General features: G+C 75.1%; 85 protein-coding genes, 2 tRNA genes, 4 pseudogenes and 1 riboswitch (1 of these 92 running past the window's edge). Of the genes and pseudogenes, 58 read left to right on the top strand and 33 right to left on the bottom strand.

Annotated elements, in window-relative coordinates; genetic code table 11:
- Window positions 1-464 precede the first annotated feature (464 nt).
- Together NPS70_RS22235 and NPS70_RS22230 are read left to right on the top strand one after the other, a co-directional pair.
- A complete protein-coding gene (locus tag NPS70_RS22235) occupies window positions 465-1,352 on the top strand; it encodes an ion transporter (protein ID WP_256526127.1) in 888 nt (295 codons plus the stop codon).
- A gap of 104 nt (window positions 1,353-1,456) precedes the next feature.
- Window positions 1,457-2,365 carry an oxygenase MpaB family protein gene (locus NPS70_RS22230; protein ID WP_256526126.1) on the top strand — a complete coding sequence of 303 codons (909 nt, stop codon included), beginning with the start codon at window positions 1,457-1,459 and terminating at the stop codon, window positions 2,363-2,365.
- Between the two features lie 320 nt (window positions 2,366-2,685).
- Here NPS70_RS22230 and NPS70_RS22225 read toward each other — a convergent pair whose 3' ends face one another.
- From NPS70_RS22225 to NPS70_RS22210, 4 genes are all read right to left on the bottom strand, one after another.
- Window positions 2,686-4,086: a GH1 family beta-glucosidase gene (locus NPS70_RS22225; protein ID WP_256526125.1), complete on the bottom strand. Its 1,401-nt coding sequence runs from the start codon at window positions 4,084-4,086 to the stop codon at window positions 2,686-2,688.
- A gap of 58 nt (window positions 4,087-4,144) precedes the next feature.
- Complete coding sequence (locus tag NPS70_RS22220) at window positions 4,145-5,050, bottom strand: carbohydrate ABC transporter permease (RefSeq protein ID WP_256526124.1); 906 nt, start codon at window positions 5,048-5,050, stop codon at window positions 4,145-4,147.
- The gene (locus NPS70_RS22215) at window positions 5,047-6,009 is read right to left on the bottom strand and encodes a carbohydrate ABC transporter permease (protein ID WP_256526123.1); all 963 of its coding nucleotides are present in this window, start codon (window positions 6,007-6,009) and stop codon (window positions 5,047-5,049) included. Before NPS70_RS22215 ends, NPS70_RS22220 begins: the two co-directional genes overlap by 4 nt.
- A 112-nt stretch (window positions 6,010-6,121) precedes the next feature.
- Complete coding sequence (locus NPS70_RS22210; RefSeq protein ID WP_256526122.1) at window positions 6,122-7,423, bottom strand: ABC transporter substrate-binding protein; 1,302 nt, start codon at window positions 7,421-7,423, stop codon at window positions 6,122-6,124.
- 384 nt (window positions 7,424-7,807) lie between these two features.
- Between NPS70_RS22210 and NPS70_RS22205 the strand changes: the two genes are divergently transcribed.
- Complete coding sequence (locus NPS70_RS22205; protein WP_256526121.1) at window positions 7,808-10,579, top strand: glycosyl hydrolase; 2,772 nt, start codon at window positions 7,808-7,810, stop codon at window positions 10,577-10,579.
- A 72-nt stretch (window positions 10,580-10,651) separates the two neighbouring features.
- Here NPS70_RS22205 and NPS70_RS22200 read toward each other — a convergent pair whose 3' ends face one another.
- Both NPS70_RS22200 and NPS70_RS22195 read right to left on the bottom strand, forming a co-directional pair.
- Window positions 10,652-11,677 carry a LacI family DNA-binding transcriptional regulator gene (locus tag NPS70_RS22200; RefSeq protein ID WP_256526120.1) on the bottom strand — a complete coding sequence of 342 codons (1,026 nt, stop codon included), beginning with the start codon at window positions 11,675-11,677 and terminating at the stop codon, window positions 10,652-10,654.
- A gap of 185 nt (window positions 11,678-11,862) precedes the next feature.
- Window positions 11,863-13,401: a M1 family metallopeptidase gene (locus NPS70_RS22195; protein ID WP_256526119.1), complete on the bottom strand. Its 1,539-nt coding sequence runs from the start codon at window positions 13,399-13,401 to the stop codon at window positions 11,863-11,865.
- 188 nt (window positions 13,402-13,589) lie between these two features.
- Here NPS70_RS22195 and NPS70_RS22190 point away from each other — a divergent pair, with 188 nt between their 5' ends.
- Window positions 13,590-14,888, top strand: a complete 1,299-nt coding sequence (locus NPS70_RS22190; protein WP_256526118.1) for a M14 family zinc carboxypeptidase — start codon at window positions 13,590-13,592, stop codon at window positions 14,886-14,888.
- An 82-nt stretch (window positions 14,889-14,970) separates the two neighbouring features.
- Window positions 14,971-16,719 carry a BCCT family transporter gene (locus tag NPS70_RS22185; RefSeq protein ID WP_256526117.1) on the top strand — a complete coding sequence of 583 codons (1,749 nt, stop codon included), beginning with the start codon at window positions 14,971-14,973 and terminating at the stop codon, window positions 16,717-16,719.
- Between the two features lie 82 nt (window positions 16,720-16,801).
- Here NPS70_RS22185 and NPS70_RS22180 read toward each other — a convergent pair whose 3' ends face one another.
- Entirely contained in the window at window positions 16,802-17,785 is a 984-nt protein-coding gene (locus NPS70_RS22180; RefSeq protein ID WP_256526116.1) for an FAD-binding oxidoreductase, read from the bottom strand.
- 165 nt (window positions 17,786-17,950) lie between these two features.
- Here NPS70_RS22180 and NPS70_RS22175 point away from each other — a divergent pair, with 165 nt between their 5' ends.
- Window positions 17,951-19,588, top strand: a complete 1,638-nt coding sequence (locus NPS70_RS22175; protein WP_256526115.1) for an ABC-F family ATP-binding cassette domain-containing protein — start codon at window positions 17,951-17,953, stop codon at window positions 19,586-19,588.
- 9 nt (window positions 19,589-19,597) lie between these two features.
- Here the strand turns inward: NPS70_RS22175 and NPS70_RS22170 are convergent.
- Window positions 19,598-19,969 (bottom strand): annotated as a pseudogene (locus NPS70_RS22170) (transposase); the annotation flags it as partial.
- Between the two features lie 370 nt (window positions 19,970-20,339).
- On the opposite strand from NPS70_RS22170, the gene NPS70_RS22165 reads away from it, so the two are divergent.
- On the top strand, window positions 20,340-20,804 hold the full coding sequence (locus NPS70_RS22165) for a DUF3592 domain-containing protein (protein WP_256526114.1): 465 nt from the start codon (window positions 20,340-20,342) through the stop codon (window positions 20,802-20,804).
- A 207-nt stretch (window positions 20,805-21,011) separates the two neighbouring features.
- Here NPS70_RS22165 and NPS70_RS22160 read toward each other — a convergent pair whose 3' ends face one another.
- From NPS70_RS22160 to NPS70_RS22150, 3 genes are all read right to left on the bottom strand, one after another.
- Window positions 21,012-23,393, bottom strand: coding sequence for a Tex family protein (locus NPS70_RS22160; RefSeq protein WP_256526113.1), 2,382 nt, complete (start codon window positions 23,391-23,393; stop codon window positions 21,012-21,014).
- A gap of 188 nt (window positions 23,394-23,581) precedes the next feature.
- Window positions 23,582-24,445 (bottom strand): hypothetical protein, encoded by an 864-nt coding sequence (locus NPS70_RS22155; protein WP_256526112.1) that lies wholly within the window; start codon window positions 24,443-24,445, stop codon window positions 23,582-23,584.
- Window positions 24,446-24,539: 94 nt separating this feature from the next.
- Window positions 24,540-25,316 carry an enoyl-CoA hydratase/isomerase family protein gene (locus tag NPS70_RS22150; RefSeq protein WP_256526111.1) on the bottom strand — a complete coding sequence of 259 codons (777 nt, stop codon included), beginning with the start codon at window positions 25,314-25,316 and terminating at the stop codon, window positions 24,540-24,542.
- Between the two features lie 697 nt (window positions 25,317-26,013).
- On the opposite strand from NPS70_RS22150, the gene NPS70_RS22145 reads away from it, so the two are divergent.
- Complete coding sequence (locus tag NPS70_RS22145) at window positions 26,014-26,490, top strand: ATP-binding protein (RefSeq protein ID WP_256526110.1); 477 nt, start codon at window positions 26,014-26,016, stop codon at window positions 26,488-26,490.
- A gap of 94 nt (window positions 26,491-26,584) precedes the next feature.
- Here the strand turns inward: NPS70_RS22145 and idi are convergent, their stop codons facing one another.
- The 3 genes and pseudogenes from idi to NPS70_RS22130 form a co-directional block, all read right to left on the bottom strand.
- Window positions 26,585-27,178 carry an isopentenyl-diphosphate Delta-isomerase gene (gene idi, locus NPS70_RS22140; protein WP_256526109.1) on the bottom strand — a complete coding sequence of 198 codons (594 nt, stop codon included), beginning with the start codon at window positions 27,176-27,178 and terminating at the stop codon, window positions 26,585-26,587.
- Between the two features lie 143 nt (window positions 27,179-27,321).
- Window positions 27,322-27,837 (bottom strand): annotated as a pseudogene (locus NPS70_RS22135) (GNAT family N-acetyltransferase); the annotation flags it as partial.
- 245 nt (window positions 27,838-28,082) lie between these two features.
- On the bottom strand, window positions 28,083-29,021 hold the full coding sequence (locus tag NPS70_RS22130) for a cation diffusion facilitator family transporter (protein WP_256526108.1): 939 nt from the start codon (window positions 29,019-29,021) through the stop codon (window positions 28,083-28,085).
- Between the two features lie 465 nt (window positions 29,022-29,486).
- On the opposite strand from NPS70_RS22130, the gene NPS70_RS22125 reads away from it, so the two are divergent.
- The 18 genes from NPS70_RS22125 (at window position 29,487) to NPS70_RS22040 (ending at window position 48,679) form a co-directional block, all read left to right on the top strand.
- Window positions 29,487-31,286 carry a DUF5941 domain-containing protein gene (locus NPS70_RS22125; RefSeq protein WP_256526142.1) on the top strand — a complete coding sequence of 600 codons (1,800 nt, stop codon included), beginning with the start codon at window positions 29,487-29,489 and terminating at the stop codon, window positions 31,284-31,286.
- Window positions 31,283-32,032, top strand: a complete 750-nt coding sequence (locus NPS70_RS22120; RefSeq protein WP_256526107.1) for a sugar phosphate nucleotidyltransferase — start codon at window positions 31,283-31,285, stop codon at window positions 32,030-32,032. Before NPS70_RS22125 ends, NPS70_RS22120 begins: the two co-directional genes overlap by 4 nt.
- Window positions 32,020-33,081, top strand: coding sequence for an iron-containing alcohol dehydrogenase family protein (locus tag NPS70_RS22115; RefSeq protein ID WP_256526106.1), 1,062 nt, complete (start codon window positions 32,020-32,022; stop codon window positions 33,079-33,081). The genes NPS70_RS22120 and NPS70_RS22115 overlap by 13 nt, the downstream gene beginning before the upstream one ends.
- Window positions 33,059-33,838: a CDP-alcohol phosphatidyltransferase family protein gene (locus NPS70_RS22110; protein ID WP_256526105.1), complete on the top strand. Its 780-nt coding sequence runs from the start codon at window positions 33,059-33,061 to the stop codon at window positions 33,836-33,838. Before NPS70_RS22115 ends, NPS70_RS22110 begins: the two co-directional genes overlap by 23 nt.
- A 35-nt stretch (window positions 33,839-33,873) precedes the next feature.
- On the top strand, window positions 33,874-34,719 hold the full coding sequence (locus NPS70_RS22105; protein WP_256526141.1) for a glycosyltransferase family 2 protein: 846 nt from the start codon (window positions 33,874-33,876) through the stop codon (window positions 34,717-34,719).
- A gap of 92 nt (window positions 34,720-34,811) precedes the next feature.
- On the top strand, window positions 34,812-35,741 hold the full coding sequence (locus NPS70_RS22100; RefSeq protein ID WP_256526104.1) for an ABC transporter permease: 930 nt from the start codon (window positions 34,812-34,814) through the stop codon (window positions 35,739-35,741).
- A 4-nt stretch (window positions 35,742-35,745) separates the two neighbouring features.
- Entirely contained in the window at window positions 35,746-36,531 is a 786-nt protein-coding gene (locus tag NPS70_RS22095) for an ABC transporter ATP-binding protein (RefSeq protein ID WP_256526140.1), read from the top strand.
- A 365-nt stretch (window positions 36,532-36,896) separates the two neighbouring features.
- Window positions 36,897-37,802 carry a squalene synthase HpnC gene (gene hpnC / locus NPS70_RS22090; RefSeq protein WP_256526103.1) on the top strand — a complete coding sequence of 302 codons (906 nt, stop codon included), beginning with the start codon at window positions 36,897-36,899 and terminating at the stop codon, window positions 37,800-37,802.
- Complete coding sequence (gene hpnD, locus NPS70_RS22085; RefSeq protein WP_256526102.1) at window positions 37,799-38,737, top strand: presqualene diphosphate synthase HpnD; 939 nt, start codon at window positions 37,799-37,801, stop codon at window positions 38,735-38,737. The genes hpnC and hpnD overlap by 4 nt, the downstream gene beginning before the upstream one ends.
- The gene (hpnE, locus tag NPS70_RS22080; RefSeq protein ID WP_256526101.1) at window positions 38,734-40,116 is read left to right on the top strand and encodes a hydroxysqualene dehydroxylase HpnE; all 1,383 of its coding nucleotides are present in this window, start codon (window positions 38,734-38,736) and stop codon (window positions 40,114-40,116) included. Before hpnD ends, hpnE begins: the two co-directional genes overlap by 4 nt.
- Before the next feature lie 38 nt (window positions 40,117-40,154).
- Window positions 40,155-41,240, top strand: coding sequence for a polyprenyl synthetase family protein (locus NPS70_RS22075; protein ID WP_256526139.1), 1,086 nt, complete (start codon window positions 40,155-40,157; stop codon window positions 41,238-41,240).
- Window positions 41,241-41,386: 146 nt separating this feature from the next.
- Complete coding sequence (shc, locus tag NPS70_RS22070; RefSeq protein ID WP_256526100.1) at window positions 41,387-43,435, top strand: squalene--hopene cyclase; 2,049 nt, start codon at window positions 41,387-41,389, stop codon at window positions 43,433-43,435.
- Window positions 43,435-44,082, top strand: coding sequence for a 1-hydroxy-2-methyl-2-butenyl 4-diphosphate reductase (locus NPS70_RS22065; RefSeq protein WP_256526099.1), 648 nt, complete (start codon window positions 43,435-43,437; stop codon window positions 44,080-44,082). The genes shc and NPS70_RS22065 overlap by 1 nt, the downstream gene beginning before the upstream one ends.
- A gap of 5 nt (window positions 44,083-44,087) precedes the next feature.
- Window positions 44,088-45,107, top strand: a complete 1,020-nt coding sequence (gene hpnH, locus NPS70_RS22060) for an adenosyl-hopene transferase HpnH (protein WP_256526098.1) — start codon at window positions 44,088-44,090, stop codon at window positions 45,105-45,107.
- Window positions 45,108-45,183: 76 nt separating this feature from the next.
- Window positions 45,184-46,578 carry an aspartate aminotransferase family protein gene (locus NPS70_RS22055; RefSeq protein ID WP_256526097.1) on the top strand — a complete coding sequence of 465 codons (1,395 nt, stop codon included), beginning with the start codon at window positions 45,184-45,186 and terminating at the stop codon, window positions 46,576-46,578.
- Between the two features lie 235 nt (window positions 46,579-46,813).
- Window positions 46,814-47,476 carry a class I SAM-dependent methyltransferase gene (locus NPS70_RS22050; RefSeq protein WP_256526096.1) on the top strand — a complete coding sequence of 221 codons (663 nt, stop codon included), beginning with the start codon at window positions 46,814-46,816 and terminating at the stop codon, window positions 47,474-47,476.
- A gap of 417 nt (window positions 47,477-47,893) precedes the next feature.
- Window positions 47,894-48,493 (top strand): helix-turn-helix domain-containing protein, encoded by a 600-nt coding sequence (locus NPS70_RS22045; protein WP_256526095.1) that lies wholly within the window; start codon window positions 47,894-47,896, stop codon window positions 48,491-48,493.
- 21 nt (window positions 48,494-48,514) lie between these two features.
- Complete coding sequence (locus NPS70_RS22040) at window positions 48,515-48,679, top strand: DUF6126 family protein (protein ID WP_256526094.1); 165 nt, start codon at window positions 48,515-48,517, stop codon at window positions 48,677-48,679.
- Between the two features lie 67 nt (window positions 48,680-48,746).
- Here the strand turns inward: NPS70_RS22040 and NPS70_RS22035 are convergent, their stop codons facing one another.
- Complete coding sequence (locus NPS70_RS22035; protein WP_256526093.1) at window positions 48,747-49,559, bottom strand: tyrosine-protein phosphatase; 813 nt, start codon at window positions 49,557-49,559, stop codon at window positions 48,747-48,749.
- 577 nt (window positions 49,560-50,136) lie between these two features.
- A riboswitch (cyclic di-AMP (ydaO/yuaA leader) is annotated at window positions 50,137-50,294 on the top strand.
- A 4-nt stretch (window positions 50,295-50,298) separates the two neighbouring features.
- Here NPS70_RS22035 and NPS70_RS22030 point away from each other — a divergent pair.
- Window positions 50,299-51,252, top strand: coding sequence for a M23 family metallopeptidase (locus NPS70_RS22030; protein WP_256526092.1), 954 nt, complete (start codon window positions 50,299-50,301; stop codon window positions 51,250-51,252).
- A 204-nt stretch (window positions 51,253-51,456) separates the two neighbouring features.
- Window positions 51,457-52,248 carry an SGNH/GDSL hydrolase family protein gene (locus tag NPS70_RS22025; RefSeq protein WP_256526091.1) on the top strand — a complete coding sequence of 264 codons (792 nt, stop codon included), beginning with the start codon at window positions 51,457-51,459 and terminating at the stop codon, window positions 52,246-52,248.
- Window positions 52,249-52,343: 95 nt separating this feature from the next.
- Here the strand turns inward: NPS70_RS22025 and NPS70_RS22020 are convergent, their stop codons facing one another.
- Window positions 52,344-52,964, bottom strand: a complete 621-nt coding sequence (locus NPS70_RS22020; RefSeq protein ID WP_256526090.1) for a TetR/AcrR family transcriptional regulator — start codon at window positions 52,962-52,964, stop codon at window positions 52,344-52,346.
- A gap of 526 nt (window positions 52,965-53,490) precedes the next feature.
- Here NPS70_RS22020 and NPS70_RS22015 point away from each other — a divergent pair.
- Window positions 53,491-54,684 carry an MBL fold metallo-hydrolase gene (locus tag NPS70_RS22015; RefSeq protein ID WP_256526089.1) on the top strand — a complete coding sequence of 398 codons (1,194 nt, stop codon included), beginning with the start codon at window positions 53,491-53,493 and terminating at the stop codon, window positions 54,682-54,684.
- Window positions 54,685-54,762: 78 nt separating this feature from the next.
- Here NPS70_RS22015 and NPS70_RS22010 read toward each other — a convergent pair whose 3' ends face one another.
- Entirely contained in the window at window positions 54,763-55,344 is a 582-nt protein-coding gene (locus NPS70_RS22010) for a 3'-5' exonuclease (protein ID WP_256526088.1), read from the bottom strand.
- 392 nt (window positions 55,345-55,736) lie between these two features.
- On the opposite strand from NPS70_RS22010, the gene NPS70_RS22005 reads away from it, so the two are divergent.
- The 10 genes from NPS70_RS22005 (at window position 55,737) to NPS70_RS21960 (ending at window position 73,349) form a co-directional block, all read left to right on the top strand.
- Window positions 55,737-56,603 carry a DUF4132 domain-containing protein gene (locus NPS70_RS22005; protein WP_256526087.1) on the top strand — a complete coding sequence of 289 codons (867 nt, stop codon included), beginning with the start codon at window positions 55,737-55,739 and terminating at the stop codon, window positions 56,601-56,603.
- Complete coding sequence (locus NPS70_RS22000; protein WP_256526086.1) at window positions 56,600-61,579, top strand: DNA-binding protein; 4,980 nt, start codon at window positions 56,600-56,602, stop codon at window positions 61,577-61,579. The genes NPS70_RS22005 and NPS70_RS22000 overlap by 4 nt, the downstream gene beginning before the upstream one ends.
- Before the next feature lie 476 nt (window positions 61,580-62,055).
- Window positions 62,056-63,240, top strand: a complete 1,185-nt coding sequence (locus NPS70_RS21995) for an AAA family ATPase (protein ID WP_256526085.1) — start codon at window positions 62,056-62,058, stop codon at window positions 63,238-63,240.
- Between the two features lie 134 nt (window positions 63,241-63,374).
- Window positions 63,375-67,049: a DUF5682 family protein gene (locus tag NPS70_RS21990; RefSeq protein ID WP_256526138.1), complete on the top strand. Its 3,675-nt coding sequence runs from the start codon at window positions 63,375-63,377 to the stop codon at window positions 67,047-67,049.
- Window positions 67,046-69,037, top strand: a complete 1,992-nt coding sequence (locus tag NPS70_RS21985) for an SWIM zinc finger family protein (protein ID WP_256526084.1) — start codon at window positions 67,046-67,048, stop codon at window positions 69,035-69,037. Before NPS70_RS21990 ends, NPS70_RS21985 begins: the two co-directional genes overlap by 4 nt.
- A 446-nt stretch (window positions 69,038-69,483) precedes the next feature.
- On the top strand, window positions 69,484-71,358 hold the full coding sequence (locus NPS70_RS21980; RefSeq protein WP_256526083.1) for a sensor histidine kinase KdpD: 1,875 nt from the start codon (window positions 69,484-69,486) through the stop codon (window positions 71,356-71,358).
- Window positions 71,359-71,365: 7 nt separating this feature from the next.
- Window positions 71,366-71,800, top strand: coding sequence for a roadblock/LC7 domain-containing protein (locus tag NPS70_RS21975; RefSeq protein WP_256526082.1), 435 nt, complete (start codon window positions 71,366-71,368; stop codon window positions 71,798-71,800).
- Between the two features lies 1 nt (window position 71,801).
- Window positions 71,802-72,173, top strand: coding sequence for a DUF742 domain-containing protein (locus NPS70_RS21970; RefSeq protein ID WP_256526081.1), 372 nt, complete (start codon window positions 71,802-71,804; stop codon window positions 72,171-72,173).
- Window positions 72,151-72,783, top strand: coding sequence for an ATP/GTP-binding protein (locus NPS70_RS21965; RefSeq protein ID WP_256526080.1), 633 nt, complete (start codon window positions 72,151-72,153; stop codon window positions 72,781-72,783). Before NPS70_RS21970 ends, NPS70_RS21965 begins: the two co-directional genes overlap by 23 nt.
- Window positions 72,780-73,349, top strand: coding sequence for a GAF domain-containing protein (locus NPS70_RS21960; protein WP_256526079.1), 570 nt, complete (start codon window positions 72,780-72,782; stop codon window positions 73,347-73,349). The genes NPS70_RS21965 and NPS70_RS21960 overlap by 4 nt, the downstream gene beginning before the upstream one ends.
- Before the next feature lie 86 nt (window positions 73,350-73,435).
- Here the strand turns inward: NPS70_RS21960 and NPS70_RS21955 are convergent, their stop codons facing one another.
- Window positions 73,436-74,632, bottom strand: a complete 1,197-nt coding sequence (locus NPS70_RS21955; RefSeq protein ID WP_256526137.1) for an acyl-CoA dehydrogenase family protein — start codon at window positions 74,630-74,632, stop codon at window positions 73,436-73,438.
- 705 nt (window positions 74,633-75,337) lie between these two features.
- Here NPS70_RS21955 and NPS70_RS21950 point away from each other — a divergent pair.
- Entirely contained in the window at window positions 75,338-75,706 is a 369-nt protein-coding gene (locus NPS70_RS21950) for an MmcQ/YjbR family DNA-binding protein (protein ID WP_256526078.1), read from the top strand.
- A 130-nt stretch (window positions 75,707-75,836) separates the two neighbouring features.
- Here NPS70_RS21950 and NPS70_RS21945 read toward each other — a convergent pair whose 3' ends face one another.
- Together NPS70_RS21945 and NPS70_RS21940 are read right to left on the bottom strand one after the other, a co-directional pair.
- Window positions 75,837-76,733 (bottom strand): transketolase family protein, encoded by an 897-nt coding sequence (locus tag NPS70_RS21945; RefSeq protein ID WP_256526077.1) that lies wholly within the window; start codon window positions 76,731-76,733, stop codon window positions 75,837-75,839.
- Between the two features lie 33 nt (window positions 76,734-76,766).
- Window positions 76,767-77,471: a transketolase gene (locus tag NPS70_RS21940; RefSeq protein WP_256526076.1), complete on the bottom strand. Its 705-nt coding sequence runs from the start codon at window positions 77,469-77,471 to the stop codon at window positions 76,767-76,769.
- 139 nt (window positions 77,472-77,610) lie between these two features.
- Between NPS70_RS21940 and NPS70_RS21935 the strand changes: the two genes are divergently transcribed.
- The 5 genes and pseudogenes from NPS70_RS21935 (at window position 77,611) to NPS70_RS21915 (ending at window position 81,668) form a co-directional block, all read left to right on the top strand.
- Window positions 77,611-77,684: transfer RNA gene (locus tag NPS70_RS21935), tRNA-Pro, on the top strand.
- A 183-nt stretch (window positions 77,685-77,867) separates the two neighbouring features.
- Window positions 77,868-78,023 (top strand): annotated as a pseudogene (locus tag NPS70_RS21930) (DnaB-like helicase N-terminal domain-containing protein); the annotation flags it as partial.
- A gap of 213 nt (window positions 78,024-78,236) precedes the next feature.
- Window positions 78,237-79,409, top strand: coding sequence for a ThiF family adenylyltransferase (locus NPS70_RS21925; RefSeq protein WP_256526075.1), 1,173 nt, complete (start codon window positions 78,237-78,239; stop codon window positions 79,407-79,409).
- The gene (locus tag NPS70_RS21920) at window positions 79,406-79,999 is read left to right on the top strand and encodes a GNAT family N-acetyltransferase (RefSeq protein WP_256526074.1); all 594 of its coding nucleotides are present in this window, start codon (window positions 79,406-79,408) and stop codon (window positions 79,997-79,999) included. The genes NPS70_RS21925 and NPS70_RS21920 overlap by 4 nt, the downstream gene beginning before the upstream one ends.
- A gap of 325 nt (window positions 80,000-80,324) precedes the next feature.
- The gene (locus NPS70_RS21915) at window positions 80,325-81,668 is read left to right on the top strand and encodes a membrane-associated oxidoreductase (protein ID WP_256526073.1); all 1,344 of its coding nucleotides are present in this window, start codon (window positions 80,325-80,327) and stop codon (window positions 81,666-81,668) included.
- A 133-nt stretch (window positions 81,669-81,801) separates the two neighbouring features.
- On the opposite strand, the gene NPS70_RS21910 is transcribed toward NPS70_RS21915, so the two are convergent.
- Window positions 81,802-83,379: an aldehyde dehydrogenase (NADP(+)) gene (locus NPS70_RS21910; RefSeq protein WP_256526072.1), complete on the bottom strand. Its 1,578-nt coding sequence runs from the start codon at window positions 83,377-83,379 to the stop codon at window positions 81,802-81,804.
- Window positions 83,380-83,525: 146 nt separating this feature from the next.
- On the opposite strand from NPS70_RS21910, the gene NPS70_RS21905 reads away from it, so the two are divergent.
- Genes NPS70_RS21905 through NPS70_RS21885 form a run of 5 tightly spaced genes read left to right on the top strand, consistent with a single transcriptional unit; the run spans window position 83,526 to window position 88,278 of the window.
- Entirely contained in the window at window positions 83,526-84,686 is a 1,161-nt protein-coding gene (locus NPS70_RS21905; RefSeq protein WP_256526136.1) for an FAD-binding oxidoreductase, read from the top strand.
- Window positions 84,683-84,940: a (2Fe-2S)-binding protein gene (locus tag NPS70_RS21900; protein ID WP_256526071.1), complete on the top strand. Its 258-nt coding sequence runs from the start codon at window positions 84,683-84,685 to the stop codon at window positions 84,938-84,940. The genes NPS70_RS21905 and NPS70_RS21900 overlap by 4 nt, the downstream gene beginning before the upstream one ends.
- The gene (locus NPS70_RS21895) at window positions 84,933-86,369 is read left to right on the top strand and encodes an NAD(P)/FAD-dependent oxidoreductase (protein WP_256526070.1); all 1,437 of its coding nucleotides are present in this window, start codon (window positions 84,933-84,935) and stop codon (window positions 86,367-86,369) included. Before NPS70_RS21900 ends, NPS70_RS21895 begins: the two co-directional genes overlap by 8 nt.
- 9 nt (window positions 86,370-86,378) lie before the next feature.
- Complete coding sequence (locus tag NPS70_RS21890) at window positions 86,379-87,275, top strand: dihydrodipicolinate synthase family protein (RefSeq protein WP_256526069.1); 897 nt, start codon at window positions 86,379-86,381, stop codon at window positions 87,273-87,275.
- A gap of 1 nt (window position 87,276) precedes the next feature.
- On the top strand, window positions 87,277-88,278 hold the full coding sequence (locus NPS70_RS21885; protein WP_256526068.1) for a proline racemase family protein: 1,002 nt from the start codon (window positions 87,277-87,279) through the stop codon (window positions 88,276-88,278).
- Between the two features lie 30 nt (window positions 88,279-88,308).
- On the opposite strand, the gene NPS70_RS21880 is transcribed toward NPS70_RS21885, so the two are convergent.
- Window positions 88,309-89,019, bottom strand: a complete 711-nt coding sequence (locus NPS70_RS21880; RefSeq protein WP_256526067.1) for a GntR family transcriptional regulator — start codon at window positions 89,017-89,019, stop codon at window positions 88,309-88,311.
- 408 nt (window positions 89,020-89,427) lie between these two features.
- Here NPS70_RS21880 and NPS70_RS21875 point away from each other — a divergent pair, with 408 nt between their 5' ends.
- The 3 genes from NPS70_RS21875 (at window position 89,428) to NPS70_RS21865 (ending at window position 93,393) form a co-directional block, all read left to right on the top strand.
- Window positions 89,428-91,725: a M9 family metallopeptidase gene (locus NPS70_RS21875; RefSeq protein ID WP_256526135.1), complete on the top strand. Its 2,298-nt coding sequence runs from the start codon at window positions 89,428-89,430 to the stop codon at window positions 91,723-91,725.
- Between the two features lie 286 nt (window positions 91,726-92,011).
- Complete coding sequence (locus NPS70_RS21870) at window positions 92,012-92,188, top strand: hypothetical protein (protein WP_256526066.1); 177 nt, start codon at window positions 92,012-92,014, stop codon at window positions 92,186-92,188.
- Between the two features lie 314 nt (window positions 92,189-92,502).
- On the top strand, window positions 92,503-93,393 hold the full coding sequence (locus tag NPS70_RS21865; protein ID WP_305886181.1) for a lytic polysaccharide monooxygenase: 891 nt from the start codon (window positions 92,503-92,505) through the stop codon (window positions 93,391-93,393).
- 137 nt (window positions 93,394-93,530) lie between these two features.
- Here NPS70_RS21865 and NPS70_RS21860 read toward each other — a convergent pair whose 3' ends face one another.
- Entirely contained in the window at window positions 93,531-94,385 is an 855-nt protein-coding gene (locus tag NPS70_RS21860) for a class II fructose-bisphosphate aldolase (protein WP_256526065.1), read from the bottom strand.
- A 36-nt stretch (window positions 94,386-94,421) separates the two neighbouring features.
- Window positions 94,422-95,498, bottom strand: a complete 1,077-nt coding sequence (locus NPS70_RS21855) for an SIS domain-containing protein (protein WP_256526064.1) — start codon at window positions 95,496-95,498, stop codon at window positions 94,422-94,424.
- A 239-nt stretch (window positions 95,499-95,737) separates the two neighbouring features.
- Here NPS70_RS21855 and NPS70_RS21850 point away from each other — a divergent pair, with 239 nt between their 5' ends.
- The gene (locus NPS70_RS21850; protein ID WP_256526063.1) at window positions 95,738-96,535 is read left to right on the top strand and encodes a DeoR/GlpR family DNA-binding transcription regulator; all 798 of its coding nucleotides are present in this window, start codon (window positions 95,738-95,740) and stop codon (window positions 96,533-96,535) included.
- 56 nt (window positions 96,536-96,591) lie between these two features.
- Here NPS70_RS21850 and NPS70_RS21845 read toward each other — a convergent pair whose 3' ends face one another.
- Window positions 96,592-97,512 (bottom strand): DMT family transporter, encoded by a 921-nt coding sequence (locus NPS70_RS21845; RefSeq protein ID WP_256526062.1) that lies wholly within the window; start codon window positions 97,510-97,512, stop codon window positions 96,592-96,594.
- A complete protein-coding gene (locus NPS70_RS21840; RefSeq protein WP_374212039.1) occupies window positions 97,509-98,219 on the bottom strand; it encodes a phosphatase PAP2 family protein in 711 nt (236 codons plus the stop codon). Before NPS70_RS21840 ends, NPS70_RS21845 begins: the two co-directional genes overlap by 4 nt.
- A 327-nt stretch (window positions 98,220-98,546) precedes the next feature.
- On the opposite strand from NPS70_RS21840, the gene NPS70_RS21835 reads away from it, so the two are divergent.
- The gene (locus NPS70_RS21835) at window positions 98,547-99,176 is read left to right on the top strand and encodes a TetR/AcrR family transcriptional regulator (RefSeq protein WP_256526061.1); all 630 of its coding nucleotides are present in this window, start codon (window positions 98,547-98,549) and stop codon (window positions 99,174-99,176) included.
- Window positions 99,177-99,186: 10 nt separating this feature from the next.
- On the top strand, window positions 99,187-99,573 hold the full coding sequence (locus NPS70_RS21830; protein WP_256526060.1) for a DUF488 domain-containing protein: 387 nt from the start codon (window positions 99,187-99,189) through the stop codon (window positions 99,571-99,573).
- Between the two features lie 116 nt (window positions 99,574-99,689).
- Here NPS70_RS21830 and NPS70_RS21825 read toward each other — a convergent pair whose 3' ends face one another.
- A complete protein-coding gene (locus NPS70_RS21825; RefSeq protein ID WP_256526059.1) occupies window positions 99,690-100,184 on the bottom strand; it encodes a DUF309 domain-containing protein in 495 nt (164 codons plus the stop codon).
- Between the two features lie 132 nt (window positions 100,185-100,316).
- Between NPS70_RS21825 and NPS70_RS21820 the strand changes: the two genes are divergently transcribed.
- A tRNA-Pro gene (locus NPS70_RS21820) sits at window positions 100,317-100,390 on the top strand.
- Between the two features lie 59 nt (window positions 100,391-100,449).
- Here the strand turns inward: NPS70_RS21820 and NPS70_RS21815 are convergent.
- Together NPS70_RS21815 and NPS70_RS21810 are read right to left on the bottom strand one after the other, a co-directional pair.
- Window positions 100,450-100,680, bottom strand: a complete 231-nt coding sequence (locus NPS70_RS21815; protein ID WP_256526058.1) for a winged helix-turn-helix domain-containing protein — start codon at window positions 100,678-100,680, stop codon at window positions 100,450-100,452.
- Between the two features lie 104 nt (window positions 100,681-100,784).
- Window positions 100,785-101,593 (bottom strand): IS5 family transposase gene (locus tag NPS70_RS21810; protein ID WP_256526057.1). Its coding sequence is split into 2 segments (ribosomal slippage): window positions 100,785-101,273 and window positions 101,276-101,593, totalling 807 coding nucleotides; the frame shifts between segments, so codons are not numbered across the junction.
- A gap of 222 nt (window positions 101,594-101,815) precedes the next feature.
- On the opposite strand from NPS70_RS21810, the gene NPS70_RS28945 reads away from it, so the two are divergent.
- A complete protein-coding gene (locus tag NPS70_RS28945) occupies window positions 101,816-102,070 on the top strand; it encodes an SMI1/KNR4 family protein (protein WP_374212038.1) in 255 nt (84 codons plus the stop codon).
- 401 nt (window positions 102,071-102,471) lie between these two features.
- On the opposite strand, the gene NPS70_RS21805 is transcribed toward NPS70_RS28945, so the two are convergent.
- From NPS70_RS21805 to NPS70_RS21790, 4 genes and pseudogenes are all read right to left on the bottom strand, one after another.
- A protein-coding gene (locus NPS70_RS21805) for an IS5 family transposase (RefSeq protein ID WP_256526057.1) occupies window positions 102,472-103,280 on the bottom strand; the annotation gives its coding sequence in 2 pieces (ribosomal slippage) (window positions 102,472-102,960 and window positions 102,963-103,280; 807 coding nt in all).
- A gap of 362 nt (window positions 103,281-103,642) precedes the next feature.
- Window positions 103,643-104,062: pseudogene (locus NPS70_RS21800) on the bottom strand (transposase); the annotation flags it as partial.
- A gap of 162 nt (window positions 104,063-104,224) precedes the next feature.
- Window positions 104,225-106,243 (bottom strand): hypothetical protein, encoded by a 2,019-nt coding sequence (locus NPS70_RS21795; protein WP_256526056.1) that lies wholly within the window; start codon window positions 106,241-106,243, stop codon window positions 104,225-104,227.
- A 469-nt stretch (window positions 106,244-106,712) separates the two neighbouring features.
- Window positions 106,713-108,322: the 3' portion of a LuxR family transcriptional regulator gene (locus NPS70_RS21790; RefSeq protein WP_256526055.1), read on the bottom strand. 1,201 nt of this gene lie beyond the right edge of the window; only the last 1,610 of its 2,811 coding nucleotides appear in the window; the start codon falls outside the window, past its right edge; it ends in the stop codon at window positions 106,713-106,715.

Genomic DNA, 108,322 nt, shown 5'->3' with positions numbered 1-108,322 from the left:
GGGGGGGGGGGGGGGGGGGGGGGGGGGGGGGGGGGGGGGGGGGGGGGGGGGGGGGGGGGGGGGCGGGGGGGGGGGGGGGGGGGGGGGGGGGGGGGGGGGGGGGGGGGGGGGGGGGGGGGGGGGGGGGGGGGGGGGGGGGGGGGTGGGGGGGGGGGGGGGGGGGGGGGGGGGGGTGGGGGGGGGGGGGGGGGGGGGCGGCCGGACGACGTCCGGCGACGCACATCAAACCAGCCAAAGTTACTTTCAGGTAATAGGTAGGTGCCGGATTTCTTGACGGGGTCGCAACGCTCGCCGCGCCCTCCCGTTGATCGATCAGAAGTGCGTGCTGTCACCCACCCGGTTGGCATGTCGCCGCGCGTGGTGTGCGGCCCCCGTTCGGCGCACACGCGTGCGCGAAGCTGATCACGAACGGAGAGCGCGGGCGGGTCCGCGCACCCACGCACACGCACGACACGGGAAGCACCATGAGCATCGACAGCCCCACCGCGGCACCCCTCAGGGAGGTGATCGCGGCACACGCCCGGCGGGTCACGGACGCAGGCTGGTTCTCGGCCACCGCCGTCGCCGCCATCCTGCTCAACGCCGCCCTGCTCGGCGCGGAGACCTATGCGGGCTTCGCCCGGGACTGGTCCGTCCCGCTGGGCCGGGCGGAGGAACTGCTGCTCGGGCTGTTCACGGCGGAACTCGCCCTGCGGGCGGTCGCGCACGCCGACCGCCCCTCCGCCTTCTTCCGCAACCCCTGGAACCTCTTCGACGCCGCCGTCGTCCTGTGCGCCCTCCTGCCGTTCGCGGGCGACAACACCACCGTGCTGCGTCTGCTGCGCCTCGCCCGGGTGATCCGCACGGCCCGCTTCCTGCCCCAGCTGAGGATCATCGTCACGGCACTCGGCAAGTCCATCCCGGGCGCGGTCAGCTTCCTCATGGTCGGCACGCTCCTGCTGTACCTGTACGCCATGCTCGGGTGGGCCGCCTTCGCCGACGCCGACCCCGAGCACTACGGCTCCCTCGGGCGCGCCGCGCTCACCCTCTTCGTGCTGATGACCCTCGACGGACTCGGCGACGCCCTCTACGGCGGCCTGCTGATCTCCCCCTGGGCGGCCGTCTACTACGCCTCGTACGTGCTGCTCAGCGCCTTCCTGATGGTCAACCTGCTCATCGGGGTGGTGATCGACTCGCTCGCCCGGGCCCGCGAGGCCGAGGAGGCGCGGCGCTCGCCCGCCGCGGTCGCGGCCCGCGGCGAGGAACTGCGCGAGGCGCTCGCGGCCGTCCGGGCCGGGCTGGAGGACATGGAGCGCCTGCTGCCCCAGGTGCCCGCCCAACCCGACAGGACCCGGCTGCCGCAGGGCCCCTGAGCCCGCCCCCGCCCGGCCGCCGGGCCCCGGCACCGTGGGCGGGATACTGGTGGCGAGCGCCCGGCACCGGAGCCCGGCGCACGGACCCGCCCCAGGAGCCCCGGATGCCCCGCCCCGCAGCCCCCGTCGCACCGCCCCCGCCCGGCGGGGTGCTGTGGAACCTCGCCGGGGACGTGCGCGCCCTGCTGATGCTGCCCGCCGCGCTCACCCTCCAGGTCGCCCACCCCGCCGTCGGCGCCGGGGTCGACGAGCACTCCGTCTTCCGCACCGACCCCTGGGGGCGCGGTGAGCGCTCGCTGCGCTCCCTCCAGCTGTGGATCTACGGCGGGGAGCGGGCGGCCGAGGAGGGCCGAAGGCTCCGCGAGCTGCACCGCACCATCGGCGGTACCGACACCCGGGGCCGCCGCTACCACGCCCTCGCCCCGGCCACCTACGCCTGGGTGCACGCCACCGGGTTCCCCGTCTACCGCCACGCCTGCCGGTATCTGGTGCGCGAGCTGACGCCGGCGCAGGAGCGCCGGCTGTACGCCGAGTGGCTCCAGGTCGGACGCGTCCTCGGGATCCGCGACCGCGACATGCCGGCCACCGTCGAGGCGTTCTGGCCCTACTGGCGGCGGATGCTCGCCGACGAGGTGGAGGCCACCGCGGTGGTCCGCGAACTGGTGGACGCGGACGCCGCCGTGCCTCCGCCGGACCGGGGACCGCGCCCCCTGCGCGCGGTGCTGGCCGTGCTCTGGCCCGTCCTGCTCCCGCCGCTCGCCCGGTTCCGGCGCTTCATGACGGTCGGGCTGATGCCGCCCGACGCCCGCGCCGCCCTGGGGCTTCCCTGGACGCCGGTGCAGGAGCGGCGCCTGCGGCGCTTCGGCCGGGTGCTGCGCCTGCTGGTGCCGCTGCTCCCGGAGCGGCTGCGCTACCTGCCCCTGGCCCGCGAGGCCCGGCGGGCGCACCGTGCGGGCACCGCGGCACGGAGGGCACCGGTGCGGGACCTGTCCGGGCGATCACCGGCAGCGTAGGACGCGGGTGCGCACACCGCCGCGCCGGAGCGGGCGCCCGGGCGCGGGGCCGGGCGCCACGGGTACACCGGCCACCTGTGCGCTACCGGGTCGCCGTCCGCACGACGCCGGGCCGGGACCGGGGGCGGGAGCAGGACGCGGACGGCGGGCCGTGCCACCCCCACCGGATCGCGCGGGAGGACCCGGGAGTTCCCCCCGCCGGGCGATCGGCCGGACACCCCCCGGGCGGCGCCCCGCCGCCTCGCGCGAGGCGCCGGGCGCGGCCGGGCGCACGGGCAGGGGTCCTGCGGACCGAGGCCCGCAGGACCCCCGCGCGCGGGTCAGCCGCCGAGCCCGCCCCGGGCGATCACGTCCGCGTACCAGCGCGCGCTGTCCTTGAACGTCCGCCGCTGCGAGGCGAAGTCGACGTGCACGATGCCGAAGCGCTTGCTGTAGCCGTAGGCCCACTCGAAGTTGTCCAGCAGGGACCACAGGAAGTACCCGCGCACGTCCGCACCGTCCTCCAGGGCGCGGTGCACCGCCGCCAGGTGGGCGTGCAGGTAGGCCACCCGCTCGGGGTCCTTCACCTCGCCCGAGGGGTCCGCGTAGTCGTCGTAGGCCGCGCCGTTCTCGGTGATCACCAGCGGCGTCCCCGGCAGCTCGTCCCGCAGCCGCACCAGCAGCTCGTGCAGCCCGTCCGCGTCCACCGGCCAGTCCATCGCCGTGCGCGGGCCCGCCGCGGGCAGGAAGCGGACGTGCCGCTCCGCCCCCGCCCACGGCGAGGGGGCGTCGCTCGTCCCCGCCGCCACCACCGTGGGGGAGTAGTAGTTGATGCCCAGGCAGTCCAGGGGCGCCGCGGCCGCGGCCAGGTCGCCGTCCTCGACGAAGGACCAGTCGGTCACCCGGGCCGTGTCGCGGACCAGGTCCTCGGGGAGCCGGCCGCGGAAGACCGGGTCGAGGAAGATCCGGTTGCCCACGGCGTCGATCCGGCGGGCCGCGTCCTGGTCCTCGGGTGCCTCGGTGTGGGCCCGCACCGCATGGAGGTTGAGCGTGAGCGACACCTCCGAGGCCGGGGGCAGCACGCTCCGCAGGGCGCGCGCGGCCAGCCCGTGCGCCAGGTTCAGGTGGTGCGCGGCGCGCAGCGAGGAGAGCGCGCTGGTGCGGCCCGGGGCGTGCACACCGCTGCCGTAGCCGAGGAAGGCCGCGCACCAGGGCTCGTTGAGCGTGGTCCAGGTGGCGACCCGGTCGCCCAGGGCCTCACCCGCCAGCCGCGCGTACTCCGCGAAGCGCTGGGCCGTCCCCCGCTGCGGCCAGCCGCCGGCGTCCTCCAGCTCCTGCGGCAGGTCCCAGTGGTAGAGCGTGGCGACCGGCCGGATCCCGGCCTCCCTCAGCTCGTCGGCGAGCCGCCGGTAGAAGTCCAGCCCCTTGCGCACCACCGGTCCCCGGCCCGTGGGCTGCACCCGGGGCCAGGAGATCGAGAAGCGGTAGTCGGTCACCCCCAGGCGCCGCATCAGCGCGATGTCCTCGCTCATCCGGTGGTAGTGGTCGGCGGCGATGTCCCCGGTGTCGCCGTTGCGCACCTTGCCGGGCGTGCGGCTGAAGGTGTCCCAGATCGACGGGGTGCGCCCGTCCTCGGAGGCGGCGCCCTCGATCTGGTACGCCGCCGTGGCGGTGCCCCAGCGGAAGTGCTCGGGGAACCGGTGCGTCGTCATGGCGTCGGGCCGTGTGTCGATCGCGGTCATGAAGGGGGAACTCCCGGAGGTGAGACGTGGGTGCGGACGGGGGCGACGGTTCACCGGTTCAGCCCTTGACGGCGCCCTGCATGATGCCGCCGACGATCTGGCGGCCCAGCAGGCCGAAGACCAGCAGCACCGGCAGCGTGCCGAGCAGCGTGCCCGCCATGATCACGGACTGGTCGTGGACGTATCCGCCGCCGAGCTGCCGCAGGGCGACCTGCACGGTCGGTTCGGACGAGGTGAGCGCGACGATGGGCCAGAAGAAGTCGTTCCAGGCCGCCATGAAGGTGAGCAGGCCGAGCACGGCCATCCCCGGGCGGGCGATGGGCACCACGATCGACCAGAAGATCCGCGCGGTGGAGGCGCCGTCCACCCGGGCCGCCTCGATCAGCTCGTCCGGCAGCGACTGCACCAGGTACTGGCGCATGAAGAACACGCCGAACGCGGAGACGAGGCCGGGCAGGATGACCGCCTGGAGCTGGTTGACCCACTGGAGTTCGGCGATGAGCATGAACAGCGGGATCACCCCCAGCTGCGGCGGGATCATCATGGTGCCGACGGTGACGGCGAGCAGCGCTCCGCGCCCGCGGAAGCGCAGCTTGGCGAAGGCGAAGCCCGCGAGGGTGCAGCACAGCACCGTGCCCAGCGTGATCGACCCCGAGACGATGACCGAGTTGACCAGCGCCTTGCCGATGTCCGCCTCCTCCGTCACCGCCTCGAAGTTGCGCATCAGGTTCGGGCCCGGCAGGAGGGCCGGCGGCACCTGGGCCAGGTCGGCGTTGGAGCGGCTGGCGGCGACGATCGTCCAGTAGAACGGGAAGGCGGAGACGAGCACGGCCAGGACCAGGAGCGTGTAGGCGACGGGCCCGCCGTGCAGGGTGCGGCCCGCCCGTGAGCGGCGCCCGCGCCGCGGCCGGGGGGCCGCACCCGCGGCGGGGGGTGCGGCCGGCGGGTCGGCGAGCCGGGTCATGGGCGGGCCTCCTTGCGGGTGCGCCGGTGCGCGAGGGCGGCGTTGGTGCCGACGAGCACCACGATCAGCAGGAACATCACCCAGGCGATCGCCGCCGCGCGCCCCAGGTGGAAGAAACCCCATCCCTGCTCGTACAGGTAGAGGCCGAGCGTCTGGTACTGGTGCGAGATGCCCCCCGAGACCGAGCCCTCGAACAGCAGCGGTTCGCCGAACAGCTGGGTGGCGCCGATGGTGGAGACGACCACGGTGAAGACGATCGTCGGGCGCAGCCCGGGCAGCGTGACGTGGAGGAACTGCCGCCAGCGCGAGGCCCCGTCCATCTCGGCCGCCTCGTAGAGCTCGCGCGGGATGGACTGCATGCCGGCGAGGTAGATCAGCGCGTTGTAGCCCGTCCAGCGCCACACGACGATCGTGGAGACGGCGACCTGGGAGGCGACGGTGCCCGTCTGCCAGTCGACGGGATCGATCCCGACGAGTCCGAGCACGTAGTTGACCAGGCCGAAGTCGCGGCCGAAGAGCTGGGCGAAGACCAGGGTGGCGGCGGCCACGGACGTGGCGTAGGGCAGCAGCATCGCCGTGCGCAGGAAGGTCCGCCCGCGCAGGCGGTAGTTGAGCAGATGGGCGAGGCCGAGGGCCATCACCAGCTGGGGGACGGTGGAGAGCACCCCGATGGTGAAGGTGTTGCGCAGCGAGGTCCAGAAGAACGCGTCGCCGAACAGCGCGGTGTAGTTGCCCAGGCCCCGCCACTCCATCTCGCCGGGGGTCTGGAGTTCGACCCGGTACAGCGACACGAAGGCCGTGTACAGGAGCGGGAAGAGCCCGAAGGCGGCGAACAGGGTGAAGAACGGGGCGATGTAGGCGTACGGCGAGACGGTCTGCCAGGCACGCCGGGCGGTGCGCCGCCGCTGCGGCGGCGCGTCGCCCCGGGGTGCGGGCCGCGCGGGCGCGGTGAGGGTCACGGGGAGCCCTTCGGGGAGGAGGTCGGGCGGTGCGGCGGGAGCCGCGGGGCGCTCGGGGGCCGCCGGCCCCCGCCGCCGCAGGGTGCACGGCGGCGGGGGCGGAGGCGGGGCCTCAGCCGAGGGTGTTGGCCACGCCCTTCTCGGCGTTGGCCCACGCCTTGGCGGGGTCGGTGCCCTTGCGCTCCACCTCGCCGAGCGCGTTGGTGATCTGCTGGGCGACGTTCTGGTCGTGGACGCCGAGCACCTGGACGGGTGCGGCCTTCGCGGCCTCGCCGAAGATCCTGCCGATCGGCGCGTTCGAGAAGTAGGGGTCCTTCGCGTCGGCGACCTGGTCGATCGCACCGGTGGCGGAGGGGAAGTTGCCCTGGGTGCGGAAGAGCTTGGCCTGCTGCTCGGGGGCGGTGAGCCAGGCGATCAGCTCGTACGCCTCCTCCTTGTGCTCGGCGGCCTTGGGGACGGCGAGGTAGGAGCCTCCCCAGTTGCCCGCGCCGCCGGGCAGCGCGGCGATGTCCCACTTGCCCTCGCCCGCGTCCCCGGCCTGCCCCTTGATGTAGCCGAGCATCCACGCGGGGCAGGGGATGGTGGCGAAGGACCCGGCGGCGAAGGCCTGGTTCCACTGCGGCGACCACTGGTCCAGCTTGGCGCTGAGACCGCTCTGCGCGGCCTCCACGGCGGTGTCCCAGGCGGTGCGCAGGGCGGGGTTGGTGTCCCAGATCAGCGTGCCGGAGGCGTCGTAGTACCGCTCCTCCTCCTGGCCGATCATGATCGAGTAGAGGCTGCCGACGCTGTCGATCCACGCGCTTCCGGCGGGGGCCTTCTCCTTGTACCGCTTGCCGAGTTCCAGGTAGCCGTCCCAGGTCGACCACGTGCGGGCGAGTTCCTCGCGGTCCGTCGGGAGCCCGGCCCGGGCGAGCAGGTCGGTGCGGTAGCACAGCGCCTCGGGGCCGACGTCGGTGCCGAGGCCGAGCACCTCGCCGCCCTTCGCGGTGGCCGCGGCCCACTTCGCCTCGGCGAACTCCCCCTTGAGCTTCTCGGCGCCGTAGGCGCGCAGGTCCTGGAACCGGTCGGCCTGCTGCTGGGTCACCGAGGCGATCCGTCCCACCTCGATGCCCTGGACGTCCGCGAGGCCGCCGCCGCCCGCGAGCCGGGTCTGGAGCGACTTCCAGTAGTCGGCCTCGTCCTCGGTGTCGGTCTGCTTGATGGTGACGTCCGGGTGCAGCTTCTCGTACTCGGCGTAGAGCCCGGCCTCCTGGTAGCCGAAGGAGCCGAACAGGTCGACGGTGAGCGTGACCTTCCCTCCGGCGGCGTCCGAGGCTCCGTCCGACGCGCCGCCGCAGGCGGCGAGGAGCGCCCCGGTGAGCGCGACCGCGCCCAGGCGGACGGCGGCCCTTGTGGCGGCTCGGGCAATGGGCATGGGAAGCCTCCCTTGGCTCCGGGGTCGAACGAGAGCGAGTCGGTTGAGAGCGCTCTCAGTGCTGCGAGGGGAGCGTGCCCGCAGGTCGAGCGCCCCGTCAAGAGTCGAAGGCATAACGGGTTGGAATCGGCGCCGGGGGCGGGCGCTGCTCCATGTCTTGACACCCGTGTTACCGGGGTCCTACGTTCACCGGCATCTGAGAGCGCTCTCGAAAGGGCCGCGGACACGCTCCCCCGTCCTCCCGGCCCGCACCCACCGCCCCGCCGCTCCACCGTCCTGCTCATCGGCCGTATACCGCGGCGCGCACCGGCGTGCGCGCGCCGCGGGGCACGGGCGACCGCCCCGCGGACCGCCCGTCCACCGTGATGACATGAGGTGCCCTCCATGCCAGCCCCCCGCACCCGACCGGCCGCAGCGCTGGTCCTCGCCGCTGCGCTCGCCGCCGCCGGACTGGGCCCGGCCGCGTCCCCCGCGGCCGCCGCCACCGTCCCCGTCGGCGCCGGAAGCCACTCCGACACCCGGCCCCCCGGGGCCTCGGGCCCCACCACCGCCACCGGGACGCCCGTCACCCCCAAGGTCACGCCCGCCGCCCGCGACAAGCCGGTGCCGACCAACGACTGGTGGTCCTCCCTGGCCTTCCAGCGCTACGGCGACAACCCCTGGTCCACCCCGATGTACGGCCACCCGCTGACCTACCAGGCCGTCTCCGGCGGCCTGGAGATCGGCTACCCCACCACCCCGGCGATCGTCGGCGACGGCCGGCAGTACGAGTACCCCCACCGTCGCGACCTCACCCTCGGCCTCACCGGCCTGAACTCGCCCGACACCAAGGCCGACTCCTGGTCGGACTGGACCGTCACCCCCTACTGGTCCGACGGCTCCCGCACCCTGCGGACGACCATCGGCCACGGCCTGCCCTTCGTCTACGCCCAGGGCACCGGTGGCAGCGCACGGATCACCACCGCCACCGCCCCGGCCGTCTTCGCCGACCAGGGCAACGTCCTCGGCATCACCGTCGCCGGGCACCACTACGCCCTGTTCGCCCCCACCGGCAGCGACTGGGACGTCTCCGGCTCCACCCTCACCGCCGACCTCGGCGGCAAGGACTACTTCTCCCTCGCCGTCCTCCCCGACACCGGCGCGCTCGCCGCCTTCCGCCCCTACGCCTACAGCTTCGTCACCGGCTCGGCGGTGGAGTGGGACTACACCGGGGGCACCGTACGGGCCACCTACCGGCTCACCACCGAGGCCAGGGAGGGCACCGAGCGCGGCACCCTCCAGGCCCTCTACCGCCACCAGTGGCTCCACGCGCAGGACCCGCTCACCGGCTACACCTACGTCTCCCCCCGGGGCACCATGAAGGTCCGCCGGGGCACCTCCTTCACCACCGTCCAGAAGGCCGCCCCGGTGCTTCCGGGCCTGCCGCCCACCGGCGCCGTGGACTCGGCCCGGCTGCGCGGGTACCTCAGCGAGGTCGCGGACTCCGCCGACCCCTTCTCCGGCGCCGTCGACACCTACTGGACGGGCAAGGCGCTCGGGAAGCTGGCGCAACTCGTGCCGCTCGCCGACCAGATCGGCGAGGACGCGCTCCGCGAGAAGCTCCTCGGCCTCATCAAGGGCCGTCTCCAGGAGTGGTTCACCGCGGGCGGGCCCTCCGAGTTCTCCTACGACCGGACCTGGAGGACGCTCACCGGCTACCCGGCCTCCTACGGCAGCGACACCGAGCTGAACGACCACCACTTCCACTACGGCTACTACGTCTACGCCGCCGCCGTCGTCGCCCAGTACGACGCCGCCTGGGCGGCCGAGTCCGCCTGGGGCGGCATGGTCGGGACCCTCGTGCGCGACACCGCCAACCCCAGCCGCACCGACGCCGCCTACCCGTTCCTGCGGGGCTTCGACGTCTACGCCGGCCACAGCTGGGCCTCCGGCCACCAGGGCTTCGCCGCGGGCAACAACCAGGAGTCCTCCTCCGAGTCCACCAACCTCAGCGCCGCGCTGGTGCTGTGGGGGTCCGCCACGGGCGACACCGCCCTGCGCGACCTCGGCACCTATCTGCTCACCACCGAGGGGGAGGCCATAGCCCAGTACTGGTTCGACGCCGACCAGCAGGTCTTCCCCGCCTCCTTCGGCCACGACACCGCGGGCATGGTCTGGGGCAGCGGCGCCGCCTACGCCACCTGGTGGACCGCCAACCCGGAGGAGATCCACGGCATCAACGTCCTCCCGGTGACCGGCGGTTCGCTCCACCTGGGCGGGCGGAAGGAGGCGATCCGCCGCAACCTCGCCGAGATGGAGCGCGAGAACGGCGGACCCGCCGTCGAGTGGCGGGACCTCCTCTGGGAGTTCCGGTCCCTCGCCGACCCGTCCGCCGCGAAGTCCCGCTGGGACGCCGGCCACTCCGGCTACACCCCGGAGGCGGGCGAGTCACGCGCCCACACGTACCACTGGATCACCACCCTCGACGCCCTGGGCGCGCCCGACCCCTCGGTCACCGGCTCCGTCCCGACGTCCGCCGTCTTCGCCAAGGGCGGCACCCGCACCTACGCGGCCCACAACCACGGACCCACCGCCCGCACCGTGACCTTCTCCGACGGCCGCACGCTCACCGTGCCCGCGCGGTCCACCGCCACCGCCACCGGGCCGGGCGGCCCCGGCCCGGACCCCGAGCCCCCGACGGGCGGCACCCTCCACCCGCGCACCGGCGGCGCCCTGGCCGCGACCGCGGGCGGCACACCCGGCAGCGACACCGTCCCCTCGGCGGGCGGCGCCAACCACGACGGCACGCCCCACCGTCCGCTGGTCTACGAGATCAGGGGCGTCGACGGCACCTACCGCCCCGGCGGATCCACCGCCTTCCGCCTGCCGGTGGACGCCGGCACGGCCGTGGCCCTCGGCCAGCAGGCGCGGATCAGCTACGACCTGACCGGGGACGGCACCTTCGACCGGGTCGAGACCTACCACTACTTCGCCACCGACCCGGTCGCGGGCTGGGAGGAGTACCACCAGGGCCGCGGCCTGAAGAGTGCCACCGGCACCTGGGGCGACCTGCGCGGCGGCACCGTCCGCCTGGAGGTGTGGAGCGCGATCGGCAACGCCGACGCGCGGCTGCGCACCGGTGCGGAGGACTCGGCCGTGGTCATCCCCTTCGGCTGAGGAGCCGCCGCACCGGGCCCGCCCGCACCGGGCCCGCCCTCCCCGGGACCTCCCGGGGAGGGCGGACCCGCCTCAGGCGGAGGCCCGCCGGACCAGCGTCACCGGCGTGACGACGGACGCCGGCGGCTCGCCGCCGGTCCCGTCCAGCAGGCGCATCAGCAGCCTGACCATCAGCCGCCCCATGCCCTCGATGTCCTGCCGCACCGTGGTCAGGGCCGGGTCGGTGCGGGGTGCCACCGAGGCCATGTCGTCGAAGCCGACCACGGCGACGTCCCCGGGCACCGCGACCCCCCGCTCGCGCAGGGTGCGCAGGGCCCCCGAGGCCATGACGTCGTTGGCCACGAACACGCCGTCCACGTCCGGCCGCCGCTCCAGCAGCTCGGCCATCGCCCGGGCACCGCTCTCCTCGGTGAAGTCCCCCTGGCACAGCAGCGCCGGGTCGGCGCCGGCCAGGACGTCGCGGTAGCCGTGCAGGCGGTCCAGGGCGGAGGTCTGGTCGCGCGGACCGGCGATGTGCGCGATCGTGCCGCACCCGAGGGAGACCAGGTGCCGCACCGCCTCCCGCGCCCCGCCCCGGTTGTCGGCGTCCACGAACGGGACGCCCTGGCCCGAGCCGGCCGCGGGGCGCCCGCCGAAGACGGCCGGCACCCGGGTGCGGCCGATGAGCGCGGGCAGCCGGTCATCGTCGTGCAGGGAGAAGGCCAGCGCGCCGTCCACGTGCCCGCCGCCCAGGTAGCGGGCGATCCGGTCGTGGTCGCCGGGGCCCTCCACCCACAGCAGCACCAACTGGGCGTCGTGCGCGGTCAGCTCCCGGCTGATCCCGCGCACCTGCTGTTCGAAGAAGGGGTCGGAGAAGACCCGGAACTCCGGCTCCGCGATGATCACGGCCACCGCGCCGTTGCGCCGGGTCACCAGGGAGCGCGCCGCGTGGTTGGGGACGTATCCGAGCTCCTCGACGGCCCGGCGCACCTTGTCCACCAGCGGGGCGCGCACCCCCGCTCCGCCGTTGACGACCCGCGAGGCCGTGGCCCGGGACACGCCGGCGCGCGCGGCGACGGCTTCCAGCGTGGGGCGGGGCCCCGTGATCTGCTCGGGCAAGGCGGGCGCTCCTCGGCTCTCGGGCGCGTACGGCGGCTCTCCCCGGCGGCCGCGCCGCCGGGTGACACGCCCAGGATATCGGCAGGCCGCAGCTGCCTGAGAGCGCTCCCACCCGGGGTGGCGCCCCGGGTGCCGCGGGCCGCCGCGCCCGCCCCCGCGGGAGCGGAGGCGGCGGCCCGGTCCCGTCAGCGGTCGTGCCCCGCGCCGGCGGCCGCGCCCGGCCGGCCGTGGTCGTGCACCGAGTTCGTCGCCGCGATCCCCTCCCAGGACGCCGGCCGGACCGGAGCGGCCTGCCCGGTGCGCGAGGAGGCGATCCCCGCCCCGGCCGCCGCCGGGGCGGCGGGCCTGCGCGGTTCGTACAGCCAGGTGTGGAAGAGCCCGGACAGCGGGCGGCCCGACACCCGCTCCGCGTAGCGGACGAAGTCGCCCACGTCCGCGTTCCCGTAGGCGTACGCCGCGGGCCAGCCCTTCAGCACCGCGAAGAAGTCCTCGTCGCCGATCTCGTTGCGCAGCGCCTGGAGCGCCAGGGCGCCCCGGTCGTAGACGGCGAGGTGGAACTGCCGCTCGGGTCCCGGGTCACCGGGCAGCACCGTCCAGAACGGGTCCTCCTCGGGGTGCTGCGCGTACACCCAGTCCGCCAGCTCCTGCGCCGTCCCCTCGCCCTCCCGCTCGGACCACAGCCACTGGCTGTAGCGGGCGAAGCCCTCGTTGATCCAGATGTCCCTCCAGCCGCGCACCGAGACGCTGTCGCCGTACCACTGGTGCGCCAGCTCGTGCACCACCACCGAGACGTTCGCGCCGTTCGCGAACTGGCGCGGGCTGTAGAAGGGCCGGGTCTGCGTCTCCAGGGCGTACCCGCTGGTCACATTGGGTACGTAACCGCCGAGCGCGTTGAACGGGTAGGGGCCGAACACCTCCGTCAGCCACTCGGCGACCTCGGCCGTGCGCTCCAGGCTCGCCCGGGCGGCCCCGGCGTGGGCGCCGAGGTCCTTGCTGTAGGCGTTCAGCACGGGCAGCCCGTTCGCCGTGGTGTCGGTGGTGATGTCGAACCTGCCGACCGCCAGGGTGGCCAGATAGCTGGCCTGCGGCCGGTCGGAGCGCCAGTTGTAGCGGGTCCACCCCAGACGCGAACGCTGCGAGACCAGGACCCCGTTGCTGATGGCCTGGCTGCCGTCGGGCACCGCCACCGACACGTCGTAGGTCGCCTTGTCGAGCGGGTGGTCGTTGCTGGGGAACCACCACGCCGCCGACTCCGGCTCCTGCGCCGCGACACCGCCGTCCGGCGTGCGGTGCCAGGCCGTCCAGCCGCCGATGCTGACCTCGGAGGGCTTCCCCGCGTACCGGACGACGACCGAGAACGGCCGGCCCTCGGCCAGCGGACGGGCCGGGGTGACGACCAGCTCCTGCTCGCCCTCCCGCACCGAGGCGGCCGGGCGGCCGTCGACCCTGACCTCCCGGACGTCGAGCCCGAGGTCGAGGTTGAAGCGGCTCAGCGACTGGGTGGCGGTGGCCAGGATCGTCGCCGTGCCCTCCAGCCGGTCCGTCTCCGGCCGGTACGTCAGCCGGAGGTCGTAGTGCGAGACGTCGTACCCGCCGTTCCCGGACGCCGGGTAGTAGGGGTCGCCGATCCCCGGTGCCCCGGGCGCCGGGGACGCGGCCGATGCCGGGATCGCCAGCAGCAGGACGGACGCGAGGGCTCCGGGGGCGATGAGTCTGCGGTGCACGGATGCTCCCTGTCGTAAGGGGTGTGCGAACCCGTCGACCCTAGGCGCGGCGCGGCCCCGTGACAGGAGTGAACCAAGCCGTTTCCCGTGGCCGTGGCGCGCCGGCCGCGGCGGGGGCCCGCCCGCCGCACGCCCTCGGACCGAACGCCCTCTGTCGCCGAGCGGTCGCGCACAGTACCGTCCCGCGCATGCCGATACGAGTGCGCGGCACCCGCGTGACGCACCACCGCCCCCTGCGCGCCCTCGCGCTGGTCGCCGGGGCCGCCGCATCTGCCGTCCTCGGTCCGCTCGTCACCGGCCCCGCCCAGGCCGCCCACGCCCTGCCCCGCACCGGGTTCGAGCTGACCGCCGGGGCCCGCTGGACCACGGCGGCCGAGGAACGGGCGCTGCTCGGCGCCGTCGACCGCACCCCGGGGGCCGCCGTGGCGCGGATCGGCACCACCGCCCGGGGCCGGCCGCTGCACCTGGTCCGCCTCGGCGAACCGCGCTCCCCGCACACGGTGCTCCTGGTCTGCGGGCAGCACGGTGACGAACCCTCCGGCCGGGAGGCGTGCCTGACGGCCGTCCGCGACCTCGCCCTCACGCGCGACCCGGCGGCCCGGGCCTTCCTCGCGCGGACCCGCCTGCTCGTCGTCCCCACGGCCAACCCGGACGGACGGGCCGCCGGCTCCCGGCTCACCGCGGAGGGCGCCGACGTCAACCGCGACCACATCGCCCTGCGCACGGCCGAGGCGCGGGCGGTGGCCGCGGTGCTGCGCGACCACCGGCCGGACATCGTCGTCGACCTGCACGAGTACGAGGGCTCCCCGTCGTCTCCGGAGCCGGACGTCCTCGACCTCTGGCCCCGCAACCCCAACACCCGCCCCGAGGTGCGCCGGGCCTCGCTCCTGCTGTCCGCCCGGGTGCGCGCCGCGGCCGCGGAGGCGGGCGCGAGCACCGGCACGTTCGGGCTGCGGGCCGGACCGGCGGCGGGCGGGGACGCGGACCGGGCCGCGGGCGGGGCCCAGGAGCGGATGCTCCGCAACGCCGCCGGGATCAAGAACGCCGTCGCCCTCCTCGTGGAGGTCCGCGCGGGCCCCCGCGGCCTGCGGGACGACCCCGCCCGCGAGCGCCGCCGCAGGGTGGACGCCCAGCGTGCCGCCCTCAGGGGGGTGTTCGCCTTCAGCGCGGCCGAGCGGGACCGCGTCGAGGCCGCCACCGAGGCCGCCCGCCGTCCCGCCCCGGGGCCCCTGTACCTCGGCGGCGCCGACAACGACCCGCCCACCCCCGGGCGGACGCTCCCGGACCCGCCCTGCGCCTACCGCCTGGACGCCGCGGCCTACGCCGAGGTGCGCGGCGAACTCGCCCTGCACGGAGTCGCCGTGGTGCCCGACGGCGAAGGGGCCCTGGTGCCGCTGGACCAGCCGCTGCGCGGCCTCGTCCCGCTGCTTCTGGACACGCGTGCGAGCTTTCACCTGGTCCCCGGACGGCCCCTCGCCGCCTGTTGAGAGGCAGGGGGGAGTGCCGCGTGTGGTAGGGGGTAGCGGATGGCGAAATCGCTTCGCCCCTACCCCGTGAAAGGTGCCGCCGGTGTCGCATGACGAAGAGGGACGGGCGGGCCGGGGTGATCTGCCGGTGACGGCGGATCTCCCCGAGCCCGACCACGAGACGGGGCGTCAGCGGACGGACCCCGTGGTGTTCGGCGTGTCCGCCGTGCTCACCGTGGCCTTCGTGCTCTGGGGAGCGCTGGCCACGGACACCCTGGAGGACGTGTCGGCGAGCCTGCTGGACGGGCTCATCCACAACGGCGGCTGGGCCTTCGTCCTGGCCGCCTCCGGCTTCGTGGTCTTCGCACTGTGGCTCGCGGTCAGCCGCTACGGACGGATCAGACTCGGGCAGGAGAACGAGGAGCCCGAGTTCCGCACCGTGTCCTGGATCGCGATGATGTTCAGCGCGGGCATGGGCATCGGCCTGATGTTCTTCGGGGTGAGCGAGCCCCTCTCGCACTTCGTCACCCCGCCGCCGGGCACCTCGCCGCAGGACGCGGCCGAGGCCATGGAAGTCGCCATGGCCACCACGCTCTTCCACTGGACGCTGCACCCCTGGGCCATCTACGCGGTCGTCGGGCTCGCCATCGCCTACGCCTCCTACCGCCGCCGCCGCCGGCAGACCATCAGCGCCGTCTTCGTGCCGCTGATCGGCGAACGCAACGTCAACGGCGTCTTCGGGAGGGTCATCGACATCCTCGCGATCCTGGCGACGCTCTTCGGCTCCGCCGCCTCCCTGGGCCTGGGCGCCCTCCAGATCGGCAGCGGCATGACCGAGCTGAACTGGATGCAGAAGGTCAGCACCGCCCTGCTGATCGGCATCATCGCCGTGCTCACGGCCGCGTTCGTGGCCTCTGCCGTCTCCGGCGTCGAACGCGGCATCCAGTGGCTGTCCAACATCAACATGGTGCTCGCCCTGGTGCTCGCCCTGTTCGTCTTCATCGCCGGACCCACGATCATCGTCCTCGACCTGCTCCCCACCTCGATCGCCGCGTACTTCGGCGACCTGCCGCAGCTCGCGGGGCGCACCGAGGCCAGCAGCGGCGAGGGCGTCGCCGACTGGCTGGGCAGCTGGACGGTCTTCTACTGGGCCTGGTGGATCTCCTGGACGCCGTTCGTCGGCATGTTCATCGCGCGCATCAGCCGCGGCCGCACGATCCGCCAGTTCGTCGGCGGCGTCATCCTCGTCCCGAGCACGGTCAGCCTGATCTGGTTCGCCATCTTCGGCGGCACCGCCATGACCCTCCAGAAGGCCGGCCGGCTGCCCGACGACGCCACCCCGGAGGGCCAGCTGTTCGGCGTGCTCCAGGAGTACCCGGCCGCCACCCTCATGAGCATCCTGGTCATGGTCCTGGTGGGCATCTTCTTCGTCTCCGGCGCGGATGCCGCCTCCATCGTGATGGGCACCCTCTCGCAGCGCGGCTCCTTCGAGCCCACCCGGCCCGTCGTCATCTTCTGGGGCGTGGTCACCGGCGCCGTGGCGGCGATCATGCTGCTCATCGGCGGTGGCGAGGGGGACGCCCTGGCAGGGCTCCAGAACCTGACGATCCTGGTGGCCGCGCCCTTCGTCCTGGTGATGATCGGCATGTGCTTCGCCCTCATGCGGGACCTGCGCCACGACCCCCTGATCGTCCGAGGGGAGCTGGGGACCGAGGCGGTGGAGTCCGCCGTCATCGCCGGGCACGAGCACTACGACGGCGACTTCGAGTTCCGGATCGGTCCGGGCTCCGGCGAGGACGGGGAGGAGTCGCCGGGCGGGCCGCTGGACCGCCCGCCGGCGGGCTCCCGCTGACGGACCCCCACCGCGCCGCCCCGGCCGGGCCCTTCACCGGTGGAAGGGCCCCGCAGCGGGTGGCGCGGCGGGGATCCCGGCGTCAGCCGGCCGCCGCCTCGACCAGGTCCGCCGCGGTACGGGCGCACCCCCAGGCCACCGTGACCCCGGCCCCGCCGTGGCCGTAGTTGTGCACCAGCGGACGCCCGTCCGGCAGGGACTCCGCCTCCAGGCGCACCCCCTCCGCCCGGCAGGGCCGCAGCCCCACCCGGTGGCCCAGGACCCGCGCCCGGGCCACCTCCGGACGGATCCGGGCGCACCGCCGCACGATCGCCGCCGCCGTCGGGCCGTCCGGTTCCGTCGAGGTCCCGCCCTCCTGCGCGGTACCGCCGAGCAGGAGGCGTTCCCCGTGCGGGAGCAGGTAGGTCGTCTCCTCGCCCGCCGGGTCCGCCGCCGTGAACCACTCGGTCACGCCCGGGTTCTCCACCACGACCAGCTGCCCGCGCACCGGGCGCAGCGAGGCGTCCGGGACCAGCTCGCGTGAACCGAGCCCCGTGCAGTTGACCACGGCGGACGCACCCGCATCGGCCGCGGCCCGCTCCAGGCCGCCGGCGGTTCGGCGTTCCACCGTCCCGCCCGCCGCCCGCAGCCGCCCCTGGAGCCAGCGCAGGTGCACCGGCATGTCCACCAGCGGCAGACGCGCCCTCAGCCCGGTGGCGAAGCCCCCCGGCACCTCGCCCGCGCCGACCGCGCGCAGTCCCTGAACCGCCCGGCCCCAGGACCCGAGGCCGTCCGGCGAGATTCCCGCATGCACCCCCTCGACCAGCCGGACCCCGCTGTCCCCGCCGTCCGGCGGCCCCTCGCCCGCCAGCCGCCCGTACACCCGCAGCGAGGCCAGCGCCCACGCGCCGACCCGCTCCTCCGGCTCGATCCGGTAGGGCCACCACAGGGCGCCCGCCACGGCGGACGTGGTCGCCTCCGCGGCGTCCCGGCTCCACACCCTGACCCGGTGCCCCCGCTCGGCGAGTTCCACGGCGGTGGTCAGCCCGGCGACCCCGCCCCCCAGTACCAGCACATCACCCGTCATGCCGGGGACCGTAGCCCACCCGCCCGCCCCGCCACCGGCGGTCGTGCGCACCGGGCGGCCGACGCCCGGCCGCCCCGTGCGCCCCGGCGGCCGGTGGCCGAGGAAGAGAGGGGGAGGCGGAGCGCCCCCCGGCCGCGGCGGCCCCCGCCGTAGAATGCCGCCCTGATGACTGCCACCCTCGTCGCCAAGGATCTCGCCGCCGGCCACGGCGACCGCCCGCTCTTCGCCGGACTGGACCTCGTCGTCGCCCCCGGCGACGTGATCGGCCTCGTCGGCCCCAACGGCGCCGGGAAGTCGACCCTGCTGCGCCTGCTGGCCGGAGCGGACCGCCCCGAGCACGGGGAGGTGCGCGTGTCGCCGCCCGGCGCCTCCGTGGGTCACCTCCCGCAGGAGCCGGAGCGCCGCCCCGGGGAGAGCGTGCGCGCCTTCCTGGCCCGCCGCACCGGGGTGGCGGCCGCGCAGCAGCGGCTGGACGCCGCCACCGAGGCACTGGTCGAGGGCGCGCCCGGCGCCGACGACGCCTACGCGGCGGCCCTGGAGCGCTGGCTGGGCCTCGGCGGCGCCGACCTGGAGGAGCGCGCCGAGGGCGTGACCTCCGCCCTGGGCCTGGGCGTCGGCCTGGACCGGCCGATGACCGGCCTCTCCGGCGGCCAGGCCGCCCGCGCGGGGCTCGCCTCGCTGCTGCTCTCCCGCTACGACGTCTTCCTCCTCGACGAGCCCACCAACGACCTGGACCTCGACGGGCTCGAACGCCTGGAGGACTTCGTCCGCACGCTGCGCGCGGGCACCGTCGTCGTCAGCCACGACCGCGAGTTCCTGGCCAGGACCGCCACCGCGGTCCTCGAACTGGACCTCGCCCAGCAGCGGACCACCCTGTACGGCGGCGGCTACGCGGCCTACCTGGAGGAGCGCGAGACCGCCCGGCGCCACGCCCGCGAGGACTACGAGGAGTACGCCGACCGGCGGGCCGCCCTCGAAGGCAGGGCGCGCATGCAGCGGGCCTGGATGGACAAGGGCGTGAAGAACGCCCGTCGCAAGGCCGGGGACAACGACAAGATCGGCCGCAACTTCCGCAGCGAGGCCAGCGAGAAGCAGGCCGCCAAGGCCCGCCAGACGCAGCGGATGATCGAACGGCTCGACGTCGTCGAGGAGCCGCGCAAGGAGTGGGAGCTGCGCATGGAGATCGCCGCCGCCCCGCGCTCCGGAGCGGTCGTGGCCACCCTGCGCGAGGCCGAGGTGGTGCGCGGCGGCTTCCGCCTCGGCCCGGTCTCCCTCCAGGTCGACTGGGCGGACCGGGTCGCGGTCACGGGGGCCAACGGCGCCGGCAAGTCCACGCTGCTGGCCGCGCTGCTGGGCCGCCTTGAGCCGGACGCGGGCCACGCCTCGCTCGGCCCCGGAGTGGTCGTCGGCGAGGTGGACCAGGCCCGGCGGCTCTTCCACGGTGAGGGGACGCTGCTGGACGCCTTCTGCGCGGCCGTACCCGAGACCGAGCCCGCCGAGGTGCGCACCCTGCTGGCCAAGTTCGGCCTCAAGGCCGGGCACGTGCTGCGTCCCGCCGCCACCCTGTCCCCCGGGGAGCGCACCCGGGCGGCGCTCGCGCTGCTCCAGGGCCGCGGGGTCAACCTGCTCGTCCTGGACGAGCCGACCAACCACCTCGACCTGCCGGCCATCGAGCAGCTGGAGAAGGCGCTGTCCTCGTACCCGGGCACGCTGCTGCTGGTCACCCACGACCGCCGGATGCTGGACGTGGTGCACACCACGCGCCGCGTCGAGGTCGCGGACGGCAAGGTCACGGAGGTCTGAGCTTGGGCTTTAACCTTTGCGGGCTTTCATCCTGTTTCGTTCGGTGATGGTTCCGGGGCGCCTGGTCGTTTTGCCCACGCCGTGGCGGGTGGCCGGATGTCGGTTCCTTGATCCAACTGGGCGCCCTGGTCCTGGTGTTGAGGCTTTCGGCGCGCGGGCCGGGCAGTGCAGGTACGGGCGGAGGTTGCGAAACCCTCGGCGGACTCGTGCCGGGGTGAGCCGGGACGGTGCGACCGGCTTCTCCCAGGGGCGGCGGAGGTCGGACGCGGCCTCGCGGAGGAGCCGGAGCTGGGTGTGGGCCGCGATGACGAGCCAGGTCCAGCGGTCCGCGGCCTGGGGTGTCCGCAGTTTCGGCCGGGTCCAGCCGAGCGTCTGCTTGATCGTCGTCCCAAATGTCGGAGGGATAGCAGCGTCGCCGCGGCAACGTTTCCTCCCTCAAGGACGGGGCGGGGCCGGCCGCTTCGTGGCCGGCCCCCTCCACCCAGGCCACCGTGCGCCCGTCGGGCGTCCGCAGGAACATGACGTCGGTGTTGGTCAGCGCGTGCAACCCGACGGACTGCGCGGCCACCTGGACCGTGCGGTCCTCGCCTCGTGGCAGGACGGCGCAGTGGTCGCGACGGCCCCCAGGGTAAGGCCCGACCCGGCGGGGAACAGGAACCATGTCGGAGGCCATCAGCGCGCGGACAGGTGGGGCATGAGCGGACGACCAGACGGGGTGGGGGCACGACCGCGGCTGGGCAGGTGGTTGCGTGTGGCCGGCAAGGCAGTCGTGTTGACGGTTCTTGGAGCGATGACCGCCTTCATCGGGTACGGGCTGTTCAGCGTCGGGGTCGAAGGTTTCAGGACAGCCGCCGAGTTAGATGCGCACGGACGATCGACGAACGGGACCGTCGTGGCCAGGTACACGACACAAGGAGGCGGCCCGGGCAGCGATCGCACCCGGGTCAAGGTCCGTTTCACCACGGAGCCCGGGACGGCCGTCACGTTCTGGGACGGTGGCAACGACCAGGTCGGCGACACCGTACGGGTCCACTACATCCCGGAACACCCGGAATCGGCGAGCCTCGCCTCGGCCGCAGCCACCCGACTCGGGGCCGGTCTGGTGATCCTGATGGGGATCATGTGCCTTACCCTCACAGTGATCATCCTCCTCCTCGGCGTTAGGGAGCTCCCGCGTGAGTGGCGAGCGGCACGGCGCCGCCGTGCCGACGGCTGACCCGGCGTAGCCGGGCCCGACCGGCGAATGCGCAGGTGGCCAGCGGCGTCCTCCCCGACCAGGTCGAGGGTCGCGTCGCCGCGGCCCCCTCGTCGTCGTCCACCCTGCCGAGTCTGGTCGTGTAGACGCTGAGGGGCGGCGCAACGGCCCCCCCCGTCGCGCGGGGGCGGGCGGTCCCGGGACCGCCCGCCCCCGCGGGGAGGCTCCTCAGCCGCGCCGCCGTCCGCCGCCCCGCTCGCCGCCGAGCAGCCCCGCCTTGCGCAGCGCGTCGGCCATGGCACTGTTCGCGGGCGCGGCGGCCGGGCGCCCGCCGCCCTGCTGCCTGCCCCCGCCGCGGCCCTCGCGCCCGCCGTCGGACCGGCGCTGCTGGGGCGCGCGCCCGCCGCGCTCGCGCCGCGCGCCGCCCGCGGGCGGCGCGGAGGCGTCGTCGTCGAGGCGCAGGGTCAGCGAGATGCGCTTGCGGGGGATGTCCACGTCCAGCACCTTCACCCGGACCACGTCACCGGGCTTGGCCACGTCGCGCGGGTCCTTGACGAAGTCCCGGGACATCGCCGACACGTGTACCAGGCCGTCCTGGTGGACGCCGACGTCCACGAAGGCGCCGAAGGCGGCCACGTTGGTGACCACGCCCTCCAGCACCATCCCCGGCGCCAGGTCGCCGATCTTCTCCACGCCCTCCTTGAAGGCGGCCGTGCGGAAGGCGGGCCGCGGGTCCCGGCCCGGCTTCTCCAGCTCCCGCAGGATGTCGGTCACGGTCGGCAGGCCGAAGGTGTCGTCGACGTAGTCGGAGGGCCGCAGCGAGCGCAGCACCGCCGTGTCGCCGATGAGCCCCGCCACGTCCCCGCCGTGGGCCTTCACCATCCGGCGGACCAGCGGATACGCCTCCGGGTGCACGCTGGAGGCGTCCAGCGGGTCCTCCCCGCCGCGGATCCGCAGGAAGCCCGCGCACTGCTCGTAGGCCTTCGGCCCGAGCCGGGACACGTCCTTCAGGGACCTGCGGGACCGGAAGGGGCCGTGCCCGTCGCGGTGGGCCACGATGTTCTCGGCGAGGCCCGCGCTGATGCCGGAGACCCGCGCGAGCAGCGGCGCCGAGGCGGTGTTGACGTCGACGCCCACACCGTTCACGCAGTCCTCGACCACCGCGTCGAGGGACCGGGAGAGCTTCACCTCCGCCAGGTCGTGCTGGTACTGGCCGACGCCGATGGACTTGGGGTCGATCTTGACGAGTTCGGCCAGCGGGTCCTGCAGGCGGCGGGCGATCGACACCGCGCCGCGCAGCGACACGTCCAGCTCCGGCAGCTCCTGCGAGGCGAAGGCGGAGGCCGAGTAGACCGAGGCGCCGGCCTCCGAGACCATCACCTTGGTCAGCTTCAGCTCCGGGTGCCGGGCGATCAGGTCGGCGGCCAGCCTGTCGGTCTCCCGGGAGGCGGTGCCGTTGCCGATGGCCACGAGCTCGACCGCGTGCTCCCGGGCCAGCCGGGCCAGCCGGGCCAGTGCCTCGTCCCAGCGGTTGGCGGGGACGTGGGGGTGGACCGTGTCGGTGGCCACCACCTTGCCCGTGGCGTCCACCACGGCGACCTTCACCCCGGTGCGGAAGCCGGGGTCGAGGCCGAGGGTCGCCCGGGTCCCGGCGGGCGCGGCGAGCAGCAGGTCGCGCAGGTTGGCCGCGAACACGCGGACCGCCTCGTCCTCGGCGGCCGTCCGCAGCCGCAGCCGCAGGTCGATGCCGAGGTGGACGAGGATCCGGGTGCGCCAGGCCCAGCGGACCGTGTCGCCGAGCCACCTGTCGCCCGGGCGGCCCTGCTGGGAGATGCCGAAGCGGGAGGCCACGAGGGACTCGTAGGAGGAGGGTCCCTCGGTCTGCTCCTCGGGCTCCAGGACGAGGTCCAGGACCTCCTCCTTCTCGCCGCGGAGCATCGCGAGCACGCGGTGCGAGGGCAGGTCGGTGAAGGGCTCGGCGAAGTCGAAGTAGTCGGCGAACTTGGCGCCCGCCTCCTCCTTGCCCTCCCTGACGCGGGCGGTCAGACGGCCGCGGGTCCACATGCGCTCGCGCAGGTCCCCGATCAGGTCGGCGTCCTCGGAGAAGCGCTCGGTGAGGATGGCCCGGGCGCCGTCCAGTGCGGCCGCCGCGTCCGCGACCCCCCTGTCCGGGTCGACATAGGCGGCCGCCGCGGCGGCCGGGTCCGCGCCGGGGTCGCCGAGCAGCCCCTCGGCCAGCGGCTCCAGCCCGGCCTCGCGGGCGATCTGCGCCCTGGTCCGCCGCTTGGGCTTGAACGGCAGGTAGACGTCCTCCAGGCGTGCCTTGGTGTCGGCGGCCCGGATCCGCCCCTCCACCTCCTCGGTCAGCCTGCCCTGCTCCCGGACCGACTCCAGGATCGCGGTCCTGCGCTCCTCCAGTTCCCGCAGGTAGCGCAGCCGTTCCTCCAGGGTGCGCAGTTGGGCGTCGTCGAGCATCTCGGTCGCTTCCTTGCGGTAGCGCGCGATGAACGGCACGGTCGACCCGCCGTCGAGCAGCTCGACGGCCGCCTTCACCTGCCGTTCGCGTACGCCGAGCTCCTCGGCGATCCTGCCTTCGATGGACGTGGTCACGGTTGACTGACTCGCCTTCTCGTGCGGGCTGTGCTTCGGGCCTGCATTCTGCCGGGTGACGGGGACCGTGTCGCGCGCCGGTCCCGCAGGTCGCCGAAGCCGGTGCCGCGTCCGTGCCGGGTCCTCCCGGCGACGCGGAGGCACCCGCGGCCCGCGGTGCCGCCGCGCACGCCGCCGCGGGGAGGGCGTCAGGCGCTGCCCATGAGGTCCGGGGGGAAGGCCCCGGCCGCGAAGGCCGTCATCAGCAGGCTCCGGCCCAGCTCGGTCAGGCGTTCCACCCCGTCGGCGCCCAGGTGCTCGTAGGGGCCGCGGTCCATGAGGTCGGTCCGCTCCTCCAGCTCGGTCCGCAGCGCGGTGCCCGCGTCGGTCAGGCGGCCGTCGGCGTCGAGCAGGCCGCGCCCGAGCAGCCGCTCGCGGGCCGCCCCCCAGTCGTCCCGGCGCCAGCCCCGGGTGGCCAGGATCCAGCCGGGGGCCATGCCCTTGCCGGTCGCCGTGTGGCTGACGAGCGCCTCCAGGGGATCGAGCTCCGCGAGGAGCAGCGCCGCCAGGTGGGCGTCGCCGCGGTGCTCGCGCAGCAGCGTGGCGGCGTGCCACAGCGCCAGGTGGGGCTCCTCGGGCACGGGCAGGTCGGCGTGGGCCGAGTAGAGGGGGCGGGCATGGCGGGAGCAGCCCTCGGCGGCCCGCAGGGCGAGTTCCGCCGCCTCCTCCAGTTCCTTGGACGCGATCACCTGCTCGCCGAGGAGCCGGCGCAGGGTGGTGTCGGCTGCCCGGGTGCGCGCGGCCAGCACCTGCTCCGGGTCGGCGGTCTCCCACACGGCGGGCAGGTGCCGGGCGACGAGTTCGGGGTTGAAGTTGTAGAAGGCGGCCGCGACGGCGCCGGGTCCCACGGCCCCCATGGCCGCCGAGCGGCTCGCGAAGTAGGCGGCCCTGGCGTCGGCCACGCCGAGGCCGGACAGCTCCCTGTCCAGGTCGGGGGAGAAGTAGACGGTCGAGTGCAGGGGGTTGAGCGCGTTGTGGCACCGGCGTCCGGCGCGTGGGGGCAGAGGCGTCATGGCCGCAGGTTACCGACTGGTCGGTACGGACGTACAGCCCTGGACGGCGTCCCGCGGGCGGCGCTCCCGGCGGCCGGACCCGCCGCCCCGGGGCTCAGCCCCCGTCCGTCGCGGGTGCCCAGGTGAAGCGCGGGGAGCGGCGCTCCAGGAAGGCGCCCACGCCCTCCGCGGGGTCGCCGCTGCCGGCCGCGGCCGCCGCCCAGAAGGCGTCGCGGTCGGTGCGGCCGTCCGTGAACTCCTTGGCGGCGCACTGGGTGAGCAGGGAGCGTGTCCCCAGGACCCGGGTGAACTCCGCGGCCCGCTTGCCCAGTTCCGCGCCCGGCAGCACCTCGTCCACCAGCCCGGTGCGCAGCGCCCGTCCGCTGTCGACCAACTCACCCGAGAACAGCAGGTACTTGGCCGCCGAGGGGCCGACCAGCCGGGCCAGCCTCCGGGTCGAGGAGGCCGGGTAGACGATCCCGAGCTTCGCCGGGGTGATGCCGAACCGCGCGTCCTCGGCGGCGAAGCGCAGGTCGCACGCGGCCGCCAGCTGGCAGCCGCCGCCCACGCAGTACCCCCGCACCACGGCCAGCGTCGGCTTGGGGAAGGAGGCCAGCGCCTCCTCCGCGCGCACGGACAGCGCCTGCGGGTCCTCGCCGGGCTCGCGCAGCGAGGAGATGTCCGCCCCCGCGCAGAAGGTGCCGCCCGCTCCGGTGAGCACCAGCGAGCGCACCGCCGGGTCGCCGGCCAGCGGGACGAGTGCCTCGGGCAGGGCCCGCCACATCGCGGTGGTCATCGCGTTGCGCTTGGCGGGGTTGTCGAGGGTGAGGGTGGCGACCCCGTCCGCCACGGCGACCGCAAGCCGGGGCTCGGGCTTCTCGGAGTGCTGCATGGTGCGGATGCTATCCGGCGTACGGGCCCGTACGCCGGGCGGTCCACGGGAGGAGGGGTGCTGCGCGGAACAGGGGGCGCGGATAAAGCTGCTGAAACGATCGGCCTCCCCGAACGGACAGAACCCCGCTCCGAGCAGTCGCGGCGGGGGCGCCGCCCACCGCGTTCGGTCGCGTGTCGTACAAAGGCGGTCAGTTGCGATCGGCTCCCCGGTCCGGACCATCTCGCTGCCAACACTGATGACCCGATGGTCCCGGAACGAGCAAGGGTGTCGACGTGACTCCACCCAGGCGTGAACGCGCGGGCTTCCCGCGGTCGCGGCCGGGCCGCGTGGCAGACGGCCCGCCCGGCCCTGCCGGGGGCGCCCGCCCCGCCGACGCGGTCCGCGTCCCCCGCGCGCCCCGGTGCGGCGCACGCGAACCCCGCGGCTCGTCCGGCCGCCTCCCGGGCCGTCAGGCCACCGGCCGGCGGTGCCGCGGACACCGCACGTGGAGTCCGGGGCCGCACGCGCGGGCGGCGAACGGGAGCACCTCCCGCGTCGCGGCCGCGCGATCCCCCTACGAGCGCGGCAGGTCCCGTGCGGGCAGAAAGGCAGTGCAGGTGAACAGTGCGCATCCAGGCACCCGGTCGAGATCGGAGCAGTCGGGGGAAACCGTTCCCCACCCCGCTGGAGCGGGACGTCACCTGGCCGGGTCCTGATGGAGAGCCGGGAGAGCGCGCCCGCCGGGCCGCTGTCGTACGAGGGGGTCTGGAGGTTCACGGCCCCGGCCGTCGACGCGTCCGTCCCGCAGTCCCGCAGGGCGGTCCGCGAACTCCTCGTGCGGCAGGGCGTCCCGGTGGCCGACGACACCGTGCAGGGGCTGCTGCTGATCGTCTCCGAACTGGTCACCAACGCCGTCCGGCACGCCGCGCTGCTCTCCCCCGAGGTGGTCGTCGAACTCGCCGTCGGCAGCCGGTGGATCCGGGTGTCCGTCGAGGACGACCACCCCTACCGGCCCCGGGCCCTGGAGGCCGACTCCGCCCAGACCGGCGGACGGGGCCTGCTGCTCGTGAGGGAGGTCACCCGCGAGGCGGGCGGCAGGTGCGACATCGAGCAGACGGCCGGGGGCGGGAAGGTCATCTGGGCGGAGCTGCCGCTGGTGCCCGCCCTGTTCACCGACCCGGCCCCGCTCTGAACGCGTCACCCGGTCCCGGGATACGCCCCGCGGCCGGACCGCGCAGGTGACGACGGAACCGCCCCGGGACCCGGCCCGGGGCGGCTCGGGGCGGTCACCAGCCCCCGGCCGAGCCGGTCAGCTCCCGGATGGCGGGGCGCGCCGCGTCCAGCACCGTCGTGAACCAGGCGGAGAAGACGGCCGAGTCCTGCAGCGAGGCGAGCTCCCCGGGGGAGACGAAGGCGGTCTCGCCCACCTCCTCGGGGTCGGGGCGCAGCGAGGACTGCGCCATGCCCACGAAGAGGTGGTTGAACTCCTGCTCCACCAGCCCCGAGGCGGGATCGGGGTGGTTGTAGCGCACCGTCCCCGCCTCGGCCAGCAGCGAGGGGGAGACGCCCAGCTCCTCGTACGTGCGCCGCGCCGCCGCCGCGAAGGGCGACTCGCCGGGGTAGGGGTGCCCGCAGCAGGTGTTGGACCAGACGCCGGGGGAGTGGTACTTGCCCGCCGCGCGGCGCTGGAGCAGCAGCCTGCCCTGCTCGTCGAAGAGGAAGACCGAGAACGCGCGGTGCAGCTGCCCGGGCGCCTGGTGGGCGGCGAGCTTCTCCGCGGTGCCGATGGTGCTGCCCTGCTCGTCGACGAGTTCGAGCAGGATCGCCGGGGAGGTCCCGTTCGACGAGCTGTTCGCCTCGGTGGCTGGTGTGATCGGCATGTCCGTCCTTCGCATCGGTCCTCGGCCGTGGGGAGCCCGGCCCAGTCTGCCGCAAAGACGGTGCTTCTCCGCACTTCGGCCCTCTGGCATGTCCGGTCACCGCCGCCCGCGGTCCACGGTGGCCGGAAGCAGCGGTGCCGCCGTCAGACCCCGAAAGCCGCCGGATAGCGGATCGTGCCGCCCGGGACCTCGTCCGATCCGTCCAGCACCAGGGCCATCAGGGCCTCGTCCGGCACCTCGAAGGACGTCCGGATTCCATGGGTGGACGCCCGTACGAAACCGAACCGGGGGTAGTAGCCGGGGTGCCCCAGCACCACCACCAGGCGCTCGCCCCGGGCCCGAGCGGCCTCCAGCACCGCCCGGATCACCGCCGTGCCCGCACCCCGGCCCTGCCACGCGGGGGCGGTCGCCACGGGGGCCAGTGCCAGGGCGGGTGCGCCGCCGACCCGGCAGCGGGTGAGCAGCGCATGGGCCGCGACGGAGCCGTCCGGTGCCTCGGCGACATGGGACAGCCCGGTCAGCCACGCTTCTGGGTCCCGGCGCAGCGCGTCCACCAGCCGGGCCTCGTCCTCGGTCGGGAAGGCCGCCGCGTGGAGCGCGTGCACGGCCGCGGCGTCGGCCCGCCTCTCGGGCCGGGTGGGCCAGCGGTGGGCCGCAGGGGCGCCGGCCGTGGGCGGCTGCCCGGTCCCGCGGCCGCGGGCCGCGGCCTTCGCGCGGTCCGGCTCCCGGTGCGGGGAGCCGTGCGGGTGCTGGGAGGAGGTGTCGGACAATGGGGAGTTCCTTGGTCGGGGAGGGCCACGGCGGCGGCGCGGTGCGGGGGCGGTGGGGGCGGGGCCGGGCCCCGCCGGGTGGTCGCCGGGCCGGGGCCCGGCGACCGCGTGCGGCTCCTCGGCGGGAGCCGCGGTCAGTGGCACAGCCGCGCCTCGTGCTCGGCGTGGCCGACCGGTTCCAGCTGGAAGGTGCAGTGCTCGACGTCGAAGTGGCCGCCGATGCAGCCCTGGAGCTCGTGCAGCAGCTTCTCGTGGCCGACCGAGTCCAGCATCTCCTGGCTGACCACCACGTGCGCCGACAGTACGGGCATCCCGGAGGTGATGGTCCAGGCGTGCAGGTCGTGCACGTCCTCCACGCCCGGCAGCTCCAGGACGTGGCGGCGGACCTCGGCCATGTCGACCCCTTCGGGGGCCGCCTCCAGCAGGACGTTCAGGGTCTCCCGCAGCAGCCGCAGCGTGCGCGGGACGATCATCAGGCCGATGGCCAGGGAGGCGATCGGGTCCGCGTACTGCCACCCGGTCGCCAGGATGATCCCCGCGGAGACCAGCACCGTCACCGAACCCAGGGCGTCGGCCAGCACCTCCAGATAGGCCCCGCGGACGTTCAGGCTCTCCTTCTGGCCGCGGACCAGCAGCGACAGGGACACCAGGTTGGCCAGCAGGCCGACCAGCGCGAACACCACCGTCAGGCCGCCGCGGGTCTCGGTCGGCGTGATGAACCGCCCCACCGCCTCGAACAGCAGGTAGCCGCCCACGCCGAGCAGGAGCAGGCAGTTCGCCAGCGCGGCGAGGATCTCCGCCCGGGCGAGGCCGAAGGTCCGGTTCCCGGCCGCGGGCCGGGAGGCGAAGTGGATGGCGAGCAGGGCCATGCCCAGCCCCACCGCGTCCGTCGCCATGTGGGCGGCGTCCGCGATCAGGGCGAGGGAGCCGGACACCACGCCGCCCACGATCTCCACCACCATCACGCCGAGGGTGATGGAGAGCGCGATCCTCAGCCGGCCGCGGTAGGCCGCCGCCGCGGTCCCCGTCGGCGGGGGGCCGTGCGTGTGTCCGTGGTCGTGCCCAGCCCCCATCGGATGCCTCCCGTGGAACGTCGCCGTCATGCCTTCCAGCGCTCAGTGAACTACGGGGTGGGGGTATGGTCAACACGGGACTGAACACCGTTGTCATGTGCTCTGACCTGCGGAAACGTCAGCAGGTCAGAGAGGTGTGCACTCGCCGGGGCCCCACCGCCGCCCGCACCCACCGACGCGCCGCGGGGCGGGCGGGCAGGCGTCCGGCGCCGGCCGGGGTGCCCTCGGCGGGCCACCCGGCGGAGGGGCCTCCCGCACCGGGCGGGAGGAGTCCGGGGCCGGGCTCGGGCCAGGTTTGGAGCGCAGGGTGATCATCGACCATGATGGGCGCGCGGACCTCGGGGGTGTGAACGCCCGATGAATTTCCGCTCCCCGCCATCCGATAGCCTCTGCCGACGCGCCGCCGCCCGGGTCCGGGCCGGGCCGCGCGGATCCCGCCGCGTCAGCTCCAAGGAGTGAGTTCGTCTGTCGACCGCCATCCTCACCGGTCCGCCGGTACCCGGGTCGTCGCTGGAGGGCGATCTGCGGTCGCTCGGTTTCGACGTACACGTCGCGGCCGGGCCCGACGAGGCCGCCGCTCTGGCCGCGGCCGCCCCGGCCCGGGAGCGGGTCGCCCTGGTCGACCCCCGGTTCGTCGGCCACGTCCACTCCCTGCGCCTCGCGCTCACCGACCCCCGCTTCCCCGCCGCCGCCGTCGCCGGGGCCCTGACCGCGCAGCCCGAGGCGCGCTCGGCGCTCGCCGGGGCCCTGCGCACCGCGGCCGCCGAGGGCCGGGCCGCGCTCCCCGACGGCGCCGCGGCCGCCCTGGAGGCGGAGGGCACGGCCGTGCACCGCCCGGACCTCGGCCCGCTCGTCGCCGAGACCCCCGACGACGCCGAGCAGCGCCACCGGGCGCGCGCCTCGGTCGAGGCCGTCGACGACGAGGCGGTGCGGCTGCGCTCCGCGGTGAAGGCCCGCGACGGGTTCTTCACCACCTTCTGCATCAGCCCCTACTCGCGCTACGTCGCCCGCTGGTGCGCGCGCCGGGGGCTCACGCCCAACCAGGTCACCACCGCCTCGCTGCTCACCGCCCTGGTCGCCGCGGGGTGCGCGGCCACCGGCACCCGCCCCGGGTACGTCGCCGCGGGGCTGCTGCTGATCGTCTCCTTCGTGCTGGACTGCACCGACGGGCAGCTCGCCCGCTACGCCCTCCGGTACTCCACCCTCGGAGCCTGGCTGGACGCCACCTTCGACCGTGCCAAGGAGTACGCGTTCTACGCGGGCCTCGCCCTCGGCGCGGCCCGCAACGGGGACGACGTGTGGGCGCTGGCGCTCGGGGCGATGGTCCTCCAGACCTGCCGCCACGTGGTCGACTTCTCCTTCAACGAGGCCAACCACGACGCCACCGGCAACACCAGTCCCACCGCCGCCCTCTCCGACCGCCTGGACGGCCTCGGCTGGACGGTCTGGGTCCGCCGCATGATCGTGCTGCCCATCGGCGAGCGCTGGGCCATGATCGCCGTGCTCACCGCGGTGACCACCCCCCGCGTCGTGTTCTGGGCGCTGATCGCCGGCTGCGCCTTCGCCGCCTGCTACACCACCGCGGGGCGCGTGCTGCGCTCGCTGACCCGCCGGGCCACCAGGACCGACCGCGCCGCGCGCGCCCTGGCGGACCTGGCCGACTCCGGCCCGCTCGCCTCCACGGTGGCCCGGGCCGCCCGCGGCCCGGCCCGGCGGCTGCCGGGCATGGCCCCGCCGGTGCTGGCCGCGGCCGGGGCCGCCGCGCTCGTCGCCACCGCGGGCCTGACCGCCTACGGAACGCCCTGGACGGTCCTGGCGGCCCTCGTCTACTGCGCCACCTCGGGCGCCGCCGTCGCACGGCCGCTCACCGGCGCGCTCGACTGGCTCGTCCCGCCGGTCTTCCGTGCCGCCGAGTACCTCACCGTCCTGCTGCTCGCCGCCCACGCCGGGGTGAACGGCGCCCTTCCGGCCGCTTACGGGCTGGTGGCGGCCGTCGCCTACCATCACTACGACACCGTGTACCGCATCCGCGGCGGGGCCGGGGCACCGCCGGAGTGGCTCGTACGGGTGCTCGGCGGTCACGAGGGGCGGGTCCTGGCGGTGGCGCTGCTGGCGTTCCTGCTGGACGGGGACGGCCTGACCGTCGCGCTGACGGCGCTCGCCTGCGCCCTCGCGCTCGTGGTGCTCGCCGAGAGCATCCGCTTCTGGGTGTCGGCCCACCGGCGGGGCGCACCCGCCGTACACGACGAAGGAGAACCCGCATGATCGGCCTCGTACTGGCAGCCGGTGCCGGACGCCGCCTGCGTCCCTACACCGACACGCTCCCGAAGGCCCTCGTGCCGGTCGACCCGGAGGGCGAGGGCTCGCTCACCGTCCTCGACCTCACGCTCGCCAACTTCGCGGAGATCGGCCTCACCGAGGCCGCCGTCGTGGTCGGCTACCGCAAGGAGGCGGTGTACGCGCGCAAGGCGCAGCTGGAGGCGAAGTACGGCCTCTCGCTCACCCTCATCGACAACGACAAGGCCGAGGAGTGGAACAACGCCTACTCCCTGTGGTGCGCCCGTGAGGTCCTCTCCCGCGGTGTGATCCTCGCCAACGGCGACACCGTCCACCCGGTCTCCGTCGAGCGCTCGCTGCTGGCGGCCCGCGGCGAGGGCAGGCGGATCATCCTCGCCCTGGACACCGCCAAGAAGCTCGCCGACGAGGAGATGAAGGTGGTCGCCGAGGACGGCGCGGGCGTCCGGCGGATCACCAAGCTCATGGACCCGGCCGAGGCCACGGGCGAGTACATCGGCGTCACCCTGATCGAGCCGGAGGCCGCCGCCGAGCTGGCCGACGCCCTCAGGGCCACCTTCGAGCGGGACCCCGACCTCTACTACGAGGACGGATACCAGGAGCTGGTCGACCGCGGGTTCACCCTCGACGTGGCCCCGATCGGGGAGGTCGCGTGGGTCGAGATCGACAACCACGACGACCTCGCGAAGGGCCGTGAGATCGCGTGCCGGTACTGACCCGCCTCATCCCCTCGCCCGTCGTCGTCGACATCCGCGCCGGGGCGCTGGGCCACCTCGCCGGGCTCCTGGCCGACCAGCGGATCTCCTCCTCCGGGAGGCTGGCCTTCGCCGTCAGCGGAGGCTCCGGCCTCGCCCTGCGCGAGCGCCTCGCCCCCGCCCTTCCCGGGGCGGACTGGTACGAGGTCGGCGACGGGACCATCGACTCCGCGGTGAAGCTCGCCGACGGCATCAAGGGCAGCCGCTACGACGCCGTCGTGGGCCTCGGTGGCGGCAAGATCATCGATGTGGCGAAGTACGCCGCCGCCCGTGTCGGCCTGCCGCTGGTCGCCGTCGCGACCAACCTCGCGCACGACGGCCTGTGCTCGCCGATCTCCATCCTCGACAACGACAACGGCCGCGGCTCCTACGGCGTCCCGTCGCCGATCGCCATGGTCATCGACCTGGACGTGGTCCGCGACGCCCCCGTGCGGTTCGTGCGCTCCGGGATCGGGGACGCGATCTCCAACCTCTCGGCCGTCGCCGACTGGGAGCTCTCCCACCGGGTGAAGGGCGAGAGCGTGGACGGCCTCGCGGCCGCCATGGCCCGGACCGCCGGGGAGTCGGTGCTGCGCCATCCCGGGACCGTCGGCGACGACGCCTTCCTCACCGTGCTCGCCGAGGCGCTGGTGCTCTCCGGGATCGCCATGTCCATCAGCGGCGACTCCCGCCCCTCCTCGGGCGCCTGCCACGAGATCAGCCACGCCTTCGACCTGCTGTACCCCGGGCGCGCCGCCAGCCACGGCGAGCAGGTCGGGCTGGGGGCCGCGTTCGCCATGCACCTGCGCGGCGAGCACGGACAGGCCCGGAGCTTCGCCGAGGTGCTGCGCCGCCACGGCCTGCCGGTGCTGCCGCAGGAGATCGGGTTCTCCGCGGACGAGTTCGTGCGTGCCGTGGAGTACGCACCGCAGACCCGCCCGGGGCGGTTCACCGTCCTGGAGCACCTCGACCTCACCCACGACCAGATCAGGGACGCGTACGCCGACTATGCCAAGACCATCAGTAGCTGAACTCCGCCCCGTGGTGCACCCGCCGGGCGTGAAGGACCGGCGCAGCGGTGAGCACTGGGGCGGTCGCCTGTACATGCGGGAGATCTCCCTGAGGATCACCCGGTACCTGGTCACCACCCGGGTCACGCCCAACCAGCTGACCTATCTGATGACCGTCTTCGGCGTGCTCGCCGCCCCGGCCCTGCTGGTGCCCGGAGTGTGGGGCGCCGTCCTCGGCGTCCTCATGGTGCAGCTGTACCTGCTGCTGGACTGCGTCGACGGCGAGGTCGCCCGCTGGAAGAAGCAGTTCTCGCTCGGCGGGGTCTACCTCGACCGGGTGGGGGCCTACCTCTGCGACGCGGCGGTGCTGGTGGGCTTCGGCCTGCGCGCCGCCGACCTGTGGGGGACCGGGCGGATCGACTGGCTGTGGGCCTTCCTGGGCACCCTCGCCGCCCTCGGGGCGATCCTGATCAAGGCGGAGACCGACCTCGTGGGCGTCGCCCGGCACCAGGGCGGGCTGCCGCCGGTCAAGGAGGCGGCCTCCGAGCCGCGCTCCTCCGGGATGGCGCTGGCCCGCAGGGCGGCCGCGGCGCTCAGGTTCCACCGGCTGGTCCTCGGCATCGAGGCCTCGCTGCTGATCCTGGTCCTGGCGGTCGCGGACGAGGTCCGCGGCGACCTGTTCTTCACCCGGCTCGGTGTGGCGGTGCTCGCCGGGATCGCACTGCTCCAGACCGTGCTCCACCTGGTGTCGATCCTGGCGTCGAGCAGGCTGAAGTGACGGCACCGCTCACCGTGGGCGCGGTGGTCATCACCATGGGGGACCGCCCCGCGGAACTGCGCGCCCTGCTCGACTCGGTCGCCGCCCAGGAGGGCGACCGGGTCGAGGTGGTCGTGGTCGGCAACGGGACGCCGGTCACCGGCCTCCCCGACGGCGTGCGGACCGTGGAGCTCCCGGAGAACCTGGGCATCCCCGGCGGGCGCAACGCCGGCATCGAGGCCTTCGGGCCGGCCGGCCGGGACGTCGACGTGCTGCTCTTCCTGGACGACGACGGGCGGCTCGCCCGTACCGACACCGCCCGCCTGGTACGCGAGGCCTTCGCCGCCGACCGCCGCCTGGGCATCGTCGGCTTCCGCATCGCCGACCCCGACACGGGGCGCACCCAGCGCCGCCACGTCCCGCGGCTGCGTGCCTCCGACCCCTTGCGCTCCTCCCGCGCGACCACCTTCCTCGGCGGCGCCAACGCGGTCCGCACCGCGGTGTTCGCCGAGGTCGGGGGGCTGCCCGAGGAGTTCTTCTACGCACACGAGGAGACCGACCTCGCCTGGCGCGCCCTGGACGCCGGGTGGTCGGTCGGCTACCGGGCCGACATGGTGCTCTTCCACCCGACCACGCCGCCGTCCCGGCACGCCGTGTACCACCGCCTGGTGGCCCGCAACCGCGTCTGGCTCGCCCGCCGGAACCTGCCCGCGCCGCTGGTCCCCGTCTACCTCGGGGTGTGGCTGCTGCTGACCCTGCTCCGCCGCCCCTCCGCGTCCGCGCTGCGGGCCTGGTTCTCCGGCTTCGCGGAGGGCTGGCGCACCCCCTGCGGGGGGCGCCGCCCCATGAGGTGGCGTACTGTGTGGCGGCTCACACGTATGGGCCGACCTCCTGTGATCTGACAAGCTCGGTTCTGAGAGCATCTGGGCCCGGGGCGGCGGGGGACGTCCCAGCCCCCGATCGCCGTGCAACTTGACCATGAAAGTATTCACTTGTGAGTGAGACAACCCACCACGGTGCCGTCGCCACGAGCCCGGCGCCGCCAGTCGAGGACGACCTCCCGCCGGCGCAGCTGGCCGCCGCACACGGCCTGACCGTCAGCGGCGCGCGCCCCGGGCTGGCCGACTACGTCCGTCAGCTGTGGGGGCGGCGCCACTTCATCCTGGCCTTCTCGCAGGCCAAGCTGACGGCCCAGTACAGCAAGGCCAAGCTCGGCCAGCTGTGGCAGGTGGCGACCCCGCTGCTCAACGCTCTGGTGTACTTCCTGATCTTCGGCCTGATCCTCCAGGCCAACCGGGGGATGTCGACCAGCGTCTACGTTCCCTTCCTGGTCACCGGCGTCTTCGTGTTCACCTTCACCCAGAGCTCGGTGATGGCCGGCGTGCGGGCGATCTCGGGCAACCTGGGCCTGGTGCGGGCGCTGCACTTCCCCAGGGCCTCGCTCCCCGTCTCGTTCTCGCTCCAGCAGCTCCAGCAGCTGCTGTTCTCCATGGTGGTGCTGGTCGCCGTGGTGGTGGCCTTCGGCAGCCTGCCCACCTGGTCCTGGCTGCTGGTGGTCCCCGCCCTGGCCCTCCAGTTCGTGTTCAACACCGGCCTGGCGCTGATCATGGCCCGGCTGGGTGCCAGGACGCCGGACCTGGCCCAGCTGATGCCCTTCGTGATGCGCACCTGGCTGTACGCGTCGGGCGTGATGTTCTCGATCCCGATCATGCTCAGGGACCGCCCGGCCTGGATCGCGGACATCCTCATGTACAACCCCGCGGCGATCTACATGGACCTGGTCCGCTTCGCCCTGATCGACGAGTACGGCTCGTCCAACCTGCCCGCCCACGTGTGGGCCGCCGGGCTCGCCTGGGCGCTCGTCGTCGGCGTCGCGGGCTTCGTGTACTTCTGGAAGGCGGAGGAGCGGTACGGCCGTGGCTGACGAGATGCTTGCGACGCCCGCGGGGGAGCGGATCCCCACGGTGATCGCCGACGACGTCCACATCGTGTACCGGGTCAACGCGGGCGGGGGCGGGCGCGGCAGCGCGACGGCAGCGCTGAGCCGCATCCTGCGCCGCGACCAGGGCCAGTCCCGCGGCGTGCGCAAGGTGCACGCCGTCCGCGGTGTCACCTTCACCGCATACCGGGGTGAGGCCATCGGCCTGATCGGCACCAACGGCTCCGGCAAGTCGACCCTGCTGCGCGCCATCGCGGGCCTGCTGCCCACCGAGAGCGGCAGGGTGTACACCGACGGGCAGCCCTCGCTGCTCGGCGTGAACGCGGCGCTGATGAACGACCTCACCGGCGAGCGGAACGTCATACTCGGCGGCCTGGCCATGGGCATGTCGCGCGAGGAGATCCGCGAGCGCTACCAGGACATCGTCGACTTCTCCGGGATCAACGAGAAGGGCGACTTCATCACCCTGCCGATGCGCACCTACTCCTCCGGCATGGCCGCCAGGCTCCGCTTCTCCATCGCCGCCGCCAAGAACCACGACGTGCTGATGATCGACGAGGCGCTCGCGACCGGTGACCGCCGCTTCCAGATCCGTTCCGAGCGGCGCATCCGGGAACTGCGCAAGCAGGCGGGCACGGTGTTCCTGGTCAGCCACAGCAACAAGTCGATCAGGGACACCTGCGACCGCGTCCTGTGGCTGGAGAAGGGGGAACTGCTCATGGACGGTCCCACCGACGAGGTCATCCGGGCGTACGAGAAGGAGACCGGCAAGTAGCGCGGCGCCCCGGCCGGGCGGATGCCCGGCCGGGGCGCCGCGTCCACCCCGAACGGCGCTCCCCGGGCCCCCGCCGCAGCCGCACGGCGGGGGCCGCTCGTTTCCGGCCGTCGATCACGGGCACCCCGCGGCGGGCCCGGACGTTGTACGACGTAAGCTGGTCCGGTGCGCATTCTCGGCAAGTGGGGCAAACCGTGCCAAAGTGACCCTTCCTCTGCTCGGCGCGGGGGGCCCGCTCGGGGGCGGCGTGTCCGAAAAGGGATGTACCGGTTCAGCGGTGTACAACTAGGAGATGTGACGGCCTTGACGGAAACCCATCAGGTCCGCGCGGCCTTCGCGGCCCCCGCGGCAGGGGGCGTCGCGCGGTGACGGGAGCACGGCAGGCACGCCCGGCCGGGGCCCGTGCCACCCTCGACAAGGCCGCCGACGAGAACTTCCCGGTCGCCCCCTTCTTCCTCCCCCGCGCCTGGCGCGGGGACCTGATGGCCGTCTACGGATACGCCCGCCTGGTCGACGACATCGGCGACGGCGACCTCGACCCCGGCGGGGCCGACGCCCGGTGGCTCGGCGCCGACGGCGCCGACCGCCTCGCGCTGCTCGACGCCCTCGACGCCGATCTCGAACGGGTCTTCGCCGCGGGCGGCACCCCCCGTCACCCGCTGCTCGGCGCCCTGCGCCCCACCGTGCAGCGGTGCTCCCTCACCCCCGAGCCCTTCCGTGCGCTCATCGCGGCCAACCGCCAGGACCAGCTGGTGCGCCGCTACGGGACCTGGGGCGACCTCCTGGCCTACTGCGAGCTCTCGGCGAATCCCGTCGGCCGCCTCGTCCTCGGGATCACCGGGACGGCGAGCCCCGAGCGGATCCGCCGCTCGGACGCCGTCTGCACCGCCCTCCAGGTCGTCGAGCACCTCCAGGACGTCGCCGAGGACCTGGCGCGCGACCGCGTGTACCTGCCGGCCGAGGACCTCAAGCGCTTCCGTGTCACGGAGGACGAGCTGGCCGCGCCCTCCGCGGGCGCCTCGGTGCGCGCCCTGGTCGCCGCCGAGGCGGAGCGGGCGGCCGGTCTCCTCGACGAGGGCGCCGCGCTCGCCGGCAGCGTGCACGGCCGGCTGCGGCTGCTGCTCGCCGGTTTCGTCGGCGGTGGGCGTGCCGCGCTCGCGGCGATCGCCGCCGCCGGACATGATGTGCTGCCCGGTCCACCAAAAGCGACAAAGGTGGAGGTACTGCGAGAAACGGGACTGGTCTTGCGAAGGGCACGGAGAAAGGGATGAGCCGGACGATGGAGGAACCCGAGCGCGTGCCGGCCCCGGTGCAGGCGGCCTACCGCTACTGCGAGGCCGTCACCGGGCAGCAGGCCCGCAACTTCGCCTACGGGATCAGGCTGCTCCCGACCGGCAAGCGCCAGGCCATGTCGGCGCTCTACGCCTTCTCCCGCCGCGTCGACGACATCGGCGACGGGGGGCTCGCCCCGGAGGCCAAGCAGTCCCGGCTGGAGGACACCCGCCACCTGCTCGACCGCATCCGCAAGGACGACGTCGCCGAGGACGACACCGACCCCGTCGCCGTGGCCCTCGCCGACGCGGCCGCGCGCTTCCCCGTCCCGCTCGACGGCCTCGACGAGCTGATCGACGGCGTGCTCATGGACGTCAGGGGCCGCACCTACGAGACCTGGGGCGACCTCAGGGAGTACTGCCGCTGCGTGGCGGGCTCCATCGGCAGGCTCTCCCTCGGGGTGTTCGGCACCACGCCCGGGGCCCCGGGCGCCGAACGCGCCGCCGAGTACGCCGACACCCTCGGCCTCGCCCTCCAGCTCACCAACATCCTCCGCGACGTCCGCGAGGACGCCGGCAACGGACGCCTCTACCTGCCCGCCGACGACCTCGCCAGGTTCGGCTGCACCGACGGTTTCGCGGGCCGCACCCTCCCGCCGGGCGCCGACTTCGAGGGACTGGTCCGCTTCGAGGTGCGCCGCGCCAGGGCCCTGTTCACCGAGGGCTACCGGCTGCTGCCCCTGCTCGACCGCCGCAGCGGCGCCTGCGTCGCGGCGATGGCCGGCATCTACCGCCGGCTCCTGGACCGCATCGACCGCGACCCCCACGCCGTACTGCGCGGACGCGTGTCCCTGCCCGGCCGGGAGAAGGCGTACGTCGCCGTCCGCGGCCTGTCCGGACTCGACACCCGGCGCGTCCCCCGGGGGCGCGCGTGAGCGGCGACGCACCCGGGCCCCGAAGCGCCGTGGTGGTGGGCGGCGGCATCGCCGGCACCACCGCCGCGCTCCGCCTCGCCGACGCCGGACTGGACGTCACCCTGCTCGAAGGCCGCCCCCGGCTCGGCGGGCTGGCCTTCTCCTTCCGCCGGGGCGAACTCACCGTGGACAACGGGCAGCACGTCTTCCTGCGCTGCTGCACGGCCTACCGCTGGCTGCTGGAACGGATCGGGGCCACCTCCCTCGCCCCCCTCCAGGACCGGCTCGACGTCCCCGTGGTCGACGCCGCGGCTCCCGGCGGGCCGCGCGTCGGGCGGCTGCGCCGCACGGGCCTGCCCGTCCCGCTCCACCTCGCCGGGGGGCTCGCCCGCTACCCGCACCTCTCGCTCGCGGAGCGCGCCGCCGTCGCCCGCGCCGCCCTCGCGCTCCGGCGCCTCGACCCGGCCGACCCCGCCCTGGACGGCGTCGACTTCGCCACCTGGCTCGCCCGCCGGGGGCAGTCCCCGCGGGCCGTCGCCGCGCTGTGGGACCTGGTCGGCGTCGCCACGCTCAACGCCCGCGCCCCCGAGGTGTCGACGGCTCTGGCCGCCATGGTGTTCAAGACCGGCCTGCTCTCCGAGCCCGGAGCGGCGGACATCGGCTGGGCGCGCGTCCCGCTCGGCGACCTCCACGACACGCTGAGCCGCAAGGCGCTCGACGAGGCGGGGGTGCGCACCGAACTGTCCACCCGTGTCCGCGCCCTCACCCGGACCGACGGCCGGTGGCGGGTCACGGCGGGCGAACGGCGGCTCGACGCGGACACCGTGGTCCTCGCCACCGCCCAGCGCGAGACCCACGCGCTGCTGCCCGAGGGCGCCCTCCCCGAGCCCGGGCGGCTCCTGGACATCGGCACCGCGCCCATCCTCAACGTCCACGTCCACTACGACCGCCGGGTGATGCGCGGGCCCTTCGCCGCGGCGCTGGGCTCGCCCGTCCAGTGGGTCTTCGACCGGACCGGGGCCTCCGGTGCCACCGGGGGCCAGTACCTCGCGCTCTCGCAGTCCGCGGCGCAGGACGAGATCGACGATCCCGTCGCCGTGCTGCGCGAGCGCTACCTGCCCGAACTGCGGAGGCTGCTGCCCGCGGCACGCGGCGCCCGGGTCCGGGACTTCTTCGTCACCCGGGAGCGCACCGCGACCTTCGCGCCCGCCCCCGGGGTCGGCAGGCTCCGGCCGGATGCGCACACCTGTGCCCCCGGCCTGTACCTTGCTGGCGCGTGGACTGCCACCGGCTGGCCCGCGACCATGGAGGGTGCCGTACGCAGCGGCTTCAGCGCCGCAGCCGCTGCGCTCTCCGCGCTCGGCCGCCCCCACGGCAACCCGCCCGGGGAGGCGGCGTGAGCATCCGTACCGGAATCAGAGGAGTAAGCGTGCCGACAGTGCCCTCGGCCCATCCGGCCGAAGACACCGCACAGACCGCAAGGACCGTGCCCGACACGGACATCGCCGCGCTGCTGGAGCGCGGACGAGCCCTGTCCACGCCGGTGCTGCGCGCAGCGGTGGACCGCCTCGCCGCGCCCATGGACACCGTGGCCGCCTACCACTTCGGCTGGATCGACGCCGCGGGCAACCCCTCCCACGGAGACGGCGGCAAGGCCGTGCGCCCCGCCCTGGCCCTCCTGTCGGCCGAGGCGGCCGGTGCCGCGCCCGAGGTCGGCGTCCCCGGCGCGGTCGCGGTCGAACTCGTCCACAACTTCTCCCTCCTCCACGACGACCTGATGGACGGGGACGAGCAGCGCCGCCACCGGGACACGGTCTGGAAGGTGCACGGGCCCGCGCAGGCCATCCTCGTCGGCGACGCCCTGTTCGCCCTGGCCAACGAACTGCTGCTGGAACTGGGCACGGTGGAGGCCGGACGGGCCGCCCGGCGCCTGACCACCGCCACCCGCAAGCTCATCGACGGCCAGGCCCAGGACATCTCCTTCGAGCACCGCGAGCGGGTCACCGTCGAGGAGTGCCTGGAGATGGAGGGCAACAAGACCGGGGCGCTGCTCGCCTGCGCCGTCTCCATCGGCGCGGTGCTCGGCGGCGCCGACGACCGCACCGCCGACATCCTGGAGTCCTACGGCCACCACCTCGGCCTCGCCTTCCAGGCCGTGGACGACCTCCTCGGCATCTGGGGCGACCCGGAGTCCACCGGCAAGCAGACCTGGAGCGACCTGCGCCAGCGCAAGAAGTCGCTCCCGGTCGTCGCCGCGCTCGCCGCGGACGGCCCCGCCTCGGCGCGGCTCGGCGAACTGCTCGCGGCGGACGCCAAGAGCAGCGACTTCGACACCTTCTCCGAGGAGGAGTTCGCCGTCCGGGCGGCCCTCATCGAGGAGGCGGGCGGCCGCGACTGGACCGCCCAGGAGGCCCGCCGCCAGCACGCCGTCGCCGTCGGGGCCCTCGACCGCGTCGACATGCCCCGGGAGGTCCGCGAACAGCTCCTCGCGCTCGCGGACTTCGTCGTCGTACGAAAGAGATGATCGCCATCACTGCCAGCACCACCGGGCGGAGCACCCCCCGCACCATATGACGCGCGTCGCCGGCCGGTGACCCACGCGGTCACCGGCCGACGGATACCCCAGCTCAGCAGAAGCTCATGCGAGACCACTGCCATGAAGGGGACACCATGACAGCGACGACCGACGGCGGCAGCGGGCCCGTGCGGGCCGGCTCCGCACCCGCCGGGGCGCGGACCGCGACCGCCGGGGCGGGCCCGGGGGTTCCGGCGCGGGAGGCCCCGGCCGCGCCTCCCGCCGACACCCGCGAGGCCGCGGCCCGGGCGGCCGAGCGGGCGGTGCGGCACCTGCTGGACCGCCAGGACGACCGGGGCTGGTGGAAGGGCGACCTCGAGACCAACGTGACCATGGACGCCGAGGACCTGCTGCTGCGGCAGTTCCTCGGCATCCGGGACGAGCACACCACCCAGGCGTCCGCGCGCCACGTCCGCGGCCTCCAGCGCGAGGACGGCACCTGGGCCTCCTTCCACGGCGGTCCGGGCGACCTGTCCACCACCGTGGAGGCGTACGTCGCACTGCGGCTCGCCGGGGACCGGCCGGACGACCCGCACATGCTGCGCGCCGCGCTCTGGATCCGCGGCCAGGGCGGCATCGCCGCCAGCCGGGTCTTCACCCGCATCTGGCTCGCGCTCTTCGGCTGGTGGCGGTGGGAGGACCTGCCCGAGCTGCCGCCGGAGCTGATCTTCCTGCCGACGTGGTTCCCGCTGAACATCTACGACTTCGGCTGCTGGGCCCGGCAGACCATCGTGCCCCTGTCCATCGTCTCCGCGAAGCGGCCGGTGCGCCCCGCCCCCTTCGCCCTCGACGAGCTGCACCGCGACCCGGACGAGCCCTGCCCGCCGCGCAGGATGGCGCCGGCGACCAGCTGGGACGGCTTCTTCCAGCGCGCCGACCGGGTCCTGCACCACTACCACCGCGTCGCGCCCCGGGCGGTGCGCCGCGCCGCGATGCGCAGCGCCGCCCGCTGGATCGTCGAGCGCCAGGAGAACGACGGCTGCTGGGGCGGCATCCAGCCCCCGGCGGTGTACTCGCTCATCGCCCTCCACCTCCTCGGCTACGACCTCGACCACCCGGTCCTGCGGGAAGGACTCGCCTCCCTGGACCGCTTCGCCGTCTGGAGGGAGCAGGACGGCCTGCCCGTCCGCATGGTCGAGGCCTGCCAGTCGCCCGTCTGGGACACCTGCCTCGCCACCATCGCCCTGGGCGACGCGGGGGTGCCGCCCGACCACCCCGCCCTCGTCAGGGCCGTGGACTTCATGCTCGGCGAGCAGATCGTCCGCCCCGGCGACTGGGCCGTGCGGCGCCCGGAACTCGGCCCGGGCGGCTGGGCGTTCGAGTTCCACAACGACAACTACCCCGACATCGACGACACCGCCGAGGTGATCCTCGCACTGCGCCGGGTGAGCCACCCCGACCCCGCACGCGTCGAGGCGGCCGCCGAGCGCGGCGCCCGCTGGACCCTCGGCATGCAGTCCCGCAACGGAGCCTGGGGCGCCTTCGACGCCGACAACACCAGCCCCTTCCCGAACCGGCTGCCCTTCTGCGACTTCGGCGAGGTGGTGGACCCGCCGTCCGCCGACGTCACCGCGCACGTCGTCGAGATGCTCGCCCACGAGGGCAAGGCCGACCACCCCCGCGTCCGGCGCGGACTGCGGTGGCTCCTGGCCGAACAGGAGCCCAGCGGGGCATGGTTCGGCCGCTGGGGCGTCAACTACGTGTACGGCACCGGCGCGGTGGTCCCGGCGCTGACGGCCGCGGGGCTGCCCCCCGCCCACCCCGCCATCCGGCGCGCCGTCTCCTGGCTGGAGTCCGTCCAGAACGAGGACGGGGGCTGGGGCGAGGACCTGCGCTCCTACCGCGAGCGGAGCTGGATCGGGCGCGGTGAGTCCACCGCCTCACAGACCGCCTGGGCCCTGCTCGCCCTGCTGGCGGCGGGGGAGCAGGACGGTGCGGCGGTGCGGCGCGGTGTCGGCTGGCTGGCCGCGTCCCAGCACCCCGACGGCTCCTGGGACGAGCCGCAGTTCACCGGCACCGGCTTCCCCTGGGACTTCTCCATCAACTACCACCTCTACCGGCAGGTCTTCCCGCTCACCGCCCTCGGCCGCTATCTGCACGGCGGCCCGTCGACCGGCCCCGCGGTCGCCCGTGAGGGGGCCTGATGGCCCTTCCGCCGGAGGCCGCGGCCCCCGAGGACGCGCCGCTGCTGGTCGCCTGCGCACTCGGCATCGAGCGCCTCGCCCTGCGGGGGCCCGGCCGCGCGGCCGCCGCCACCGTGCTGCGCACGGGCATGGGCCCGGCGAACGCCGAGCGGGCGGTGCTCGCCGCCTGCTCCACCGACCCGCTCCGGCGGGCCGCGGTGGTCGCCTCCGGGTTCTGCGCCGGACTGGCCCCGGGGATGCATCCGGGCGACGTCGTGGTCGCCGACGAGACACGCGCCGAGGGCACCGGCACACGCTGCACCGAGCCCGCCCTGCTGCGGCGGGCGGTGGCACGCGCCCTGCCCGGCCGCACCGTCCACGGCGGGGTCCTGGCGGGCGCCGACCACGTGGTGCGCGGCCCGGAGCGCGCCCGGCTGGAGGCGACCGGGGCGATCGCCGTGGACATGGAGTCCGCGGCCACTCTGCGCAGCGCCCTGGCGGCGGGCCCCCGCCCGGTTGCCGCCGTACGGGTGGTCGTGGACGCCCCCGAGCACGAACTGGTCAGGATCAGCACCGTACGCGGTGGAATATCGGCATTCCGCGTCCTTTGTGGCGTCCTTCCCGCATTCCACGAATGGCACCGTTCTTTGCTGCTCCCCAGGAGGTGAGCCAGATGGCCATGCCGCTCCGCCAGACCATCAGGGTCGGGACCTATCTCTTCGAACAGAAGCTCCGCAGGCGCGAGAAGTTCCCGCTGATCGTCGAGCTGGAGCCGCTGTACGCCTGCAACCTCGCCTGCGAGGGGTGCGGGAAGATCCAGCACCCGGCCGGGGTGCTCAAGCAGCGGATGCCGGTGGCGCAGGCGGTCGGGGCGGTGCTGGAGTCCGGCGCCCCGATGGTCTCCATCGCGGGCGGCGAACCGCTGATGCACCCCCAGATCGACGAGATCGTGCGCCAGTTGGTCGCCCGCCGCAAGTACGTCTTCCTGTGCACCAACGCCGTGCTGCTGCGCAAGAAGATCGAGAAGTTCACCCCCTCCCCGTACTTCGCCTTCGCCGTGCACATCGACGGGCTGCGCGAGCGCCACGACGAGTCGGTGGCCAAGGAGGGCGTGTTCGACGAGGCGGTGGCCGCGATCAAGGAGGCCAAGCGCCGGGGGTTCCGGGTCACCACCAACTCGACCTTCTTCAACACCGACACCCCCCAGACCGTCGTCGAGGTGCTCGACTACCTCAACGACGAGCTGCGCGTGGACGAGATGATGATCTCGCCCGCCTACGCCTACGAGAAGGCACCGGACCAGGAGCACTTCCTCGGCGTGGAGCAGACCCGCGAACTGTTCCGCAAGGCCTTCGCGGGGGGCAACCGCCGCCGCTGGCGCCTGAACCACTCCCCGCTCTTCCTCGACTTCCTGGAGGGCAGGGCCGACTTCCCCTGCACCGCCTGGGCCATCCCCAACTACTCGCTCTTCGGATGGCAGCGGCCCTGCTACCTGATGAGCGACGGCTACGTCCCGACCTACCGCCAGCTGGTCGAGGAGACCGACTGGGACGCCTACGGCCGGGGGAAGGACGCCCGCTGCGCCAACTGCATGGCGCACTGCGGGTACGAGCCCACGGCCGTCCTCGCCACGATGGGCTCCCTCAAGGAGTCCCTGCGGGCGGCGCGGGAGTCGGTCGGCGGCACGCGGTGAACGAGGCGCGCGGGCGGCGCGGTGCCGCCCGCGCGCACGGCGGCCGAGCGGTCCACGAGACGAGGAGAACCGAGCGATGACCCGGGCACCGGGGGGTTTCGACCTGGCGGAGCTGCTGGCGCGGCGCGGAGGCGAGCGCTATGCGCTGCACAGCCGCCACCTCAACCACCAACTGCCGCGGATGCTGCACACCCTCGGCTTCGACAAGGTCTACGAACGCGCCGAAGGCGCCTACTTCTGGGACGCGGACGGCAACGACTACCTGGACATGCTGGCCGGCTTCGGCGTCATGGGCCTGGGCCGCCACCACCCGGTCGTACGCCGCGCCCTGCACGACGTGCTCGACGCCCAGCTCGCCGACCTGACCCGCTTCGACTGCCAGCCGCTGCCCGGGCTGCTCGCCGAGAAGCTCCTCGGGCACACCCCCCACCTGGAGCGGGTCTTCTTCGGCAACAGCGGTACGGAGGCCGTGGAGACGGCGCTGAAGTTCGCCCGGTACGCCACCGGGCGCCCCAGGATCCTCTACTGCACCCACGCCTTCCACGGGCTGACCGCCGGCTCCCTCTCCGTCAACGGCGAGAGCGGGTTCCGTGAGGGCTTCGCGCCCCTGCTGCCCGACACCCCGATCGAGCTGGGCGACCTCGACGCCCTGGAGCGGGAGCTGGCCCGGGGGGACGTGGCCGGACTGGTCGTCGAGCCGATCCAGGGCAAGGGGGTCCACCCGGCCCCGCCCGGCTTCCTGCCGGGAGCCCAGGAGCTGCTGCACCGGCACGGTGCCCTGCTGATCGCCGACGAGGTGCAGACCGGCCTCGGGCGCACCGGCGACTTCTACGCCTTCCAGTACGAGGCCGGTGTCGAGCCCGACCTGGTGTGCGTGGCCAAGGCGCTCTCCGGTGGCTACGTCCCCGTGGGCGCGACCCTGGGGCGGGACTGGATCTTCAAGAAGGTCTACTCCTCGATGGACCGGGTCCTGGTGCACTCGGCCAGCTTCGGCTCGAACGCCCAGGCCATGGCCGCCGGGCTCGCGGTGCTGGCGGTGCTGGAGGACGAGCAGGTCGTGGCCAACGCCCGGGTGACGGGGGAACTCCTGCGCTCCCGGCTCGCCGCCCTGGTGGACCGTTACGAACTGCTCCACGAGGTACGCGGCCGGGGACTGATGATCGGCATCGAGTTCGGCCGGCCCGAGTCCCTGGGCCTGCGCGGCCGCTGGGCGATGCTCCAGGCGGCCCGCAGGGGGCTCTTCGCGCAGACGGTGGTCCACCCCCTGCTCCACCGCCACCGGATCCTCACCCAGGTCTCCGGGGACCGCCTGGAGGTCATCAAGCTGATCCCGCCGCTGATCATCGGCGAGGCGGAGGTGGACCGCTTCGTGTCCGCCTTCACCGCGGTGATGGACGACGCGCATTCCGGCGGCGGTCTGCTGTGGGACTTCGGCCGGACCCTGGTCAGGCAGGCCGTCTCCGGTCGCTGACCTGCACGTCGGAACCGGCGGACCCCGCCCGGGCGGGGTCCGCCGGTTCCCCGCGGAGCCCGGCCCCGCGGGCGCCCGGTCGCGGAACCGGCGGGCCGCCGCTCCCGGTGCTCCCTGCCCCGCCGCGGAGCAGTGCGGGGCCTCCGTCCCGGCGGCCGGGTTCGTCCGCCGCGGCGGCGGGGCAGCCGCCACGGGCACCGGGAAGCGGCTGCGGACCGGGTGCTAGCGTGCCTCCGTGTCGGACCACCAGGACGGGACCAGGGCGGCCTACGACGAGGTCGCCGAGCTGTACGCGTCGATGTTCGCCGACCGGCTGGAGACGCAGCCGTTCGCGCGGAACATGATCAACACCTTCGCGGAGCTGGTGCGCGGGACGGGCAATCCGCGGGCGGCCGACGTCGGCTGCGGGCCCGGGCACCTGACGGCCATGCTGCACGAGCTGGGGCTCGAGGCGTTCGGGCTCGACCTCTCCCCGGCCATGGTCGGCCACGCCCGGCGGATCCGTCCGGCGCTGTGCTTCGCCGAGGCGCGGATGGAGGCCCTGCCGGTCGGGGACGGCGCGCTCGGGGGAGTGCTGGCCCACTACTCGATGATCCACACGCCTCCGCGGGAACTGCCCGCGCTGCTCGCGGAGCAGGCGCGCGTCCTGGAGCCAGGGGGGCTGCTCCTGGTCTCGTTCTTCGCGACCGGGGCACCCGAGCCGGTCCGCTTCGACCACAGGGTGGCCCCCGCCTACAGCTGGCCGCCGGACCGGCTCGCCGGGCTCCTGGCCGGGGCCGGGTTCGCCGTGTTCGCCAGGCTGCTCCACGACCCGGCCTCCGAGCGGGGCTTCCTCGACGCCCACCTGCTGGCCCGCCTGCGCGAGGAGTACCGACCCGCAGGCCCGTCCCCTCGCTGACGGGTGGTGGCCGCGTCGTCGGGGCTTCGCCCGTCGCGCTGTCCCGTCTGAGCCGTGCGACCGCACCAGCCGCACACCGGGGCTCCGGCAGCCGGGCGGACGAGGCCGTGCGTCGGGCGGCCCCGGGGCCCGGCTCCTCCACCGTCCGCAGGGCGGGGGACCTGCGGGGGCCGGGAAGGGCGCCGCCGGGGTGCCGAAGGGCCGTCGCCGGATGCCGCCACGCCGGACCGGGGGGCGCCTCCCCGGTGCGTGCGGCCCGACGCCCGTGGAGTCCGGGGGCGTCGGCGGCAACGGGATCGTGCCGGAAGCCGGGCGGGGGTCCGCTCCCGGGGCGCCGTCCACGGCCGGCCCCGGAGGTCCCTTTGCCTCCGAGGCAAGAAACTTGCCCGGGCGGCAAAAGAGTGGCGGAATGGAGGCATGACCACTTCCGCCGACCCGGCGCCCGAGGGGCTCGACGCCGTCGCCCCGAGACTACGGGACCTGCGCCGGGGCAGGGGGCTCACCCTGGAGTCCGCGGCCCGCCGAGCCGGACTCTCCCCGGCGCACCTCTCCCGGTTGGAGACGGGCAACCGCCAGCCCTCGCTGCCCCTGCTGCTCGCCCTCGCCCGCGTCTACGGCACCACCGTGGGCGAGGTGCTCGGCGAGCAGGCCCCCGAACGCGAGCCTGTGGTCAGAGCGGGCCGCCACGAGCCGGTCCGGGCGGACGGCTGGACCTACCACCAGGCCGGCCCACCCGGCCGGGCCATGCAGGCGCTGCGGGTCACCGTGCCCTACGGGACCCAGGGCGACCTGGTCCGGGTGCACCCCGGCGAGGAGTGGCTGCACGTCGTCGAGGGCCGGCTGCGGCTCGCGCTCGGCGACACCGTGCACGAGCTGGGGCCGGGGGACAGCGCCCACTTCGACTCGGAGACCCCCCACCGCATCGCCGCCGCCGAACCCGGCGGCGCCGAGCTGCTCTTCGTCCACACGCTGCTCCGGAGCCCCGACCCCCATCCCCACGGATCCGTCCGTCCCTGACCCGAGACAGGTGATCACGCGATGTCCCACGACCCCTTGGACGGCCGCAGCGGTGAGGCCGGCGGACCGCGCGGGGACCGCTTCCCCCGCGGCCTGGTGATACGCCTCTTCGCCTACCTGGTCGCCGGCCACGTCATCGCGGCCTTCCTCTACCTGCTGTTCCTGGTGGGAGGCTCGAACCAGTAGACCGGGCGCCCCCCAGGGGGCGGCGCGCACCCCGGGGGTCAGCGGACCCCCGGGGTGCGTCGCGGGCTCAGGCGCCGTCGAGGAGCCGCCCGCGCAGCCGCTCACGGGTGGCGGGGGAGAGGCCGAGCCCCTCGGACAGATAGCGCTCCGTGCCGCCCCAGGTGTCGTCGATGGTCTCGAAGGCCGCCTCCAGATAGGAGGCGCGGGCGTCGAAGAGGGGGTTCAGCAGCTCCATGACCGCGGCCGACATCCCCTCGGGGGCACCGGGCCCGCGCTGGACCCGGTAGCGGCGGTGCGGGTCGTTGGACTTGAGGTAGTCGGCCTCGATCGCGTCGCGCTCCACGCCGACGGCCAGCAGGGTCACGGCCACCGACAGGCCGGCGCGGTCCTTGCCCGCCGCGCAGTGCATCAGGGCCGGGACGCTGTCCTCGGCGATCGCGTGGAGCACGCGGCCGTGCTCCGCGGTCCGCTCCCGGATGATCGAGCGGTAGGACTCCGTCATGCGCGCCGCACCCTTGCCGTCGGCGAGGATCGCCTTCAGCTGCTCCAGGTCGCCGTCGCGCACCATCCGCCAGAACTCGGCGCCGTCGGCCGGGTCGCTGAGGGGGAGGTTGAGGTTGCGCACCCCGGGGAGGTCGACGTCCGGTCCCTCCAGCCGCTGGTCCGCCGCGTTGCGGAAGTCGAAGATCGTGTGGAGCCCGAGTGAGGCGAGGAACGCCGCGTCGGCGGCGGTCGCGTGTGCGAGGTGACCGCTGCGGTAGAGCCTGCCGTGGCGGACTGTGCGGCCGTCGACGGTCGGCAGCCCGCCCACGTCCCGGAAGTTTCGGACTCCGGCGAGCTCGGGCTCGGCCGACGGGGCCTGCGGCAGCTGCTGCGTCACATGGACTCCTTCGGGTCACAGCCGTCGGCGGGGAGCCGACGAGGGCGCGAACCCGACGATACGACATCCGTTTCATGCGGCAACCATCTCGGCCGGGGGCGCGGGAGGCGTCGGGCACCGGGCTTCCGACCCGGCCCGCGCCCCTGTGCCCTGTGGCGCCGGTCCGCACTCTCCCGGCGCGGGGCCGGTGGCGGTGCGGGAGGGGCCGGACCGGTGGACGGGAATGCGGGCGAAGGGGACGAGCTCTCCCGATCTTGCGGGGCAAGTGCACTATTCGATAAGCCTTCGCGTTTTCTGTCCGAATTGACTTCTTGGGTGGGTGGTGTCCTTTCCTGGGCGAAATGGGAATGCCCGGGTGAGCAGGATCATAATCGTGACGCACCGTGGCCGCTGTCGGGGTGTCAGTTCCAGCTCGGGGGCGGAAGTTGACGGGTGGTCGCCCACGCAGGGTGATGGGGTGCGGTGATCGTGCGGGAGTTCCCGGGGGGCGGTGGATCGGGACGGGTTGTTCCGTCGCGGCGGCTCGCCTACGGTCACGCTCAATCCGGACGGACCGCCTAATCCTGCCGCCGACCGGAGTTCGCACTCACCCATGCGTGGCAGGAGCGGGGGACCCAGGTAGTACGCCGTATCCGGATGATTTCGGACGGCTTGGGGTGAAATCGCGCGTACTGCGCGATCGGGCATCTCCAGCTCGAACCCGACAGCTCACCTCGCAGGCGCCGGAGAGGAATGCGCCATGCCCGGAAAGGGTAAGCACCGCCGTCCCAAGTCCACCTCGCTGACCCGCGGTTTCGTCGTCGCGGGCACCGGCGGCGCCGCCATCGCCCTGCCGCTGCTCGGCGCCGCGGGCGCCCACGCGGCCACGGGCCAGGCACCCGCCACCGCACCCGCCCGGGCCGCCGCCGCGGTGCCCGCGACCGCCCCGGCGGCGGCCCCGGCCGCGCAGGCGCCCCGCACGTACACCGTCGTCCCCGGGGACTGCCTGTCGCAGATCGCCGAGGACAGCGGCCTCCGCGGTGGCTGGAAGCAGCTCTACAACGACAACCGCCGCGCCATCGGTGCCGACCCCTCGCTGATCCACCCGGGGCTGGAGCTCACCATCGGCGCGAAGTCCGCGGCGAAGAACGACCCCGAGGTGCGCACCGGATCGGCCCCCCGCGCCTCGCGTGACGACGCCCGCGAGGCGGCCCCGGCCGAGGCCGCCGAACCGGCCAGGACCGCCGCCCCGGCGAAGAAGGCCGCCGCCGCGCCCGCGGAGAAGCCCGCCGCCGAGGCCCCCGCCTCCGGCTTCAGCGCCCCCATCCCCGGGGCCACCGTCTCCACGCCGTACCGCCAGAGCGGCGCCATGTGGTCCAGCGGCTACCACACCGGTGTCGACTTCATCGCCTCCACCGGCACCTCGGTCAAGGCCGTGGGCGCCGGGACCGTGGTCTCCGCGGGCTGGGCCGGGGCCTACGGCAACGAGGTCGTGATCCGCCACACCGACGGCACCTACTCGCAGTACGCCCACCTCTCCTCGCTCTCCGTCTCCGGCGGCCAGCAGGTGAGCGGCGGCCAGCAGATCGGGCTCTCCGGCTCCACCGGCAACTCCACCGGCCCGCACCTGCACTTCGAGATCCGCACCGGTTCCTCCTACGGCACGGACATCGACCCGGTTGCCTACCTGCGCCAGCACGGCGTCTCGGTCTGACGCTTCCCGCACGCCTCCACCGCCGGCCCCGCCGGCGGCGGAGGGCTCCGCGGACCTCGACGAATCCCCCGCACCGCCACCCGCGGAGCGGGGGACTCCGCGTATTCCGGCTTGGGGGAAACTTGACCGGTGGTAAAGATCACCCGGCGTCAACCCCTCCCTACGGTCGCGTAGGTCACATCCGGGCGGGAAAAATACTGTCCCGTGGCAGACGATTCGAGAACACGGACCAGCGGCACATTCGGGTCGTACGCAGCGATCGGTGACAGCTTCACCGAGGGTGTCGGCGACCCCGGACCGGACGGCGCGTTCGTCGGCTGGGCCGACCGCTTCGCGGTGATCCTGGACGACCTCGCGCCGGAGGGCGCCTTCCGCTACGCCAACCTGGCCGTGCGCGGCAAGCTCCTCGACCAGATCGTGGCCGACCAGGTCCCGAGGGCGAAGGAGCTCGCCCCCGACCTGGTCTCCTTCTGCGCGGGCGGCAACGACATCATCCGCCCCGGCACAGACCCCGACGACGTCGCAGCCCGCTTCGAGCGCGCCGTGGCGGATCTGACCTCCTCGGTCGGCACGGTCATGGTGACCACCGGCTTCGACACCCGGGACGTCCCCGTCCTGCGCCACCTGCGGGGCAAGATCGCCACCTACACCGCACACGTCAGGGCGATCGCCGACCGCTACGGCTGCCCCGTCCTCGACCTCTGGTCCCTGAGGTCCGTGCAGGACCGGCGGGCCTGGGACGCCGACCGGCTGCACCTCTCCCCCGAGGGGCACACCCGGGTCGCGCTCCGGGCCGCCCAGGTGCTCGGCATCGAGGTGCCCGCCGACCCCGACCAGCCCTGGCCGCCGCTGCCCCCGCGGGGCGCCCTGGAGGTGCGTCGCGACGACATCCACTGGGCCCGCGACCACCTGGTGCCCTGGATCGGCCGCCGCCTGCGCGGCCAGAGCTCCGGCGACCACGTCGAGGCCAAGCGCCCGGACCTCATGCCCCTGTGAGGCACCGCGGCCGCCCCGCCCCGGATCCCGGGGCCGGGCGGGCCGCCCGGCCGTCCCGCCCGCTCCCGGGCAGGCGGCGCACGGGGACCGGGACCTCAGCCGCCCGCCGGCGCCGGCACCTCCCGGTCCAGCCCCAGCTCGCGGGCGAGCGCGTCGTCCGCCCACTGGAGCATGGCCGCACGGGACACGGCACCGGCGTAGCAGGTCATCTGCACGGCGAGGCCGTCCAGGAAGGCCGTCAGGCGCCAGGCGGCCGCCGCCGGGTCCTCGCAGCAGAACTCGCCCGCCGCGGCGCCCTCCGCGATCACCTCGGCCAGGGCGGACTTCCACTGCTGGTCGAGCCCGCGCGACAGATCGCGCAGGTCCGGATCGCGCAGCGACATCGACCACGCCTCGATCCACAGGCGCCACCCCTTGGCCTGACCCGTCGGCGCGTACCAGCGCACCGCCGAGCGCAGGCGCCGCAGCGCGGAGGTGCGCCGGGCGGCGATCTTGCGCAGATGCCGCAGGTCGGCGTCGGCGGCATGGCTGAACGCGGCGGCCACCAGCTGCTCCCTGGAGGAGAAGTGGTAGAGGACGAGAGCGTTGCTGACACCGAGCGCGGTGGCGACGTCGGCGATCCGCACCGCCGCCGCACCGCGCTGCTCGATCTGCTCCACGGCGGCGTTCAGCAGCTCCTCCCGGCGCTGCGCAACGCTCAATCGGACTCTGGCCACGGCCGTCACCCTACACAGCGGATCTTGGCGCGGGTCCAGAGTGCGGAGGCTCTAATTCCGGTCATTCCGTGGGAGCGGCGCAGCGCTCCGCGGCCCGGCTCCCACACGCCGTGCATCCCGGTGTCCCGGCTGCCCGGCGCCGGGTGCCCCACCGGCTCGGGCACCCGCCGCGGACCCGCCACGGGTGCCCCGGGTGCCGGGAAGGGGCGGGGCGCCGACGGCGAGCGGGGCATGGCGGCCTCCTGAGGCGGTGTCCGGATCTCCACCCGTACGACGGGGCGGGCCCGGCCGGATGTGACACCCGCCCCGGACGCCCCCCCCGCCCCCGGACGCCCCCCGCCCGCGGACGCCGCCGTGGCCCGGCGTCCGCCCCGAGGAGGGGGCGCCACGGGCACGTCCGGCGGCCCGGCGGGGAACACGGCGACCCGCGCACACGTTGCCCGGGGACCGCGGGCGCCCGTCCGGACCGGCCGGAGTGCCGGGGAAAACCCATAATGGAAGCAACCGCCGACCACCAGGAGGTGCCGTGACCGGCGCAGGTCCCTTCCACCCGCTGCGTGCGCGGCTGCGCGCCCTCAGGACCGCCGCCTTCGGCGCCGACCCTTCGGGTGAGCGCCTGCAGCGCATCCGGAACTCGCCCAACTTCTCCGACGGCTCCTTCCGGAACCCGGTCGGCGCCCGGACGCGCCCCTCCGGCGCCTCCCTGTCGGAATTCGCCCGGATCTACTTCGAGAAGGAGGCGCGGGCCCGCCGCAGCCCGTCCGGCACGGTGCCCGTCCACGGCACCACCCTCGCCGACCTGGCCCGGCGGCCCGCCTCCGGCCTGCGTCTGACCTGGATGGGGCACTCCAGCGTCCTGGCGGAGATCGACGGCCGGCGGGTCCTGTTCGACCCCGTCTGGGGGCAGCGCTGCTCCCCCTTCGACTTCGTCGGCCCCCGCAGACTGCACCGCGTGCCCGTCCCGCTGGCCTCCCTCGGCACCGTCGACGCCGTGGTGATCTCGCACGACCACTACGACCACCTCGACCTTCCCACGATCCGCGACCTCGTCGGGTCCGGCACCGTCTTCGCGGTGCCCCTGGGGGTCGGGGCCCATCTGGAGCGCTGGGGCGTGGCACCGGACCGGCTGCGCGAGCTCGACTGGAACGAGACCACCGACATCGCGGGCCTGCGCCTGACCGCCACCCCGGCACGCCACTTCTGCGGCCGGGGCCTGCGCAACCGGCAGCACGCCCTGTGGGCCTCCTGGGCCGTCGCCGGGCCCGAGCACCGGATCTACCACAGCGGGGACACGGGGTACTTCCCCGGCTTCGCCGACATCGGTGCCCAGCACGGCCCCTTCGACGCCACCATGATCCAGATCGGTGCCTACTCGGACTACTGGCCGGACATCCACATGCGCCCCGACGAGGGGCTGCGGGCCCACCTCGACCTCCAGGGCGGAGTTCCGGCGGGAGTCCTCCTGCCCATCCACTGGGGCACCTTCAACCTCGCACCCCACCCGTGGGCCGAGCCGGGGGAGTGGACGAGGGACGCGGCCGACGAGGCGGGCCAGGCCGCCGCCTTCCCCCGTCCGGGCGAGCCCTTCGAACCGTCGGGCGCCCTGCCCGCCGACCCCTGGTGGCGCGCGGTGTCCGCGCCGCTCACCCCCGCCTGGCGCCCGCCGGAGCGGGCGGAGGCCCCCGCCGAGGCCCGCAGGGGCGATCTCGACCTCGCCTGAGCGGCGGGCCCGCACCGGCACGGCGGCACGCACCCGGTGCTCCCGCGCCGCAGCGCGCCCGCTGCGGCCCGGGACCGCTCACCCCGGCGCGCCCTCCGCCGTCGGCCACGCCCCCTGCTCCGCGAGAGCGAGCACCAGCGCGGCGATGTTCCAGGCGTCGTCCTCGCCCCGGTGGTGGCGGCCCTCCAGGGGCAGTCCGGCGAGGTCCAGCGCCTGCGCCATGCCCGGGCGCCTGCGCAGTCCCCGGGCCTCGGTGAACACGGCCTTGGCGTTGGTGTGCCGGGAGCCGAAGGGGTAGGGGGTGGCGGTGGCCCGGCACTGCCGGGTGAACTGCCTGCGGTCGTAGTCGCCCCAGCTGGCCCACGGACGCCGCCCGGCCCGGTGCTCGGCGGCGAGCTCGCGGCAGGCCTCGGCGAAGGACAGTCCGCCGTCCACCTCGTCCTGCGTCAGACCTGTCAGATCGGTGCAGAAGGGGCTCACCGACGAGCGCGCGGGCCGCACCAGGATCCGGTGCCTGGCCAGCCGCTCCCGCGCGGCCAGGTCCACCACCGTCAGCCCGATCTCGATGATCTCGCTGACCTCGCCCGGCGGGGGCCGGTCCTCCCAGCAAGTGGCCTCGACGTCCACGACGTTCAGCAGCGATATCCCGTCAGCGTCCATGAGGGGAGCCTAAGGCCTGTCCCGCCCTGCCCGGCGGGCCCACGAGGGCAGCCACGTCACCCCGCCGCACCGCCCGCACCGGTCGGGAACGCGGCCCTCCGCCGTGCGGTGCACCGTACCGGAGGGCCGCACACCGATCCACCGGGGTGTGACAGGACGGCCCTCGGCCCGCAGGGCCCTCCCGAGCCACCCGCAATCGCCGCGTGCGCGGGCCGGGGCACGCGACCGGAGCGCGGCGCCCCCGGACCGCTCGCCGCGGCCCCCGGACCGGTTGTCGGTGGCGGCACCTAGTGTTCGGTGCGTCAGTACGGCGTTGCCGGAGGCCGTGGCGCGGGTGTGCCCGGGCCTTCGGCGTGTGCGCCGGTGCACGTGCGCGAAGGGCGGGGACTGCGGTGGGTTGGCTGGCAGCGGGAGACGGGTACGAAATCGCCCTGGTGGGGGGCCGGGTGACCGCCCGGTCGACGACCGGGCGGTCCGCGGGGCGGCAGTTGAAGACGCTGCCGAAGGCACTCAGGGACCACCCCGAGGTCGACCGGCTGCGGCGCTTCGCGCGGTGGCTGGACCGGCACGCCGAGGACTGCCTGGCCCGCGTGGACAACTGGATGGTCTCCTCCCTGCCGGTGCCGACCGGGCTGCTGGCGCGGGTGTGGCCGGACGAGGCGTGGCAGTCCGCGCTGCGCGACCTGGTGGTCGTCGGCGAGGACCCGGAGGAGCCCGGTCTGCTGAGGGATGTCACCGGGTCCGGCGAGCTGCGGGTGGTGAACCTCGACGGCGAGACCGTGCGGATGGCGCCGCCGACGGTGCTGCTGCCGCACCCCGTCCTGCTGCCCGACCTCGACGAGCTGCGGGAGTTCGCCGCCGAGTTGGGCGTGGTGCAGAAGGTCGAGCAGATCCACCGGGCGACCTGGCGCACACCGGAGCACCCCGCCCCGGGGAGCACCGAGGTCAGGGAGTACGCCGGAGGGGCGTACACCTCGCGGTTCGGTCTGGCGGCGCGCGCCGCCTCGCTCGGCTACCGGGTCTCGGGCGGCAGCGCCACCTGCCTCGTACGGGAGGCCGGGCGGACCACCGAGGCGGCGGTGTGGATCGGGGAGCCCTACTGGGACGACGACACCGAGACCGGCGCCCTGCAGTGGCGGGACGGCGACGGCCGGGTCCTGAGGCTGCGCGACGTCGGACCCGTGGCCTGGTCCGAGGGCATGCGGATGGCCGCGGCACTGCACGCCGGCCGGATCATCGAGGAAGGCAAGGACGCATGAGCAACCACCCCATGACCCGGGACACCGCCCCGGCGGGACCGGGCACCGATCCGGAGGAGCTGCTGGCGGCCGGTGCGGTGCTGCCGCCCGGCACCGAGGGGGCCGGGCCGGGGGCGGTGGAGCTCACCGCCCGCGCCTACCGCCATCCCGGTCTCCCGGACCGCACGGTGGTGCGCCTGGTCCCCGGGACACTGGGCGGAGCCGAGGACCTGACGTGCGGCTTCATGGGCATGGAGCCCCACGGCCCGCCGGCGGTGGTCGGTGTGGGCACACGCCGGGAGCTGGGCTTCCCGGAGTGGGTGCTGGTCAACCATCCCGAGGACGGGCACCGCGCCCTGGACCTGGTACCGGAGATGGAGCGCGCGGCGCAGCGTGCCAGGACCAAGCCGAAGGCGGCACTGGAGGCGTACCAGAAGCTGGCCGCCAGGCTGGCCGCGTCCGTACCGCACTTCCTGCCCACCTTCCACGAGCAGGCCGGGCGGACCTTCCTCGGAGTGGACAACTTCGCCTTCGCCGGCCGGATGTTCACCGCGGCCCGCCAGGCCGAGGCCGAACACGGCCTGGCGGTCGACGAGGACCGTCTGGACGCGGTGTTCCTGGAGTTCGCGCTCGCGGGAGCGCTGCCGGTGAAGTCGCTGTCCGGATACGCGAAGGAGCTGGCGGCACGGCTCCCCGCGGAGGAGGCGCTGCGGCGCTACGTCCGGTTGTGCGTGCGCCGTACCTCCGGTGGTCTTCCGCCGTCGGCCCAGATGGCCGCGGACGTGCGGCGCCTTGCCAAGGCCGCCCACGGGCAGCGGTCCGGCGAGGCCGAACAGGACTACCTGGCGCAGTTGCTGGGGCTTGCCGGCACGGTGCGGGCGGCAGCCGGCTGGTGGAAGGCCCACCGCACGGCCCTGGCGGCACTCGCCCGCCGGGACGCGGGCGTGCGCGCCACCCTGCTGGACGTCCTGCCGCACAGCGACGACGACGGCCTGTCCGCCCTGTGGCTGGAGATCCTGGAGGAGTCCGGCGCCACCGCCGGGCTGTGCGACGGCGAGGACTCCGGCGCGGTACGCCCCGCCGACGGCAGCGCGGGCTGGCTGGAGCGGTTCCTGGACTTCCGGCGGCACCGGTGGAACCGGCCCGACCGGATGCCGGCCCTGTACACGCTGGTGGAGCGGATGGCCCCGCGGCTGCGACGGGAACTCGCCGAGCGCGCGGCGCCGCTGCCGCACACGGCCGATGTCGACCTGCTGGACCTGCTGCTGGCGCTGGGCCTGCCGGTGGCCGACCCGGGAGAAGGCCGCCTGCGCCTGAACTCCTGGGGGCAGGGGGAGGGGCAGCGGGACCTGCTGGCCCTGGCGGCCGACCCCCGGTTCCGGCCCGCCTTCCTCCGGTCCGCCGACGCGTCCTTCGACGACGAGGACGGAGAGCGCACCGTCCGTCTGCTCGCCGCCTCGCCCGGCGGGCGGCCCCTGCTGACCGAGTGGGTGCGCACGGTCGCCGCGCGGTCGTCGGCCGCCGGCCTGCCCGGCTTCCCCGAAGCCCTGGAGCGGCTGGCCTGGATTCCGGGCGAGGCGCTGGCCCTCGCCCCGGACGAGGTCCGCCGGGCGGCCGCCCGCGGCCGGGTCGACGACCTCCTCGCCCGGACGCTGCGGGCCGGGCTCCTGGACGAACTGGGCTGGCCCGCCTGGGAGGAGGCGGCAACCGCCCTGGTGCGCAAGGAGGACGTGGACGAGCTGATCGTCGCGGAGGCATGGCCCCATCTGGTCGTCGCCGGCCCCACCCAGGCCCGGGTCATCGGCCCCGAGGGCACCGTCCTCACCCACGATCTGCGGATCCCGGCCGGGGACACCTGGCGCGACCCCGGCTTCCACTTCGTGGACGGCGAACTCCTCGTGCACTGGGAGTCCCGGGCACTGGACGGGTCGCTGCGCGGCTACTGGCACACCGCTCCCGGTCGGCCGCAGCCCCTGGAGGGCACGGACAGCCCCCGGGGCCGGCAGATGGACTACTACAGCGGATTCCGCGAGTTCAGCCTCCCGCTCCCCGCGGGCGGCCGGACCACCGGCGGCGGCGTGCTGCACCGGGGGGACAGCGTGCTGCCCGCAGAGCGCCCGGTGATCGGCGACGGCAGCTCGTACTGGGTGTGGGACCGGGAACGGGACGGCGAGGGCTCCGCGGGCGCCGGCCGGGCCGGCGCCGGCTGGTACGCGTACGACCCGGCCACGGGGCAGCGCGGGCCCCGCAGCGTGCCCGCCTTCCTGGCCGACGCGCTGCGCACCGCTCCCGAGGGCAGCACGCTCCTGGAGGCCCGGCTGCTGCCCGCGAACGGCACGGCCGCGTCCGGTGCCCCCGAGGGCGGAGTGCTCGGCTGGCGCGTGGTGGGCCTGCCCGACGGCTCGCAACACGGCACCGACACGGAAGGGCGGGCCGTCACCGTGCCCTCCGGGTGCGGGAGGCCGGTCGCGGCCCTGCTCTTCCCCGGCGACGACCGGCCGCGCGCCGTCACCCGCGGCAGCTACGCGGTCAGCCTGGTCGACCCGGACGGCGCGGTCACCGCCACGGCCGACACCGACGACCCCCCGGGCCCCTTCGGGGAGGGCACCCCGATCCTCCCGCCGGTGGAGTACTGGCACTGCCTGCGCCCCCGGGACCCGGAGGGCTCGGCCGCCCTGCGCCGAGCCGACCGGGACACGGCGGCGGCGCTGCTGAAGGCCGCGTCCACCGACGAGGGGAAGGGCCTCCGGGAGGCGGTGCGCGCACTGATCCCGGCGGTCACCCACGAGGCACTGGTGACGGGCATCGCCGGGGTGGCGCGGTACGCCGCGGCACGCCAGGAGGAACTGGACGAGGTGACCGCACGACTCGACCGGCAGCTCACGGCCACCCGCCACGAGGAGGAACCCGCGGGTCCGGGCGACACCCTCGTCCGGCAGGCCCTCGCCGGACTCGTCGACGGCGGCTACACCCGGTACGGCGAGGCCGACTCCGACCGGGCGCTCCGCCGGATCCGCGCCGTCGCCCGGGCCGCACACGAGGCGCGGCCGACCCCCGCGGACGCGGGAGCCGCGGCCGCCGTCCGCCTCCACCTCGACGGACCTCCCCTGCCGCAGCGCTCCTGGCCGGACCTCCAGGCGTTCGCCGACGGGTGCGCGGCGGCCGCGGTCCGCGCCGCGGCGGTGACCACCGAACCCGAGCACCGCGACACGCTGCTCGCCGTGCTGCGGGAGCTGGACGCCGCGGGAGTCGCATCCGGCGCCGGACCGGCCCCGTGGCGCCGGTTCGAACTGCACCTGGCAGCACAACACCTGACTCCCTATCAGAGCAAGCGGCGCGACGGCGACTGGTCGGGCGTGCTGCCGCTGGACGGCGGCGCCTGCCTCGTGGTCGTCGCCTGGGGCGGCCCGCGCGAGGGGGAGGAGGGCCGTGTCCTCACCGCGCTCCTCCACGACCCCTCTGGTCGCTTCGAGGTGCCCGCCCCGTACACCGTGCGGTCCTCGGAGCCGGTCGGGGAGCCGGACCGCGGTGCCCAGTGGGTGCGCGAGTTCCTGGCCGAGCTGGACGAGCGCGGCCCGGCCCCCTGGCTCCCGGCGGCCGCCGAGGAGTTCGCCCGCCTCACCGGCGTGACCTCCACGACGGCCCGGCTCGTCCTCGCCGGCATGCCCCGTACCGACGAGTTCGGGCGCTTCTCCCTGTCGAAGCAGGCGCGGACCACCCTGGGGGTGAAGGTCGCCGACGCCGCCGTGGCCAAGGACCTCCTGCAGGGCTTCGACGCCCGGTTCCGCCGGGCCGTCACCTCGGCGCTGCTGCCCGCCGAACCGCGGCGGCTGTGGACCGAGGGCCCCGACGTGGCCGCGGCCGCCCGGGTCTGGAACGCCCGGGTGGGCCGGCGGACCCCGATACCCGAGGCGGTGCTCGGCGACGCCGTCCGCGCGGTGCGGACCCGCTGGAAGCCCGCCGAGGTGCTGCCCGCCCTGCTCGACCCCGCCGCCGCGCCCGAGCTCAGCCGGGACCTGAACTGGCAGATCAAGGGCGACCGCGTCCGCCGGGCCGACGGGCAGGACACGGGATTCGACGCGACCGCCCTGGTGGGTGCCGTGGCCCTGGCCGCCTGGCTGGCCCACCGCCTCCCGGAGGGGGACCGGCTGCGCGCGGCGCTGCCCGCCGCGCTGGCCGCGGTCCGGGACAGGCTGGCCCACCCGGGGCTGATGCTGGACCTGGACAGGTACATCGACCTCCCGGACTTCCGTGCGGCGGCCGGCGCCCCCACCGAGACCGGCGACGGATGGGAGCGGTACGGAGCGGTGGTGCTGGCCACCCATGACGACCAGCCCGCGCCCGCGCTGCGCACGGCGCTGCTCGACGCGGCCGGGGAGGACCCCTACCTGCCCGCGCTGCGCGCCGGTACACAGGAGCGCTTCCCCGCCGAGGTGGCCCTGCGCCTGGCACGCGACCCCCGGTTCGGGGCGCTGCTCGCCGGTCCCGGCGACCCGGTGGAGGGGGAGCGGTTCGAGGACGGCACCTGGTGGCCGCAGGACCCGACGCGCTCGGTGCCCCAGCTGGTCGGCGAGGCCGCCGAGGCGTACGGCCTCGGGGCGGACGCCGCCGCGCTGTACCTGATGCTGCTGGCGATGCCCGACCCGACGGACCGCCACACGGCGCGCTGGACCGGGTGGAGACCGGCCCGGCTCAAGGCCGCGCGGGCCGAACTGGCCGCGCACGGGCGCCTGGTGGTGGAGGCGCGGCGCACCCGGGCGGGCCGCTCGCTCTTCCTGCCGGGCGGCTGGACGGCCCTGAGGTCCCCGCTCACACCCCTGGAGCAGTGGAAGCTCCCGCTCTACGGAGACCTGCTCGCGGGCCAGGACTCGCCGCTGGGTGTCGTGGTCCCCGGCGAACCGGCCTCGGACCTGTACCGCAGGGCCTGGACACGCGTCCGGGAGGGCGACGCGCCCCGCTTCGAGGAGCTGGACGTGCCGCGCGGAGGACGCCGCTGAGCCGGTTTGCCCGAAGCCCGCACCCCCGTCCCCGCCCGATCCCCGCCCCCGCTCCCGCCAGCGTCCTGGGCGGCGGCCCCTGCCACCGCCACCCGGCAGGGCCGCCGCGCGGGAGCGGGGTCCCGACGGACGCGCCACCGCCGCGCGGCGCGCCCGGGCCGCCGCGTTCCGCCGCCGCGCAGGCGGACTCGTGGCCACCGCCGCGCGGGCGCACCCGAGTCGGCCACCGGAGCCCGCCCGGCACCGGAGCGGTGCCGGGCGGAGCACCTGCCGCCAGGCGCTGTCGGTGGCCGTCGGTAGCGTGCGTCGCACAGGTCGGCGCCCGGCACCGGGCACCCCGGCGCAGCGCCGACACGTATCCGGCACGCGGGAGACCGTCCGCGGACCCGCGCGCCCCAGCCACCCCGTCCGAGAACCCGGCCGGCCGGCCCCAGCGGCCCCCGAACCGGCCCGTACGACACCGGAGTCCCCAGCCCATGACCCGAACCGCCCCCCGGCCCGCCGGCCCGACGACGGAGCCCCCGGCCACGCAGACCCGGCCGGCCGAGCAGCGCCACGCCGCCGAACTGGCCTTCCTCGCCGCCCTCGACGACGGCCCCCGCCCACCGGGCTGGGCGCTGACCCCGCGTGCCGTGGTCACCTTCGTGTGCGGCAGCGGCGGCGAGCCCCTGGCGCTCACCGGCGAGCCGCCCGCGGGAGTGCCCGCGAAGCTGGAGGTCACCCGGAAGTTCGTGGGGGAACGCTCCCTGGTGGAGCGGTGCGTGGTCACCCTGGCCGGGGAACGCGGACTGCTGCTCGTCGGCGAGCCCGGCACGGCCAAGTCGATGCTCTCCGAACTGCTGGCGGCCGCGGTCTGCGGCACCAGCGCGCTGACCGTCCAGGGCACCGCGGGCACCACCGAGGACGCCTTCCGCTACGGCTGGAACTACGCCCTGCTGCTGGCCCAGGGGCCCAGTCCGGAGGCCCTCGTCGACTCACCGGTCCTCACCGCCATGCGCACGGGGAGGGTCGCCCGCATCGAGGAGGTCACCCGCTGCCTGCCCGAGGTGCAGGACGCCCTGGTGTCGATCCTGTCGGACCGCCGGCTGAGCGTGCCCGAACTCTCCGGCGCCGGGAGCACCGAGGGCCTGGTGCCCGCGGCCCCCGGCTTCACCGTCATCGCCACCGCCAACCTGCGCGACCGCGGTGTCTCGGAGATGTCCGCGGCGCTCAAGCGGCGGTTCAACTTCGAGACCGTCCACCCCATAGCCGACGCCGACGCCGAGACCGCGCTGGTGCGCCGCCAGGCCACGGCGGCGGTGGAGCGGGCCGGGGCGTCCTTCGGGGTGGACGACGCCGTGCTGGACGCCCTGGTCACCGTCTTCCGCGACCTGCGCGCCGGGCGCTCCGACGAGGGCTGGGACGTGGAGCGGCCGGGCACCGTGATGTCCACCGCCGAGGCGGTGCAGGTCGCCGCGTCCCTCGGAGTGGCCTCCGCCTACCTGCCCGCCGGGGACGCCCTCGACCTGATGCCCGGTCACCTCCTCGGCGTGGTCCGCAAGGACGACCCCGCGGACCACGACCGGCTCCTGGGCTACTGGGACGGCCCGGTGCGCCGCCGGGCCGAGAACGGCTCCGCGCTGTGGCGCCGCCTGTGGGACCTGCGGGAGAACCTGCGGTGACGGCACACCACGACAGCGCACCCGGCGCGGCACCCGAGAGCCCTGACGGCCCCCGGCGACCGGCTCTCCCCGGCAAGGGCGCGGACCCCCGCGAGGCCGTCGCCGCGCTCGCCGGATCGGCGGCCCCCTACCTCCTGGGCGTACGCCACCACAGCCCCGCGCTGGCGGCGGCCGTCCCCGCCCTGCTCGACGCCTGCGGCGCCGAGGCGGTCTGCGTCGAGCTGCCGGCCGAATTCCAGCCCTGGCTGCCCTACCTGTCCGACCCGGCCACCCGGGCACCCGTGGCGCTCGCCGGTGCAGCCGAAGGACGGCTCGGCTTCTACCCGTTCGCCGACTTCTCGCCCGAACTGGCCGCCGTGCGCTGGGCCCGCGAGCGCGGAGCCGAGGTCCTGTGCTGCGACCTCCCCCTGTCCGACCCGGCCCGGAGCGCACCGGACGGAGGCCGCTCCGGAGCACCGGAGCCCCAGGCGGCCCACCCCGCGGCGGGGGAGCGGCACGCGCCCGGCGCACCGGAGGTTCCCACGGCCGCCACCGCCGCGCACACCCGGGGGACGACCGGCCCGGAGGCGTCCGCCTCCGCCCGCACCGGCCGTTCCTTCGCCGAGGCCCTGGCCGCCGCCGGCACCGGCCGGGACGGCGAGGACCTGTGGGACCGGGCCGTGGAGGTCCTCGCCCCCGGCTGCCCGCCCGAAGCGGTCCGCAGGGCCGCACTCGGCGTCGGCTGGGCACTGCGCCGGGACGCGGAGGACGCGGGCAGTGTGCCGCCCGAGGACCTGGCACGCGAGGCGCACATGCGCCGGGTGCTCGCCGGGGCGGCCGCCGGAGGCCGGCGGGTCGCCGCGGTGGTCGGCGCCTTCCACGCCCCGGCCCTGCTCGGCTCCGCGCCCGCCGGACCGGTGCCACCGCCCGCGCCCGCCGACGAGGGCCCCGCGCCGGGCGGGGGCACCGGCGCCGAGCGCCCCGCCGCGCCCGCACCCGGCGCCGCGGTCACCTCGCTCGTCCCCTACACCTTCGACCTGCTCGACTCCCGCTCGGGCTACCCCGCGGGCATCCGCGACCCCCGGTGGCAGCAGGCCGTCTTCGAGTCCGGGGGAGACCCGGCGCGGGTACGCGCCGCAGCGGCGGCAGCCCTCACCGCCCTGTGCCGCGAACTGCGCTCCGCCGGGCACACCGCCGGGACCGGCGAGGCCGCCGAGACCCTGCGGCTGGCGAGCGACCTGGCCCGGCTCCGCGGCCTGCCCGCGCCCGGCCGGGGCGAACTGCTGGAGGCGGTGACGACCGTGCTCGGACAGGGCGAGCCCCTCGGCCGCGGCCGGGCACTGGCCCGTGCCCTGGAGACGGTCCTGGTCGGCACCGACCGGGGCAGGACCGCCCCCGGCACACCCCGCTCGGGGCTCGGCCCGTCCGTGGAGGCCGAGCTCGCCGAACTGCGCCTGCCCTGCCCGGAGAAGCCCGAGCCCCGCGAGCTCCGCCTCGACCCGCTCCGCTCGACGCTCGACCGGCGCAGGGAGGTCCTGCTGCGACGGCTCGACGCCTGCGGGGTGGGCTACGCCCATGCGGTCGAGGTGACCGGCACCGGCGACTCGACCGCGCTCACCAGCCGGTGGCGATCGGCCTGGACCCCCTCGGTCCCCGCGCTGCTCGACCTCGCCGGTGCACGGGGCGTCACGGCCGCCCAGGCGGCCGCCGGCACGCTCCGCGAGTCCTTCCGCCGCGAGACCGCCGACGGGGGAGCCACCGGCGCGCAGGTCCTGACCGCGCTGCGGGCCGCCGCCCGCTGCGATCTGCCGTCGCTGGTCGCCGACCGGCTCGCCGACGCCTCCGCCGTGCTGCCCGCCTCCGCCACCCTCCCCGAACTCCTCGAAGCCCTCGACCTGCTCCAGGCGCTCCGGCGCGAGCACCTGCCCGGTACCACCCCGGACACCCGGGAGCGGGCCGGTGAGCTGTCCGCCGCCCTGCTGGAGACGGCGGTCAGATCGCTGCCGGGACTCGCGGGCAGCGACGACCGGGAGGACGCGGCAGCCCTGGTCGCGTTCGCCGCGCGGGCCGCCGACCACCGGCTCGGCCTCCGGCTCGACCGGGTCCTGGGCGGCCTGGCCGACTCCGGCTCACCGCTCGTGCAGGGCGCCGCGCTGGCCGCCCGGGTCCTGCTGGACCTCGAAGGGGCTGACACCCTCGGCACCCGTGCCGCAGGCTGGATCGACCGCGCGGCCACCCCCGACGGCCGCCGCCGGCTGGCCCGCCGGCTGGCCGGCCTGCTGACGGCGGCGGCCCCGCTGCTCCAGTCGGCCCCGGCCGCCCTCGACCCGCTGCTCGACCGCATCGGCACCCTGGCCGACGGCGCCTTCCTGGACCGGCTGCCCGCGCTCCGCGGCGGCTTCGACACACTCAGCCCGGCCGGCCGGGACCGGGTGCTGGCGGCCGTCACCGACCGCCTCGGCGACCGCGTCGACCTCACCCTGGACATCCCACCGGAGCTCCTCGCCCTGTGGACCGCGGCGGACGCCGAGGGCCGGGCGGCCCTCGGCGAACTCGGCCTGCCGCAACCGGCCGACGGGCCCGCACCCGGCGGTGCCGCGCACTCCGCCACCCCCTCCACCACCGCGCCGGCAGGCTCCGGGGCCGCCGACGGCCGACCCGGCCGCGAGCGGGGCGGGCCCCCCGCCCCCGGCGCCCCGGAACCCCGCCTGGCCCCCGCCGACCGGTGGCGCCTGCTCCTCGGCCGGGAGACCGACCGCCTCCCCGAAGGCGCCCGCGGCTATGCGCACGCACTCGACGAGCTGTACGGCCGGGGCAGCGGCGAGGGCGCCACCGACTTCGCCCCGGGCAGCGGCAGCGGCAGCGGCGGCGGCCGGGAGGCGCCCTTCCCCACCGCCCGCGAGTGGGCCGGGGAACTCCAGGCCCTGTTCGGCGAAGAGATCCGGCAGGAGGTCCTCGCGGCCGCCGCCGAGCACGGCCGCACCGACGTCCTGACCGAACTCGATCCCGCCGCCGTCCGTCCCTCGGTCGAGCTGCTGACCTCGGTGCTGTCCCTGGCCGGTGGCCTGCCGGAGCAGCGGCTCGCCCCGCTGCGCCCCCTGGTCCGCCGCCTCGTCGAGGAGCTCGCCAGGGAACTCGCCACACGCGTCCGGCCCGCGCTGACCGGCCTCGCCACCCCGCGGCCCACCCGCCGCCCCGGCGGGCCGCTGGACCTGCCCCGCACCCTGCGTGCCAACCTGGCCCACACCCGGCGGCTCGACGACGGCCGGACGGTCGTCGTCCCGGAGCGGCCCGTCTTCGGCACCCGTGCCCGCAAGGAGGCGGACTGGCGGCTGATCCTCGTCGTCGACGTGTCCGGCTCGATGGAGGCGTCGGTGGTCTGGTCGGCGCTGACCGCCGCCGTGCTGGGCGGGGTGCCCACGCTCTCCACCCACTTCCTCGCCTTCTCCACCCGGGTCACGGACCTCACCGACCGGGTCGCCGACCCGCTGTCACTGCTGCTGGAGGTACGGGTCGGCGGCGGCACCCACATCGCGGCGGGGCTCGCGCACGCCCGCACGCTCGTGACCGTGCCGAGCCGCACCCTGGTGGTCGTGGTCAGCGACTTCGAGGAGGGCCACGCGCTCGGCGGACTGCTCGGCGAGGTCCGCGCACTGGCCGCGTCCGGAGTCCACCTGATGGGCTGCGCCGCGCTGGACGACGCCGGGGCGCCGCGCTACTCGGTGCCCGTCGCCCGGCAGCTCGTCGCGGCCGGGATGCCCGTCGCCGCCCTCAGTCCGCTCGCCCTCGCCCGCTGGGTGGGGGACCGCCTCCGTGGAGAAGCCCGGTGACATCGTCCAGCACCCCCCGCAACGCCCTCGCCGACCGGGGCGACCGCGTCCCGCTGCCGCCCGTGGCGCCCGAGGTGGTGGCCGCCGCCGTCGAGGGCCTCACCTCGCGGCTCCGCAGGAAGCTGGACGCGGCGATCGAGCGCTGCGCCGCGGCGCCCGTCGCCGTCGGGGACGGCGACGGCGTCCTGCGCATCGACTGCGGGGCGGACGCCGAGGTCAGCCTCCACCCCGGAGCCTCCGGGACGGTCGACGCCCCCGGGCAGGCCCGCTGCACGTGCCTGCTCGCACCCCGGTGCCTCCACCGGGCCGCGGTCCTCGGCGCCTGCCCCGTCGCCGACCCGGCGGCCGGTGGTCCGCACGGCCGGTCCGCGGTCCCGCGGGCCGCCGGGCGGCAGGAGGGGGCCGGCGCACCGGAGGGCGGCTCCGGCGCACCCGAGGCGTCCACCGCGCAGGACCGGGTCCCCCCGCCCGCCGGCCGTCCCGCGCCGCCCCCTCCCACCTCCGCCCAGCGCTCGGCCGCGGCCGGACTGTGGGCGGCCGCGGCCGCCGTCCTGGACTCCGGGACCCCCGCCGCGGGCGCCGTGCCGCAGGCGGAACTCCTGCGCGCCGCGCACACCGCCCGGCTGGCCGGGCTCGTCCGGGCTGAGGCCGCGGCGCTGCGGGTGGTCCGCGGCCTGCGGGCCGCCCGCGCCCGCCACGACGGCCACCGGCTCGCCGACCTCGTCTCGGCCCTGTGCGACCTCCTCCGCACGGCGGACCTGCTCGCCTCCGGAAGCCCCGCCCCGGGGCTGGTCGGCACCGTCCGCCGCGACTACCGGCCGGAGGGCGGCCTCCGCGTCCACGGCGTCCTGCGGGAGCCGGTGATCAGCGCAACCGGGTACGCCGGGGTGGTCACCCATCTGGTGGGTGAGGACGGCCGCTGGTACACCCTCGCCGACGTGAGACCCGGCGGCCCGTCTCGTGCACGCGGCGCCGGGACGGCCGCCGTGGCACTCGGCGGCGGCGCCCTCGACCACGGCGCACTCGCCCGCCGGGGGCTGCTGATCGCAGGGGCGACGGTCTCCCCGGACGGCCGCCTGGGTTCCGGCCGCGGAGTGCGGGCCACCCCGCTCCCGGGCCTGCCGTGGTCCTCCGGCCCCGTGGGCGCCCTGTTCGCCCGCCCGCTCGCCGAAGCGGTCGCGCAGCGGCTGTCCCCCGACCCCTGGGACGACCCCGAGGCCGCGGAGCGGGCGGCCCGGGAACCGGTCGGCAGCGACGTGGTGGTCGTCGGTGCCCGCGGTGACCAGGTACTCGCCCGCGCGCTGCCCCCGGACGGGACGGAGCAGCCGGACGGCCCGCTGATCCGCCTGGTCGCCGCGGGCAGCCACCCCGACCTGGCGCACACGGCGAACCTCCGCCGCCTCGCGGCCCGTCCCGGTCTGCGGATACGGGTGCTCGGGCGGGTCGACACCGCGCGGACGGCCACCCTCCACGCCCTGGCGGTGGGCCCCGTGCCCGGTACGGGCCCGACGCTGCGCCTGCCCCCGGAGTGGAGCGGGCGCGCGGACCTGGGCTACGACCGCCTGCAGGGCTCGCACTTCCCGCCGGCCGACGGGATCGAGCCCCCGCCCGCCGAGGCGACCGGTCCCGACCCCCTGGCCGACTCGCCCCTGTGGCAGGCGCGCCGGCTGGTGGAGCTCGCCGTCGCCGGGGGGCGCAGGACGGTCGCGGAGCAGCACCGCGGCGGCGGCCCCGGCGCGGGCGGCACAGCCGGACCCGCGCGACTGCGCCGTGCGGGCTTCCACACCGCCGCCGAGCTGGGCGCCGCACTCGCCGCGGAGGCCGGCCGCCGGGGCCGCGACGCCTTCGGGCGGTCCACCGACCCCGATCCCGACCGCTACGCACGGGCCTGGCTGGCCGCCGCCGTCCACCTCGCGGCCACCGAACGCGCCCTCGTCCGGGCCACCTGGCAGGTCCCCCACCCGCCCGTGGCGGCTTCCGCGCGCTGACCGCCCCGCACGGCCGGCCGGGTGGGGCCCCGTTGGGGACCGGGCGGCCGTGCGGAGGGGAGCGCGTCCACCCGGGGCGGGCCTCGGCCGGGCCGGTGCGCGGGAGCGCGACCCCTTCCTTCGTCCGGGTGAATCGTTCTTGCCCGCACGCGTCCCCCGGCATCCGTCCGGCGCCCCCGTCCCCCGCCCCGGGTGGTGCCGACGGGGTGCCGCCCCGGGACATGCCGTGACACCTCGCCCCGTATCGCGCCGCCCTGCGGCCCTCATACCAGAGCAGCACGCGCCCCGGGGAACTTTTCCCACTGCTGCTCGTCCTCGTCCGGTCGCCGACTACCGTGTGTTGCCGGTGATCAACGGTGGGCTTCTCTCCGTGTGCCCCTGGCCTGCCCGTGCACCGCTCTCCCGCTGTACGCCGATTCCTGGGACCCCACGTACCGAGGACGCCGATGTCTCAACTACGCGCACCCGCCGCGCGGTCCGACCGCCGAGAAGGCGGGCGCCACGGGCGGCCGGGCGCCCGCTCCCTGCCGTCACCGGGGCGGTCGCCCTCCTCACCGGGACGGCCGGACACCCGCATACGCCCCCAGCTGCTGCGCGCGGCCGTCCTGCCGGCCGTGGTCGCCACGCTCAGCGGGGCCGCCGCCGTCACCTTCGTGCTCCAGGCGGCTTCCCCCGAACCCACCTTCACCCTGTGGTTCGTGCTCCTCGGAGCGGCCTCGCTCGCGGCCGCGGCCGTGGTCTCGGCCGCCGTCGGAGCCGAGCGCACCGCCGCCTCCCTGCTCGCCCGCGCCTCCGCGCTGCGCCGGGGCGCCGCCCGGGGCCAGGCCGAACTGCGCACCGCCGTCGACGGGCTGCGCCGGGGCGAGGCCCCGCCCGCACGCCGCGCCGCCGCGGCCGCGCCCCGCGGCGGGGACGAGTTCGACCTGCTGGCCCATGAACTCGGCCGCTCCCACCAGGCCGCCCTCGCGGCGGTGGTGCAGGCCTCGCGCCTGTCCAGCAGCGTCGGAAACGAGCAGAAGGTCGAGGTCTTCGTCAACCTGGCCCGGCGCCTGCAGTCCCTCGTCCACCGGGAGATCCAGCTCCTGGACGAACTGGAGAACGAGGTCGAGGACCCCGAACTGCTGAAGGGCCTCTTCCACGTCGACCACCTCGCCACCCGCATCCGCCGGCACGCCGAGAACCTCGCGGTGCTCGGCGGCGCCATCTCCCGGCGCCAGTGGTCCAACCCGGTGACCATGACCGAGGTCCTGAGGTCCGCCATCGCCGAGGTGGAGCAGTACCCGAGGGTCAAGCTCGTTCCGCCCATCGACGGCACCCTGCGGGGCCACGCGGTGGCGGACGTGATCCACCTGCTGGCCGAACTCGTGGAGAACGCCACCCTCTTCTCCGCACCGCACACCCAGGTGCTGATGCGCGCCCAGCACGTCACGGCCGGACTGGCGGTCGAGGTCGAGGACCGCGGGCTGGGCATGCCGGCCGAGGAGCAGGAGAGGATGAACGCCCTGCTCACCGACCCCGACCAGGTCAACGTCGGCCACCTGCTCCAGGACGGCCGGATCGGGCTGTTCGTCGTCTCGGCCCTGGCGCGCCGCCACGGCATCGCGGTCAGGCTCCAGTCCAACATCTACGGCGGTGTCCAGGCGGTGCTCGTCCTGCCCCAGGGCCTGCTCGGCTCCGACCCCGTCGCGGCCGCCTCGGACGGAGCCCGGCCGACCGCCGCCTCCACCGCCGCGGAAACCGGCCCCCCGCGGCTCCCGCAGCCGCCCCCCGCCGAGCCGCCCGGCGACCGCTTCCACGGCGAGCCCGCCCGGGGGACCGGCCACACGGGCGGCCCGCGGCGGCACACCGATCCCGGTCACGCCGGGCCGCCGGCGGGGAACGCCCAGCCGCTGCCCGCGCAGCGGGAGCCCGCCCGGGACCCCGGGACCGGACCGGACCCCCTCCCCGTCCGCGGGGAGTACCGCGACCGCCCGAGCCCGGCGGGAGCCCTCCCCGGAGCCGCGGCGCCCCCGGCCCACCCGGCGCCGATGCCGCCCGCGCCCGCCGGGCACCCGGAGCCCGATCCGGCGACGGCCCCGGCCCCGGTCCCGGGGGCCGGGGGCCGGCCCCGGCTGCCCCGGCGCCGCAGCCAGGAGCACCTGGTACCGCAGCTGCGCGAGGCCCCGGCGACGCGCCGCGAGGACGAGCACACCCTGCACGACCCCGGCCTGATGGCCGCCTTCCAGCGCGGCATCGTCCTCGCCGAGTCCGCACACGACACGGCCCGGCCCGCGCCCGCACAGCCCTTACAGCACCGCCACGACCCCACGACCAAGGAGTAGATGCAGCATGGCGAGCGATGTGCCGACCGGTCACGTATCGGACCTCGACTGGCTCCTCACCGGTCTGGTCCAGCGGGTGCCCTACACCCGCAACGCGGTACTGCTCTCCTCCGACGGCCTGGTGAAGTCGGTGCACGGCCTGGACAACGACAGCGCGGACCACATGGCCGCACTCGCCTCCGGCCTGTACTCGCTGGGGCGCAGCGCAGGGGCCCGCTTCGGCGACGGCGGGGAGGTGCGGCAGGTGGTCGTGGAGCTGGACTCCACGCTGCTGTTCGTCTCCACCGCCGGTTCCGGCACCTGCCTGGCGGTCCTGGCCGGCCGCGAGGCCGACGCGGCCGTCCTCGGCTACGAGATGGCCATGCTCGTCAAGAGCGTGCGCCCCTACCTGACCACCCCCGCCAGGACGGCCGCCGGGGCGTCGAGCCCTGTGGGGCAGTGACATGCCCGCTCCCAAGGAAGGGCCGCTGCTGGACGACGCCGCCGGCCGGCTGATCCGCCCCTACACCGTCAGCGGCGGCCGCACCCGCCCGACGACGGCCCTGGACCTGCTCTCCCTGGTGATGGCGACGGGCTCGGCTCCGCAGGGCCACCTGGGCCCCGAGCACTCCCTCGCGCTCGGACTGTGCCGCGGACCCACCTCGGTCGCCGAGATCTCGGCGCACCTGCGGCTGCCCGCGGTCGTCACCAAGGTGCTCCTCTCGGACCTCGTCGACTGCGGTGCCGTCACGGCACGGGCGCCGCGTCCGCACGGCACACCCACCGACCGTTCACTGCTGGAGGCGGTGCTCGATGGCCTACGACGACGGCTCTGACTCCGGCCCGGCAGCCGGAGACCTCTTCCCGACCGCGCTGAAGATCCTCGTCGCCGGGGGCTTCGGCGTCGGCAAGACCACCTTCGTGGGCGCCGTGAGCGAGATCGACCCGCTCAGCACGGAGGAGCTGCTGACGCAGGTGAGTGTCGGCACGGACCACCTGGACGGGATCGAGGCCAAGCGGACCACCACGGTGGCGATGGACTTCGGCCGGATCACCCTGGACGCCCGCCATGTGCTGTACCTGTTCGGCACCCCGGGGCAGGAGCGCTTCTGGTTCATGTGGGACGAGCTCTCCCAGGGGGCGCTCGGCGCGGTGGTCCTGGCGGACACCCGCCGGCTGGAGGACTCCTTCTCCGCCGTGGACTTCTTCGAGCGGCGCGGCATCGGCTTCGTCGTGGCCGTCAACGAGTTCGACGGCGCGTACCGCTACGACCCCGAGGAGGTGCGGGCCGCGATCGACCTCCGGCCCGAGGTGCCGGTGGTGCTGTGCGATGCCCGGATCGCCAGCTCGGGCATCGGCACCCTGGTCACGCTCGTCCAGCATCTGCTCACCCGCACACCCGCCGTCGTACCGGGCCCGGCGCCGAGCTACGGAGCATCGTCATGACCTACGACCCCACCGGCCACCTGCTGCTCACCCCGGTCGACAGGGAGGCCCCCGCCCGGGTGCGGCGGCTGCGCCAGCTCGGCTTCGGCGACCGCCCGGACCCGGCCTTCGACGACTTCGCGCAGAAGCTCGCCGAGGTGACCGGCGCCCCGTACTCGATGGTCAACTTCATCGACGAGAACAAGCAGTTCTTCGCCGGACTGCACACCCCGGGCGGCACCCACACGGGCACCCACGCCGACCCCGGGGCCGGCAGCGGCGGGGTGAGCCGCTTCATGGCCCGGGACCACGGCTACTGCCCCCATGTGGTGGTGCGGCGCAAGGCGCTCGTCCTGGAGGACGTCTGCGACTACCCCCGCTTCGCGGGCAACCCGGTCGTCGACGAGATCGGCATCCGCTCCTACCTGGGGGCGCCCCTGATCGACCGGACGGGGATGGCACTCGGCACCATCTGCGTGGTGGACACCGAGCCCCGGCCGTGGGGCAGGGCGGGGCTGGAGACGATCAAGTCCCTTGCCGCCGAGCTGATCGGGCAGATCCACCGCCGGGAGGACGGCCGCATCTGAACCGCCGGCGCCACGGGCGGCCGCGGGCCGCCCGTGGCGCCGGCGGACGCGCCCCTCGGGCCCCCGGCTCCGCGCCGGTCGGGGCCTCAGCCGGCCGGTGCCAGCCGCACCGCGTCCGAGAGCCGCTCGGACCAGTCGCCCTTGGCCTTGCCCAGGGCGACCTCGGCGAGCCGCAGGAGCTGGATGTCGGAGGTGCCCGCGGGAGCGAACATGTGCAGGGCGTCCCGCATGTACCGCTCGACCGGGCGGTCGGTGAAGAGCCCGGCCGCGGCGTGGACCTCCATCGCGTTGCGCGCCGAGTCGATGGCGGACTCCACGTTCACCAGCTTGGCGTTCATCAGCTCGGCGTCACAGGGCAGACCCTGGTCGAGCAGGTGCACCGCATGGTAGGCGGCCAGCCGGGAGGTCATCAGCCGGGACTGCATCGCACCGAGTTTCAGCTTCACCGAGGGCAGCTCGTGCAGCGGCTTCCCGTAGCGCCGGCGCTGCTCGCAGAAGCGTGTGGTCTCCTCCAGGATCGCGCGGTGCAGACCGAGGGAGACCGCCGTCAGGTTGGCCCGGCCGTAGAGCACGCTGGAGGAGTACGCGACGGCCAGCCCGTCCCCCTCGTTCCCGAGGCGGCACGAGGCGGGCACCCGGCAGTCCTCGAAGAGGAGTTCGCCGAAGCTGAACCCGTGCAGTCCCATGGTCGGTTGCTGCTCGCCGACGCGGAATCCCGGACGGTCGGACTCGACCAGGAAGGCGGTCAGTCCGCGCGCCCCGGGACCGGTCCGAACGACCACACCGTGCAGATCCCCCACATGGCTGTTTCCCACATACACTTTCCGGCCGTTGAGGACGTAGTCGTCGCCGTCCCGGACGGCCGTCGCGGACATCCCGAGCACATGCCCGCCCGATTCCGGCTCGGTCACGGCGATCGTGGGCAGGCAGGCGCCCGAGGCTATCGCCGGAAGCCAGGTCTTCTTCTGGTCGTCACTGCCGAAATGGACAATCTTGGCGACGCCCAGCTGCGAAGCCTGGATCATGGCGCCCATGGCACCGCTGACCCGGGACAGCTCCTCGATGACGATGGTCTTCGCCAGGTGCCCCAGCGCCGTTCCGCCGTAGTCCTCGCTGATGGTGGCCCCGAGCCAGCCCTGCCGTGCGATCAGCTGCGAGAGGTCGCGGTCCACGACCCTGGCGTCCTCCATGGCCGGAACACGAGGCCTCACCTCCCTCTCGGCGAACTCCCTCACCTGGGCGCGCAGCCGGTGGTGCAGTCGACTGGCGAAGTAACCGTCCATCGCGAGCTCCCCTCCGCGAAACGCCTGTTCGCGCAGTTGTGCGAGCAGGTGGTGCGTCGGCAGCACCCCCGTGCCGAACAGGCCGACCACATCAGCCTGTTGAGCGCTGCCCCGAGGGACAAGGTGGATGCCGACTTTGGCCGGAACATGGACCGTTGACGTGTGATTGAGGCTGTGTACCGGGTGGTAGGCCGAAGCCCTGCCCCGCACCGGACACTTCCCCTCCGGATGGAGGATGCCACCTGTCGGCCGGTTCCGGTTTCGCTCCGGGAGCCTCCGACGGCACCCCGGCGCGGCGCCGGGGTGAACGGATGTGGCTTCAGGGAAAGGAGGCAGGATCGATACTGCGCCGGAACGGACCGAAATCCACCGCGTGGTGGCGAAGCGCATCCCGGCGCAGCAGCGCGCGGAGGCGAGGGGGAGCGTGCGCCGCCGGTCCGGGCAGCAGGGGGCGCGCGCGTCCCGCGCTCGGAGGGTTACGCGCCCCGGTGGGCGCGCGGCATCCCGCCGCACGCCGCGCCCCGGCCCCGCATCCGGGCTGCGGTGCCGGGCGCGCGGCTCCGGGAGCACGGCGGGCGGGCGGGATGCCCGCGCCGCGCGCCGCGCCCCGGCCGTCCGGCGGCGATCTCCGCTGCGGCACCCGGGAGGCCCCGCGCGGGCCCCGTGTCCCGCGCGGGTGTCCGTGCCGGGCGCTAGCGTCGGCGCATGGCCACCGCTGACGACGTTCGCAGAATCGCGCTCACCCTGCCCGGAGCGCAGGAGAAGCTCGCCTGGGGCATGCCCACCTTCCGGCTGGAGGCCCGCGGCCGGGTCTTCGCCTCGCTCGACCGGGACGACCTGGCGATGGGCGTGAAGTGCCCCAAGGAGGAACGCGAGGAGCTCATCGCGGCCGAGCCCGGGAAGTTCTTCCTCCGCAAGGGCCACGACGACGCCTTCGCGTGGATCCGGGTGCGGCTCGCCGCCCTCGACGACGAGGAGGAGCTGCGGGCGATCCTGGTGGACTCCTGGCGCCAGGCCGCGCCCCGCGCCCTCCTCGACGCACACCCCGACCTGGCGGCGGCGCCGGGGGACTGAGGGCGGCGCGGTCCGTCCGTCCGCTGTTCCCCGGTGCCGGCGCCCGCGCACGGCCGCCGGGCGTCCACCGCCGCTGAACACCTCTCGCCGGCCGGCCGCCCACCCCCTGCGCCCCCCGGCCGGGCCCCGCTCAGCGCCCGGCGAAGGCCTCGATCCGGCGTCGCAGCCCGCGGGGGTCGAGACCGTGTGCCGCGAGGTGCTCGGCGGTCGTCCCGTAGCGCCGCAGCTCGCGTCGCGGCACCCCGAGCCCCAGCACCCGGTGCGGCACGTCGGCCAGCGCGTCGTTCGCCGCCGCCGTGGAGGTCCCCTCCAGGTAGGGCTCGACCAGCACCACGTCGGCCGTCCTGCGGCCGGCGGTCGCGGCCCGCAGGGCCGCACCGTCGAAGGGGCGCACGGTGGCGGCGTAGAGCACCGCGGCGTCCGTTCCCTCGGTGGCGGCCAGCACCCCGTCCAGCATCGGGCCGACCGCGACGACCACCGGCCCCCGTCCGGCGCGCACCGGGGTGAACCCGCCGCCGACCTGCATCGCCGCGGCGTTGGACTGCACGGAGAGCCGCACGTACACCCGGTCCTCGCCGGCTGCGGCCGCCCGCAGCAGCGCCTCCGCCTCGTCCGGGTGCCCCGGGACGTGCACGGTCCAGCCGTCCAGGGTGTCCATGAGCGCCACGTCCCCCGGGGCCATGTGGGTGAAGCCGCCCGCGGGCCAGTCGTAGGATCCGCCGGCGCTGACCAGGACGCCGCCCACGCCCTGGTGGCCCAGGTCCAGCTTCACCTGCTCGAACGGGCGCTCCACCAGGAAGCTGGCGAAGGTGTGCATCAGGGGCCGCATCCCCGTGAGGGCCAGGCCGCCGCCCACGCCGACCAGCAGCTGCTCGCGGATCCCCACGTTGATCACCCGGTCGGGGTGGCGGCGAGCGGCCTGGTCGAAGCCGTCGCGACTGATCTCGGCCAGCACGAGGGCCAGGCGGGGGTCCTCGTCCAGCAGCCGGGTGGTGGTCGAGATGAAGCGGTCGCGCATCGTGTCCATGGGCGGTTCTCCGATGGTGGTGCAGGGGTGGATTCAGGCGTTCTTGGGCTCGACCCGGGCGACGACCGCGCGGGGGCGCCCCGGATGGGGTGCGGTGAAGGCCCGGTACAGGGCCTCGTGGTCCCGCCCGTCGACGGTGTCCGCGGACCAGCCCGCGGCGGCGAAGCGCGAGGCGATGCCGCCCGGCCAGCCCGGGGTGGCGGAGGAGTTGTCGATCACCAGCGTGTGCAGGGACTCCAGACCCTCCGGGCCCGCGTAGGCGAGGGCCTCGTGGTTGCTCCCCTCGTCGAGCTCGGCGTCCCCGATCAGCACCCACACCCGGGGGCCGGTCAGCCCCTGCGCCCGCAGGCCGAGCGCGGTCCCCACGGCGAGCGGCAGGCCGTGCCCGAGCGACCCGCTGCCGATCTCCACACCCGGCACCAGCGTCCGGTCGGGGTGGTGGCCGAGCGGGGAGTCGTAGGAGCCGAAGCCCGGCAGCCAGCCCTCCGGGACGAACCCCTTGGCGGCGAGGACCGCGTAGTAGGCCATCGGGCCGTGTCCCTTGGAGAGCAGGAACCGGTCGCGCCCGGGGGAGTCGGCCGTGTGCGGCGACACGCGCAGCACACGGTCGTAGAGCACCCACAGGGCGTCGAGGGTGGAGGTGGCGGCGGGCCCGTGCTTCTCGTCCCCGGTCATCAGGGCCATCAGCCGGCCGACGTCCCGGAAACCGGCCGCGGAACCGGTCTGTGTCGTGGTCATGAAGCCCACCGTGCAACCTCAAGTGAACTCGAGGTCAAATGCCCGCGGCGCCGGAGAACGGGTTCGTGACCACCCGGTCGAGTGCGGTATGGTTCTCGTGCGCGTTCGGCCGGGGGAAACCCCAGGTCACGACGGGCATCGGGACGTGGCGCAGCTTGGTAGCGCACTTGACTGGGGGTCAAGGGGTCGCAGGTTCAAATCCTGTCGTCCCGACTTGTGAGAGTCGCAGGTCAGGGCCGGTTTCGGAGGTATCCGAAACCGGCCCTTGATCATTTTTGGGGACCAGATGGGGACCGGCGCCCGTGACCGGGGTCAGCGGGTCACGACGATCGGGCTCGGCAGCGCGCAGGTGCTCGTAGCCGAGCTTGGTGACCACGTCGTCCCGGTGTGTGGCGGCACGCCGGACTGTGGCAGTGCCTGACGGCCCTGGCCCGCCGCCACGAGCCCGTCGACCCCGTCACCGTTCTGTGGGAGGCCCAGCAGCGCGGCCTGCTCGACGACAGCACCCCGCCAGACGAAGTCCTCCACGTCCTCGCCGAACCGGCAGGCTCCCGGGCCCGGTCCGCGCCTATGCGCCGCTGCGCATGCTTCTACCGCGCGGGCGACCTGACCATCGGCTCCCATCGCCGCAGCCACGGCGCGAGCAGCAGCCGCCCGGGGGCGCGTGGAGGTGCGGGGGGCGCACTCGGTAGAAGATCATTTCGATCGTGCGCCTGGGAGTGATCCGACGCCTTGCAAGATCGTCTGGCTGTTAGCTTCCCGATCATGACCCCGTTGATGGAATCCCCCCTGGATCCCGGCTGCCTGGTGCCGCCTTCCGCGCAGAAGGTGAGCGAATCGTTTCGCCCCCTGCTGCTGGACCCCGCACGGCCTGACGACAGCGTTGCCCTGTCCAGGCTGCGGGAATCATCCAGCGTGCGGGAGGTCCATGACCGTATCGAGGACCAGGTCGAGGAGTTGCTGCGCTGCCGGGCACCCCGGGACCCGTTCGCCTCCCGCTCCCGCTCGCATGCCGTGACCGAGGTCATGGACGGTCGGCCTGACGCATACGGCAGGTGGGCCTGGTATCCGTGGTCCGGGCGCCTGGTGCACGTGCTGCCCCGGGAGGAGTTCCGGCTGGTACGCACCGACCGCAACCGAGACAAGATCACCCGTGCGCAGCAGCAGGCCCTGCTGCATCGCCGGATCGGCGTCATCGGACTGTCGGTGGGCAGCAGCGCGGCGCTGGCCTGCGCCATGGAGGGGGTCGGCGGGGCCTTCCGGCTGGCGGACTTCGACCGGCTCGGCCTGTCGAACCTGAACCGGCTGCGGGCAGGCGTCCACGAACTCGGCGTGGAGAAGAGCGTGCTGTGCGCCCGACACATGTACGAACTCGACCCCTACCTGGACATCGAGATCTTCCGAGGCGGCGTCACCGAGGACACCATCGAGGACTTCTTCGCCGCTCCCGCTCCCGGCGGGGGGCTCGACCTCCTGGTCGAGGAGTGCGACACCCCCTGGGTGAAGGTCGCCGCCCGCGAGCACGCCCGCCACCGGCAGATCCCCGTCCTGATGGACACCAACGACCGGGGCCTGCTCGACATCGAACGCTTCGACGTCGAACCCGGCCGACCGCTCTTCCACGGCCGCGCCGGCCGGGTGAGCGCCGACGAGGTGCGCGCCCTGGACCGGGAGGAGACCATCCGCTTCCTGCTCACCGTCGTCGACGAGAAGCGGCTGAGCCCTGCCATGGCCGACGCCCTCACCCGGGTCGGAAGGTCCCTGTCCAGCTGGCCCCAGCTCGCCAGCGGGGTGATGCTCGGCGCCGCCCTGATCGCCGACACCGCCCGCCGCATCCTGCTCGGCGAGCCCCTGGCATCGGGCCGCCACGCCGTCGACCTCCACGCCCTCGTACCGGCCGCCGAGACCGGCGCACACCCCCTGGGAGCCGAAGAGTGAGCCGCGTCCCCGAACTGCGCGGCGAGCACCTGCGACTGCGTGAACTGCGCGCCGACGACCACCAGCCCTTCACCCGGATCCTCACCCACCGGGTCCTCACCCGCTACCTCGGTATCGACCGCATGACCACCGGCCAGGCCCACGACGCCTTCGCCCAGGCCCTGGCCCAGCCCCACACCCACCCCCGCCGCAAGTACACCCTGGCCATCTGCGCCCCGGACGCCGACACCCTCACCGGCACCATGGGACTGCTCGTCGAGGACTACGGCAGCAACGCGATGCTCACCAGCCTCGTCCTGCTGCCCGGATCCCCCCTGCGAGGCCACGGGCACGAGGCAGGCCGCCTGCTGATGGCCTACGGCTTCGGCCGGCTGGGCCTGCACCGCATCTGGGCCGGACACCGCAGCGACCACCACTTCATGCCGCCGGTGATGCACTCCGCCGGGCTCCGCCCCGAGGCCACCCTCCGTCAGCTCTTCCGCACCCAGGGCTGCTGGCACGATGTCACCACCTACGCCACCACCGCCCCCGAATGGAAGCGCCAGGCCACCACCCGGGAACTCGCCATCCTCGACAGCGCACACACCTGACAGGGGGACGGGCGCGGAAACGCGTCCTGTTCGCCATGCTCCGCGACGGAACCTTTCGCGCACCGCGACCTGTTCGGGCCGTCATCATGCGCGGCGCAGGCGGAGGATCCCTACGGGACAGCCCTGGGGACGGACGACGCGTACAGGCCCCGCGCCGTCCGGAGCCGTGCCGACTCCCGGGTGAGGACGGCGGCGGAGGCGGCACTACGATGGGCGCCCGGGAGAACGTCGGGAGGGGGCGGCGTGGCCACGAGCCGCGGGGGGACGCATGGCTAGCGCCCCGTCTCCGGACGGTGCGGACCCGACTCCTCTCGAATCCCGGATCGTGCAGGCATTTCCCCGGGGCGTGCCGGTCGACGCCCGGCGGCGGACTGCGGAGGGGGACCCGCCGGACGCCTCCGGCCGTCGCACGGGTACCCGGCCGCCCGTACGGGCCTCCGTTCTGCGCGAACTCCTGCTCTCCGGCCGTGCCGACGGGATACCGGGCCTGCATCTGACCGGAGTGACCGTCACAGGCCGGCTCGACCTCGCACACGCCGAGATCCCCTGTCCGGTGCGCTTCGTGGACTGCGACTTCCAGCACCCGGTCGAGCTGAGCGAGGCCCGTGTGCGCCGGCTGGACCTGTGTGCCTCCCGGATGCCCGCGCTCACCGCGACCGGCATCCGGGTCGAGAGCGACCTCGGCCTGGCCGACTGCGAGGTCACCGGACCGGTCCGGCTGGACAGGGCGCGCGTCGAGGGCGACATCAGAGCCGCCCGGCTGCGGGTGCGCGGTGCGCTCGTCCTGGAGACGGCGCAGGCCGACGGCGCCCTCGATCTGGAGGACGCCCGGCTGCACGGCCGCGGGGGCGACGCCCTCGACGCCCGCAACCTCACCCTGGGCACCCTCCTGAACGCCGGGGGCCTCGACGCCGAGGGCAGGGTACGGCTGACCGGCTGCACGGCCGGCGGCTGGATCTCCTTCATGGAGGCCCGGCTGCACAACCCCGGTGGAGTCGCCCTCGGTCTGAGCAGCTGCGAGGCCCGGCAACTCACTCTCCGCGACGCGCGGCCCATCGCGGGCGAGGTCAGGCTGCACCACTCCGCCTTCAAGGCGATCGAGGCCGACCCGGGGGTGTGGCCGCCCTCGGTCAGCCTGGAGGGGCTGGTCTACGAATCGCTCTCCCCCCGGCTGCCGGCTGACCGGCGGCTGCCCCTGCTGGAATGCGATCGGAGCGGCTTCCTGCCGCACAGCTACGAGCAGCTCGCCCGTAGCTACCGCGCAGCCGGCGAGGACGCCGAGGCCAGAACGGTGCTGCTCGCCGCACAGCGCCGCCGACGGCGCTCCCTGCCCTGGCCCGCGAGGGTGTGGGGCCATGTCCAGGACGTGACCGTCGGCTACGGCTTCCGGCCGGCCCGGGCCGTGGCCTGGTTGCTGACGCTGCTGCTCGCCGGCACCGTCGCCTTCGGGCTGGACGAACCGACGCGCTCCGAGCCAGGCAAGGGGCCCCCGTTCAACGCTCCCGTCTACGCGGCCGACCTGCTGCTGCCGGTCGTCGACTTCGGCCAGGAGAAGGCCTTCGCCCCCACCGGTCCCCACCAGTGGCTGGCCGTCCTGCTCGTCGCGTCGGGCTGGATCTTCGCCACGACCGTCGCGGCCGGGGTGACACGCAGCCTCACCCGTCCGTGACCTGCGCCGGCGCGAAGTGTGAAACGGCCTGTCCCCCCGTGTGGGCCGGTGCCGCGCAGGTCGCGGGCGCCGTCGGGGGCCGCTCCGGGGCGCCCGGAACCGGCCCCGCCGCTCCGCGGCCGTCACGCACGCCCTACCGGAGCGGGCGCCCCCCGGGCGGCAGGGCGGCGGCCTCCGGCGGATCGGTGTCCCTGAGCTCGGGGGGCAGCAGCGTGCCGGGGAAGGACTGGTAGCAGACCGGGCGCAGCCAGCGTTCGACGGCGAGGGCCCCGACGCTCGTGGCCCCCGGCGAGGTCGTCGCGGGCCACGGGCCCCCGTGCACCATCGCGTGACTGACCTCGACACCGGTCGGCCAGCCGCCCCACAGCACGCGTCCCGCCCGCTCCTCCAGTACCGGCAGCAGCCGTGCCGCCGTGGCCCCGTCGGCCTCCGTTCCGTGCACCGTGGCCGTCAGCTGCCCCTCCAGGTGCTCCAGCAGGGAGAGGAGCTGCCGCGTCCCGGACCAGCGTACGACGAGCCCCGCCGCGCCGAAGACCTCTCCGTGGAGGTCCCGGTGGGCGGTGTACACGGCCGTGTCGCAGGTGAAGAGCGCCGGGGCGGGTGCGTACCGGCCCTGGCCCGGCGCGCCCCGTGCCACCTCCCGCACCCCGTCGACCGCCGCCCACCGCCGCACCCCCTCGGCGTAGGCGCGGCAGATGCCGGGGGTGAGCATGACCTGGCCGGGGGTGTTCCGCACGGCCCGGGCCGCGGCCGCGAGGAAGGCGTCGCCCGAGGGCCCGGCCGGAAGCAGCAGCAGGCCGGGATTGGTGCAGAACTGCCCCGCGCCGAGGGTCAGCGAGGCCGCGTACCCTTCGGCCTCCCGTTCCGGATCGGCGAGTGCCCCGTCGAGCACGATCACGGGGTTGACCGCCGACAGCTCCGCGTGGACGGGGACGGGCACCGGGCGCGCACCGGCCGCGGCGACCAGGGCCAGCCCCCCGGCGCGCGATCCGGTGAAGCCCACCGCGGTGATCCGGGGGTCCTGGACCAGGGCGAGGCCGACCCGGTGCGCGCGGCCCACGAGCAGCGAGAACACGCCCGGCGGCATCCCCGTGCGCTGGGCGGCGGCCGTCAGGGCCCGGGCGACGGCCTCGCCGGTGCCGGGGTGCGCCGGGTGCGACTTGACGACGACGGGGCACCCGGCGGCCAGCGCGGAGGCCGTGTCGCCGCCCGCGACGGAGAACGCCAGGGGGAAGTTGCCCGCGCCGAAGACCGCCACCGGGCCGAGCGGGATCCTGCGCAGCCTCAGGTCCGTTCCCCCGGTCGCGGAGTCGGTCCGCGCGCCGGCCACCGCGCCGTCCCTGACCAGTTCGGCGAAGACCCGCAACTGACGGCAGGTGCGGGCCCGTTCACCGGCGAGACGGGGCCGCGTGAGCCCCGTCTCGCGGGCCGTGAGTTCCAGCAGGCCGTCGCCGAGCGCCTCGATCTCCTCGGCGCAGGCGTCGAGGAAGGCCGCCCGCCGGCCGGGCGGAAGGGCGCGGAAGTCCCGCGCCGTCGCCGCGGCGAGCCGCGCGGCCTCCGCGACCTGCTCCGCCGAGGCGTCGTGCAGGGCGGGGCCGAAAGGCTCCCCGGACGCGGCGGCGGCCGCGTACCAGGCATCCCCCGTGCCGGGGACCTCGTCCCCGGCCAGGATCGAGTGTCCGTTCAGGTGCGGGTGTCCGGGCGGCTTCACGGCGATGCTTCTCCCTGCTGGCGCCGGTCGTCCGGCGTGCCGTCGTCGGGTACCGGGCCCAACTCGCCCGGTTTGCGGCGTTGTCCGCGGAACGGTCGGGTGGCTAGCCTAGAGAATGGCATGTGACATTGCACCAGGGGGTGGGCATGAGAGTCGTCGTGGTGGGCGCGGGCATCGTGGGCGCCGCGTGCGCGTTCCACGCCGCGGCGGCCGGGCTCGACGTCACGGTCCTCGACCGGGGCCCGGTCGGCGCCGGCACCACCAGCCGCGGGGAGGGCAACATCCTCCTCTCCGACAAGAGACCGGGACCGGAGCTGGAGCTGGCCCGGCTCAGCCGCGAGCTGTGGGACGAGGCCGGCGCCGAACTCGGCCCGCACACCGTCGAACTGGAGCCGAAGGGGGGCCTGGTCGTCGCGAGCACTCCCGGCGCCCTCGCCGAGCTGCAGGTCCTCGCGGCGCGCCAGTCGGCGGCCGGTGTCCGCGCCGAACGCGTCGGCTGCGTCCGGGACCTGGAGCCGCACCTGGCGCCCGGCCTGCCCGGCGGCGTCCACTACCCCCAGGACGCCCAGGTGCAGCCGGTGCTCGCGGCGGCCGGGCTGCTGGGTGCGGCCCGTCGGCGCGGAGCCCGGGTGCGCACCGGCGAGGCCGTCTCCCCCGTCGCCGGACGCGGCGGCCGGATCCGCGGGGTCCGCACCGCCGACGGTGCGGTGCTGCCCGCCGAGGCCGTGGTGAACGCCGCGGGGACCTGGGGCGGCGAGGTCGGCCGCCGACTCGGTGCGCCCGTCGAGATCCTGCCGCGCCGCGGTTTCGTCCTCGTCACCCAGCCGCTGCCGCCGATGGTCCGTCACAAGGTCTACTCCGCCGGCTACGTGGCCGACGTCGACTCCGACGGCGCGGGGCTCGGGACCTCCTGCGTCGTCGAGGGCACCCGGGCGGGCACGATCCTGATCGGGGCCAGCCGCGAGCGCGTCGGCTTCGACACCGCCATGGACCCGGCCGTGGTCGCCGCGCTCGCCGCCGGGGCGTGCCGCCTGTTCCCCTTCCTGCGCGCCACCCAGGTGATCCGCGCCTACCGGGGCTTCCGGCCGTACTGCCCGGACCACCTGCCGATCGTCGGCCCCGACCCGCGCGTCCCCGGGGTCGTCCACGCCTGCGGCCACGAGGGCGCGGGCGTCGGCCTCGCCCCCGCGACCGGAGCCCTGGTCACCGCCCATCTACTCGGCCGTCCGTGGCGCGGCGCCGACCCGGCCGCCCACACCGGGCTGCTGCCCGACCGGTTCCTCACCGGGGAAGGAACGCCGTCATGACCGAGTGCACCGTGGACGGCGAACCGCTGCCCTTCGTCCCCGGGCAGACCCTCGCCGCCGCCCTCGTCGCCTCGGGGCGGATCGCCTGGCGCACCACCCGGATCGGGCGCCGGCCCCGCGGGGTCTTCTGCGGGATCGGCGTCTGCTTCGACTGCCTGGTCACCGTCGACGGCAGGAGCGGGCAGCGCGCCTGCCTGGTACGGGCCCGCGCGGGCATGACCGTCACGACCGGGAGGGAGGACGGCGATGAGTGAGCCGGGCGACCTGGTGGTGGTGGGCGCGGGACCGGCGGGCATGGCGGCCGCGGCCACCGCACTGCACGGCGGGCTGCGCGTGACCCTCCTCGACGCCGGCCCCGAGCCGGGCGGCCAGTTCTGGCGCCGCCCCGTGCGCGCCGCGGACCCGGCCGCCCGCGCCGCGCACCCGCGCCGCGGGCGGCGCACCTACCGGGCGCTGTGCGCCGCGCTCTCCGCCCACCGGCGCACCGGACGGCTCACCCTGCTGACGGACCACCACGCCTGGACCGCCACCCGCGGGGAGGACGGCTTCACCGTGCACGCCGTGGACCGCAGCCGGGCGCCCGAGGAGACCGACGTGGCGCTGCGCGCCCCGGCCCTGCTGGTGGCGACGGGAGCCTACGACCGCCAGCTCCCCTTTCCCGGCTGGGACCTGCCCGGAGTGCTCACGGCGGGCGGGCTGCAGGCCCTGCTGAAGGGCGGGGGAGTCCCCGCCGGGGCCCGGGTGGTCCTCGGGGGCACGGGGCCCTTCCTCCTGCCGGTCGCCGCGGCCCTCGCCACGCGCGGAGCCGAGGTCGCCGCCGTGTGCGAGGCGTCGGGGCCCTCGGCCTGGCTGCGCCGCCCCGGACCGCTGCTGCGCCGCCCCGCCCGGTGGGCCGAGGCCGCCGGCTACGCGGCGGTGCTCGCCCGGCACCGCGTCCCGGTCCGCACCCGCACCGCGATCACCGCGGCCGAGGGCACCGGGCGGGTCGCCGCGGTGCGCACCGCCCTGCTGGACGCGGACGGCAGCCCGCTGCCGGGCTCGGAGCGCAGGATCGCGGCGGACACCGTCGGCGTCGGCTGGGGCTTCGTACCCCAGCTCGATCTCCTGGTGACCCTCGGCTGCCCCCTCGCCGACGCCGGTGACGGCAGCATGGCCGCCGCCGTCGACGGCGGCCAGCGCACCGGCGTGCCGGGTCTCTACGCGGCGGGCGAGGCCTGCGGCGTGGGCGGGGCGGCCCTCGCCGTGGGCGAGGGCCGCCTGGCGGCCGTGTCGGTGCTCGCCGACCTCGGGGCGCCGGGGCGGCCGAACCCGCGGCGCCTGGCGGCCGAGCGCGCCGCGGTGGCCGGGCACCGGGCCTTCGCCCGCGCGGTGGCAGGGGCGCACCCCGTGCCGCCGGGCTGGTCCTCCTGGCTGACCGACGACACCCCCGTCTGCCGGTGCGAGGAGGTGACCGCGGGCGCGGTCCGCTCGGTCTGCGCCGACGGCTCGGCGGCCGACCACCGGCAGGTCAAGCAGCTGACCCGGGCCGGCATGGGGTGGTGCCAGGGCCGGATGTGCGGGCCCGCCGTGCACGGCCTCGCCGCCCCGGGGCAGCCGTACGCGCCCGCCGAGCGGCTGATCGCGACCCCGCTCACCCTCGGTGCGCTCGCCGGACCGGGCGAGCCGCCCCCCGTTCCCAGCTGAGGAGTCCCCATGGCACACGACCGCAGGCCCTGGCACGGCGTCATCGTCGCGACGAGCCTCCCGTTCCGGCGGGACCTGTCCGTCGACTACGGCGCCTACGGGGAGAGCGTCGCCTGGCTCGCCGAGCAGGGCGTGCACGGTGTCGCCCCGAACGGCTCGCTGGGCGAGTACCAGACCCTGACCGACGAGGAGCGCGACCGCGTCGTGCGGACCGCCGTCGCGCACGCCCCCGAGGGCTTCACCGTCATGCCCGGCGTGGGCGCCTACGGCGCGATGGAGGCGAAGCGGCACGCGCAGGTCGCCAGGGACGCGGGCTGCCAGGCCGTCATGTGCCTCCCGCCCAACGGCCACCGGGCGGGAGACGGCGCCGTCCTGGAGCACTTCGCCATGGTGGCCTCGGCCGGGCTCCCCGTCACCGCCTACAACAACCCCGTCGACACCAGGGTCGACCTGCGCCCCGAACTGCTGGCCAAGCTCCACGCCGAGGGCCTCATCGCGGGCGTGAAGGAGTTCTCCGGAGACGTCCGGCGCTGTTACGCCCTCCGGGAGCTCGCCCCCGGGCTCGACCTCGTGGCCGGCACGGACGACACCCTCCTGGAGGTCGCCCTCGCCGGGGCCCGCGGCTGGGTCGCGGGCTACGCCCAGGTCTTCCCACGGGACTGCCTCGCCCTCTACGAGGCCGCCCTGGCGGGGGACCTGGACACCGCGCTGCCCCTCTACCGGCGACTCCACCCGGTGCTGCGCTGGGACAGCAGGACCGAGTTCGTCCAGGCGGTCAAGCTCGGCCAGGACATGACCGGCCGGACCGGCGGGCCCTGCCGCCCTCCCCGGCAGGCGCTGGCCCCGGAGGCGGAGGCCGTGGTGCGCGCCGCCACCCGGGCCCTCGTCGAGGCGGGGGTGCGGTGACATGCGGTCCGTGGCCTGCTACCACGCGGTCGACTCGCACACCGAGGGGATGCCGACCCGGGTCGTCACCGGCGGGGTCGGCGTGCTGCCCGGCGCCACGATGGCCGAGCGGCGGCAGCGGTTCGTACGGGAGCGCGACCGGCTGCGCACCCTGCTGATGTGCGAGCCGCGCGGGCACGCGTCCATGTCCGGAGCGATCCTCCAGCCCCCGACCCGGCCGGACGCCGACTTCGGCGTGCTGTTCATCGAGGTCTCCGGCTGCCTGCCCATGTGCGGCCACGGCACCATCGGCGTGGCGACGGTCCTGGTGGAGACCGGCATGGTCGAGGCGGCCGAACCGGAGACCGTCATCCGCCTCGACACCCCGGCCGGCCTGGTGACGGCCCGGGTCGCCGTGCGGGACGGGCGGGCGGAGGCGGTCACCCTGGAGAACGTCGCCTCCTACAGCCATGCGCTGGACCAGGTCGTCGACGTCGAGGGGTTCGGCCCGGTCCGCTACGACATGGCCTACGGCGGCAACTTCTACGCCCTCGTGCGCACCGAGGAACTCGGCATCCCCTTCGAACGTGCGCAGAAGCAGCGGCTGCTCGGCGCCGGACTGGCCGTCATGGAGGCGGTCAACACGCAGAACCCGGTGGCGCACCCGGAGCACCCCGCGATCGACGTCTGCCACCACGTCTACCTGGAGGCGCCCGGCTCCGGTGCCCGGCACTCCCGGCACGCCATGGCGATCCACCCCGGGTGGTTCGACCGGTCGCCGTGCGGGACGGGAACCAGCGCCCGGATGGCCCAGCTGTACGCGCGGGGACTGCTGGAGCAGGGGCAGGAGTTCGTCAACGAGTCCTTCATCGGCTCCCGCTTCACGGGGCGGATCCTGGGGGAGACCACGGTCGGCGGCCGTCCGGCCGTCCTGCCCTCCGTCACCGGCCGCGCCTGGATCACCGGCACCGCGCAGTACCTGCTCGACCCCACCGACCCCTACCCGGCGGGCTTCACCCTGTGACCTCCGGCGCCCCGCGCCCGGATCCCGGGGTCAGCGGGCGCCGGGCCGCCGGGGCGGCGAGACGCGCCCCGCCTGCTGCCTCCGTGCCGCCCACAGGGTGCGCACATGCGCGAGATGGCGGCGCATGAGGTCCTCCGCGCCCTCGGCGTCCCCCGCGATCATCAGGTCGAGCAGTGCGGTGTGCTCCTGCGCCGAGGCGACCAGTGCCCCCTCCTGCGAGAGGTCGGCCAGCCCGTAGAGCCGGGAGCGCTTGCGCAGCTCGGCCACCGTCTCGACGAGGCGGGCATTGCCCGCCAGGGCGAGCAGGTCGAGGTGGAAGCGGCGGTCCGACTCCAGGTAGCCGATGAGGTCGCCGCGCCGGGCGGCGGCCACGATCTCCTCGGCGACGGGCCGCAGCGCCTCCAGCTGCCCGCGCGAGGCGGTCCGGGTCACGCGGCCGACGGTGGGGATCTCGACGAGCGAGCGGATCTCGGTGTACTCGTCCAGGTCGCGCTCGGAGAGCTCGGTGACGCGGAACCCCTTGTTGCGCACGGCCTCGACCATGCCCTCGCGGGCCAGGTCCAGCATGGCCTCGCGCACGGGCGTGGCGGAGACGCCGTACTCGGCGGCCAGCGAGGGCGCCGAGTAGACCACGCCGGGCTGCAGGTCCCCCGCGATCAGTGCGGCGCGCAGCGCGTTGGCCACCTGGTCGCGCAGATGCTCCTGGACGGAGATGAGTTTGCGGCCCGTCAGCTCGCTCATGCGATCCCCTTCATGCCGTGTGACCGCACTCTACAATGTCACGTTGCGCGGCCTTCGTGCCGTCTGCCGGCGGGGTGGGGAGGGCCGGCCCGGCCGGCCCCCGGCGAGGGGGCGGAGCCGTCCGGTGCGCGTCCTCGGGAGGGCGCGCGCGGGGTGCGGGAGTGCCGTGGCGGACATGCCGCGGCCGGGGGGTCCGGTGTGCCGGGGGAGTTCCGAGGGATCGGGCCGGTCGCCTTCCCTGTGAAGTGTGACCTGTGCCATGGTACATGGTACCGGTCGTGAGCATGTCAATCCTTGCGTGTGTGCTGTGTCCCGTCGCCCGCGAGATCCCCGGCCCACGGCCCGTCCCCTCCGTCGGTCACGTCCCCGCGTGCCCCGATCCCCCATGGGAGGAACCACGTGAGAGCCATGCTCGTCCGCAGAGGTGCGGGCGCCGCACTCCCCCTGGCGCTGGCCGGGGCCTTGGGCCTCGCGCTGCTCGCGCCGCCCGCCCACGCACGCCCGGACTCCCCTCCGGCCGCCGCGGCGCCCGGCCGGGCCCTGCCGTCCCACCCGGGCGCGGCGCCCGACCCCGCGCCCCGGGCACAGCAGTCCGCCGCTCCGGACCCCGGCCATGTGGCCGCGGAGCGGCTGGCGCCCTCCCAGCTCCCGCCGCTGGGCGCCGACACGTCCCGCCTCAGGACGTCCTACGACGACGGCGCCTCCCGGGAACCGGACGCGGCCGTGCCGCCTCCGTCCCGCTCCGCCCCCTGCGATCCGGCCGACTTCACCGGCAGCACCGGGGACGCGCTGGTGCGCCGGATCAAGGCCGCCGCCACCGCCTGCGTCAACACCCTCTTCGGCCTGACCGGCGAGGACGCCCGACTGGCCTTCCGCGAGGCGCAGATGACCTCCGTCGCCGGTGCGCTGCGCGACGCGTCCGCGGACTACCCGGGTGACCCGAGCGCCGGAACCCCGCAGCTCGTGCTCTTCCTCCGGGCCGGGTACTACGTGCAGTGGTACCACCCGGACGACGTCGGCCCCTACGGCGGCGGGCTGCGAACCGCCGTCCGCGCCGGCCTCGACACCTTCTTCGCGAGCCCCCGCTCGCGCGACGTCACCGACGCCAACGGCGAGACCCTGGCCGAGGCGGTCACGCTCATCGACAGCGCCCAGGAGAACGCCCGCTACCTCCACGTCGTCGAGCGGCTGCTGGCGGCGTACGACCCGTCCTGGAACGCGTCCCGGTGGATGCTCGCCGCCGTGAACAACGGGTACACGGTGACCTTCCGCGGCCACTACTCGCCCGAGTTCGTCGGGGCGGTCGAGGCGGACCCGGGCCTGGTCCACACCCTGCACCGCTTCGCCGTGGACCACGCCGCCCTGCTCGGCACCGACGAGGCGTACCTGACCTCCAACGCCGGCCGGGAGCTGGGCCGCTTCCTCCAGCACACGAGCCTGCGGGACCGTGTGCGCCCGCTCGCCGCCGACCTGCTCGGGCGGAGCGCCGCCACCGGGCCCACCGCGCCCCTGTGGGTGGGCGTCGCCGAGATGGCCGACGCCTACGACAGGGCCAACTGCTCCGCCTATGGCACCTGCGGCCTGCGGGAGCGACTGGAGCGGGAGGTCCTGCCGGTCCACCGCACCTGCGGACCCGGCATCCGCATCCTGGCCCAGCAGATGACGGCCGGCCAGCTGGACGCCACCTGCGCGAGCCTCGCGGGGCAGAACGCCGCCTTCCACCGGATCGTGGGCGACGGAGGTCCGGTCGCCGACGACGGCAACACCGTCCTGGAGGTGGTCGTCTACGACTCCGGCACCGACTACCGGACGTACGCGGGCGCCATGTACGGCATCGGCACCGACAACGGCGGCATGTACCTGGAGGGCGACCCCGCCGCCCCGGGCAACCAGGCACGCTTCATCGCCTACGAGGCGGAGTGGCTGCGCCCGGAGTTCGCCGTCTGGAACCTCAACCACGAGTACACCCACTACCTCGACGGCCGCTTCACCCTGTACGGCGACTTCGCCGCCGCCATGACCACCCCCACCGTCTGGTGGGTGGAGGGCATCGCGGAGTACGTCTCCTACTCCTACCGCGGTCTGCCCTACACCGCGGCGATGGCCGAGGCCGCCCGGGGCACCTACTCCCTGAGCACCCTGTTCGACACCGGCTACGGCCACGGCAGCGCGCGGGTCTACCGCTGGGGCTACCTGGCCGTGCGGTACCTGCTGGAGAGGCACCCCGCCGACCTGCACAGCGTGCTGGGCCACTACCGCGCCGGTCGGTGGGACGCGGCCCGCACCCACCTCACCACGACCGTCGGAACCCGCTACGACGCCGACTTCGCCGCCTGGCTGGCCGCGTGCGCGGCCGGCGACTGCGGCACCGCCGTCCCCGAGTGCACCGGCGCGGACACCCGGGCCCTCGGCGGGGGGTGCCGCCGCAGCGGCCTCGCCGCCGCCGAGGGCGACCACGTCTACCTCTACCTGTACGTCCCGCCCGGGACCGCCCGGCTCACGATCACCTCCACGGGAGGCACCGGCGACCCCGACCTCTACTACAGCGGGTCCGGCTGGGCCACCGCCACCTCCTACACCAGCCGTTCCGCCGGTCCCGGCACCAGCCACGTCCTGACGGTCACCGACCCGCCCGCCGGTTACACCTACGTCAGCCTCCACGCCGCCGGCGCCTTCACCGGGGCCGCCGTCGGCTCCGCGTACTGAGCGCGCCGGGCCGCGGCCGCCGCCGCGGCCCGGCCCCGTGCCCGCCAGGCACCGCAGGGGCGGCCCGGGCCGGGGGCGGGGCGACCTCCCCGGACGGGCTCTGCCCTGCCGTGGTGGTGCGGGGGCGCGGGCGGCTCGCCGACCGTGCGGGACGCGGCCGGGTGCGCCGGGGGCGACCGGCCCGGCCGCCGTGCGGGGCCACCCGGACGGATGGTCCCGGGGTGCGGCCGGTCGGCCGCTGGTAAAGGCTCATGGCGCGACGCCCCCCCACTCGAAGGAGAGAAACATGCTTCGGCGCATCTCGATCGCTCTTGCCGGCCTGCTCGCTGTCGGCTTCCTCGCCGCCGCCCCCGCCGCGGCGGACCCCGTGGAGGACAGCGGCTGCTGGGGCAGCGGCGGCTACGTCTCGGCCGGCCATGTGAACGTGGCCGGCCTCGGCGTCGTCTGCTGGGACCTCGGCTGACGGCACGGCAGCGGTTCGCTGGCTTCCGGGTGGGTCCCCAGGAGGGGGACCCACCCGGAAGCCGTGTCCGGGGCGGGCCGCGACGACGGCGCGCCCCGCGGGCGTCCCGCGTGCCGAGACCCCTCGGCGCCGAGCGGGACGGCACCCCACGGCCCGCTCCGCGCGGGGTGCCGGGACGGGGGACGCCGTGCGCGGCGCACCCCGATTCCCACCCGCCTCTTGCGCATTGGTATAAACCAATGCCACGCTCTCTCCGGGATTCCGGTCCGGTTCCAACTCCCTTGTCCTGCATGCCGCTTGCAGGTCCCCCATGTATGAGAGAGAGCATCCCCATGCCGTCGTCCCCCCGTGCCCTGCGCGCGTCCGGCGCCCTGGCCGCCGGTCTGTCCGCGGCCGTCCTCGTCCCGCTGGTGCCCTCCGCGGCCAGCGCGCACGGCGCCGTCTTCAACCCGGTCAGCAGGGTCGCCGCCTGCTATGCCGAGGGCCCCGAGAACCCCAGGTCGCAGGTGTGCAAGGACCTCGTCGCCGACTCGGGGACCCAGCCGCTCTACGACTGGAACGAGGTGAACATCGCCGACGCGGCGGGCCGCCACCGGGAGGTGATCCCCGACGGCAAGCTCTGCTCGGCCAACCGCACGAAGTACCGGGCGCTGGACTGGGCCCGCACCGACTGGCCCTCCACGGCGGTGTCGGCCGGTGCCTTCGACTTCAGGATCCGTGTGACCGCCCCCCACTCGGGCACCATGACGCTCTACGTCACCAAGGAGGGCTTCGACCCCACGCAGCCCCTGAAGTGGTCCGACCTCGACCCGAACCCGGTCGCGGTGTACGGCACCACCCGCACCTCCGACCAGGGCTACTACAACTTCACCGGTGACCTGCCCGCCCGCAGCGGACGGCACGTCATCTACAAGGTCTGGCAGCGCAACGACAGCCCGGAGGCCTTCTACAGCTGCTCGGACGTGACCTTCGGCGGCACCGCCTCGGCCTCCGCCCCCACCGAGGCCAAGATCGCCGCCGGGGCCGAGCTCTCGACGGTCAGCCACGCGGGCCACGGCGGCGACGAGGTCCCGCCGGCGCTCGCCTCCTCGCCCGCCGGGCCCTCCTCCTCGCTGCCGCTCGCCCTCGGCGGCGCGGGGGCCCTCGCGGCCTTCGCCGTCGGCAGCCTCGTCCTCTCCGCCCGGATCCGCCGCCGCGCCTCCTGACGGGCCGGCGGGCGGGACCCGGCCGCCGCCGGTCCACCGGCGGCGGCCGGCCTCCCGGTGCGCAGGGGAGGGAGCGCTTGCCCGCACCCGTTCGCCCCTCCCGGAGGAGGGCGGACGGGTGCGGGCTCCGGTCCCGGTCAGGACACCCGGTGCGGCCCCGCGCCGTGCAGCAGCGCCAGCAGCCGTCCCACCTCGGCGGCCATCGCCGCGCGTGCGGGCCCCAGGTACCTGCGCGGATCGCTGAGCCCCGGGTCGGCGGCCAGCGCGCCGCGCGCCGCGCCGGTGAAGGTCCGGTTCAGGTGCGTCGCGATGTTGACCTTGCGCATGCCCGCGGCGACCGCGCGCACCAGCCCGGCGTCGTCGACCCCCGAGGAGCCGTGCAGCACCAGCGGCACGGGCACCGTCTCGCGCAGCCGGGCGATGAGCGCGTGGTCGAGGGCCGCGTCCCGGGTGGCCATCGCGTGGGAGCTGCCGACCGCGACGGCGAGGGCGTCCACGGCCGTCGCGGCGACGAAGGACCGGGCCTCGTCCGGGTCGGTGCGCACACCCGGGGCGTGGGCTCCGTCCTTGCCGCCTATCTCGCCGAGCTCGGCCTCCACGGACATGCCGTGGTCGTGGCAGTGCGCGGCCACCTTGCGGGTCCGGGCCACGTTCTCCTCGTACGGCAGCCGCGAGCCGTCGAACATCACCGAGCCGAAGCCCAGGGCCACCGCCTCGTGCACCAGCTCCACGGACTCGGCGTGGTCCAGATGGACGGCGACCGGAACGGCTGCGGCCCGGGCGAGGGCCAGCACGGCGAGCCCCACCGGTGCGAGGGAGCCGTGGTAGCGGACGGTGTTCTCGCTGATCTGGGCGACCACGGCGAGGCCCGCGGCCTCCGCCCCGGCCACGATGGCCTCGGCGTGTTCGAGCTGGATCACGTTGAACGCGCCGACCGCGGTGCCGGACTCCGCCGCGCGGTCCAGGAGGCTTTCGGTGGGGCACAGGGGCATCGCGTTCCTCCAGCGGAACGGTCGGGGCGGCCGCGCTCAGGCGCGGCCGCCGTCCAGGACGACGGAGCGGGTGAGGTGCCGGGGGGCGTCCGGGTTGCGCCCGGCCGCCAGGGCCGTCTGCACGGCGAGGCGCTGGACGAGCACCAGCTCGGCCAGCGGGTCGGTGCCGGGGTGGTGGACGTGGGCCGCGCCCGCCCCGGAGATCTGCGCGGCCAGTCCGCCGGGGACCGGCCCGAGTGTCCACACGACCCGGTTGGGTGCCGCGATGCTGAGGGGGCCGTGCCGGTACTCCATCGCCGGGTACGCCTCGGTCCAGGCGCCCGCCGCCTCGCGCAGCTTCAGCGCCGCCTCCAGGGCGAGGCCGTGGGACCACCCGGTGCCCAGGAAGGTGAACTGCTCGGCGCGGAGGAGGTGTCCGGGCAGCTCGCGGGAGACGGCGGACTCCGCCTGCGCGGCCGCGTCCGCGAGCGGAGCCACCCCGGGGGGCAGCGTGCCGTCGGTCTCCAGCGCCGCCCGCAGCAGGGCGAGGGCGGTGGTGGCGTACCGGGTCTGCACCACGGAGCGCTCGTCGGCGAAGTCGAGCGCGGCGGTGCGGTCGGCCGCGGCGGTCACCGGCGTGTCCGGGTCGGCGGTCAGGGCCGTCGTGGGACTCGTTCCGCGCACCCGGTCGAGGAGGTCGAGCACCTCCGTCGTGGTGCCGGAGCGGGTGACGGCCAGGACCCTGTCGTAGCGGCGGGAGAGGGGGAACTCGGACGCGGCGAAGGCGTCGGTGTACCCGCCGCCGCCCGCCTCGCGCAGCGCCGCGTACGACTGGGCGACGAACCACGAGGTGCCGCAGCCGACGACGGCGACCCGCTCCCCCCGGCGGGGCAGCAGCGCGCGGAACTCCCCTGCCAGGGCCGCGGCCCGGCGCCAGCAGGCGGGCTGGGAGGCGATCTCCCGCTCGGTGTAGCCCGGTGGGGCGGTGCCCTCGGGCGGGACGCCGGCGGCACCGGATGACCGGTCGTCGCCGGGTGAGGCGGCTGCGGACGGCGAGGCGGTGGACGGCATCGTGGCGGGCTCCTCGGACGGGCGGACGGTACTGTTCGCGACAGCCTGCTCAATAGTGCGCATAAGAGCCATGAAAAGAGCAGAACTGCGCAGTGTCGGCTCCGGCAGTATTCAGCAGGCACCGCCCCGCGGTCCAGTGCTGTGCCCCGGATGCCCTTCGCTGCCCTGCGGGCGTGGTGACGGGATGTGCGTGCCGGTGCGCCGTCCCGCCTCCTTCCGCGCACCGCCCGCCCCGCGAGGGGTGCGTACCGGTCATGGCCTAGCGTGTCCGTGCGCAGCCCCGGCCCGAAGGAGAGCGAGCCATGTCCAAACACGAGCGGTGGAACGCGCTGCTGGAGCTGCTGGCCGCCGAGGGCCGGGTCGAGGTCGAGGAGGCCGCCGGGGCGCTGCGGGTGTCCCCGGCGACGATCCGCCGGGACCTGGACGAACTCGCCGGGCAGCAGATGCTCGTCCGCACCCGGGGAGGCGCCGTCGCGCACGGGGTCTCCTACGAACTGCCCCTGCGCTACAAGTCGGCGCGGCACGCCTCCGAGAAGCAGCGGATCGCCGAGGCCGCCGCGGACCTGATCGGGCAGGGTGAGGTCGTGGGCCTGAACGGGGGCACCACGACCACCGAGGTCGCGCGGGTGCTCGCCCTGAGGGCCGGCGGCGCGCACCGGGACGCGCCGGAGCCGCGGGCGCCCTTCCTCACCGTGGTGACCAACGCGCTGAACATCGCGGGAGAACTCGCGGTCCGGCCGCAGATCAAGATCGTCGTCACCGGTGGCGTCGCCCGCCCCCAGACCTACGAGCTGGTCGGCCCGCTGGCCGCCGGGGTGCTCGGGGAGGTCGTGCTCGACGTCGCGGTCCTCGGCGTCGACGCCCTCGACGCGGAACTGGGGGTGATGACCCGCCACGAGGACGAGGCGAGCGTGAGCCGCCGGTTCGCCGAGCGGGCCCGCCGGGTCGTGGTCGTCGCCGACTCCTCGAAGATGGGGCGGCGGGCCTTCGCCAGGATCTGCGGGCTGGAGCGGGTGGACGTGGTCGTCACCGACGCGGGGATCGACGGCGGGAGCGCGACCCGCTTCGAGGAGGCCGGCATCAGGCTCGTCACGGTCTGAACCCGCCCCGCCCCGTGCCTCGCCCGCGCCGGTGGGGCCGGGCGCTCCGCGCGGTGTCAGCCCGCCGGCACCGGGGGCGGCAGCGGCGGCGACCCCGCGTCCCCGGGACGTGCCTCCCGGGCCCCCTCCGGCCCCTCGCCGGCCGGTGCGGCGGCGGCCCGCGGCGTGCCGCGGGACAGCAGCACTACGCCGCGCGCCGCGAGCGCCGCGGCGCCGGCCGCGACGAGCCAGCCCCAGGCGCCCATCCGGAAGGTCTCGCCGAGCAGGAGGACCCCGATCACCGCGGCGGCGGCCGGGTTCGCCAGGTTCACCACCGCGAGGGGGGCGGCCAGCCCGACCCGGTAGGCCGCCTGGGAGAGCAGCAGTCCGCCCGCCGCGAAGGCGGCCACGAGGGCCGCGACCAGCGCCGTGACCCACCACGCGGCGCCCTCCGCGCCGCCCGCCGCCACGGCGGCCGTCACGGTCTGGGTGAGCGCGGAGGCCACCCCGGAGGCGACGCCCGAGGCGGTGGCGTACCCCAGGCCCCGGCCCCGGGCCAGTGCGGTGATCAGCAGCGCCGCCGCGGCCGCCACGCCGAGCGACTCCGCCGAGGACAGCGACTCGCCCGGCGGGGTCGGCCCCGTCACGGCCACCAGGCCGCCCAGGCCCGCGAGCGTCGCCAGCGCTCCGCGCCACTCGGTGCGGTGCACCCGGCGCCGGGCGTGCCGGGCCGCCAGGGGCAGCGCCGCGACCAGCGTCAGTGCGCCCAGCGGCTGCACCAGGACCAGCGGGCCGTGGTGCAGCGCCCCGACGTGGGCGAGGGCCGCCGCGGCGTTGAGCCCGACGGCCCACCACCACAGGGGCCGCGCCGCGAGGGAGCGCAGCCCCCGGCGGCCGGGTGCGGTCGAGCGGGCCAGCCGCGACTGGGCGACGGCGGCGAGCGCGTACCCGACGGCGGAGAGCAGCGAGAGCAGCACCGCGGTGACGATGCCGCTCATCGCGGCACCGCCTCGGCGGTCCGCCCCGAGGCCCTGCGGCGGAGGTCCGTGGGCACCCCCGCGGGTGCGGGGCGGGGGACCAGTGCCAGCGCCCCCGCCAGCAGCACGGCGGCTGCCACGGCGTCCAGCCAGTAGTGGTTGGCCGTGCCGACCACGACCAGCAGGGTCACCGCGGGGTGCAGCAGCCACAGCCCCCGCAGCCGCCCCCGGGTGGCCGCGGCGAGGCCGATCGCCACCACCAGGGCCCAGCCCACGTGCAGCGAGGGCATCGCGGCGAACTGGTTCGCCAGCGGGTCGGCCTCCGGTGACGCCTGGTACACCGAGGGCCCGTACACCTGGGCGGTGTCGACCAGGCCGGCGGACGCGAGCATCCGCGGCGGCGCGAGCGGCACCAGCAGGTGCAGGGCCAGCCCGGCCGCCGTGAGCGCGGCGAGCGTGCGCCGCGCCCACAGGTAGTGCCCGGGCCGCTTCAGGTAGAGCCACACCAGGAACAGCGCCGTGGCGGGGAAGTGGACGGCCGCGTAGTAGGTGTTGGCCGCCCTCACGAGCGGCTCGGCGCCCAGCAGCACCTCCTGCACCAGGCCCTCGTGCGGCAGGTGCAGCGCCCGCTCGGCGCTCCACACGGCGTCGGCGTTGCCCAGGGCCCGGGCCTCGTGCCCTCCGGCGACCACCCGTCCCAGCTTGTAGACGAGGAAGAGCACCGTCACCAGGGCGAGTTCGCGGGCCAGGGGCGGCCTGCGGGGAGCCCGCGGCGGAGGCGGGGGCGCCGGGCGCCGCGCGGGCCGCGTCCGGCTCCGCCGCCGTGGCGGTGCGGTGCCGGCGTCGCCGGATATGCCAGGGGGCGTCCCGGCGGTCATGGGCGGCCCCTTCGGTCGAGCGCGTCGGCAGCAATCGGGCGAAGCCTAGATCCCGGACGTATCGAGACGCAAACGTCTCGATACGTTTGCGTCTCGTTCCCTCCGGGGGCTACGCTCGGTACTGCGGCCATGCCCGCCATGAGCCGCCCGGCACGCCCGAACCGGGGAGAGGGGCCCATGTCCACGCAGGCCGCCACGGCCGCCGCACGGCGCAGCCGCATCACGCCCGAGCGCGAACGCGAGCTGTACGCCGCCGTCCTCGACCTGCTGCGCGAGGGCGGCTACGAGGCCGTCACCATGGAGGGCGTCGCCGCGCGCACACGCTGCGGCAAGGCGACCCTCTACCGCCAGTGGAAGACCAAGGCCCAGCTCGTCACCGCGGCTCTCGGCAGCAGCCGCTGCGTCTTCTTCGGCGGCATCGACACCGGCTCGCTCGCCGGCGACCTGCGCGAGGCCGCCCGCGTCGCCGGGGACCGCTCCCTGCGGGACCCCGAGCTCATGGAGGCCGTCGGCCAGGCGTACCTCCAGTACCCCGAACTGCGCACCGCGCTGCGGGAGACGGTCATCGGCCCCGAGGTCGCCGCCCTCGACGGGATCCTCGCCCGGGCCGTCGCCCGCGGTGAACTCGCCGCGGACCACCCCGCCCTCGCCCATGTGGCGCCGTGCTTCCTCGGCATGCTCCGGGTGGAAGGGCTGTTCGAGGAGCGGTTCGGCGGCAGCGGCGGGCTGGCCGGCTTCGTCGACTCCGTCCTCCTGCCCGCACTGGGTGCCCGCCCGCCGGGTGGCCCCGAGCGGCCGCCCCGGTGACCCTGGAGGCATGACGCGAGCCTCCGGCACCGTGAGGGTGCGCCGGATCTACGAAGCCCCCCGGGACGACGACGGACTGCGCGTCCTCGTCGACCGGCTCTGGCCGCGCGGACTCGCCAGGGCCCGTGCCGCCGTCGACCTCTGGCCCAAGGCCCTCACGCCGTCGACGGAGCTGCGCCGCTGGTACCACGGCCCGGACGCGGACGAGGAGGGCTTCCGCCGGCGCTACGAGGCCGAGCTGACCGCCCCCGAGGCCGCAAAGGCGCTGGAGGAGCTGCGGGCCAGGGCCGCCGAAGGCCCCCTGACCCTGCTCACGGCCGCGAAGGACCCGGCGGCCGCGCACGTCGCCGTCCTGCGCCGCCTGCTCGGCCCCCGGCCCGGGCCGCACGCGAACTGAGCTGCGGCGCGCGGATCCAGCTCCCGCAGGCGGCAGTCGGGAGCCTGGAGCCGGGCCGAGCGCCCCGGACTCACCGGACCCGCGGGCCGCGCCGTCCGTGCGCCCCGGAGGGCCGGCTACCCCCGCCCCGCCGTCAGCCGGGGCGACTCCGCCACCGGGTCCGCCGCGCCGTCGCCCGCCCGCTCCGCCAGGTCCTCGGCCCAGCCCACCAGACCCCCCACGTCGATCCCGTGAGCCGGTCCGTGCGCCGCGATCCGCTCCGCCCCACGGCGCAGGAGCCGCGCGCCACCGGTCGCGTTCCCCCGCGCCGCATGGGTGAGACCGACGGCCAACTGCGCGAGCCCGCGCCACAACTCCCGCTCCTCTTCCGGGCCTGACTTCCAGGCGTCCTCGAACACCTCGTGGGCGTGGAACGGCATCCCCGCGTCCAGCAGCCGCTGCGCCTCTTCCAGGGTCCCGGCCGGAGTGCGCAGCACTCCCTCGGGCTGCCGCGCCACCCCCGGCGCACCGTAGGGGAGCGGCCGCCCCAGCCCGTCCCGCGGGCGGGCGTTGCGGGCCCGTCCCTCCGCGTCGCGGTCCCGCCGGGGGGTGCCGCCTCCTCGCTCGTCCATGCACCCAGTGTGGCGGACACCGCCCGCCGCGTGCGCGCGGTGCCGGGGACCGGCTGCAACGGGAGCCCCGCAGAGTGTTGTATGGTTCTCATGCACGTTCGGCCGGGGGAAACCCCAGGTCACAGCGGGCACCGGGACGTGGCGCAGCTTGGTAGCGCACTTGACTGGGGGTCAAGGGGTCGCAGGTTCAAATCCTGTCGTCCCGACTCGAGAGAGTCGTGGGTCAGGGCCGGTTTCGGAGGAATCCGAAACCGGCCCTTGATCATTATTTTCCGAGCCGGTGCATCAGCCGGTTGGCGCCGGAGGCGCTGCAGGAGACGTGGGACTTCCTGCCGGTCAGCGTGGCCACCCTGGCCGCGTCCCACACCCGGGCCGTCTCTTCCACCAGCCTGCGCGCGGCAGGTACCTCCTTGAGATATGTCGCCAGCTTCTTCAGACAGCAGGTGGACAGCCGGCACCGCGATCCACTGGCACCGCGGGAGGCAGGCACCTGCACGCCGCCCTCCCGCCACAACCGCAGCCACTCATCGACCGACGTCAGACTTACCCGTAGCCGCCGTGCGGTCTCCGCTGGATTGCTCTTATGAGCTCGTAACACGATCATGATCGACGCTTCTTGAGGCGTCTCCAGCAGATGAGGCTGCAGGCCAGGGAGACGAGGGCGTCGTGGAGTTCGGTGCGGCGTTCCCAGCGGACAGCGAGGCGTTTGAACTGGTGGAGCAGGGCGAAGGTCTGCTCGACGACGTAGCGGAGCTTGCCCAGGCCCTGGATGTTCGGGGCACCTCTGCGGGAAATGACCGGCAGGATCCGGCGTTTTCGCAGCTCACGACGGTTGGGGTTGGAGTCGTAGCCCTTGTCGCCGAGCAGGGCTTCGGGCCGTCGGCGGGGTCGGCCGGGACGGCCTGCAACGGGCGGGATGCCGTCGACCAGGGCGAGTGTCTGGGTGACGTCGTTGACGTTGGCCGCCGTGGTGATGACTTTGAACGGGGTGCCGTGTCCGTCGCAGATCAGATGGTGCTTGCTGCCCGTCTTCCGCCGGTCGACCGGCGACGGGCCGGTGTCGGCGCCCCCTTTTTCGCGCGGACATGGGAACCGTCGACGCACGCTCTGGACCAGTCCAGCTCGCCGGCCGCATTCAACTCGGCGAGCAGAATGCGGTGGAGTTGGTCGAAGACCCCGGCCTCCTGCCATCGCTCAAGACGCCGCCAGCAGGTCTGTCCTGAGCCGAACCCCAGCTCCAGGGGCAGGAGTTGCCAGGCCATGTCGTTGTGGAGGACGAACAGGATGCCCTGGAGGCAGAGCCGGTCCGGCACCGGCCGCGGCCCCGGCGACCTCTCGGGCCAGGGCGGCAGCAACGGCTCGATCAGCGCCCACAGGTCATCGTCCACGATCCACGGCCGGGTAGTCACACCATCCCGAACGGCCGAATCGTCACACCGGTCACGGCCGACCAGGGCCGATCAACAAGATCGTGTTACGAGCTCTATAGCAAAGCGAGTCAAGACAGGCGAGACTATCTATTATCAGGTCACACCGCACTACAGCGGCGGGAATCCCGTCCCCGATTACCTAGACCTTCGTTGGGTTGGGAACCGCGCTGGCTGGGGTGGCGTCCGCATTCGTAATGCCCCATGGAGGAAGGGAATGCAATGTCCTGGGTCAGTCAACTCGTAGCGGCAGTCGGCCAGGCTTCACTGCATCTTGACATCGATTGGTCGGCTATTGAATCCCGGATCGGGGTCACCCTGCCTTCCGATTACAAGGAGTTCTGTGAGAGCTTTGGTGTTGGCGAGTTCTCTGAGTTCCTTGTCGTTAACTCCTCGCCGGGTGGCTCGGATTCGAGTCTTGTTGAATCCCTGGATTTGGACCGTCGAAGCATTGAGTAACATCCGATCGTTTTGGATCTGTATCAGCCGTACGGGCTATACCTTCCGGGGATGGAAGGCGGCGTCATGGAGTGGGGTACGAGTTCCCAGGGGGACGTATTTGCATGGCTCATCGACAGGTCAGAATCTGCTGAACTCTGGCCAGTTCTGATTCGCGAAGAAGTTGGAGACTGGGTTCGGTATGATATGCCGATGACCGAGTTCGTGTATCGCCTACTTAGTGATCAGTCATTTGATAGCGTCGGGGGGTTCGGTGCAACTGAATCGGGCCCGAGTTTCACGAGTTTTGCCTGATGTTCAGCAGGGTTTCCATCCAATAATGTCGAGTTCGTCTGACGGGATCAACTCGTCATGTCGCGCGGTTGCCCAGGTGTGCCTGATGGTTAGAGCTCGTAACACGATCATGATCGACGCTTCTTGAGGCGTCTCCAGCAGATGAGGCTGCAGGCCAGGGAGACGAGGGCGTCGTGGAGTTCGGTGCGGCGTTCCCAGCGGACAGCGAGGCGTTTGAACTGGTGGAGCAGGGCGAAGGTCTGCTCGACGACGTAGCGGAGCTTGCCCAGGCCCTGGATGTTCGGGGCACCTCTGCGGGAAATGACCGGCAGGATCCGGCGTTTTCGCAGCTCACGACGGTTGGGGTTGGAGTCGTAGCCCTTGTCGCCGAGCAGGGCTTCGGGCCGTCGGCGGGGTCGGCCGGGACGGCCTGCAACGGGCGGGATGCCGTCGACCAGGGCGAGTGTCTGGGTGACGTCGTTGACGTTGGCCGCCGTGGTGATGACTTTGAACGGGGTGCCGTGTCCGTCGCAGATCAGATGGTGCTTGCTGCCCGTCTTCCGCCGGTCGACCGGCGACGGGCCGGTGTCGGCGCCCCCTTTTTCGCGCGGACATGGGAACCGTCGACGCACGCTCTGGACCAGTCCAGCTCGCCGGCCGCATTCAACTCGGCGAGCAGAATGCGGTGGAGTTGGTCGAAGACCCCGGCCTCCTGCCATCGCTCAAGACGCCGCCAGCAGGTCTGTCCTGAGCCGAACCCCAGCTCCAGGGGCAGGAGTTGCCAGGCCATGTCGTTGTGGAGGACGAACAGGATGCCCTGGAGGCAGAGCCGGTCCGGCACCGGCCGCGGCCCCGGCGACCTCTCGGGCCAGGGCGGCAGCAACGGCTCGATCAGCGCCCACAGGTCATCGTCCACGATCCACGGCCGGGTAGTCACACCATCCCGAACGGCCGAATCGTCACACCGGTCACGGCCGACCAGGGCCGATCAACAAGATCGTGTTACGAGCTCTTAGCCTGGATCTTTCGTGACGGTCCGTCGGTTTCTTCGGCGAGCCGTTTCGGTTGTGCGGGCTGGTGGCAGGCGGGCTGATGGCCCGGCTGTCGCGTCGGGTGAGCGCCGGGTTCCAGTGCTTCGGTCGGGGTAGTGCGGGTCTTCGAACTTGAGCGGTGCGCCAGTTCGGCTTGCTGACACGGCGTCATGCTCCGTGTTGAGTCGGGCTGCTTGGCCCTGGACGCAGGGCGCCCGTGGCCTGCGTGATCATTCCTGTTCTCTACGCAGAACGATCATGCAGGAGCCACGGCGAGCATCGGCATCCACGCGAGGAGGTCGTGGGCGATCTGGACGATCTCCAGCCAGATCCGGTTCTGCGCGGTGTCGTGCAGGGGCAGGTTGCGCAGTCCGGTAGCGCGAGTGGTTCGGATGCGGTCTTCGGCTCTCGCGCGTTGGCGGTGCCGCAGTTCGAGTGCGGCGATCGGGACGCCGGTGGTATTGGTGGCGAACGCCGTGAGCCGCAGCCCGTCAGCATCGGTGAACCGCAACTGGGCACCGGGTGTGGGCGTTCCTTGCGGACGATCAGCCCCCTGCGGCCAGCCCTTCAGGACGTCCCCGTCGAGCTCGGCGACCCAGGCGCCGTCGCGGATCTCACCTCCCGGTTCGACGGCCACCGTCCATGCCGCGGGCGGGATCTTGAGGACGGCCTGGTGGATGGCGTCGGTGCCGGGCACGCGTGCTCCCCGGGGCCGGACGCCTCCGGACGGCCTGCTCGGCCCCGCCCCACCGTTCGCGGGGGCGGCTTGCGTGCGGTGCGCCGCGCCGGAGCGGCCGGCCACGGGGGTGCCGGCCGCTCCGTGCGGGGGAGGACCCGGAGGCCGCCGGTCTCAGGACCGGTGGCCTCCGGGCTGCCGCGGCGGGCCGAGCAGCGGAGTCCTCACCGGGGCGGCCAGGCCGACGAAGACGACCATCTCCAGCCCGCCGGGGTTGGTCTGCACCGGCACGTTCCGCCAGTTGTTCGTCAGCCACACATTGCCGGACGGGTCGATCTGGACCGCGGTGTTCCTCTCCAGGCCGTCGCTGGTGTACCCGGTGTCCGCAGGGGAGATGGGGTCGCCCGTCGTCAGCCCCGGCGGACAGGCGGAGACCCGCGCGCCGCAGAGGTTGGCCACGCGCCGGCCGCCGAAGTTCGACACCCAGACCGTGTCGTTGCCGTCGACCGCCATGCCCCAGGGAAGGAACAGGCCGTCGTTGACGAACGGCTCCGACGGGGTGCTGCCGTCCGGGCGGATCATGGTGACCGAGGCGTCCACGTGCCGGGTGACGATGTCCACGACCGCCTCCGCCAGCATCGCGGGCGTGGTGCCCTCGCACGGGGCGACGACCACACCGCCGTTGGAGACCCAGACGTTGCCCAGGCTGTCCGAGGCGATGCCCATGGGGCGCTTGATGCCGCCGCCCTCGACCGTCCGGAGGAGCTCGCCCGAGGGGGAGAGCAGCCCCACGTTGTCGGTGCCGTTGCCGGTGACCCAGGTACGGCCCGAGGTGTCGACCGTGACGTCGAAGGGCTTGACGATCCGGTCGCCGAAGGAGATGTTGCGGGCGTCGCGCGCCCGCCCCTGCGGGATGCGCGTGACGCTGCGGCCGCCGCAGTTGGCCACCCACACGTTGCCCCTGCGGTCGGACATCATGCCCTGCGGCTGGAGGATGTCGCCCCGGCGCCAGCCCCACGGCGGGGAGAGGGCCAGGCCGTTGGGCGTGAACTCGGACACGCTCCGGTACAGCCGGCTGGCGTCGTTCGGGCATCCGGTGCCCTGGAAGCCGAAGTTGCCCACCCAGACCCGGCCCCGCGGGTCGAGGGTGACGCCGTATCCCGCGCCGTACAGGCCGCCGCCCCGGTAGGGGGCTCCGCGTACCGCCTCGCCGGTGGGCGTCAGCCGCGACAGGATCCGCGAGCCGCACGCCGTCTTCAGCGGGTCCGAGCCGAAGGCGTAGTTGTTGGCGATCCAGGCCGTGCCCTCGGCGTCGAAGGCGACGTTCCCGGGTCCGTCGATCTCGTGGCCGTTGCCCACGTAGCGCAGGGCGATGGTCCAGGCGTCGGGCGCCTCGCCCAGCGCCGGGGTGTAGAGCGGCCGTACGGAGGCGAGGCCGAAGAGCGCGTCCACGTCGTGGCCCGGGGCCCGGGCGATGTCGGCGGCGGCCTGGAAGGTGTCCCGCGGGGGGCTCTGGCCGGGAGGCGTGGCCAGGGCGAACAGGTCCCCGCAGGTCTCCCCGGCGGTGCAGCCCGAGAGGATGTTGGCGAGCGAGTTGAAGGCCCGCATCGCCGAGGTCTCGCGCCCGTTGGGGGCGGTGGCGAGGACCCGGGCGACGTCGCCGGTCGCGATGTCCGCCAGGTTGTGGGAGACCCCGGCGGCGTTCTGCAGGCCCGGGTGTCCGCCGGAGATCTCCGACCCCTTGGTGAACTGCGCCATCGCGAACCCGGCCGCCACCGTGGTGCGCTCGTTGACGACGATCGGCGCCCGGCGCCCGGCGTGCCCGAGGACGGTGGTGAGCCGGACCGGGGCGACCCCGTGTGCGGCGCGTCCGCGCTGCTTCCCCCGCGGTGCGTCCGCCGTCACGTACAGCACGGCCCCGGGTTCGGCGGGCCGCCGGTAGACGAGCCGGAAGCGGCCCTGCGCGTCGCTGCGGGCCCGGGCCAGGGCGCGGGCGCCCTTCCCCGTGCCGTCACCCGCCTGGTACAGGGTCACCCGGGCCGCGGAGAGCGGGGTGTCGCCGCTGCGCACCACGCCCTGCTGGGCGATCCCCCCGTGCCGGTCCGGGGGTGCGGTCGGCGGCTGGGCGTAGGACGCCCCGACGGACAGGGCCGACACGACGGCACTCAGCAGGAGGATGTTGCGATGTCGCACGGTCGCTCCGATTCTCTCGCGGGAGACGGCGGCCCGGTCCCGTACGGGGCCGCGCGCGGTCGCCGCCCAACGTCCCACCGGTGCGCCGTGCCGCGGCGGAGGCGGCGGGCATGGTGCGCGGTTGTGGCCCCAACAGGTGACGCACAGGGCCGGACGCTGGTCCGCTTGGGCGGATCACGCCGCCTCGCTCGCGCCCCTCGGGGCAGGGAGGGGCGAGCGGCGGGTGCCGCGGGGGCGGGCGGGCCCGCCGCGCTCCGTCCGCGGACGCCGTGCCGGGGCGGTGCCGCCGGGCAGGACCGGGCGGGCCCCGCCGCCGGGCGGCCGCACACCGCCGCGGTGTGGGAGCGTCGGCCCCGCACCGGAGGCGCCCGGCCGCCCGGGGCGACCGGTTCCGCGGGGACGCGCCGTCGCCGGGTTCCGTGCCCGGCGGCCCCCCGGCACCGTCCCGCAGGCGCGCCCCGCGGCGGGGTCAGGCGTTGAGCGCCGTGGCCAGCTGGGACCGCGAACGGACGTCCAGCTTCTGGTAGATGCGGGTCAGACGGGCCTCCACCGTCTTCACGCTGAGGAAGAGCTTCGCCGCCGCCTCCTGGTTGCTCGCCCCCTGTCCCACCAGCTGGGCCAAGCGCAGCTCCGCCTCCGTCAGGGCGGCCAGGGCGCCTCCCTGACCGGTGCCGGCCGGCTCGGGGACCGCCGGCGGCTGCTCGGTCGCCAGGGCCAGCCAGGGCACCGCGCCCGCCCGGTCGAAGACCGTCGCCGCCGTGGTGAGGGCCGTGGAGGCGGCCGAGCGGCGACGCCGCCTCCGTTCCACGCGCGCGAGCGCGATCAGGGCGCGGCCGTGCTCCAGCACCAGACCGGCCTCCGCGTACGCCGCCGCCACCTGCGCCAGCAGTCCGGCCGCCTCGTCGGGCTTGCCGCAGGCCGCCAGCCGCATGGCGTCCGCCCGGTCCAGGCCCAGCAGCACCGTCCGGCGGCCGAGGCGTTCGGCCACCGGGCGGGCCTCCGCCAGCAGGGCGTCGGCCTCGTCCGGGGCGTCGTTGGCCACCAGGGCCTCCGCGAGCTCCTCGTGCCACCGCAGCATCGACGGGTCGACCGCCCCCTGCGCCCGTTCGCCCGTCTGCACCCGCCGCAGCGTCCCCAGGGCCGTGGACACGTCGCCGACCAGGAGCTGCACCCGGCCGAGTGCGTAGAGGCTGCGGGAGAGGAACACATGGTCGCCCTCCTCCTCGGACGCGCGCACGCTGCGGCGCGCATAGCTCGCCGCCCGGGCGAAGCTCCCGCCCGCGGCCTCCGCCAGGGCCAGGGCGTACCAGGCCGGACCCGGGGAGAGGCCCGCCTCCAGCGTCAGCGCCAGCGAACGCCCGGCGTGGGCCAGGGCGTCGGCGCAGCGGCCCTGCCGCGCCTCCACCTCGGCCAGGGTGCGGTACAGCTCGATGGCGTCCTCCACCGGACCGCGCCGCTCCACCAGCGGCAGCAGGGCCGCCAGCCGTGCCCGGGCCTCGGCGAGCCGGTCGTCGAACAGGGCGTGGCGGACGCTGAGGATCTGGGCCGCGTTGCACACGCCGAGCGGTCGCTCGGCGGCCTCCAGACCGCGGGCGCGCGCGAGCACCGACTCCGCGTCGGGAGAGCCCAGGAAGCGGTCCATCCTGGCCTGTACCGTCAGGGCGCGGGCGGCGGTGTGCTCGTCGCCCACCGAGGAGGCGAGGGCGGCGGACTCCACGGCTGCGGCGCGCGAGGCCACCGGGTCGCCGTCGGCCAGCACGTACTTCATGGCCAGGCGCAGCAGCACGGCCGCCCGCAGGCCGGTGTCCCCCTCGGAGTCCTCCAGGGCGTGCGCGTAGAGCTCGTCGAGTCCCGTCAGGCCCTGCCCCGCGGTGTCCAGGACGGCGAGCCGGGCGCGCACCCGGTCGGCCGGGGAGGCGTCCCGGGCGAGCAGGTCCGTCGCGGCCCGCATGGTGAGGTCGGCCCGGGCCGCCCGCGCGCCCTCCGCGGCCGCCTCCACCAGCCGCGCGATGCGCCGGGCGGCATCGAGCCCCGGTGTGGACTCGGCGGCGAGCAGGGCCAGTTCGGCGGCGAGGGTGC

The organism is Streptomyces sp. C10-9-1 (assembly GCF_024497955.1).
Lineage (GTDB): Bacteria > Actinomycetota > Actinomycetes > Streptomycetales > Streptomycetaceae > Streptomyces > Streptomyces sanyensis.
This window is presented reverse-complemented; position numbering and strand designations above follow the sequence as displayed.

Coding starts and splice junctions, on each gene's coding strand:
- NPS70_RS22235 (WP_256526127.1), top strand. CDS start 465: ATGAGCATCGACAGCCCCACCGCGGCACCCCTCAGGGAGGTGATCGCG.
- NPS70_RS22230 (WP_256526126.1), top strand. CDS start 1,457: ATGCCCCGCCCCGCAGCCCCCGTCGCACCGCCCCCGCCCGGCGGGGTG.
- NPS70_RS22225 (WP_256526125.1), bottom strand. CDS start 4,086: ATGACCGCGATCGACACACGGCCCGACGCCATGACGACGCACCGGTTC.
- NPS70_RS22220 (WP_256526124.1), bottom strand. CDS start 5,050: ATGACCCGGCTCGCCGACCCGCCGGCCGCACCCCCCGCCGCGGGTGCG.
- NPS70_RS22210 (WP_256526122.1), bottom strand. CDS start 7,423: ATGCCCATTGCCCGAGCCGCCACAAGGGCCGCCGTCCGCCTGGGCGCG.
- NPS70_RS22205 (WP_256526121.1), top strand. CDS start 7,808: ATGCCAGCCCCCCGCACCCGACCGGCCGCAGCGCTGGTCCTCGCCGCT.
- NPS70_RS22190 (WP_256526118.1), top strand. CDS start 13,590: ATGCCGATACGAGTGCGCGGCACCCGCGTGACGCACCACCGCCCCCTG.
- NPS70_RS22180 (WP_256526116.1), bottom strand. CDS start 17,785: ATGACGGGTGATGTGCTGGTACTGGGGGGCGGGGTCGCCGGGCTGACC.
- NPS70_RS22175 (WP_256526115.1), top strand. CDS start 17,951: ATGACTGCCACCCTCGTCGCCAAGGATCTCGCCGCCGGCCACGGCGAC.
- NPS70_RS22155 (WP_256526112.1), bottom strand. CDS start 24,445: ATGACGCCTCTGCCCCCACGCGCCGGACGCCGGTGCCACAACGCGCTC.
- NPS70_RS22150 (WP_256526111.1), bottom strand. CDS start 25,316: ATGCAGCACTCCGAGAAGCCCGAGCCCCGGCTTGCGGTCGCCGTGGCG.
- NPS70_RS22145 (WP_256526110.1), top strand. CDS start 26,014: ATGGAGAGCCGGGAGAGCGCGCCCGCCGGGCCGCTGTCGTACGAGGGG.
- idi (WP_256526109.1), bottom strand. CDS start 27,178: ATGCCGATCACACCAGCCACCGAGGCGAACAGCTCGTCGAACGGGACC.
- NPS70_RS22130 (WP_256526108.1), bottom strand. CDS start 29,021: ATGGGGGCTGGGCACGACCACGGACACACGCACGGCCCCCCGCCGACG.
- NPS70_RS22120 (WP_256526107.1), top strand. CDS start 31,283: ATGATCGGCCTCGTACTGGCAGCCGGTGCCGGACGCCGCCTGCGTCCC.
- NPS70_RS22110 (WP_256526105.1), top strand. CDS start 33,059: ATGCCAAGACCATCAGTAGCTGAACTCCGCCCCGTGGTGCACCCGCCG.
- NPS70_RS22105 (WP_256526141.1), top strand. CDS start 33,874: ATGGGGGACCGCCCCGCGGAACTGCGCGCCCTGCTCGACTCGGTCGCC.
- NPS70_RS22095 (WP_256526140.1), top strand. CDS start 35,746: ATGCTTGCGACGCCCGCGGGGGAGCGGATCCCCACGGTGATCGCCGAC.
- hpnD (WP_256526102.1), top strand. CDS start 37,799: ATGAGCCGGACGATGGAGGAACCCGAGCGCGTGCCGGCCCCGGTGCAG.
- shc (WP_256526100.1), top strand. CDS start 41,387: ATGACAGCGACGACCGACGGCGGCAGCGGGCCCGTGCGGGCCGGCTCC.
- NPS70_RS22065 (WP_256526099.1), top strand. CDS start 43,435: ATGGCCCTTCCGCCGGAGGCCGCGGCCCCCGAGGACGCGCCGCTGCTG.
- hpnH (WP_256526098.1), top strand. CDS start 44,088: ATGGCCATGCCGCTCCGCCAGACCATCAGGGTCGGGACCTATCTCTTC.
- NPS70_RS22055 (WP_256526097.1), top strand. CDS start 45,184: ATGACCCGGGCACCGGGGGGTTTCGACCTGGCGGAGCTGCTGGCGCGG.
- NPS70_RS22045 (WP_256526095.1), top strand. CDS start 47,894: ATGACCACTTCCGCCGACCCGGCGCCCGAGGGGCTCGACGCCGTCGCC.
- NPS70_RS22040 (WP_256526094.1), top strand. CDS start 48,515: ATGTCCCACGACCCCTTGGACGGCCGCAGCGGTGAGGCCGGCGGACCG.
- NPS70_RS22030 (WP_256526092.1), top strand. CDS start 50,299: ATGCCCGGAAAGGGTAAGCACCGCCGTCCCAAGTCCACCTCGCTGACC.
- NPS70_RS22010 (WP_256526088.1), bottom strand. CDS start 55,344: ATGGACGCTGACGGGATATCGCTGCTGAACGTCGTGGACGTCGAGGCC.
- NPS70_RS22000 (WP_256526086.1), top strand. CDS start 56,600: ATGAGCAACCACCCCATGACCCGGGACACCGCCCCGGCGGGACCGGGC.
- NPS70_RS21995 (WP_256526085.1), top strand. CDS start 62,056: ATGACCCGAACCGCCCCCCGGCCCGCCGGCCCGACGACGGAGCCCCCG.
- NPS70_RS21980 (WP_256526083.1), top strand. CDS start 69,484: ATGTCTCAACTACGCGCACCCGCCGCGCGGTCCGACCGCCGAGAAGGC.
- NPS70_RS21975 (WP_256526082.1), top strand. CDS start 71,366: ATGGCGAGCGATGTGCCGACCGGTCACGTATCGGACCTCGACTGGCTC.
- NPS70_RS21970 (WP_256526081.1), top strand. CDS start 71,802: ATGCCCGCTCCCAAGGAAGGGCCGCTGCTGGACGACGCCGCCGGCCGG.
- NPS70_RS21965 (WP_256526080.1), top strand. CDS start 72,151: ATGGCCTACGACGACGGCTCTGACTCCGGCCCGGCAGCCGGAGACCTC.
- NPS70_RS21960 (WP_256526079.1), top strand. CDS start 72,780: ATGACCTACGACCCCACCGGCCACCTGCTGCTCACCCCGGTCGACAGG.
- NPS70_RS21955 (WP_256526137.1), bottom strand. CDS start 74,632: ATGGACGGTTACTTCGCCAGTCGACTGCACCACCGGCTGCGCGCCCAG.
- NPS70_RS21950 (WP_256526078.1), top strand. CDS start 75,338: ATGGCCACCGCTGACGACGTTCGCAGAATCGCGCTCACCCTGCCCGGA.
- NPS70_RS21945 (WP_256526077.1), bottom strand. CDS start 76,733: ATGGACACGATGCGCGACCGCTTCATCTCGACCACCACCCGGCTGCTG.
- NPS70_RS21940 (WP_256526076.1), bottom strand. CDS start 77,471: ATGACCACGACACAGACCGGTTCCGCGGCCGGTTTCCGGGACGTCGGC.
- NPS70_RS21925 (WP_256526075.1), top strand. CDS start 78,237: ATGACCCCGTTGATGGAATCCCCCCTGGATCCCGGCTGCCTGGTGCCG.
- NPS70_RS21905 (WP_256526136.1), top strand. CDS start 83,526: ATGAGAGTCGTCGTGGTGGGCGCGGGCATCGTGGGCGCCGCGTGCGCG.
- NPS70_RS21900 (WP_256526071.1), top strand. CDS start 84,683: ATGACCGAGTGCACCGTGGACGGCGAACCGCTGCCCTTCGTCCCCGGG.
- NPS70_RS21895 (WP_256526070.1), top strand. CDS start 84,933: ATGAGTGAGCCGGGCGACCTGGTGGTGGTGGGCGCGGGACCGGCGGGC.
- NPS70_RS21890 (WP_256526069.1), top strand. CDS start 86,379: ATGGCACACGACCGCAGGCCCTGGCACGGCGTCATCGTCGCGACGAGC.
- NPS70_RS21885 (WP_256526068.1), top strand. CDS start 87,277: ATGCGGTCCGTGGCCTGCTACCACGCGGTCGACTCGCACACCGAGGGG.
- NPS70_RS21880 (WP_256526067.1), bottom strand. CDS start 89,019: ATGAGCGAGCTGACGGGCCGCAAACTCATCTCCGTCCAGGAGCATCTG.
- NPS70_RS21875 (WP_256526135.1), top strand. CDS start 89,428: ATGCTCGTCCGCAGAGGTGCGGGCGCCGCACTCCCCCTGGCGCTGGCC.
- NPS70_RS21870 (WP_256526066.1), top strand. CDS start 92,012: ATGCTTCGGCGCATCTCGATCGCTCTTGCCGGCCTGCTCGCTGTCGGC.
- NPS70_RS21865 (WP_305886181.1), top strand. CDS start 92,503: ATGAGAGAGAGCATCCCCATGCCGTCGTCCCCCCGTGCCCTGCGCGCG.
- NPS70_RS21860 (WP_256526065.1), bottom strand. CDS start 94,385: ATGCCCCTGTGCCCCACCGAAAGCCTCCTGGACCGCGCGGCGGAGTCC.
- NPS70_RS21855 (WP_256526064.1), bottom strand. CDS start 95,498: ATGCGCACTATTGAGCAGGCTGTCGCGAACAGTACCGTCCGCCCGTCC.
- NPS70_RS21850 (WP_256526063.1), top strand. CDS start 95,738: ATGTCCAAACACGAGCGGTGGAACGCGCTGCTGGAGCTGCTGGCCGCC.
- NPS70_RS21845 (WP_256526062.1), bottom strand. CDS start 97,512: ATGAGCGGCATCGTCACCGCGGTGCTGCTCTCGCTGCTCTCCGCCGTC.
- NPS70_RS21835 (WP_256526061.1), top strand. CDS start 98,547: ATGTCCACGCAGGCCGCCACGGCCGCCGCACGGCGCAGCCGCATCACG.
- NPS70_RS21830 (WP_256526060.1), top strand. CDS start 99,187: ATGACGCGAGCCTCCGGCACCGTGAGGGTGCGCCGGATCTACGAAGCC.
- NPS70_RS21825 (WP_256526059.1), bottom strand. CDS start 100,184: ATGGACGAGCGAGGAGGCGGCACCCCCCGGCGGGACCGCGACGCGGAG.
- NPS70_RS28945 (WP_374212038.1), top strand. CDS start 101,816: ATGGAGGAAGGGAATGCAATGTCCTGGGTCAGTCAACTCGTAGCGGCA.